Annotated in this window: 92 protein-coding genes and 3 pseudogenes; 47 read left to right on the top strand and 48 right to left on the bottom strand. The window is 71.2% G+C overall.

Going from position 1 to position 115,343, the window contains the following annotated elements:
* The first annotated feature begins 153 nt into the window (after positions 1-153).
* A complete protein-coding gene (locus tag ACIA47_RS27420; protein WP_396711312.1) occupies positions 154-2,274 on the top strand; it encodes a heavy metal translocating P-type ATPase in 2,121 nt (706 codons plus the stop codon).
* Between the two features lie 375 nt (positions 2,275-2,649).
* On the opposite strand, the gene ACIA47_RS27415 is transcribed toward ACIA47_RS27420, so the two are convergent.
* Positions 2,650-2,904, bottom strand: coding sequence for a flavin reductase (locus ACIA47_RS27415; RefSeq protein WP_203121781.1), 255 nt, complete (start codon positions 2,902-2,904; stop codon positions 2,650-2,652).
* Between the two features lie 279 nt (positions 2,905-3,183).
* Here ACIA47_RS27415 and ACIA47_RS27410 point away from each other — a divergent pair, with 279 nt between their 5' ends.
* From ACIA47_RS27410 to ACIA47_RS27390, 5 genes are all read left to right on the top strand, one after another.
* Entirely contained in the window at positions 3,184-3,984 is an 801-nt protein-coding gene (locus tag ACIA47_RS27410) for a helix-turn-helix domain-containing protein (RefSeq protein ID WP_396711281.1), read from the top strand.
* A complete protein-coding gene (locus tag ACIA47_RS27405; RefSeq protein WP_203121782.1) occupies positions 3,978-4,160 on the top strand; it encodes a DUF397 domain-containing protein in 183 nt (60 codons plus the stop codon). The genes ACIA47_RS27410 and ACIA47_RS27405 overlap by 7 nt, the downstream gene beginning before the upstream one ends.
* A gap of 303 nt (positions 4,161-4,463) precedes the next feature.
* Positions 4,464-5,168: a VOC family protein gene (locus ACIA47_RS27400; RefSeq protein ID WP_203121762.1), complete on the top strand. Its 705-nt coding sequence runs from the start codon at positions 4,464-4,466 to the stop codon at positions 5,166-5,168.
* Positions 5,169-5,353: 185 nt separating this feature from the next.
* A complete protein-coding gene (locus ACIA47_RS27395) occupies positions 5,354-5,785 on the top strand; it encodes a hypothetical protein (RefSeq protein WP_112583019.1) in 432 nt (143 codons plus the stop codon).
* Between the two features lie 47 nt (positions 5,786-5,832).
* The gene (locus ACIA47_RS27390; RefSeq protein ID WP_203121764.1) at positions 5,833-6,108 is read left to right on the top strand and encodes a hypothetical protein; all 276 of its coding nucleotides are present in this window, start codon (positions 5,833-5,835) and stop codon (positions 6,106-6,108) included.
* 13 nt (positions 6,109-6,121) lie between these two features.
* On the opposite strand, the gene ACIA47_RS27385 is transcribed toward ACIA47_RS27390, so the two are convergent.
* From ACIA47_RS27385 to ACIA47_RS27375, 3 genes are all read right to left on the bottom strand, one after another.
* Positions 6,122-6,907, bottom strand: coding sequence for a L,D-transpeptidase family protein (locus ACIA47_RS27385; RefSeq protein WP_396711280.1), 786 nt, complete (start codon positions 6,905-6,907; stop codon positions 6,122-6,124).
* Positions 6,908-7,318: 411 nt separating this feature from the next.
* Entirely contained in the window at positions 7,319-8,029 is a 711-nt protein-coding gene (locus ACIA47_RS27380) for an HAD family hydrolase (protein WP_112700140.1), read from the bottom strand.
* Positions 8,030-8,221: 192 nt separating this feature from the next.
* Positions 8,222-8,800 carry a TetR/AcrR family transcriptional regulator gene (locus ACIA47_RS27375; RefSeq protein WP_112602341.1) on the bottom strand — a complete coding sequence of 193 codons (579 nt, stop codon included), beginning with the start codon at positions 8,798-8,800 and terminating at the stop codon, positions 8,222-8,224.
* Between the two features lie 175 nt (positions 8,801-8,975).
* Between ACIA47_RS27375 and ACIA47_RS27370 the strand changes: the two genes are divergently transcribed.
* Positions 8,976-10,175 carry a low temperature requirement protein A gene (locus ACIA47_RS27370; protein ID WP_203121768.1) on the top strand — a complete coding sequence of 400 codons (1,200 nt, stop codon included), beginning with the start codon at positions 8,976-8,978 and terminating at the stop codon, positions 10,173-10,175.
* An 11-nt stretch (positions 10,176-10,186) separates the two neighbouring features.
* Here ACIA47_RS27370 and ACIA47_RS27365 read toward each other — a convergent pair whose 3' ends face one another.
* Positions 10,187-11,305 (bottom strand): serine hydrolase domain-containing protein, encoded by a 1,119-nt coding sequence (locus ACIA47_RS27365; RefSeq protein ID WP_396711279.1) that lies wholly within the window; start codon positions 11,303-11,305, stop codon positions 10,187-10,189.
* Between the two features lie 163 nt (positions 11,306-11,468).
* Here ACIA47_RS27365 and ACIA47_RS27360 point away from each other — a divergent pair, with 163 nt between their 5' ends.
* On the top strand, positions 11,469-11,762 hold the full coding sequence (locus ACIA47_RS27360) for a DoxX family protein (protein ID WP_396711278.1): 294 nt from the start codon (positions 11,469-11,471) through the stop codon (positions 11,760-11,762).
* A 53-nt stretch (positions 11,763-11,815) separates the two neighbouring features.
* Complete coding sequence (locus ACIA47_RS27355; RefSeq protein WP_396711277.1) at positions 11,816-12,205, top strand: hypothetical protein; 390 nt, start codon at positions 11,816-11,818, stop codon at positions 12,203-12,205.
* Between the two features lie 124 nt (positions 12,206-12,329).
* On the opposite strand, the gene ACIA47_RS27350 is transcribed toward ACIA47_RS27355, so the two are convergent.
* A complete protein-coding gene (locus tag ACIA47_RS27350; RefSeq protein WP_203121774.1) occupies positions 12,330-12,461 on the bottom strand; it encodes an LPXTG cell wall anchor domain-containing protein in 132 nt (43 codons plus the stop codon).
* Between the two features lie 526 nt (positions 12,462-12,987).
* Here ACIA47_RS27350 and ACIA47_RS27345 point away from each other — a divergent pair.
* Positions 12,988-13,878, top strand: coding sequence for a hypothetical protein (locus tag ACIA47_RS27345; protein ID WP_396711276.1), 891 nt, complete (start codon positions 12,988-12,990; stop codon positions 13,876-13,878).
* Positions 13,879-14,020: 142 nt separating this feature from the next.
* Here the strand turns inward: ACIA47_RS27345 and ACIA47_RS27340 are convergent, their stop codons facing one another.
* The gene (locus ACIA47_RS27340; protein ID WP_396711275.1) at positions 14,021-16,729 is read right to left on the bottom strand and encodes an MGH1-like glycoside hydrolase domain-containing protein; all 2,709 of its coding nucleotides are present in this window, start codon (positions 16,727-16,729) and stop codon (positions 14,021-14,023) included.
* A 42-nt stretch (positions 16,730-16,771) separates the two neighbouring features.
* On the opposite strand from ACIA47_RS27340, the gene ACIA47_RS27335 reads away from it, so the two are divergent.
* The 12 genes from ACIA47_RS27335 (at position 16,772) to ACIA47_RS27280 (ending at position 33,838) form a co-directional block, all read left to right on the top strand.
* Entirely contained in the window at positions 16,772-18,715 is a 1,944-nt protein-coding gene (locus ACIA47_RS27335) for an amylo-alpha-1,6-glucosidase (protein ID WP_396711274.1), read from the top strand.
* Between the two features lie 136 nt (positions 18,716-18,851).
* Complete coding sequence (locus tag ACIA47_RS27330; protein WP_396711273.1) at positions 18,852-20,189, top strand: glycosyltransferase family 4 protein; 1,338 nt, start codon at positions 18,852-18,854, stop codon at positions 20,187-20,189.
* An 83-nt stretch (positions 20,190-20,272) separates the two neighbouring features.
* Positions 20,273-21,961, top strand: a complete 1,689-nt coding sequence (locus tag ACIA47_RS27325) for a serine/threonine-protein kinase (protein ID WP_396711272.1) — start codon at positions 20,273-20,275, stop codon at positions 21,959-21,961.
* 120 nt (positions 21,962-22,081) lie between these two features.
* Positions 22,082-23,713, top strand: coding sequence for a protein kinase (locus ACIA47_RS27320; protein ID WP_396711271.1), 1,632 nt, complete (start codon positions 22,082-22,084; stop codon positions 23,711-23,713).
* A 102-nt stretch (positions 23,714-23,815) separates the two neighbouring features.
* Positions 23,816-24,625, top strand: coding sequence for a metal-dependent hydrolase (locus tag ACIA47_RS27315; protein ID WP_124858619.1), 810 nt, complete (start codon positions 23,816-23,818; stop codon positions 24,623-24,625).
* Positions 24,622-25,530 (top strand): amidohydrolase family protein, encoded by a 909-nt coding sequence (locus ACIA47_RS27310; RefSeq protein ID WP_396711270.1) that lies wholly within the window; start codon positions 24,622-24,624, stop codon positions 25,528-25,530. The genes ACIA47_RS27315 and ACIA47_RS27310 overlap by 4 nt, the downstream gene beginning before the upstream one ends.
* Positions 25,531-25,841: 311 nt before the next feature.
* The gene (locus tag ACIA47_RS27305; RefSeq protein WP_396711311.1) at positions 25,842-26,891 is read left to right on the top strand and encodes a LacI family DNA-binding transcriptional regulator; all 1,050 of its coding nucleotides are present in this window, start codon (positions 25,842-25,844) and stop codon (positions 26,889-26,891) included.
* Between the two features lie 83 nt (positions 26,892-26,974).
* Positions 26,975-28,279, top strand: a complete 1,305-nt coding sequence (locus ACIA47_RS27300; protein ID WP_396711269.1) for an ABC transporter substrate-binding protein — start codon at positions 26,975-26,977, stop codon at positions 28,277-28,279.
* A 67-nt stretch (positions 28,280-28,346) separates the two neighbouring features.
* On the top strand, positions 28,347-29,315 hold the full coding sequence (locus tag ACIA47_RS27295; protein WP_396711268.1) for a carbohydrate ABC transporter permease: 969 nt from the start codon (positions 28,347-28,349) through the stop codon (positions 29,313-29,315).
* Position 29,316: 1 nt separating this feature from the next.
* A complete protein-coding gene (locus tag ACIA47_RS27290) occupies positions 29,317-30,204 on the top strand; it encodes a carbohydrate ABC transporter permease (RefSeq protein ID WP_396711267.1) in 888 nt (295 codons plus the stop codon).
* On the top strand, positions 30,201-32,432 hold the full coding sequence (gene yicI, locus ACIA47_RS27285) for an alpha-xylosidase (protein ID WP_396711266.1): 2,232 nt from the start codon (positions 30,201-30,203) through the stop codon (positions 32,430-32,432). Before ACIA47_RS27290 ends, yicI begins: the two co-directional genes overlap by 4 nt.
* Positions 32,429-33,838, top strand: coding sequence for a GH1 family beta-glucosidase (locus tag ACIA47_RS27280; RefSeq protein ID WP_396711265.1), 1,410 nt, complete (start codon positions 32,429-32,431; stop codon positions 33,836-33,838). The genes yicI and ACIA47_RS27280 overlap by 4 nt, the downstream gene beginning before the upstream one ends.
* A gap of 135 nt (positions 33,839-33,973) precedes the next feature.
* Here the strand turns inward: ACIA47_RS27280 and ACIA47_RS27275 are convergent, their stop codons facing one another.
* On the bottom strand, positions 33,974-34,567 hold the full coding sequence (locus ACIA47_RS27275; protein ID WP_396711310.1) for an NTP transferase domain-containing protein: 594 nt from the start codon (positions 34,565-34,567) through the stop codon (positions 33,974-33,976).
* Positions 34,568-34,738: 171 nt separating this feature from the next.
* Entirely contained in the window at positions 34,739-36,448 is a 1,710-nt protein-coding gene (locus ACIA47_RS27270) for a bifunctional 3'-5' exonuclease/DNA polymerase (protein ID WP_396711309.1), read from the bottom strand.
* 120 nt (positions 36,449-36,568) lie between these two features.
* On the opposite strand from ACIA47_RS27270, the gene ACIA47_RS27265 reads away from it, so the two are divergent.
* Positions 36,569-38,275, top strand: coding sequence for an ABC transporter ATP-binding protein (locus ACIA47_RS27265; RefSeq protein ID WP_396711308.1), 1,707 nt, complete (start codon positions 36,569-36,571; stop codon positions 38,273-38,275).
* 50 nt (positions 38,276-38,325) lie between these two features.
* On the top strand, positions 38,326-40,017 hold the full coding sequence (locus ACIA47_RS27260) for an ABC transporter ATP-binding protein (RefSeq protein ID WP_396711307.1): 1,692 nt from the start codon (positions 38,326-38,328) through the stop codon (positions 40,015-40,017).
* A gap of 6 nt (positions 40,018-40,023) precedes the next feature.
* On the opposite strand, the gene ACIA47_RS27255 is transcribed toward ACIA47_RS27260, so the two are convergent.
* The 5 genes and pseudogenes from ACIA47_RS27255 to ACIA47_RS27235 all read right to left on the bottom strand — a co-directional run.
* The gene (locus tag ACIA47_RS27255) at positions 40,024-40,953 is read right to left on the bottom strand and encodes a carbohydrate ABC transporter permease (RefSeq protein ID WP_203125897.1); all 930 of its coding nucleotides are present in this window, start codon (positions 40,951-40,953) and stop codon (positions 40,024-40,026) included.
* Positions 40,953-41,861 (bottom strand): carbohydrate ABC transporter permease, encoded by a 909-nt coding sequence (locus tag ACIA47_RS27250; RefSeq protein ID WP_091403976.1) that lies wholly within the window; start codon positions 41,859-41,861, stop codon positions 40,953-40,955. Before ACIA47_RS27250 ends, ACIA47_RS27255 begins: the two co-directional genes overlap by 1 nt.
* Before the next feature lie 18 nt (positions 41,862-41,879).
* On the bottom strand, positions 41,880-43,316 hold the full coding sequence (ngcE, locus tag ACIA47_RS27245; RefSeq protein ID WP_396711264.1) for an N-acetylglucosamine/diacetylchitobiose ABC transporter substrate-binding protein: 1,437 nt from the start codon (positions 43,314-43,316) through the stop codon (positions 41,880-41,882).
* A 26-nt stretch (positions 43,317-43,342) separates the two neighbouring features.
* Positions 43,343-44,092 (bottom strand): sugar isomerase domain-containing protein, encoded by a 750-nt coding sequence (locus tag ACIA47_RS27240; protein WP_091403970.1) that lies wholly within the window; start codon positions 44,090-44,092, stop codon positions 43,343-43,345.
* A gap of 68 nt (positions 44,093-44,160) precedes the next feature.
* A pseudogene (locus ACIA47_RS27235) lies at positions 44,161-45,099 on the bottom strand (MurR/RpiR family transcriptional regulator); the annotation flags it as partial.
* Positions 45,100-45,305: 206 nt separating this feature from the next.
* Here ACIA47_RS27235 and ACIA47_RS27230 point away from each other — a divergent pair.
* Complete coding sequence (locus tag ACIA47_RS27230) at positions 45,306-46,292, top strand: N-acetylglucosamine kinase (RefSeq protein WP_396711263.1); 987 nt, start codon at positions 45,306-45,308, stop codon at positions 46,290-46,292.
* Between the two features lie 506 nt (positions 46,293-46,798).
* Here ACIA47_RS27230 and ACIA47_RS27225 read toward each other — a convergent pair.
* The 3 genes from ACIA47_RS27225 to ngcE (ACIA47_RS27215) form a co-directional block, all read right to left on the bottom strand.
* Entirely contained in the window at positions 46,799-47,698 is a 900-nt protein-coding gene (locus ACIA47_RS27225; RefSeq protein ID WP_396711262.1) for a carbohydrate ABC transporter permease, read from the bottom strand.
* Positions 47,695-48,603, bottom strand: a complete 909-nt coding sequence (locus ACIA47_RS27220) for a carbohydrate ABC transporter permease (protein WP_396711261.1) — start codon at positions 48,601-48,603, stop codon at positions 47,695-47,697. Before ACIA47_RS27220 ends, ACIA47_RS27225 begins: the two co-directional genes overlap by 4 nt.
* A 64-nt stretch (positions 48,604-48,667) precedes the next feature.
* On the bottom strand, positions 48,668-50,083 hold the full coding sequence (gene ngcE / locus ACIA47_RS27215; RefSeq protein WP_396711260.1) for an N-acetylglucosamine/diacetylchitobiose ABC transporter substrate-binding protein: 1,416 nt from the start codon (positions 50,081-50,083) through the stop codon (positions 48,668-48,670).
* Between the two features lie 192 nt (positions 50,084-50,275).
* On the opposite strand from ngcE (ACIA47_RS27215), the gene ACIA47_RS27210 reads away from it, so the two are divergent.
* A complete protein-coding gene (locus tag ACIA47_RS27210) occupies positions 50,276-51,646 on the top strand; it encodes an acyltransferase (protein ID WP_396711259.1) in 1,371 nt (456 codons plus the stop codon).
* On the opposite strand, the gene ACIA47_RS27205 is transcribed toward ACIA47_RS27210, so the two are convergent.
* The gene (locus ACIA47_RS27205; RefSeq protein ID WP_396711258.1) at positions 51,618-53,105 is read right to left on the bottom strand and encodes a CoA-acylating methylmalonate-semialdehyde dehydrogenase; all 1,488 of its coding nucleotides are present in this window, start codon (positions 53,103-53,105) and stop codon (positions 51,618-51,620) included. The two genes, ACIA47_RS27210 and ACIA47_RS27205, sit on opposite strands and share 29 nt — an antisense overlap.
* Complete coding sequence (locus ACIA47_RS27200; RefSeq protein ID WP_396711257.1) at positions 53,102-54,400, bottom strand: aspartate aminotransferase family protein; 1,299 nt, start codon at positions 54,398-54,400, stop codon at positions 53,102-53,104. The genes ACIA47_RS27205 and ACIA47_RS27200 overlap by 4 nt, the downstream gene beginning before the upstream one ends.
* A 239-nt stretch (positions 54,401-54,639) precedes the next feature.
* On the opposite strand from ACIA47_RS27200, the gene ACIA47_RS27195 reads away from it, so the two are divergent.
* The gene (locus ACIA47_RS27195; RefSeq protein WP_396711256.1) at positions 54,640-54,870 is read left to right on the top strand and encodes a hypothetical protein; all 231 of its coding nucleotides are present in this window, start codon (positions 54,640-54,642) and stop codon (positions 54,868-54,870) included.
* Here the strand turns inward: ACIA47_RS27195 and ACIA47_RS27190 are convergent.
* Both ACIA47_RS27190 and ACIA47_RS27185 read right to left on the bottom strand, forming a co-directional pair.
* Positions 54,854-55,666: a hypothetical protein gene (locus tag ACIA47_RS27190; RefSeq protein WP_396711255.1), complete on the bottom strand. Its 813-nt coding sequence runs from the start codon at positions 55,664-55,666 to the stop codon at positions 54,854-54,856. The genes ACIA47_RS27195 and ACIA47_RS27190 overlap by 17 nt on opposite strands.
* 31 nt (positions 55,667-55,697) lie before the next feature.
* Positions 55,698-56,570, bottom strand: coding sequence for a hypothetical protein (locus ACIA47_RS27185; protein ID WP_396711254.1), 873 nt, complete (start codon positions 56,568-56,570; stop codon positions 55,698-55,700).
* Positions 56,571-56,657: 87 nt separating this feature from the next.
* On the opposite strand from ACIA47_RS27185, the gene ACIA47_RS27180 reads away from it, so the two are divergent.
* Positions 56,658-57,626: a hypothetical protein gene (locus ACIA47_RS27180; protein WP_396711253.1), complete on the top strand. Its 969-nt coding sequence runs from the start codon at positions 56,658-56,660 to the stop codon at positions 57,624-57,626.
* A gap of 7 nt (positions 57,627-57,633) precedes the next feature.
* On the opposite strand, the gene murD is transcribed toward ACIA47_RS27180, so the two are convergent.
* Positions 57,634-58,980: a UDP-N-acetylmuramoyl-L-alanine--D-glutamate ligase gene (gene murD, locus ACIA47_RS27175; protein ID WP_112675120.1), complete on the bottom strand. Its 1,347-nt coding sequence runs from the start codon at positions 58,978-58,980 to the stop codon at positions 57,634-57,636.
* Positions 58,981-59,062: 82 nt separating this feature from the next.
* Between murD and ACIA47_RS27170 the strand changes: the two genes are divergently transcribed.
* Positions 59,063-60,415: a hypothetical protein gene (locus tag ACIA47_RS27170; protein ID WP_396711252.1), complete on the top strand. Its 1,353-nt coding sequence runs from the start codon at positions 59,063-59,065 to the stop codon at positions 60,413-60,415.
* 125 nt (positions 60,416-60,540) lie between these two features.
* Here the strand turns inward: ACIA47_RS27170 and ACIA47_RS27165 are convergent.
* The 4 genes and pseudogenes from ACIA47_RS27165 to ACIA47_RS27150 all read right to left on the bottom strand — a co-directional run.
* A pseudogene (locus tag ACIA47_RS27165) lies at positions 60,541-60,975 on the bottom strand (PucR family transcriptional regulator); the annotation flags it as partial.
* A gap of 101 nt (positions 60,976-61,076) precedes the next feature.
* Positions 61,077-62,292, bottom strand: a pseudogene (locus ACIA47_RS27160) (PucR family transcriptional regulator ligand-binding domain-containing protein); the annotation flags it as partial.
* Between the two features lie 47 nt (positions 62,293-62,339).
* Entirely contained in the window at positions 62,340-63,791 is a 1,452-nt protein-coding gene (gene argG / locus ACIA47_RS27155; protein ID WP_396711251.1) for an argininosuccinate synthase, read from the bottom strand.
* Between the two features lie 47 nt (positions 63,792-63,838).
* A complete protein-coding gene (locus ACIA47_RS27150; RefSeq protein WP_238411716.1) occupies positions 63,839-64,687 on the bottom strand; it encodes an RNA methyltransferase in 849 nt (282 codons plus the stop codon).
* Between the two features lie 92 nt (positions 64,688-64,779).
* On the opposite strand from ACIA47_RS27150, the gene ACIA47_RS27145 reads away from it, so the two are divergent.
* Complete coding sequence (locus ACIA47_RS27145; RefSeq protein WP_396711250.1) at positions 64,780-66,627, top strand: thiamine pyrophosphate-requiring protein; 1,848 nt, start codon at positions 64,780-64,782, stop codon at positions 66,625-66,627.
* Between the two features lie 146 nt (positions 66,628-66,773).
* On the opposite strand, the gene ACIA47_RS27140 is transcribed toward ACIA47_RS27145, so the two are convergent.
* The 4 genes from ACIA47_RS27140 to ACIA47_RS27125 all read right to left on the bottom strand — a co-directional run bounded on the left by ACIA47_RS27140 (position 66,774) and on the right by ACIA47_RS27125 (position 71,680).
* Positions 66,774-68,975 (bottom strand): transglycosylase domain-containing protein, encoded by a 2,202-nt coding sequence (locus tag ACIA47_RS27140; RefSeq protein ID WP_396711249.1) that lies wholly within the window; start codon positions 68,973-68,975, stop codon positions 66,774-66,776.
* A gap of 199 nt (positions 68,976-69,174) precedes the next feature.
* Positions 69,175-69,942 (bottom strand): hypothetical protein, encoded by a 768-nt coding sequence (locus ACIA47_RS27135; RefSeq protein WP_396711248.1) that lies wholly within the window; start codon positions 69,940-69,942, stop codon positions 69,175-69,177.
* Positions 69,943-70,094: 152 nt separating this feature from the next.
* Entirely contained in the window at positions 70,095-71,201 is a 1,107-nt protein-coding gene (locus ACIA47_RS27130; RefSeq protein WP_350853825.1) for an SPFH domain-containing protein, read from the bottom strand.
* A gap of 5 nt (positions 71,202-71,206) precedes the next feature.
* Complete coding sequence (locus ACIA47_RS27125; RefSeq protein ID WP_091403880.1) at positions 71,207-71,680, bottom strand: NfeD family protein; 474 nt, start codon at positions 71,678-71,680, stop codon at positions 71,207-71,209.
* Positions 71,681-71,801: 121 nt separating this feature from the next.
* Here ACIA47_RS27125 and ACIA47_RS27120 point away from each other — a divergent pair, with 121 nt between their 5' ends.
* The gene (locus ACIA47_RS27120; RefSeq protein WP_396711247.1) at positions 71,802-73,103 is read left to right on the top strand and encodes a serine hydrolase domain-containing protein; all 1,302 of its coding nucleotides are present in this window, start codon (positions 71,802-71,804) and stop codon (positions 73,101-73,103) included.
* 33 nt (positions 73,104-73,136) lie between these two features.
* Here ACIA47_RS27120 and ACIA47_RS27115 read toward each other — a convergent pair whose 3' ends face one another.
* A complete protein-coding gene (locus ACIA47_RS27115) occupies positions 73,137-73,949 on the bottom strand; it encodes a DUF3097 domain-containing protein (protein WP_396711246.1) in 813 nt (270 codons plus the stop codon).
* Between the two features lie 184 nt (positions 73,950-74,133).
* On the opposite strand from ACIA47_RS27115, the gene ACIA47_RS27110 reads away from it, so the two are divergent.
* Entirely contained in the window at positions 74,134-74,928 is a 795-nt protein-coding gene (locus tag ACIA47_RS27110; RefSeq protein WP_354944497.1) for a hypothetical protein, read from the top strand.
* A gap of 22 nt (positions 74,929-74,950) precedes the next feature.
* Here the strand turns inward: ACIA47_RS27110 and ACIA47_RS27105 are convergent, their stop codons facing one another.
* From ACIA47_RS27105 to fabG, 4 genes are all read right to left on the bottom strand, one after another.
* Positions 74,951-75,730 (bottom strand): HAD-IIA family hydrolase, encoded by a 780-nt coding sequence (locus ACIA47_RS27105; RefSeq protein WP_203125801.1) that lies wholly within the window; start codon positions 75,728-75,730, stop codon positions 74,951-74,953.
* A complete protein-coding gene (locus ACIA47_RS27100) occupies positions 75,723-76,775 on the bottom strand; it encodes a ferrochelatase (RefSeq protein ID WP_396711245.1) in 1,053 nt (350 codons plus the stop codon). The genes ACIA47_RS27105 and ACIA47_RS27100 overlap by 8 nt, the downstream gene beginning before the upstream one ends.
* A gap of 99 nt (positions 76,776-76,874) precedes the next feature.
* Positions 76,875-77,642 (bottom strand): enoyl-ACP reductase FabI, encoded by a 768-nt coding sequence (gene fabI / locus ACIA47_RS27095; protein ID WP_091403861.1) that lies wholly within the window; start codon positions 77,640-77,642, stop codon positions 76,875-76,877.
* 27 nt (positions 77,643-77,669) lie between these two features.
* Positions 77,670-78,374, bottom strand: coding sequence for a 3-oxoacyl-ACP reductase FabG (gene fabG, locus ACIA47_RS27090; RefSeq protein ID WP_091403857.1), 705 nt, complete (start codon positions 78,372-78,374; stop codon positions 77,670-77,672).
* A 155-nt stretch (positions 78,375-78,529) separates the two neighbouring features.
* Between fabG and ACIA47_RS27085 the strand changes: the two genes are divergently transcribed.
* The 4 genes from ACIA47_RS27085 (at position 78,530) to ACIA47_RS27070 (ending at position 82,685) form a co-directional block, all read left to right on the top strand.
* Positions 78,530-79,759 carry a sensor histidine kinase gene (locus tag ACIA47_RS27085; RefSeq protein ID WP_396711244.1) on the top strand — a complete coding sequence of 410 codons (1,230 nt, stop codon included), beginning with the start codon at positions 78,530-78,532 and terminating at the stop codon, positions 79,757-79,759.
* Positions 79,756-80,418 (top strand): response regulator transcription factor, encoded by a 663-nt coding sequence (locus ACIA47_RS27080; protein WP_091403852.1) that lies wholly within the window; start codon positions 79,756-79,758, stop codon positions 80,416-80,418. The genes ACIA47_RS27085 and ACIA47_RS27080 overlap by 4 nt, the downstream gene beginning before the upstream one ends.
* Before the next feature lie 99 nt (positions 80,419-80,517).
* Complete coding sequence (locus ACIA47_RS27075) at positions 80,518-81,423, top strand: alpha/beta hydrolase (RefSeq protein WP_396711243.1); 906 nt, start codon at positions 80,518-80,520, stop codon at positions 81,421-81,423.
* A complete protein-coding gene (locus ACIA47_RS27070) occupies positions 81,420-82,685 on the top strand; it encodes an acyltransferase (RefSeq protein ID WP_396711242.1) in 1,266 nt (421 codons plus the stop codon). Before ACIA47_RS27075 ends, ACIA47_RS27070 begins: the two co-directional genes overlap by 4 nt.
* Positions 82,686-83,041: 356 nt before the next feature.
* On the opposite strand, the gene ACIA47_RS27065 is transcribed toward ACIA47_RS27070, so the two are convergent.
* From ACIA47_RS27065 to ACIA47_RS27055, 3 genes are read right to left on the bottom strand one after another with little or no spacing between them, the layout of a single operon-like run.
* Positions 83,042-83,992 (bottom strand): VWA domain-containing protein, encoded by a 951-nt coding sequence (locus ACIA47_RS27065; protein WP_112619645.1) that lies wholly within the window; start codon positions 83,990-83,992, stop codon positions 83,042-83,044.
* Positions 83,989-84,990 carry a DUF58 domain-containing protein gene (locus tag ACIA47_RS27060; protein ID WP_112603426.1) on the bottom strand — a complete coding sequence of 334 codons (1,002 nt, stop codon included), beginning with the start codon at positions 84,988-84,990 and terminating at the stop codon, positions 83,989-83,991. Before ACIA47_RS27060 ends, ACIA47_RS27065 begins: the two co-directional genes overlap by 4 nt.
* Positions 84,969-86,066 (bottom strand): MoxR family ATPase, encoded by a 1,098-nt coding sequence (locus ACIA47_RS27055; protein WP_196924350.1) that lies wholly within the window; start codon positions 86,064-86,066, stop codon positions 84,969-84,971. Before ACIA47_RS27055 ends, ACIA47_RS27060 begins: the two co-directional genes overlap by 22 nt.
* A 241-nt stretch (positions 86,067-86,307) precedes the next feature.
* Between ACIA47_RS27055 and ACIA47_RS27050 the strand changes: the two genes are divergently transcribed.
* The 3 genes from ACIA47_RS27050 to ACIA47_RS27040 all read left to right on the top strand — a co-directional run bounded on the left by ACIA47_RS27050 (position 86,308) and on the right by ACIA47_RS27040 (position 88,869).
* Entirely contained in the window at positions 86,308-86,538 is a 231-nt protein-coding gene (locus tag ACIA47_RS27050; protein WP_203125796.1) for a hypothetical protein, read from the top strand.
* Positions 86,539-86,780: 242 nt separating this feature from the next.
* Complete coding sequence (locus ACIA47_RS27045; RefSeq protein ID WP_238672716.1) at positions 86,781-87,314, top strand: PH domain-containing protein; 534 nt, start codon at positions 86,781-86,783, stop codon at positions 87,312-87,314.
* Positions 87,315-87,357: 43 nt separating this feature from the next.
* The gene (locus tag ACIA47_RS27040; RefSeq protein ID WP_396711241.1) at positions 87,358-88,869 is read left to right on the top strand and encodes a PH domain-containing protein; all 1,512 of its coding nucleotides are present in this window, start codon (positions 87,358-87,360) and stop codon (positions 88,867-88,869) included.
* A 129-nt stretch (positions 88,870-88,998) separates the two neighbouring features.
* On the opposite strand, the gene ACIA47_RS27035 is transcribed toward ACIA47_RS27040, so the two are convergent.
* Positions 88,999-90,078, bottom strand: a complete 1,080-nt coding sequence (locus ACIA47_RS27035) for a phosphatase PAP2 family protein (RefSeq protein WP_396711240.1) — start codon at positions 90,076-90,078, stop codon at positions 88,999-89,001.
* Between the two features lie 127 nt (positions 90,079-90,205).
* Here ACIA47_RS27035 and ACIA47_RS27030 point away from each other — a divergent pair, with 127 nt between their 5' ends.
* Together ACIA47_RS27030 and ACIA47_RS27025 are read left to right on the top strand one after the other, a co-directional pair.
* The gene (locus ACIA47_RS27030; RefSeq protein WP_030488289.1) at positions 90,206-90,610 is read left to right on the top strand and encodes a thioesterase family protein; all 405 of its coding nucleotides are present in this window, start codon (positions 90,206-90,208) and stop codon (positions 90,608-90,610) included.
* Positions 90,607-91,437 carry an MBL fold metallo-hydrolase gene (locus ACIA47_RS27025; RefSeq protein WP_396711239.1) on the top strand — a complete coding sequence of 277 codons (831 nt, stop codon included), beginning with the start codon at positions 90,607-90,609 and terminating at the stop codon, positions 91,435-91,437. The genes ACIA47_RS27030 and ACIA47_RS27025 overlap by 4 nt, the downstream gene beginning before the upstream one ends.
* Before the next feature lie 5 nt (positions 91,438-91,442).
* Here ACIA47_RS27025 and ACIA47_RS27020 read toward each other — a convergent pair whose 3' ends face one another.
* The 3 genes from ACIA47_RS27020 to ACIA47_RS27010 all read right to left on the bottom strand — a co-directional run bounded on the left by ACIA47_RS27020 (position 91,443) and on the right by ACIA47_RS27010 (position 95,814).
* Positions 91,443-93,269: an alpha-galactosidase gene (locus ACIA47_RS27020; RefSeq protein ID WP_396711238.1), complete on the bottom strand. Its 1,827-nt coding sequence runs from the start codon at positions 93,267-93,269 to the stop codon at positions 91,443-91,445.
* 250 nt (positions 93,270-93,519) lie between these two features.
* Complete coding sequence (locus ACIA47_RS27015) at positions 93,520-94,455, bottom strand: carbohydrate kinase (RefSeq protein ID WP_396711237.1); 936 nt, start codon at positions 94,453-94,455, stop codon at positions 93,520-93,522.
* A gap of 105 nt (positions 94,456-94,560) precedes the next feature.
* Positions 94,561-95,814 carry an XdhC family protein gene (locus ACIA47_RS27010; protein ID WP_396711236.1) on the bottom strand — a complete coding sequence of 418 codons (1,254 nt, stop codon included), beginning with the start codon at positions 95,812-95,814 and terminating at the stop codon, positions 94,561-94,563.
* A gap of 273 nt (positions 95,815-96,087) precedes the next feature.
* Between ACIA47_RS27010 and ACIA47_RS27005 the strand changes: the two genes are divergently transcribed.
* Positions 96,088-97,200, top strand: a complete 1,113-nt coding sequence (locus ACIA47_RS27005; protein WP_396711235.1) for a lytic polysaccharide monooxygenase — start codon at positions 96,088-96,090, stop codon at positions 97,198-97,200.
* A gap of 92 nt (positions 97,201-97,292) precedes the next feature.
* Here ACIA47_RS27005 and asnB read toward each other — a convergent pair whose 3' ends face one another.
* Positions 97,293-99,254, bottom strand: a complete 1,962-nt coding sequence (gene asnB / locus ACIA47_RS27000; protein ID WP_091405235.1) for an asparagine synthase (glutamine-hydrolyzing) — start codon at positions 99,252-99,254, stop codon at positions 97,293-97,295.
* A gap of 132 nt (positions 99,255-99,386) precedes the next feature.
* Between asnB and ACIA47_RS26995 the strand changes: the two genes are divergently transcribed.
* The 3 genes from ACIA47_RS26995 to ACIA47_RS26985 all read left to right on the top strand — a co-directional run bounded on the left by ACIA47_RS26995 (position 99,387) and on the right by ACIA47_RS26985 (position 105,231).
* A complete protein-coding gene (locus ACIA47_RS26995) occupies positions 99,387-100,868 on the top strand; it encodes an aminopeptidase P family protein (RefSeq protein WP_396711234.1) in 1,482 nt (493 codons plus the stop codon).
* 523 nt (positions 100,869-101,391) lie between these two features.
* Positions 101,392-103,287, top strand: coding sequence for a hypothetical protein (locus ACIA47_RS26990; RefSeq protein WP_396711233.1), 1,896 nt, complete (start codon positions 101,392-101,394; stop codon positions 103,285-103,287).
* 291 nt (positions 103,288-103,578) lie between these two features.
* Entirely contained in the window at positions 103,579-105,231 is a 1,653-nt protein-coding gene (locus tag ACIA47_RS26985; protein ID WP_203123588.1) for a hypothetical protein, read from the top strand.
* 112 nt (positions 105,232-105,343) lie between these two features.
* On the opposite strand, the gene pulA is transcribed toward ACIA47_RS26985, so the two are convergent.
* The 5 genes from pulA to ACIA47_RS26960 form a co-directional block, all read right to left on the bottom strand.
* Positions 105,344-110,839 (bottom strand): pullulanase-type alpha-1,6-glucosidase, encoded by a 5,496-nt coding sequence (gene pulA, locus ACIA47_RS26980; RefSeq protein ID WP_396711232.1) that lies wholly within the window; start codon positions 110,837-110,839, stop codon positions 105,344-105,346.
* Positions 110,840-110,949: 110 nt separating this feature from the next.
* Positions 110,950-111,639: a cellulose binding domain-containing protein gene (locus ACIA47_RS26975; protein WP_238411549.1), complete on the bottom strand. Its 690-nt coding sequence runs from the start codon at positions 111,637-111,639 to the stop codon at positions 110,950-110,952.
* A gap of 103 nt (positions 111,640-111,742) precedes the next feature.
* Positions 111,743-112,417: a hypothetical protein gene (locus ACIA47_RS26970; RefSeq protein WP_203123593.1), complete on the bottom strand. Its 675-nt coding sequence runs from the start codon at positions 112,415-112,417 to the stop codon at positions 111,743-111,745.
* Positions 112,418-112,514: 97 nt separating this feature from the next.
* Complete coding sequence (locus ACIA47_RS26965; protein WP_396711231.1) at positions 112,515-112,904, bottom strand: hypothetical protein; 390 nt, start codon at positions 112,902-112,904, stop codon at positions 112,515-112,517.
* 37 nt (positions 112,905-112,941) lie between these two features.
* Positions 112,942-113,766 carry a hypothetical protein gene (locus tag ACIA47_RS26960; RefSeq protein ID WP_396711230.1) on the bottom strand — a complete coding sequence of 275 codons (825 nt, stop codon included), beginning with the start codon at positions 113,764-113,766 and terminating at the stop codon, positions 112,942-112,944.
* A gap of 19 nt (positions 113,767-113,785) precedes the next feature.
* On the opposite strand from ACIA47_RS26960, the gene ACIA47_RS26955 reads away from it, so the two are divergent.
* A complete protein-coding gene (locus ACIA47_RS26955) occupies positions 113,786-113,974 on the top strand; it encodes a hypothetical protein (RefSeq protein WP_112582944.1) in 189 nt (62 codons plus the stop codon).
* 63 nt (positions 113,975-114,037) lie between these two features.
* Complete coding sequence (locus ACIA47_RS26950) at positions 114,038-114,760, top strand: alpha/beta hydrolase (RefSeq protein WP_396711229.1); 723 nt, start codon at positions 114,038-114,040, stop codon at positions 114,758-114,760.
* Positions 114,761-115,343: the final 583 nt, after the last annotated feature.

The raw sequence follows: 115,343 nt of genomic DNA, 5'->3' as shown, positions 1-115,343 counted from the left end.
ACTCGCCGCGCCGCGCCGCACAGGCCCGCTCGGGTGACGTGCAAGACATCGGCGACCCTAGACGCCGATACCCCCCGGGGGTATATTGAGGGCGAGGAGGCGATCACGATGTCGCACGACCACCAGCACCACCAGCACCACCAGCACCACCAGATGAACATCTCCACCCAGGCGACAGACCGGGTGAACGGACACGGTGACCACCCCGGTCACTCGAAGGAACCCGGCGGGGGCGATGCCCCCGCAGGCAAGCACGACGCGCACGCCGGGCATGACAAGCACGCCGGGCACGACCCGGAGGCGTTTCGGCGCAAGTTCTGGCTGAGTCTGGCGTTGACGGTGCCGATCGTGGTGACCAGTCACATGGTGATGGACTGGTTCGGCTACCAGGTGGACTTCCCGGGCGTCGGGTGGGTGGGTCCGGTGCTGGGCACGGTGGTGTTCGCCTACGGCGGGTGGCCGTTCCTGCAGGGCGCGGTGCGGGAGGTGCGCGACCGGGCGCCGGGGATGATGCTGCTGATCGCGATGGCGATCACCGTCGCCTACGTCGCCTCTCTGGCGACGGCGGTGGGCGCGTTCGACTTGGACTTCTGGTGGGAGCTGGCCGCCCTGGTCACGATCATGCTGCTCGGGCACTGGCAGGAGATGAAGGCCATCGGCCAGGCCCAGGGCGCGCTGTCCGCTTTGGCGGCGCTGTTGCCCGACGACGCCGAACGCCTCGGCGGCGACGGTCAGCCCGAGCAGGTGCGCGTCAGTGACCTGAACGTCGGCGACGTGGTGCTCGTGCGCCCAGGCGGGCGGGTGCCGGCCGACGGGCGGATCTCCGACGGCCGGGCGGAGCTTGACGAGTCGATGATCACCGGTGAGTCTCGTCCGGTGCCGCGCGAGGCGGGGGATCGGGTGGTGGCCGGCACGGTGGCCACCGATGCGGCGATCCGGGTCCGGGTCGAGGCCGTCGGTGAGGACACCGCCCTGGCCGGGATCCAGCGCCTGGTCGCCCAGGCGCAGCAGTCCAGTGGCCGGGCGCAGGTGCTGGCCGACCGGTTCGCCGCCTGGCTGTTCTACATCGCCAGCGCCACGGCCGTGGTGACGCTGCTTGTCTGGACGGTGTTCGGCAACCTCGACGAGGCGGTCGTGCGCACGGTGACGGTGCTGGTGATCGCCTGCCCGCACGCGCTCGGCCTGGCGATCCCTCTGGTGATCGCTCTGTCCACCGCCGTCGCCGCCAAGGGCGGCATCCTGATCAAGAACCGCCTCGCCCTGGAACGGATGCGCACGGTCGACGCGGTGTTGTTCGACAAGACCGGCACCCTGACCCGCGGCGAGCACGCCGTCACCGGCGTCACCGCCGCCACCGGAAGCAGCGACGCCGACGTCCTGGCGATCGCGGCGGCGGTGGAAGCCGACAGCGAGCATCCCCTCGCCCGGGCCATCGTCACTGCCGCCGCCCAGCAGGGGGCCCGGCGCACCGCGACGGGGTTCCGGTCACTGACCGGGCGCGGGGTACGCGCCGAGGTCGACGGCGTCAGCTACGCCGTCGGCGGGCCCGCGCTGCTGCGCGAACTGCGGGCCGCAGCGCCGGATGACCTGCGCCGCCAACACGACGAGTGGTCGGGCCGGGGAGCCGCGGTGCTGCACCTGCTGCGCCTCGACGACGACCAGGCCAGGGTGATCGGCGCCCTCGCCCTCGAAGACCAGGTCCGTCCCGAGGCGCGGCAAGCCATCGCCGAACTACGCCAGCAGGGCATCCGCAAGATCGCCATGATCACCGGTGACGCCCGCTCGGTCGCCGAGGCGGTCGCCGCGGACCTGGGCTTTCGCCCGGGCGAGGACGAGGTGTTCGCCGAGGTGCTGCCAGCGGACAAGGACGACGCCGTGGCCGAACTACAGAAACGCGGACTACGAGTGGCGATGGTCGGCGACGGCGTCAACGACGCCCCCGCGCTGGCCCGCGCCGACGTCGGGATCGCGATCGGCGCCGGCACCGACGTCGCCATCGAGTCCGCCGGGGTGGTCCTCGCCTCCTCCGACCCGCGCGCAGTGGCAGGGGTGATCCGCCTGTCCCGCGCCTCCTACCGAAAGATGATCCAGAACCTGGCCTGGGCCGCCGGCTACAACGTGATCGCCCTCCCGTTGGCCGCCGGCGTCCTCGCCTGGGCCGGGGTGACCCTCAGCCCCGCGGTCGGGGCCGTGCTGATGTCCGCCTCCACCATCGTGGTCGCCCTCAACGCCCAACTCCTGCGCCGCGTGCACCTGCGCCCCGCGAGCGAGTGAAGCGCGGCGATCGCGGAATCGGCCACAGCAGCCCCACCACCGCCGTACCGGCCCCGCCCGCCGCCCAAGACGGATGCACCAGCGACACCTGCGACCAGCAAACGGTCACACCGGCCGGCCACGGCAACGGGCACATGCCCGGCTGGCAGGTGTGCCTGGCCGTGGTCACCGCTCTCAGCCTCGCGGTTGTCCTCGGTCTCCTGCTGTTCACGCGCACCAGCCGGCTGCTTCTGCACGAAGCCGAGTGGCCCTCGGAGCGGTTCGAGGCGGAGCGCGCCAAGATCCGCGCCGCCGCGGTGCTCACCGGCGAGGGACCCGGGTACACCGACGGGTGCGCTGATCCACTTCCCGGGATGAACGACGGCGGGCTGAGCGTCAGCTCCGGGCCCTCGCCCAGGAGAGGAAGCGCTCGGTCATCCGGGCCGGCGGGTGCTCCGGGTGGAGTTGGGTGAGCTGGTTCGTCGCCTCGTGCATCAGGGTGCCGAGGTAGATCAGCAGCGCGGTCCGGCTGGTCCGGTACTCCGTGAGCAAGGCGAGCTTGGCCGGCTGGCAGGGCCACTCCTTGCCGCAACTGCGGCACCGCCACAGCGGGCGCATGGCGACGTGCGGCACGGGCGGCCGGACCACCATCACCACCGCCGCACTCTGGGCTGCTGGTCTGTCGTGGTGAGCACATCGACCTCCTCGGGGACCGGCGAAGGGGCCGCTCCCGCAAGGGGGAGACGGGAGCGACCCGGGGGCAGAGCCCACCGCCGCCATTCCGGCCACCAGCGGACCCGCCACTGGTGACAGTCTGGTGATGAGGCGACTACCGTCGATACGTGCTCACGCCATCCGTGCAGCTCAGCGGCCCAGGTGAGCACCGATGAGGGGCACGCCGGGCCAGACCGAGCGAAGGTTGGGGAATCGATGGGGACCGTCACCGACTACGTGCTGGAGGAGTTGCGCCTGCTCCGGGCGGAAACTGGGCTCAGCCAGGACGACTTCGGCAGGGGCATCGGCTATTCGGGTTCACACGTCAGCTCGGTGGAGACCGGCGGGCGACCGCCCACGAAGGAGTACATGCGAGCGGTCGACACCCAGCACCGGACCGGCGGACGCTTCCTCCGCATGCTGGACGGGCTGGCCCGGCTCGACGCCGAGCCGGCGTGGCTGCGCGAGTGGATCGAGTTCGAGCGGGAGGCGACCACGCTGCGCTGGTTCGAGTTGGCGTATGTGCCGGGCCTGCTCCAGACCGAGCGGTACGCCCGCGCGACGCTGGCCGGTGGCCGGTTCGACGCCGAGGACGTGGACCGGATCGTCGCCTCCCGGCTGGAGCGGCAGGCGATCCTGCACCGCGCGCACCCGCCGCAGCTCATCGCCGTACTGGACGAGGCGGTGCTGCGCCGGCCGGTGCTCGACCAGCCGGGCCTCATGGTCGAGCAGTGCGAGCACCTGGCCCAGTTGACAACGGCGGAGCATATCCAGGTGCACATCGTCCCGGTGGATGCTGGGATGTATCTGGGGCTCGCCGGTCAGTTCATCATCGCCGAGATGCCCGACGGCGAGCGGGTGGCTCACGCCGACAACCAGCTCACCGCGCAGTTCGTCGATGCCTCGGCCGACGTCGCTAAGCTGGCGAAGACGTGGGAGATCGTGCGGAACGAGGCGCTCCCCCGCCGGCAGTCAACCGACCTGATCAAGGAAGTGGCGAAGTCATGGGCATGCTGACCCCACAGTGGCGAAAGTCGACCCGGTCCGGCGGCAACGGCGGATCCTGCGTCGAGGTCGCCGACAACCTGCCGAGCGTGGTGCTGGTGCGCGACACCAAGGACCGCGACGGCGGCACCCTGCACGTCGACCCGACGGCCTGGAAGGCGTTCGTCGAGTACGCCAAGCAGCACTGACGCGAAGCCCGGAGAAGCCCTCACGCGGGGGCTTCTCCGGAGGAGACATGCCCGACCGGCCGCCCGCGTCGATCTTGCAGTTTCGGTCGCCGAAAAGCGTGCAATGCCCCCTACGTCGGGACAGCAAGTGCAAGATCGCGGCCGGGTCCGGTCGATCAGGGAGTTGCGGTGCCCGGTTTGGGGTTATACGGGGACCTTGCCACCCACCACAACTCCATGATCGACTAGGCGTCGAGCGGCACTGACTCCGCCACGCGGCGCTTGTTCCACCGGTGTCCTGCCCGGACCGGGCATGCTTGAACGATGATCGCGCGCTTCAAGGACCTCTGTCTGGACGCTACCGACCCGCTCGCACTCGGCGGCTTCTGGGCCCGGATGCTCGACGGTGACATGGCCGATGCCGGTGACGACGACACCCGGGTGGATCCCCGCTCGGCGCGCTCCAACGCGGAATCCATCTGGGTGAACAAGGTGCCCGAGCCTCGGGTCGGCAAGACCCGCGTACACCTGGATCTGCGGTTGGCCGACGCGGACCGGGCGGCGCTGCTCGCGGACGGCGCCCGGCTGGTCCGCGAACCGGGCGGCGACGCGTCCTGGTGGGTGTTGAACGACCCGGAGGGCAACGAGTTCTGCGCGTTCCCGGCCCGCGACGGCACCCGACCGGGCCCGTTCGAGCTGGTGGTGGACTCGGCCGACCCGGCAGCGCAGGCGACCTGGTGGGCCGGCGTGCTCGGCGGCACCATCGAGCACGAGTCGAGCACCTCGTCGGTGGTCGGCGCGGCCGGGTTCCCGTGGGAGTACTGGGTGTTCGTCGCGGTGCCCGAGCCCAAGACGGTCAAGAACCGCCTGCACTGGGACGTCGACCTGGTCGACCCGGAGCCGATGGCGCTGATCGCGGCGGGCGCGACGCTGCTGCGGGAGCCGCTCGACGAGGCGCACTGGTGGTGGGTGCTGGCCGACCCCGAGGGCAACGAGTTCTGCGCCTTCGCCCCACGCCCCACCGGGTGAACGACCGACTACCGAGCGCGGGCATCGTCGGCTAGCGTTTTCCTAGCGCCGTAGCCGGCGCGTTCGCCGCCGCCGTCGACACGCCTCCGGCCGACCCATGCCTGCCCGATCGGTTGGTAATCGCGGGAACGTCCCACCGCCGCTCCCCCGGTTCGGCAGGATCGTCCCAACGAGGAGGTGCCGTCGTGCAGGACACCCGCGCTCTCGCCCTGACATTCGAGGTGAGCGGCCTGCCACCGGTCAAGACCGAAGCGTTGTCCATCTTCGCCGCCGGGCACCGGCAGGCGACGAGGGTCCGCACCCTGCTCCAGGCCGCCCTCGCCGCGGCCCAGCGCACCGGCTGGACGCCGTTGCCCGGGCCGATCGAGGTGGACCTGGTGTTGCGCTGCCCGCCCGGGCACCGTACGTCTGACGCCAGCACCCTTCTCGGCGGCGTCTGCGCGGTGTTGCAGGACAAGAAGCGGGTGTCGAGCATCGGCCTCGCCCACCTCGGCGTGCTGGTGGACGTCGCCCTCTACGACGACGACCGGCAGATCCGCCGGCTGTCGTACCACGAGGAGCCGGCGGAGGAATTCTCGTACCAGGTGCGGGTTGCCGCCGTACCGACCGGGGTTTGACCGACGTTCGCGGTGGGGTATCGCGGACGCCGACGAAGGGAGCACCGATGTCGGAGCCACACGTCACGCTCGACCCCCGCGGGCTCGATCCTGTGCAGCAGAAGCTGCGCGGCCCGCTGGAGGAGCAGCTGACCTCGGCGCTTCAGGCGGCCACCGAGCGGGTCCGTACCGGCTACGCCGGTGAACCGGTCGAGCAGGTCTGCCAACGACTGTTGGAGGAGACCCGCTCCGGGTTGCATCCCGACATCGCTGCCGGGTTCAACCCGGACATGGACGAGTTCTGCCGGGTGGCGGTGTCAATCGTCCGGCGCGAGGCCGGCTGAGCCGCAGCGGTTCTCAGTATCGGCTCAGCTGGGCGTACGGGCTGAGCACGATGCGTGGTGACAGCGCCGGGTCCAGCCAGTTGAGCACGTCGACCAGGTGACCGTGGGCGAGGGAGACGCAACCAGCGGTGGCGTTGCCGGCGCTGGTGCTGAACTGGTGCAGGAAGATCCCGCTGCCCGCGTTCGGCACCGGCTTCGGCACGTTCGGCGGCATGTTGTAGGTGATCACCGCGAAGTGCGTGTACGCGGGAACCTCCTTCCACAGCGCCTCGCTGGCCCCGCCCGGGTTGGTCGCACTCTGCTGGAAGGTGTTGTAGAGCGCGGACGACGGGTTCTCGTTCCACCAGTCACCGCTGACCAGCCGGTGGTAGGGGAATCGCACGCCCGGGTTGGCGGCGATGCCGTACATGGTGGGGCCGATCGAGTAGACGCCGGTCGGCGTGGTCGGCACACCCTCCACGTGGTTGTCGCTGAAGCCCTTCGAGCCGATCCGGGCGGGCAACGACCCCGAGGCCGGCTGCCAGCTGTTCCGGACCCGCACATACGCCTCCAGCGTGGCGTAGGTCGTGGTGTAGCTGCTGGCGCCGACGATGATCACCTGCTTCGTCTCCGCCGGCAGCGTCGTCAATGCGCTGGCCCGGTTCTGGGGCTGCCACCTCGGCCAGGGTCGCTGCGCCGGGGCTGTGCCCCAGGCCGGCCGCAACGGCCGGTCCGCCGCGAGTGCGGGCGCGGCCGGAGCGAGCACGGCCGGAGCGACCAGACCCGCCGCCGCGCCGAGTAGGAGAGATCTGCGCTTCATGCCGCCATCCTGACAGTCGAACCGGCGTGCGGTCTGCCCCGCTCGCAACGGTCGTACGATTCGCGGGCCGGGTCAGGACCGGGTCCGCAACTACCCGGCCCTGACCCTCGGCCGTCCGGCAGGGAAGCGGACAGCTCCGGCACCCCGCCGTGCGGGCGTGGCGGCGACGCCACGCGCCACAACGGGGTGAGCCGGCCACTTCGCACTCAGCTCCACGGTGCCCACCCGCCGAACGCCGACGCGCCCCCGACACACCCCGAAGGGCCGTGAGCGCCGGACCAGGCTAGGCGCGCTCAGACCGGCCGGACAAGCCGCGTCGGACGACTGGCGGCAGGACTGATCCCACGATGAAAATCGGGCAGGTTGGCGTAACACGACCATGATCGCCGACGCTGTTCGGCTTCGGTACGCTCAGAAGTGGCGCAGCAGGTCCCGGAACGCGGCGAGCCGCAGCACCCCGCCGTCGGTCGGGTCCAGCTCGTCGTCCTCCAGCACCCAGGTGTTCGCGTTCGGAATGAACACCGCGTTCAACCCTGCGGCGCGCGCCGGCAGGATGTCGGACTTCGGGGAGTTGCCGATCATCCACGCACCGTCCGGCGCGAAGCCGTGCTCCCGAGTCAGCCACCGATACGTGTCGACGTTCTTCTCGGCGACGATGTGCGCGGCCCCGAAGTGGTGCAGCAGACCGCAGGCGTCCAGCTTGCGCTGCTGCTCCTCCCGATCGCCCTTGGTGAGCAGCAGCAACTCGTGCCGGCCGGCCAGCTCGTCGAGCGCGTCGGCCACCCCGGGCATCAGCTCCACCTGGTGCTCGACGAGGGCCACCGCCAGCCGGTCGATCTCCTGACGTTCGGAGTCGGTGGCCGGGCGCTCGCGCAGCCGCTCCAGGCACTCCGCCAGGCTGCGCAGGAAGACCTTGCTGCCGTACCCGTGCGCCACAGCGTTGGCCCGCTCGATGTCGTCGAGGACGGCCCGCAGCGCGGCCCGGTCCAGGGTGGGGTGGTCCAACCAGCCCAGGAAGTCGTCGATCACCCGCTCGAAGACGACGTTGTTCTCCCACAACGTGTCGTCCGCATCGAAGATCAACACCTGTGCCTGTCGTCGCGCCGCCACGCCGACCGTCATGCCGTCCCCTCCCAATGCCACCGCCCCCAAAGCCGAGAGACAGGATAGGCGGGAGATCCATTTGAGATCTTCCGGATTTTCGGGAACCGTTCCGGCGCGGCCGTCGTCATGCGGAGGCGACATCCATGATGATTCCCGACGACCGCCAGCCCATCAACTGACCACGATCGGGGGGCGTCGGCGGCGGCCTGGTCAGGGCCACCGCAGCAACCGTTGCGCGATCAACGCTTCGCGGTCCTCCTGCCCCTCGGGTCGCAGCCGGCCACCGCGGGTGAGCATCACCACGCCGTGCAGCAGGCTCCAACCCACCTCGGCCAGAGTGTCCGGGTCCCGCCCCTCGGCCAGCGGGGTCAGGGCCGCCCGCAGCTCGGCGAAGACCGCCCGCGGCGCGGCCGGCACGCCATCCACGCCGAGGGCCAGGTCGGGGGTCAGCGCGAGCATCGCGTCATAGACCTCGGGATTCGTGTACGCGAAGTCGAGGTACGCGGTCGCGACCGCCGGCCAGACCCCCTCGGGGCTCCCGGCGGTTTCCGCATGCGCCTCGGCGAGGTCGGCGGCCAGATCGGCGAAGGCGCACACCGCGACCGCGGCGATCAGCGCCTCCAGATCGGCGAAATGCCGATAGATGTCGCCCATGTCGATCTCGGTTCGTTCGGCGAGCCGTCGGGTGGTCACACCCGCCCAGCCCTCCGTCTCGGCCAACTCTCGCGCGACCGTGACGATGAGGTCACGCCGGTCCTGTTCAGTGGCCTTCTCGGCAGGTCCGGGCACGCCCACGAGCGTAGAGGCGTACACCTGCCGTAGCGGTCGGGTGACGGATTGGTGACTGTTGTGGGTCGCCGGCCCGTTCGCTCCACGTGCCACAGCCGCACCCTGGCTCGTTAGGCGAGGAGATCACCGCGACGGGAGGGCACGTGGTTCGGCGACACCGGCGCGTGGCGAGCCGATGAGGAACACCCCCGACAGACTGTTGCGCAGCGAAGCCACCCGCCAGCGGGCCACCTTTCTGGAGCTCTTCCTCGACCTGGTCTTCGTCTTCGCCCTCACCCGGATCTCCGCGCGGCTGATCGCCGACTTCACCGACGGCCAACGCGGCGTGTACGCGGGTCTCGGCCAGGCTCTGCTGCTGTTCCTGGCACTGTGGGCGGTCTGGTCGGTGACGGTCTGGTCGACAAGCTGGCTGGACCCGGACGCCCCGATCGTCCAGACCGTCATCATCATGACGTTGGTCGGTGCCATGACGATGGCCGTCGCCGTGCCGCACGGCTTCGGCGCACGGGCCTCCCTCTTCGCCATCACCCTGGTGACTCTCCAGATCGGCCGAGTGGTGTTCTTCCACGTCGCCGGGCACGGCCGGCCGGACCCACAACAGTCGATCCGGATCCTGTTCTGGTTCGGCTTGAGCGCACCGCTCTGGGTCATCGGCGGGCTGGTCAACGACGGCACGGTTCGCGGAGCACTCTGGACCCTCGCCGTGCTGATCGACTACGCCGGGCTGTTCCTCGGCTGGCCGACCCCGCGACTCGGCGCGCAACGGCTCGGCGTCCAGATGATCGCCGCCGAGCACCTGGCCGAGCGGTACCAACAGTTCCTCCTCATCGCTCTCGGCGAGGCGATCTTCGTCATCGGGCTCGCCTTCAGCGGCAGCGAGTTCCACACAGACCAGACGGGTGGGTTCATCCTGGCGCTGGCGAGCACCGTCCTGCTCTGGCGGATCTACTTCCACGTGGCGGGAGGGATGCTCGGCACGGCCGTCGACCGTTCCCGCGACCCGGCCCGACTCGCGACCGAAATGGCGTTCGCCCACATGGTCATGATCGCGGGGATCGTGCTCACCGGCGTCGGCTTCGAGCTGTTCATCGCCGAGCCGCTCGGGCACCTCCCGGCGACCTGGCTCATCGCCATCTTCGGCGGCCCGGTGCTCTTCCTCGCCGGACGATCGGCGCTCGAATACCAGGTCTTCGGTCGGGTTTCCCGGCCCCGGCTGGCCGGCCTGCTGGCGTTCGGCCTGCTGATCCCGGCAGCACTGCACCTCCAGCCGCTCACCGCCGGCGCGGTCGCCGCCGTGGTGCTGCTCGGCGTCGCTGGCGCGGACGCGCGACGATCCCTCCACCGGTCGCCGGAAACGCCCGCGCCCCCGTACTAGGGTCTCGCTGGTCAGCCGCAGAGCGCCTTGTTCAGGAACGCGTCGACGGCGTCGTCCGGGTCGCCGCTGAAGTCGGGCGTGAGCGCGATCGTGACCTGGCGGCGCCGGTCATCGGTCAGGTACGACCAGGACTGGTACGCCAGGGCATCGCCGTCGTTGCCGTACACCCGGATTCCGCACGAGGTGTCCCGCCACCAGGCCAGCCCCAGCCCGTACCGGCCGCCCTCGACACCCGGTGTCTTCATTTCTTTGAGCAGGTGATCCGGCAGGAGGCGCCCACCCAGCAGTGCGGCGAAGAACCGGTTGAGGTCGCCCGTCGTGGAGATCATCTCGCCACCTGCGCCCATCACCGTCGGGTTCATCTTCGTGTAGTCGACGAGGCTCGACTCGCCGTTCTGCCGTATCCGCACGTAGCCGTGCGGATGCGGGCCGGTGATTCGCGAAGATGTCCCCGGCACAGAGGTGTCGCGCAGCCGCAACGGTTTGATGACTCGGTGCTTGATCTCCTCGCCGTACGACTGGCCGGTGGCCTTTTCGACGATCTGGCCGAGCAGGAGGTAGGCGGTGTTCGAGTAGGCAAAAGCCGAACCCGGCGGGTCGAAGACCGGCGGGTTGGCCAGCGCCCGCTGAACAAGCTCGGTCGGGCTCCAGGTCCGCCACCGGTTGTGCAGGAACTCCGGTTCCGGCGGCAGCGGCAGCGTGTGCAGATAGTCGTACAGGCCGCTGGTGTGGTTGAGCAGTTGACGCACTGTGACGCGGTGACCGTCCGGAACGACTCCGGGCAGCCATCGGTCGACCGTGTCGTCCAGCCGTAACCACCCCTCGTCGACGAGTTGCAGGACGACGGTGGCGACGAACGTCTTCGTGACGCTGCCGACCCGGAATCGGCCCGCCACCGGGACGGGCCGCTGCTCGCCCAGTTCGGTGACACCGCTGGCGCCGCGCCAGACGCCATGCTCGTCACGCACTTCCGCCAACGCACCCACCGCCCCGGCGGCCACGACGTCGTCCAGCCGCTTCTGGAGCGCGCCGCGATCCGCTTCCTTTGACGCGGCGTTGGCAACGGCCGGCACCCCGATCACCGCCAGAGCCGTAGTCACAGCGACCAACGCCCGATGCACTCGCTTCATCCCGACCCCCAGGGAACAGTTCGTCGAGATCGAGCCTGGACCCGTAGGCGCGACGGACATATCCGGGAACACCCGGGGCTACCCCTGAAAGCAGATCCGGGGCGATCAGCGGCGCAGGGCCGTTTCGCTCCGCATCACCAAGACGTTCGTACCCAAGCAGAAGTTGTCCGCGGCCAACGGCGGCGGGTGGACCGGCGACGCCAGCGTGGGCTTCGTCAAGACCCTCGGCGTCCTCGAACTCCTGGCCGCGGTCGGCCTGATCCTGCCCGGCGTGCTGGACATCGCACCGGCGCTGGTGCCGGTGACCGCCGTCTGCTGGATCCTGCTGATGGTCGGCGCGATGATCACCCACCTGCGCTACGGCGAGGTGAAGTTCATCGTGCTGAACCTCGCCTACCTCGCGATGGCCGCGTTCGTGGCCTGGGGCCGCCTCGGACCCGAGCCCTTCACCGGCTGACCTGAGCCCACTCCCGCCCTGGCTGATCAACTGTGCCCGGCTATCCTCGCGCGATGACGTCACGGACCGCGCTGCGGAGACGCACCAAGCGCACCCTCGTGGCCGTGTCCGTCACGCTGGGCCTGCTGTCGTGCCTGTGGGTCCTGTCGTTCCTGTGGTTGCAGGTGTTCAAGACCGAGGGATCGTTGCCGCCGAAGTCGCGGATGCCGGAGGTGCCGTCCGGAGCGACGATCGCCGACGAGAGCATGGAGTGCGCCTCCGGTGGATGCTGGCGAACGATCACACTGGTGCCTGCGGCGGGGCAGTCTCCGGAGGATCTGGCACGCGAGATGGGTCTCTCCGAGGACCTGAGCCTGCCGCCGATCCTGTTCGACCCGGCGTCTGTCTACGTGGGGGCCGACCCCAGGGAGGGCCAGCTGATCGTCCACGTCGGCTATCAGTGAGCGCCAAGGCGCGACGACGGTTGCTGGCCGGCACCCGTCGTGTTCGTGGGAGTTTGAACGGGTGGTACCGCCACGTTGTTCGCCCCGGCCAGGGCCCGGGTTGGGCCCTGGCCGGGACTGCTGGTCAGCCGATGCGATCGGCACGCTGCCGGCGCCGGGTCAGCAGCACCAGGACGATGCCGAGGAGCGCCAGCAACGCGCCGACGCTCAGCGGCGCGGCAACGGTGTCACCCGTCACTGGCAGGATTCGCGGCACGTAGCGGAAGGTGAGCTGGCTCGAGGCTCCCCGTCGGTGCTCACGACGACCGTGGTGTTCCCGGCCGCGCAGGCCGGTGCACGGAAGGTCAACGACTGCCCGTCCGGTGCCACGGTGACCAGGCCCGCCGCGATGGTCTGGCCGCAGATGGTGACCACGGTCCGACCTGGAACAGATCCCCACGCGCCCAACACGATTGTTCGATGCCCGTGCGCGGCGGCGACCGCCCAACATTCGGCGGGCACGCCGGGCCAGCACCGCCGGCACATCAGGAGCGTGCTCGGGGCTGGTTACGGAGGAAGATCGCACCCAGGCGCGGCGCCGCAGCTACCGGTGCACCGGTAGCGGGCACGCGTGGCGGCGAGACACCACGCTGGCTGCCGGGCGAAGGGCCGACCCCCAGCGCGAATCAACGGGGCCAAGCAGCAGGAGAGGCCCGGCTCGCCACCACGACAAGGGCGACATAGACAAGTCGACATCAACTGATACCCTCCTCTCGCCTTACCCCTGGAGGAGAGACACCAAATTGAAGAAACTATCGAACGTCGCGACCGTGCTCGCACTCTCAGTTGGAATCGCTATTGCCCCGGCGGCGTCTGCCTACGCCGCTACGGACAGGAGCGGGGCGGAACGGCTGAACATCCCGAACAGCAGCGCGTGCAAGGCCGGTCGCACGGTCATGCAAGGCATGGTGGCAGGGCCAGGCGGCCAGCTTTACATCATTTTCACAAAGGCGGCCGGCGCGGAGCCCGTCCTGTCCAGGTGGTTGCGCGACGGCTCCACCTGGGATAGCACAAGCTGGGTCTGCGCCGGGACACCAACCTCCATACCCACACTCGGCCACGGTAACGACCTCGCCTACAACGCGAACTATCTGGGCCAGGGCCCGGCCCTGATTGCCACCCAGGGAAGCCAATCCGCGTTTCTGAGCGATAAGGTGACGATCGTACGCCTGAACGCCGACGGGTCTATTGGCACAGCCGGGGAAGTGCGTCTACCGATAGGCAACATCAGCGGCCTCTGCTACAGCGCGACTGCTGCCGGCGGAGCCGGTAAATATGCTGCCCGACGGCTGGGTAGCCTGTGGACCCATCCCGGCGCCGGCGCGCTTACGAGCGGATGGACGCTGGTGAAGAGCAATCTGACGAGTCACGATAATCGTTCCGACCAAGGCATTGACTGCTCAGAGAATTATGTCTGGAACACCAGATCAATCAACACCTCAACGCCCGCTACCGGGTGGAACTGGGTGTACCAGTACAACTGGTCTGGAGGCGATGTGGAGAGTGACATCGGAATCCCGGGGAACAACTTGGTCGATGAGATCGAAGATGTCACCCATGTGGGGAGCGAATTCTTCGTCGGCATCAACCGAAACGACGGACTAGCCGACACCGTGAAGGTGCTCACCGAGTAGTTCGAGCGGCTGCAATGCTGTGCTCGATCCAGGATCGAGTGGCCTCCCGACGCTGCGCACTTTCCCTGATGTTGCTGCCTCCAACGGCCCCGAGACAGCAACATCAGGGAAGTAGCTGGGCGAACGTGGGCGAGGGCGGGGGTCAGCGGCGGAGGGTCAGGATCAGGTCGGCTACCAGGGCCGTCCAGCCGGTCTGGTGCCAGGCGCCCAGGCCGGCCCCGTTGTCGCCGTGGAAGTACTCGGGGAAGGCGATCAGGTCGCGCCAGTCCGGGTGGGTCTGGAACATCTGAGCGGCACCGTAGATCGGCCGTCGACCCCAGTCGTCCTGGGTGAAGAGCGAGATCAGCCGGGCGGAGAGGTCGTCGGCGATCTCGTCCAGGGTGTGCTTCACCCCGGAGCGGGTCGGGTACTCCACCTGGAGGTCGTCGCCGAAGAACGCCGCGTAGTCGCGCAGCGCGCTGATCAGCAGGAAGTTCGTCGGCATCCAGATCGGACCGCGCCAGTTCGAGTTGCCCCCGAACAGTCCGCTGGTCGACTCGGCCGGCTCGTAGCCGACGGAGAACTCCTGCCCGCCGAGGGTGACCGAGAACGGCATGTCCAGGTGCGCGCGGGACAGCGTACGGAGGCCGAAGTCGGAGAGGAACTCGTCGGGGTCGAGCATCCGGGCGAGCAGGCGGACCACCTGCTCCGGGCCGACCATGGACAGCAGCCGCTGCTGCCGGCCGTCGGGGCCCAGTCGGCGGGTGCCGATCACCTGGGCGTACTCCGGGCGGTTGGTGAGGAACCAGCGCAGCCGCGCGCCCAGTTCCGGTAGGTGGTGCAGGGTCCGGGCGGTGAGCCGGGTGGTGGCGGCCAACGGCAGCAGCCCGACGACGGAGCGGACCTTCAGCGGCACCTTCGTGCCGTCGGCGAGGCGCAGCACGTCGTAGAAGAAGGCGTCCTCGTCGTCCCACAACCCCTGCTCGTACGCGGCGGCGGCGATGTAGGCGAAGTGCTCGAAGAACTTGGTGGCGGTGTCCACCCAGGTCCGGTCGTGTTCGGCGAGCACGATCGCCATGTCCAGCAGGTTGAGCGCGTACATGCCCATCCAGCCGGTGCCGTCGGACTGCTCCAGCACCCCGGCGACCGGCAGCGCCGCCGAACGGTCGAACGGCCCGACGTTGTCCAGCCCGAGGAAGCCGCCCTCGAAGACGTTGTTGCCGCCGGTGTCCTTGCGGTTGACCCACCAGGTGAAGTTGAGCAGCAGCTTGTGCATCACCCGGGCCAGGAACTCGTAGTCCCGGCCGCCGTCGATCTCGAACACCTTCAGCGCCGCCCACGCGTGCACCGGCGGGTTCACGTCACCGAACGCCCACTCGTACGCCGGGATCTGCCCGTTGGGGTGCAGGTACCACTCGCGGAGCAGGAGCAGGATCTGCTCCTTGGCGAAGCCCGGGTCGACCCGGGCGATGCTCACGCAGTGGAAGGCCAGGTCCCAGGCCGCGTACCAGGGGTATTCCCACGGGTCGGGCATGGAGATGACGTCGAAGCTGGTCATGTGCCACCAGGCGCTGTTGCGCCCGTGCCGACGCCCGGCCGGCGGCGGTGTCGAGCCCGGGTCGCCTTCGAGCCAACGTTTGACGTCGAAGTGGTAGAACTGCTTGCCCCACATCAGCCCGGCGATGGCCTGCCGGGCGACCAGCGCCTCGTCGGGTGTGGCGGCCGGCGGGATCACTCCGGCGAAGAACCGGTTCGCCTCGGCCCGCCGCGCCCACACCACGGCCTCGAAGCCGTCGCTGAGGTCGGCCGGGGGCGGCGGCGCGGCGGCCGGCGGCGACGCGGTACGGGTCAGCCGCAGCCGGATCTGGCGCTGCCCGCCGGCCGGCACGTCGAGCACGTAGTGCAGCGCGCCCTTGGTGCCCTCCCGGGCCGGGTTGACGGTGGCCGCGCCGTTGACGACGTGGTCGTTGATGCCGTCCTTCGGGTACGGGGAGCGGCCGGGCAGACCCCAGAGCCGTTCGGCGTTGGTGTCGTTGTCGCAGAGCAGCGGCACCGGGCCGCCGTCGCCTTCCAGCAGCAGTTGGCCGAGCACCCGGTGTTCGCCGACGAGCCGGGTGCCCTGGCCGGTCAGCCGGGGGATCCGGTCGCCGCCGGGCAGGCCCCACGACCAGGTGTTACGGAACCACAGGGTGGGCAGGACGTGCAGGGTGGCCGCCTGGTCGCCCCGGTTGGCGACGGTCACCACCATGCAGAGGTCGGTCGGGGACGCCTTGGCGTAGTCGACGGTCACCGCCCAGTACCGGTCGTCGTCGAAGATCCCGGTGTCCACCAGCTCGTACTCGGTGTCGTCGCGGCCACGCAACGCGTTCACCGCGACGAGTTCGTCGTACGGGAAGGCGGCCTGCGGGTAGTGGTAGCGCCAGCGCATCCAGGAGTGGGTGGGTGTGGAGTCCTCGTACCACCAGTACTCCTTGACGTCCTCACCGTGGTTGCCGCCGTCGCCGCCGAGGCCGAACATCCGCTCCTTGAGGATCGGGTCCTTGCCGTTCCAGAGGGCCAGGGCGAAGGCGAAGGTCTGTCGTTCGTCGCAGACGCCGGCCATCCCGTCTTCATTCCACCGGTAGGCTCTGGACCGCGCGTGGTCATGCGGGAAGTAGTCCCAGGCCGTACCGTGCTCGCTGTAGTCCTCCCGTACCGTCCCCCACGCCCGTTCGGACAGATAGGGACCCCATGCACGCCAGTCCTGCTCCCCCGAGTCGGCCTGGGCGAGCCGGAGCCGCTCAGCGTCGGGTGGCGAGGCGTCGGAGGACGATCGGTCAATGATCACGTGCACATCTTTGACGTCGCCGCGGTACTTGACCACAGCGGCCATTCTCGTCGTGGCGTGTTACACCCCGCCGCCGGTGGAGGAAAGTTGATCGACATTCACTTCGGCCCGCAGATCTGTGGCGATCTGACCAGCGCGGCCAGCCGGGAGTGGCTGGTCCCCGACGGCCTCGGCGGCTATGCGATGGGCACGGTCGCCGGGCTGCGGACACGTCGCTACCACGGTCTGTTGGTGGTTCCCGGCGAAACGCCGGCCTCCCGTCAGGTGGGACTGGTAAGCCTTGATCCGGCGGTCACACTGCCGTCCGGGGCGCGGGTGCGCCTCGGCGCGCACGAGTGGGCCTCCGGCGACGTGGACCCGCGCGGCTTCGAGCTGTTGGAGCGCTTCGACCTGATCGACGGGCTACCCCGCTGGCGTTGGCGGATCGGCGCGGTGGTGATCGAACGGGAGCTGGCCATGCTGCCCGGCCGCTCCTGCGTCGCTGTGGTGCACCGGCTGGTCGCGGGTGGTCCGGTCCGGCTGGAGCTGTCGGCCGCCTGCACCTGGCGGGACGCGCACGGCGAACGGCGGGCCGACGGCCCGGTCCCGCAGGTCGAGGCGGTGGCCGACGGCGCGGTGGTCGAGGGCGCGTACCGGCTCGCCGGCCCGGGCTGGGCGCCCGAGGGGCAGTGGTGGCTGGGCGTGCACCACCGCGAGGAGGCCAACCGGGGGCTGCACCCGGACGAGGACCTCTGGTACGCGGGCCGCTTCTCCGGTGAGTTGGAACGCCCCGGCGACACGGTGTCCGTGCGGGCCTGGACCGCTCCGCTCGACCTGGAGCCAATGTCGGCGGAGGACATCGTGGCGACGGCGCGACGGCGCAACCGGCACGTGGTGGCGACGGCGAAGCCGGCCGACGACGTGGACGCCACCCTGGCGCTGGCCGCCGACGCGTTCGTGGTGCGCACCAACGACGCGGCGGTGGACGTGGTGGCCGGGTACCCGTGGTTCGGCGCCTGGTCGCGGGACACGATGATCTCGTACGAGGGGTTGTTCCTCTGCACCGGTCGGGCCGACCTGGGGAGGTCGCTGCTGCGGGCGTACGCGGCGACGCTGTCGGAGGGGATGCTCGCCAACACGGCCGACACCGGTCGGGTGGAGTACAACACCGTCGACGGCACGCTGTGGTTCCTGCACGCGGTGAGCCGGCACGTCACAGTCACCGGCGACACCGACCTCGGCGACGAACTGCTGCCCGCGTTGCGCGCGGTGATCGACGCCCACACCGCCGGCACCCGGTACGGGATCCGGGTCGACCCGGCCGACGGGCTGCTCACCCAGGGCGCCGCCGGCACCGCGTTGACCTGGATGGACGCCCGGGTGTACGGGGTGCCGGTCACCCCGCGCACCGGCAAGCCGGTCGAGGTCAACGCGTTGTGGATCAACGGGCTGGCCGGGCTCGCGGAGTTGACCGAGCTGGCCGGGCAGGACGCGGACGAGCTGTGGCGACGCCACCGGCAGGCCACCGCGTCCTTCCGGGAGCGCTTCCCGGCCCCGACCGGCTGGCTGCACGACGTGCTGGACGCGCCCGCGCCGGCGTACCCGTTGGGCGGCGCCGCCCTGCACGACGACGACGCGTTGCGCCCCAACCAGTTGCTGGCCTGGTCGCTGCCGTATGCGCCGATGGAGCCGGACGAGGCGACGCTGCGGCGGGTCGGGAGCGGGCTGCTCACCCCGCTCGGGCCACGCAGTCTGGCCCCGGATTCCGGGGAGTTCGTGGGCCGGCACCAGGGCGGCCCGGCCGACCGGGACGGGGGCTACCACCAGGGCACGGTCTGGCCGTGGTTGCTCGGCCCGTACGTGGACGCCGCACGCCGGGGGAAGATGTCCGTCGATGACGTATTCGTCGGCATTGAGGCCCATTTGATGGAATATGGGTTAGGCTCGGTGAGCGAGACGGCCGATGGCCTCGCGCCGCACACCGCTACCGGGTGCCCGTTCCAGGCATGGTCGGTGGCCGAGCTGCTGCGGGTGCGGCGAAAGAGCCAGTAGCGCTTTACACGACCGCAACGGTGGTGTCGCCGCTGGTTATCGCGATCCCGGCAGGATTGGCCTCGATCCAGACGCGACGGCGACATCGATTCGGTGTCGGTCGGCGCGCGCCCGGAGACAACTCAAAGGGGGCCGCATGTCACTCGATGCCCACGTGATCGACATCAACCCCGCCCGACAGCTGCGGGTGCTGATGCTCTCCTGGGAGTACCCGCCGGTGCTCGTCGGCGGTCTCGGTCGACACGTGCACGCCCTCTCCGTCGCCCTCGCCGCCGCCGGCCACGAGGTCACCGTCGTCACCCGGCACAGCGACGGCGCGCCCCTGGAGGAATACGCCGAGGGCGTGCGCATCCTGCGCGCCCCCGAGGACCCCGTCACCTTCCCGCTCGCCACCAACTCGCTGCTGGCCTGGACCATGGCCTTCAACCACACCCTCACCCGCACCGCCCTGCGCGCCACCCAGGCCGGCTCGTACGACGTCATCCACGCCCACGACTGGCTCGTCGCCCACACGGCCGTCACCCTCGCCGAGCACCTGGACCTCCCCCTGGTCACCACCATGCACGCCACCGAAGCCGGCCGACACCAAGGCTGGCTGCCGGAGGAGATGAACCGCACCATCCACGGCGTCGAGCACTGGCTCAGCAGCTCATCCATTCGGGTGATCACCTGCTCCGGGTACATGCGCGACCAGGTGACCGCGCTGTTCGACGTACCGGCCGCCCAGGTCGACGTGGTGCCCAACGGGGTCGACGACCGGGCCTGGCGGGCCCGCCCCCGAGCGGTCGCGTCGGCCCGTGCACGGTTCGCCGGAGACGGCCCGTTGGTCGGGTACGCCGGGCGGCTGGTCTACGAGAAGGGCGTCCAGCACCTGGTGCACGCCGTACCCCGGCTCCGCGAACGACACCCGGGGCTGCGCGTGGTGATCGCTGGCGACGGCCCGTACCGCACCGAGTTGGAGGCGGAGGCCCGACGGCTGGCCCTCAGCTCGACCGTCCGGTTCACCGGGTTCCTCGACTCCACCCAACTACCGGCGATGCTCGGCGCCACCGACGCGACGGTGGTGCCCAGCCTCTACGAGCCGTTCGGCATGGTGGCGCTGGAGGCGGCGGCCGCCGGAGCGCCCCTCGCCGTGGCCCGTACCGGCGGCCTCGCCGAGATCGTCGAACCCGGCGTGACCGGGGTGACGTTCCCGCACAGCGACCCGGACGCGCTCGCCGGCGCGGTCGGCCAACTGCTCGGCGACGAGGTCTTCGCCCGGCGGTTGGCCCGGCGGGCCCGCACGATGGTCGGTGAACGGTACGGCTGGGCCACCATCGCGGCCCGCACCGCCGCCAGCTACGCCACCGCTCGTCGCGAACACGGCCCCGTGCAGGCCCGACGCGCCGCCGCCCGACTGAGCGGCGGGCGGAGCCGGATCGCCATCCCGGAGGGGAACCTGCTCGCCGCCGCCGCCGACCACGCCGCCTGCTGAGCCGAGTCGGACGACCGATAGGTGACTTCCGATCCGCTGGTTAGGGTGTAGCCCGGACAGCGGCTGAGGAGGAGCGTGCACAGGTGCTGATCGCCGGTCGGTACCGGCTGCTCGACCTGGTCGGTCGCGGGGGGATGGGTCGGGTGTGGCGCGCCCGCGACGAGATGCTGCACCGCGAGGTGGCGGTCAAGGAAATCGTTCCACCAAGTTGGTTGGCCGATGCTGAACGGGCCGAGGTGCGCTCACGCACCATGCGGGAGGCGCGCGCCGCGGCCCGACTCAACCACCCCGCCGTGGTCCGGCTCTACGACGTCGTCGCGGTCGACGGCAGCCCGTGGATCGTCATGGAGTACGTCCCGTCCCGCACCCTCCAGGACGTCGTCGACGCCGAAGGGCCGCTGGAGCCGGCCCGCGCGGCCCGGATCGGGCTGGCCGTGCTCGACGCGTTGCAGGCCGCGCACACCGCCGGGGTGCTGCATCGCGACATCAAACCGCAGAACGTGCTCGTGGCGCACGACGGGCGGGTGATGCTCACCGACTTCGGGCTGGCCACCTTCGACGGTGGCGACGGCGCGATGACCCGCCCCGGCATGGTCTTCGGCTCCCCGCAGTACGTGGCCCCGGAGCGGGCCGCCGAGGGGGTGTCCACGGTGACCGCCGATCTGTGGTCGCTCGGGGCGACCCTGCACGCCGCCGTGGAGGGTCGGTCCCCGTACGCCCGCAGCACCGCCATGGCCACCCTGAGCGCGCTGGCCGCCGGCCCGCCGGACCCTGCCCCGCACGCCGGGGCGCTCGCGCCGGTACTCGACGGGTTGCTGCGCCGCGACCCGCGCGAGCGCCTCGACCACGAGACGGCCCGCCGGTTGCTCAGGACGGCCGCGACCGGCCGCGCCGACCCGCCGTCGGCGACCGACCGGCCCTCGGCCGACGGGCCGGTGCCAGGACTGGTTGGCCAGCCCGCCACGGCGGACGACCCCGACGACCAGGACCCCACCGTTCCGCTGCCCGACCCGGCCACCCCGGCCGCAGCCGGTGGCGACTCCCCCGCGCCGGCCCCGGATCCGGCGGCCGCCGGGCGTACGGCGCGGCGCGTCGCGGTGGTCGCCGTGGCGCTGCTGGTCGCCGTCGTGGCCGGCGTCGCCACCGCGCTGACCGTCGCCGACGACAAGCCCCGCGATGCCACCGGCTGGTCCTCCCCGCCGCCGAACCGTCCGCCCAACGGCGGGCCGTTCGGCCCCGGCCCGCCGCCGAAGAGGCAGAACGTCCCCCCGCCCCCGTTCGCCTGTGTCCGCCCGGACGTCGTCGGAACGCCTGTGCAGGCCGGCACGCCGACCTCTGGCGAAGAACTCCGGCCGCCGCCCGGCTGGGTCTGGCACGCCGACACCGCCGGCTTCCGGGTCGCCGTACCGGCGACGTGGCTGACCTCCCGCGACGGCACGGTGGCGTGCTTCCAGGACCCGGCGACCGGCCGGGCCTTCAGCGTCGCCGAGGGCGGCGCCGCCGATCCCCTGGAGCTTCTACGGACCGCCCGCGAGACGGCGGCCGGGGCGGGCGCCCTGCCGGGGTACGACGAGATCCGGCTCGCCGCGGGCGACGGCGGAGCCGCGTGGGAGCTCCGCTGGCAGACGCCGCACGCCACGTGGCTGCACGCCCGGCAAGAGGTCCTCGGCGCCGACCGCTGGACGTTGGGTTGGATCACCCGGGACGAGGACTGGGTCGGGGCCGCAGCCGACTGGGAACTGGTGCGAAAGAGTTTCCGACCACCCCGCTGACCTGCACCGTATGGCCATGATCCAGACCACCGTCCGTCGTGGATCGAGGCCGCTCAGTGGATGAGAAAGCCGGCATTGGTGGCTATCGTGGATCCCGGGGGTGACCGAGGGGGAGCGACCGTGCATCAGTTGCTGATCGCGGGTCGGTACCGGCTGCTCGACCTGGTCGGCACCGGCGGAATGGGCCGGGTGTGGCTTGCTCGCGACGAGATGTTGCATCGCGACGTGGCGGTTAAGGAGGTCGTGCCGCCGTCCTGGCTGGCCGAGACCGAGCGCGCGGAGTTGCGGCTCCGGACCCTGCGTGAGGCGCGCACCGCCGCCCGGCTCAACCATCCCAACGTGGTCCGCCTCTACGACGTGGTTTACGACCGGGAGAGCCCCTGGATCGTGATGGAGTACGTGCCGTCGCGATCGGTGCAGCAGATCATCAGCGCCGAGGGGCCGCTGAGCCCGCAGCGCACCGCCCGGATCGGGCTGGCGGTGCTCGCCGCGTTGCGGGCCGCGCACACCGCCGGGGTGCTGCACCGCGACGTGAAGCCGCACAACGTGCTGGTGGCCGACGACGGGCGGGTGGTGCTCACCGACTTCGGGCTGGCCACCTTCGACGGCGGTGACGGTGTGATGACCGGGCCCGGCACGGTGCTCGGCTCACCGCAGTTCGTCGCCCCCGAGCGGGCCCGCGAAGGGGTGTCCGACGCGCGTACCGACCTGTGGTCGCTGGGCGCGACGCTCTACGCGACGGTCGAGGGGCAGTCACCGTACGCGAGGTCAAGCGCGATGGCGACGCTCAGCGCGCTGGCCACCGAACCACCGGATCCGATGCGTCGGGCCGGTCCGTTGCGTCCCGTCATCACCGGCCTGTTGCAGCGCGACCCCTGGCGACGGTTGACCGCCATCGAGGCGGAGCCGCTGCTGCGCAGCGCCGCCGCGAGCCAGGACGAGTCCGCCGGGCCGGTCCGGTCCTCGGCGGTCGCGGCGCTCCTCAGCGCCGGCCGGGCCATCGCACCCCACCCGGTCGAACCGGTGGCCCCGTCGGGCGAGCCGGCCACGCCGGCCCCGAGTCCCCGCCTGCGGCACCCAGCCGGCCGGCGACGGCGCCTGATCGCGCTGGGTGGCGCGGCCGCCGCTCTGCTCGTCGCGGGAGGCGTCACGCTGGCGCTGGTCAACCGGCACGATGAGCGGACCCCACCGTCCGGCTCGGGTGGTGGCGCACCGACCTCCCGGCCGGCGGCGTTCGCCTGCGCGTCGTCCCCGCCACCGGCGGCGACCCCGGTGGTGTCGGTGTCACCGCCGGCCGACGTGAAGTACGGGCTGCGCGAGGGCTGGACCTGGTACGACGACCCGACCGGGTTCCGGATCGCCGCGCCGGTGGGGTGGGCACGCTGGAGCGAGGGCTCGGTGACCTGTTTCCGGAGATCCGGCGGGTCCCGGGTGCTCAGCGTCGAGGCGGGGCCGGCCCGCGCGGACCCGGTGGCGTACTGGAAGGCCGAGGAGGCTCGGCTGACCGCGAGTGCGGCGCTGCCCGGCTATCGCAAGGTGGACATCTCCGCGATGGACATCTTCGAGGGTGGCGCGGTCTGGGAGTGCGGCTGGCAGAACGCCCTCGGCGTTCCGGTGCACAGCTTCCGGCTGCTCGCCAACACCTCGGCGGACCGTTCCTACACCGTCTCGTGGTTGACAGAAGAGTTCGACTGGCAGGTCAACGCGGCATACTTGCCGATGATCCGGCAGAGCTTCACCCCCACCCTCTGACATGGTCCGATGTGGACTGTCCGGGTGATGCCCCTGCGGCGCCGACGCTGACTACAGTGGCGTAGTTTTGGCGCTCAAGATCCCTGGGGAGGGTGAGCCGAGATGATGGGACCGCAACACGCGCTTTCCGGCGCGGCGGTGTGGCTGGCTGGCTCCTGGGCGTTGGAGCAGTTCGCCGACTACCACCAGTCGCCGCTCGCGTTGGCGGTGGGCACCGCGGTGTGCGCCGGTGGCGCGCTCTTTCCCGACCTCGACATGTCGGGCAAGGTGACCAAGAACCAGGGTGGGGCCACTGTGGCCCGTACCTTCGGGGTCTTCTCGCTCTTCGCCGCCGAGGTGATGGAGAAGATCTCCCTCGGGGTCTACTACGCCACGAAGCTCAGCAGGGATCCCCGCCGCAACAACGGGCACCGTACGCTGACCCACACGCTGCCGTTCACCGTGCTGGTCGGCTGGGGCACCACCGCGCTCTGCGCCGCGTACGGCAAGTGGGCGGTCATCACCATCCTGTTCTTCATGTTCGGCCTGGCGCTGCGCGGTCTGTTCGACGAGTGGGCCGAGCGGGCCGGGTGGGTGATCATCACTCTCGCGTCGGCCGGGGCGGCCTGGTTCACCTTCGCCAACCTGCCGGGCGGACGCGGCTATCCGCTGATCGGCACCGCGCTGGGCGTGGGCTGCTTCGTGCACATCCTCGGCGACATGATCACCAGAGCGGGCGTGCCCATTCTCTGGCCGATCCCGATCAAGCGGCGCATGTGGATGATGATCGGCCTGCCGAACAGCATCGCCCTGCGCGTCGGCAGCAAGGCCGAAGTGGTCGGGATGCGCATCGCACTGACCGTCGTCTCGGCGCTCGCCACCGTCGGCCTGATCGCGCCCTCGGTGCTGAGCCGTTTCGACATCGACATATGACCGATCCGACGCCGGCGATCCCGCCGGCCGAGGACGAACGCGTACCGGAGTTCTGCCGCGCCCTGGGGTTGCCCGGCCTCGCCGACGTGCACGTGCACTTCCTGCCGCCGCGCCTGCTGCGTCGGGTGTGGGCGTACTTCGACGCCGCCGGGCCGCTGGTCGGCACCGAATGGCCGATCCGCTACCGGTGGAGCGACGCCGACCGGGTCGCGCACCTGCGCCGGCTCGGGGTGCGGGCGTTCAGCGCCCTGGCGTACGCGCACCGGCCGGGCATGGCGGCGGAACTCAACCGCTGGACACTGGATTTCGCCCGCGACACCCCCGGGTGCCTGGCCTCGGCCACGTTCTACCCGGAGCCGGATGCCCCCGGGTACGTCGAGGCGGCCCTCGCCGAAGGCGCCCGAGTGTTCAAGCTGCACCTACAGGTCGGCGGCTTCGCGCCGACCGATCCGGCGCTGGACCCGGTGTGGGGGATGCTGTCCGACGCGGGTGTGCCGGTGGTGGTGCACGCCGGGCACGCCCCGGTGGGGACCGCCCACACCGGCCCGGACCCGTTCGCCGCCCTGCTCGCCCGCCACCCTCGGCTGACCGCCGTGGTGGCGCACCTGGGCGCCCCGGACTACCGGGCTTTCCTGGGCCTCGCCGAGACGTACGAGCGGGTCCGGCTCGACACCACCATGGCCTTCACGCCCTTTTTCGACCAGTTCGTCCCCTTTCCCGCCGACGAGTTGCCCCGGTTGCGCGAGTTGGGGCTGGCCGGCAAGGTGCTGCTGGGCAGCGACTTCCCGAACATCCCGTACCCGTACGCCGATCAGGTGAGCGGCCTGGCCCGCCTGGACCTGGGCGACGACTGGCTACGCGCGGTCTGCTGGAACAGCGCCGCCACCCTCTTCAACCTCCCCTGACCCCCACCCCCACCCCCCACCCCACCCCCGACCCCCACCCCCCGCCCCACCCCCCCCCGCCCCGCGATCTTGCACTTTCTGTCCCGACACAAGGTGCATATCCATCCATGTTGGCAACAGGAACTGCAAGATCGGCGCGGTCCGCTCGCTGCGCAGGCGCGCCGCGCACCCCACTGGATTCTTTTCGACATCGGCTATTGACGTCGCCGTAACAGGTGGCCTAGCGTCCTGTCGAACCGCTTCGTCGAAACGCTTCGACGAAGTTCGGGAGCGGTCCCACCCCAGGCCGGAGGAGGTGCGCGGTGGCCACCATGCACGACGTCGCCCGCCTCGCACAGGTCTCGGTCAGCACCGTCTCGTACGTGCTCACCGGCACCCGGCCGATCTCGCAGGCCACCCGCAACAAGGTGCTCGCCGCGATGGCACAGCTCGACTACCAGCCCAACGCGATGGCACGTGGGCTGGCCAGTCGTCGCAGCCGGATCCTCGGCCTGCTGATGCCGATGGACGAACGGGGCCTCGGCGCCACCGAGACCGCCTTCGTCACCGGTGCCGCCGCCGCGGCGAGCGTCGCCGGCTACCACCTGGTGCTCTCACCGGTGGGCGGGGGCGACCTCGACGACCTGCGTCGGCTGGCCAGTCAGCGGATGCTCGACGGGGTCGTGCTGATGGAGGTCCAGCTAGCCGACGAGCGGGTCACAGTGCTCCAGGAGGCGGGGGTGCCACTGGTGCTGATCGGCCGCACCGGCGATACCAGCACGCTCTCCTACGTCGACATCGACTTCGACCAGACCGTCCGGGAGGCCGTCGCGCACCTGGTCGGCCTCGGGCACCGGCGGATCGTCTACGTCAACCACTCGGCCGCCACGCTGGCCAGCGGTTACGGGCCCGCGCTGCGTACCCGTGACGCCTTCACCGCGGCGATGACGGGGCATGGCCTGGAGCCGGTGATGATCGCGGCCGAGGACAGCGCCGCCGGCGGGCGGGCCGCCCTGGCCGCCGCGTTCGCGCAGGCCCCGGAACTGACCGCGGTGTTGGCCATGAACGAGACGGCGATCTTCGGCATCCTCGGCGAGTTGACCGGCCGCGGGTTGTCCGTGCCCGACGACGTCTCCGTCGTCTCGATGGTCACCTCGCCGCAGGTCGCCGAGTTGGCCACCCCGGCGCTGACCGCGATGACGTCACCCGGTTCGGCGCTCGGCCGGATCGCGATCGAGGCGCTGACGCGCCACCTGGATGGCCCCGCTGACCTTCGTCACCAGCAACTGCTGCCGTGCGCGCTGGAGATCCGGGGCTCGACCGCCGCGCCACGGCGGCAGGCACTGGTTGTTTCTGGTCCACCGTCGGACGACGGCGGCTGACCAGCGAAAACGGCCCGCCATCGCGCTGCAACGCGACGACGGGCCCGTGAAGTACCGGCTAGTACTCAACGAGGAGGATAGTAATGCAGCGATTCCACCGGCTCGTCGCCGCGATCGCCCTGGCAGCGACCGCGACGACCACCGTGGCCGCCTGCGGCGGTGGTGACAACGGGGACAACAGCGACGCCAAGGTTCTGAAGCTCTGGCACTACGAGAGCGAGAACAGCGCCATGGGGATCGGCTGGAACCGGGCGATCGAGATCTTCAAGTCCGAGCACCCGGGCGTCGAGGTGCGCTTCGAGCGCAAGGCGTTCGAGCAGATTCAGCAGAACGCGGGCATGATCATCAACTCGTCCGAGGGCCCGGACATCATGGAGTACAACAAGGGCAACGCGACCGCCGGGCTGCTCTCCTCCCAGGGCCTGCTGGCCGACCTGAGCAGCGAGGCCGACAAGCGCGGCTGGGCCGGCAAGCTCAGCCCCAGCCTGCAGACCACCGCCCGGTACAGCGACAAGGGCGTGATGGGCTCCGGCAAGTGGTTCGGTGTGCCGAACTACGGCGAGTACGTCACTGTCTACTACAACAAGGACCTGTTCCAGAGCAACGGCGTCAAGGTCCCGACCACGATGGCCGAGATGACCGCCGCGATGGACACCTTCGTCGGCAAGGGCATCACCCCGCTGGGCATGGCCGGCGCCGAGTACCCGGCCGGGCAGCTCTTCTACCAGCTCGCCCTCTCCAAGGGCGACCGGCAGTTCGTCGACAACTACCAGCTCTACAAGAACCCTGTCGACTTCAAGGCCGACCCGCTCAAGTACGGCGCGGAGACCTTCGCCCAGTGGGTGCAGAAGGGCTACGTCGCAAAGAACTCGGCCAGCCTCAAGGCCGAGGACATGGGCACCGCCTTCATCGGCGGCAAGGTTCCGATGATCGTCTCGGGCAGCTGGTGGTACGGCCGGTTCAAGACCGAGATGAAGGCCAACTGGGACACCTTCCTCTTCCCCGGCAACACCCTGCAGGCCGGCTCCTCCGGCAACCTCTGGGTCGTCCCGGAGAACAGCAAGGCCAAGAGCCTGGCGTACGACTTCATCGACATCACCCTGCGGCCGGAGATCCAGGACCTGATCGGCAACAACGGTGGTGTTCCGGTGGCCGCTGACGCGTCGAAGATCAGCGACCCGAAGGACCGCAAGCTGATCGAGGACTTCAACACGGTCAGCAAGCAGGACGGGCTCGCCTTCTACCCGGACTGGCCGGTCCCCGGCTACTACGACGTGCTGGTCTCCGGCTTCCAGGGTCTGATCAACGGCTCGAAGTCGCCCGACCAGGTTCTCGACACGATCGCCAAGCCGTACGCCGATGGCGTCAAGGAGATCACCGGCAAGTGACACGGCGAGCGGCGGGCGCGACCGGCACGACCGGCGCGCCCGCCAGCCCCGCCGGGAAGGATCTTCCATGGCTGTCTCCGAGACGGTCGCCGCCACACCGCCGGCCGCGACCCCCATCCCGCCCGCGCCCAGCCGCAGACGCCGCGGCCGCAACGCGGCGTACTGGCTCTACCTGCTCCCCGGAGCGGTGCTCTTTCTCCTGGTCATCGGCGCGCCGCTGGTCGGCACCCTCTACCTGTCGCTGACCAAGTGGTCCGGCATCGGCGACCCCCGGTGGGTCGGCCTGGCCAACTACCAGCAACTGCTGCAGGACGACGTTTTCTGGGCGTCGTTCCGCAACACCGTCTGGATGCTCGTCGCGATGGTGGTGGTGCCCACAGTGCTCGGGCTGCTGCTCGCCGCAGTGCTCTTCGACGTCATCGGCCGCCGGTTCAAGCCCCGTACCGCCGCGGCGCTGCGGGCCGCGTTCTACCTCCCGCAGGTGCTGCCCGTCGTGGTGGCCGGCATCGTCTGGGGCTGGATCCTGCGCCCCGACGGTGCGTTCAACAGCCTCCTCGACGCGGTCGGTCTCGGCGCGCTACGCCACGACTGGCTCGGCGACCCGGGCACCGCCCTGCCGGCCGTGATGGCCGTGATGATCTGGGTGCAGATCGGTTACCCGGTGGTCGTCTTCATGGCGGCGTTGCAGCGGGTCGACCCCGAGCTGTACGAGGCGGCCGAGGTCGACGGCGCGAACTGGCTGCACCGGTTCCGCGCGATCACCCTTCCGCAGATCCGGCCGGAGACCTTCGTGGTGGCCCTCACCTGCACCATCGCCGCGTTGAAGGTGTTCGGGCCGATCTTCGCCCTGACCCGGGGCGGCCCGGACAACGCGACGAACGTGCCCTCGTACTTCGCCTACTACACGTTCTTCAAGAAGCTGCAGGTCGGCTACGGCTCCGCGATCTCCATGGTGTTGACACTGATCATCGTGGTGGTGGCCGGGATCTTCATCTGGATGCAGGCCCGCAGCGAACGCCGGGACCGGGGGTTCTGACATGGCCGTCACGCTCACACCGAGCACGGTGCCGGTGACGCCGGCCCGGCCCGTACGCGATCGACACCACCGCGGCGTCAGCCGCTGGGTGGTGCTCGTCCTGGTCACCCTCGGCGCGCTCGTCATGCTGGTGCCGTTCGCGTTCATGCTGCTCAACGCGTTCAAGTCGCCCGGCGACTACTCCTCGGGCGGCCCGCTGAGCTGGCCGTCGGAGTTCTACACCAAGGGTCTGCGCACGTACTGGACCGAAGTGAACTTCCCGCTGAAGTTCTGGAACTCCGCGGTCATCGCCGGCTCGGTGGCCGTGCTCGGCGTCGCCGTGTCACTGCTCAACGCGTACGCGCTGGGCATCGGCCGGGTCCGGGGCCGGCTGTGGATCGTCGGTCTCTTCCTGCTGGCCAACATGCTGCCGCAGGAGGCGCTGATCTACCCGCTGTACTACGTGGCGAAGCAGGTCGGCCTCTACAACACCCAGCTCTCGGTGATCATCATCTTCACCGTGATCCAGAGCGCGTTCGGCACGTACCTGCTCGCCTCCGTGATGGGCACGTTCCCGCGCTCGCTGCTGGAAGCCGCCGCCCTGGACGGCGCCGGCAAGTGGACCGTGCTGTGGCGGGTGGTCTTCCCCAACCTGCGGCCCACCCTCGCGGTGCTGCTCATCTTCTTCTTCATCTGGACGTGGAACGAGTTCCTCATCCCGCTGGTCATGCTGATCGACAACCAGACGCAGACCATTCCGGTCGCGCTCGCGTCGTTGCAGGGCGACCGGCTGATGGACGCTCCGACCACCAACGCCGGCGCGCTGATCAGCCTGGTGCCGGCCATCCTCTTCTTCCTCATCTTCCAGCGCACTCTGGCGCGAGGCATCACGGCAGGAGCCGAGAAGTGAAGTTCACCGACGGGTACTGGCAGCTGCGCCCCGGCGTCAGCGTCCTGCGCCCCGGCACCGTGGAGTCGGTCGAGCCGGACGAGCGCGGCTTCACCGTCTTCGCACCGACCGGTCGGATCACCGGCCGCGGCGACACCCTCAACCGTCCCCTGGTCACCGTCCGGTTCTTCTCCCCCGCCGCCGGCGTCATCGGGGTGACCATCTCCCACCACACCGGAGGGCTGCCCCGCGAGCCGCACTTCGGGTTGAGCACCGACGAGACGCACCCGGTCGCCGTCGACGTCACCGGGCTCAGCGCGACGCTGACCACCGGCGAGCTGACCGCGCGGGTCGCGCTCATCGACGGGTGGCGGGTCGACTTCCTGCACGGCGACCGGCTGGTCACCGCGTCCACCGCACGCAGCATCGGCGTCGTCACCGACGCCGAGGGCCGCCGGCACGTACACGAACGGCTCGCCCTCGGTGTCGGCGAGACGGTGTACGGGTTGGGCGAGCGCTTCGGCCCGTTCGTCAAGAACGGGCAGACCGTCGACATCTGGAACGCCGACGGAGGCACCGCCAGCGAGCAGGCGTACAAGAACGTGCCGTTCTACCTGAGCAGCGCCGGCTACGGGGTCTTCGTGGACCACCCGGAGCACGTGTCGTTCGAGGTCGGCTCCGAGGTCGTCACCCAGACCCAGTTCAGCGTCGAGGGCCAGTCGCTCACCTACTACGTCATCGACGGGCCCAACCCGAAGGACGTGCTGCGCCGGTACACCGCCCTCACCGGCCGTCCGGCCCGGATCCCCGCGTGGTCGTACGGCCTCTGGTTGTCCACGTCGTTCACCACCTCGTACGACGAGAAGACGGTGACCGAGTTCGTCGACGGGATGGCCGAGCGCGGGCTGCCGCTGTCGGTGTTCCACTTCGACTGCTTCTGGATGCGTCAGTTCCACTGGGTCGACTTCGTCTGGGACCCGGCGACCTTCCCCGACCCGGAGGGGATGCTGCGCCGACTGCACGAGCGCGACCTGAAGGTGTGCGTCTGGATCAACCCGTACATCGCGCAGCGCTCGTACCTCTTCGAGGAGGGCCGCGAGGCCGGTTACCTGGTGCGCAACCCGGACGGTTCGGTCTGGCAGTGGGACAAGTGGCAGGCCGGCATGGCGCTTGTCGACTTCACCAACCCGGACGCGGTCCGCTGGTTCACCGGCAAGCTCAAGGCCCTGCTGGACATGGGCGTCGACTGCTTCAAGACCGATTTCGGTGAGCGCATCCCGACCGACGTGGTGTGGCACGACGGCTCGGACCCGCAGCGGATGCACAACTACTACTCGTACCTCTACAACAAGGCGGTCTTCGAGCTGCTGGAGACCGAGCGTGGTGAGGGCGAGGCGGTGCTGTTCGCCCGCTCGGCCACCGCCGGTGGGCAGCAGTTCCCGGTGCACTGGGGCGGCGACTGCGAGTCGACGTTCGTCGCGATGGCCGAGTCGCTGCGCGGCGGGTTGTCCCTGGCGGCGTCCGGCTTCGGCTACTGGAGCCACGACATCGGCGGCTTCGAGGGCACCCCCGACCCGGCGGTGTTCAAGCGGTGGGTCGCCTTCGGGCTGCTCTCCTCGCACTCCCGGCTGCACGGGTCCGGCTCGTACCGGGTGCCGTGGGCGTACGACGAGGAGGCCGTGGACGTGCTGCGGCACTTCACCCACCTCAAGCTCGGCCTGATGCCGTACCTGGCGGCCGCCGCCCGGGAGGCACACCGCGACGGGACGCCGGTGATGCGGCCGATGTTCCTGGAGTTCCCGGACGACCCGGCGACGGCCCACCTGGACCGGCAGTACATGCTCGGCCCGGACGTGCTGGTCGCCCCGGTGCTCAGCGCCGACGGCGACGTCACGTACTACGTACCCGCCGGCACCTGGACGCACCTGGTCACCGGCGCGCAGGTCACCGGCCCGGCCTGGCTGACCGAAAAGCACGACTTCGACAGCCTGCCGGTGCTGGCCCGACCGGGCGCGGTCATCCCGTTCGGCTCGCGCACCGACCGACCGGACTACGAGTGGGCCGACGATGTGCGACTGCGGGTGTACGCACCGACCGAGGGGCAGCGGACCCGGGTACGGGTACCGTCACCCGGCAACGGCCCGGGCGCCGAGTTCGACGTGCGCTACGAGGGCGGGACGGCCAGCGCCGAACTGGTCGCCGGCACCTCGACGGGCTACATCTGCGAGATCCAGGGGACGCAACGATGACGCAACACCACTTCCCGGAGAGCTTCGTCTGGGGCTCGGCTACGGCCGCGTACCAGATCGAGGGCGCGGCGACCGAGGACGGGCGCGGACCGTCCATCTGGGACACCTACAGCCACACACCGGGTCGGACCCTCAACGGTGACACCGGTGACGTGGCCGCCGACCACTACCACCGGTGGGCCGACGACCTCGGGCACATCGCCGACCTCGGGCTCGGGGCGTACCGGTTCTCCATCTCCTGGCCCCGGGTGCAGCCGGGCGGCTCGGGCCGGTTCAACCAGGCCGGCATCGACTTTTATTCGCGGCTGGTGGACGGGCTGCTGGAGCGGGGCGTCCGCCCGGTGGCCACCATGTACCACTGGGACCTTCCGCAGGAGTTGGAGGACGCCGGCGGGTGGGCGGCGCGGGAGACCGCGTTGCGCTTCCAGGAGTACGCGGCGGGCATCGTCGGTGCGCTGGGCGACCGGGTGCACACCTGGACGACGCTCAACGAGCCGTGGTGCTCCGCTTACCTGGGCTACGCCTCAGGTGTGCACGCGCCGGGTCGGACCGAGCCGGCGGCGGCGCTGGCCGCGGTGCACCACCTCAACCTCGCGCACGGCCTCGCCGGTCGGGTGGTCCGGGAGCTGGCCCCGTCCGCCGAGCTGTCGGTGACGCTGAACCTGCACGTCATCCGGGGCGCGTCCGACTCGGCCGCCGATCAGGACGCGGTCCGGCGGATCGACGCGCTGGCGAACCGCGCGTTCCTCGGCCCGATGCTGGACGGGGAGTACCCGGCCGACCTGCTGGCCGACACCGCCTCGGTCACCGGCTGGTCGTTCGTCCGCGAGGGCGACGAGAAGCTGATCGCGGTGCCGCTGGACGTGCTCGGGGTCAACTACTACTCCAGCACCCTGGTCCGGGCGTGGGACGGGGTGTCGGCCCGATCCGACGCTGACGGGCACGGCGCCTCGACCTCGACGCCGTGGGTCGCCGCGGAGAACGTCGACTTCCTGCCGCAGCCCGGCCCGTACACGGCGATGGGTTGGAACATCGACCCGCCGGCGCTGACCGAGCTGCTGCTGCGCCTCCAGCGCGAATACCCCAGCCAGCCCATGATGATCACCGAGAACGGTGCGGCCTTCGACGATGTGGTGTCGGCCGACGGCCGGATCCACGACGACCGGCGGATCGACTACCTGCGTCGGCACATCGGCGCGATGGCCGACGCCCGCGCGCAGGGCGCTGATGTGCGCGGCTACTTCGTCTGGTCGTTGCTGGACAACTTCGAGTGGGGCTACGGCTACGACCGTCGCTTCGGCATTATCCGGGTCGACTACGACACCCAGGTACGCACCTGGAAGGACAGCGCCCACTGGTACCAACGCCTCGCCGCCACCGGTGAACTGGACCAGGCCGCGGAGTAAGACGCACGGCCGGGCAGCCCCGTTACCGCGGCTGCCCGGCGCACATCCACCCCTTCCGCGATCTTGCACTTTCTGCCCCGACATGCAGGGCATTCCAGGCGTATCGACGACAGGAACTGCAAGATCGGCGCGGGGCTAGACGCCGACGCGCTGGGGCGGGACGGTCAGGCCGTAGAGGTCCATCAGCTCCGGGGTGTCGATCCGGCTGCCGTCGGCAACCGAGTCGCAGGCGATGTCGACGATCTGGTCCTTGTGCGCCAACAGGTACGGCCGGGCGCCCACGTCGGCACTGGCCAGGGTGGCGATGCCGGGCCAGTGCCGGCGGCCGAACAGCATCGGGTAGCCGCGCAACCCGTCGTAGGTGGCGCAGACCAGCACGTCCGGGTATGGCAGCGCGGCCACCCGGCTGACCGCCGTGGCGGTCAAGCCCGGCATGTCGACCGGGACCACCACCACCGCCTCGATCCCCTCGTCGTCCATCGCTGCCAAGCCAGCGCGAATAGACGAGCCGACTCCGGTGCCCCACGCCTTGTTGATCACAACGGTGGCCTTACCCAGGTCGGCGGTCTCCTGGACCTGCTCGGCGGCGGCACCCAACACGACCACGATCTGCTCGCAGCCCGCCTCGGTCATCGTGTCGATCATCTGATTGACCAGGGGCTTACTTCCCTGGTGCAGCAGCGCCTCGGGACCACCGATCCGTCGTCCCCCGCCTGCGGCGATGATCATTCCTGCGATCCGGTTCAGCTGCGCCCCCTCAAGCACGGGACGGACCGTGTCCGATCCGCCCCCTCCTACGGACACTGCAACGAGGACGGCCAGCCGAGGGTGGCGGGGCGAAAAGGAGAAATAGCACAACCGTTACACGACCGGCATCCGCCAACACGGACACGCCGTCGGTCAAGCCGCGTCGGCGTAGCAGTCGACGATGGACAGGTCCAGTGGGAACCGGACCGGCGTCGCACCGAAGAGCAGCGCGGAGGCGCGCTCACCGCAACGGTTGACAGCCTCGGCGACCGCGTGCGCCTGATCGGCCGGCGCGTGCACGACCACCTCGTCGTGCTGGAAGAAGACCAGCTCGGCGTCGGTGCCGGACAACTCCGTCCGCAGCGTGGCCAGCAAGGTGGAGGCCCACTCCGCCGCCGTGGCCTGGATGACGAAGTTGCGGGTGAAGCGCCCCCGGGATCGGGCGGCACGCGCCCGCGGACTGTGCGGATCAGTCGCCCCCTCCGGGTCGGAGGGCTCGTCGTCGAGATCACCGAACCCGGCCGAGCCGGGCGGACACGTCCGCCCCAGCCACGACCGCACCAGCCCACCGGTCTCACCGGTACGCGCCGCCGCCTCGACGTAACCGAACGCCGTCGGGTAACTGCGCTTCAGCACCGCCAACGCGGGCACCGCGGCCCCACCGGTCTGCCCGTACATCGCCCCGAGCAGGGCCACCTTGGCCTTGGCCCGATCACCGCCGAACGAGTCCCGGGCAAGGGCCGCGTAGAGGTCGCCAGCACCGCCCGCCGCCGCCAACCGCGCGTCGCCGGACACCGCGGCCAGCACCCGGGGCTCCAGCTGGCCGGCGTCGGCGACCACCAACCGCCAGCCCGGATCGGCCACCACCGCCCGCCGGATCACCTTGGGGATCTGCAACGCGCCACCACCCCGGGTGGCCCACCGGCCGGAGACGACGCCAGCCGGCACGTACTCCGGTTGGAACCGGCCGCCCCGCACCCACTGATCGAGCCAGCCCCAGCCGTGCGCCGTCCAGATCCGGTAGAGCTCCTTGTATTCAAGAACCAGCGGCACCGCCGGATGGTCCACCCCGCGCAGCACCCAGGCCCGGGTGTTGGGCAGCTCCACCCCGACCCGGGCGAACGCCTTCAGCAGTTCCGCAGGGGAGTCGGTGTGCAGGCCGCGTACGCCGAGCGCGTCGGCGATCCGGGCGGCCAGCTCGGCGAGTCGGCGTGGCGGACCACCGACCGGGGACGCCTCGCCGAGCAGCTCGTGCAGGATCTCGTTGTGCACGTCGGCGCGCCAGGGCAACCCGGCGACGCCCATCTCCGCCGCGATCAGCGCGCCGGCCGACTCGGCGGCCACCAGCAACCGGAACCGACCGGGGTGCTCGGTCGCCGCGACACGGGTGAGCTGGTCGGCGTACACCTGGGCCAGTGCCTCGATGCCCGGGCTCGGCGGACCGGGCACTGTGTCGAAGAGCGCGCCCTGCCCGTGCCCGGGCGGTGCGGCGGCGCGCGGCGGTGGGTCGGGCGGGACCGCCGCGCCGGTCAGCCGGGCCCAGGCGGCGGCCAGCGAGCGGGGCTCGCCCCAGCGGCCCGCGTGCCCGAGTAGCAACGCCTCGGTCAACTCCACGTCGTGACACCGATCGACCCGGACGCCGGCGCGCAGCAGCGGCGGGTAGACCGCCGTGGCTGTCGACCAGACCCAGCGCGGGTGCTCGGCGGCCTCGCGGGCGGCGACCGCGGCGGCCAGATCGGTGACGACCTCGGGCGGGCCGGTCGGCCGGCCGGTGGTGTCCAGCGGGCACAGCACTCCCCCACCCCGCTCGTCGGACACCACCGCCACCAGCACGAACGTGATTCTGCCTCTCCCGTACGACAGAAACGGAGGCGCACCTCACCATGATCGGGTCGGTGGGGTGTCAGGGCCGGTCGGTAGCGTGGTCGGGTGCCTCCGCAGATCCCGCATCCCGATCCTGGCACTCCCGACGCCCGCGGTCCGATGCGCTACCTGTGGTGGCTGGTCCGCTGCCAACCCTGGCGAGTGCTGCGCGGCAGCCTGATCGGCACGGCCTGGATGATCGGGCTCTCGGCCCGGCCCTACCTGATCGCCCGCGCCGTCGACGACGGGCTGCGCGAACGCGACACCCAGGCCCTGGCGCTCTGGGTCGCGGCGATCGTCGTCGCGGGCGTGGCCCTGTCCTACCTGGGCATCATGCGGCACCGCACGATGACCTTCATTCGGGAGGACGCCAAGGCCCGCTCGGCGGAGGTTCTGCTGCGCCACCTGTCCCGCATCGGCGCGGTGCTGCCCCGCCGGGTCGGGGCGGGCGAGGTGTCCACCATCGGCGGCTCCGACATCGACTGGACGGCGCAGGTGCTGACGCTGACCGGGCCGGGCGTCGGCGCGGTCGTCGCGTACGGGGTGATCGCCGTGGTGCTCTGGTCGATCTCCCCGATGCTCGCGCTCTGCGTGCTGGTGGGGGTGCCGGTCGTCGGCCTGATCGTGGGGCCGCTGCTGCGCCGCCTGGAGCAGGTCGAATCGGTCTACCGACGGCAACAGGGCGCTCTCACCGCCCGATCCGGTGACATCGTGGCCGGGCTGCGGGTGCTCGCCGGGGTGGGCGGCCGGGACCTGTTCGCCCGTCGGTACGCGGCCCGGTCCCAGGAGCTACGCGCCGAGGGCTACCGGGTCGGCGCGGTCAACAGCTGGATCGACGCGGCGACGGTCGCCATCCCCGGGTTGTTCCTGGCGGCGGTGGTGTGGCTGACGGCCCGGATGGCGGTGACCGGTGACGTCACGATCGGCGAGCTGGTCGCGGTCTACGGCTACGTGGCGACCCTGATCGTGCCGGTCTGGTTTCTGCTGGAGGGCAGTTACCAGCTCATCCGCGGTCGGGTCGCCGCCCGACGGATCGCCGACCTGCTCAACGTGACACCGGACGACGTCGGTGGCCCGGGCCGCCGGTGGCCGGGCGACGTGCCCGACGCACGCCGGCCGGGCAACCTGGCCGCGCCGGTCGGCCCGGCCGACCTGCACGACGCGGTGACCGGCCTGACCGTGCGCGCCGGCCAGTTGACCGGGGTGGCGGCGGACGACCCGGCGGCGGCCGTGGCGTTGGCCGACCGGCTCGGCCGGTACGTCGCCAGCGACGTCACCTGGGGCGGCGTGCCGCTGCGCGAGGTCGCCCTGGACGAGGTCCGTGCGCGGATCCTCGTCGCCGACCACGACTCCTACCTCTTCGCCGGCACGCTGCGCGACATCCTGCGCGCCGGGGCCGACGACGACGACGAACGGATCAGCGCGGCCCTGCGGACCGCCTCGGCGCAGGACGTCGTCGACGCCCTGCCCGCCGGGCTGGACACCCCGATCGACGCCCGAGCCCGGACGCTCTCCGGCGGTCAACGCCAACGGCTCCGCCTGGCCCGGGCGCTGAGCAGCGAACCGGAGGTGCTGATCCTCGTCGACCCGACGTCGGCGGTGGACGCGCACACCGAGGCGCGGATCGCCGAGCGGTTGCGGACCGCGCGGGCCGGACGGACCACCGTCGTGATCGCCACCTCGCCGTTGCTGCTCGGCCGGGCCGATCTGGTCGCGCTTCTGAGCGCCGGCCGGATCACCGCCACCGGCAGCCACGCCGACCTGCTCGACGACGACCCGGCCTACCGGCACCTGGTGGCCCGCGGCAGCGAGGAGGCGTACCGGTGAGCCGGCTGCCGATCGCCGACCGCCGCACCGTACGCCGGGCCCTGCGGGACATGATCAGCCGGCACCGGCGCGCAGTCGGGGTCGTGCTGGCGCTGCACAGCGCCGCCGCAGTCGCCGGGCTCGCTCCTCCGTGGCTGCTGGGCACCATCGTCGACCGGGTCACCGCGGGCGCGGGCGTGGCCACTGTGGACCGGCTGGCACTGGCCATAGCCGGCTGCGTCCTGGTCAGCGCCCTGCTCTCCCGCTACGCCCAGTACGCCGGCCACCGCTTCGGCGAACGGGCCGTCGCCGAGCTGCGCGAGGAGTTCGTCTCCCGAACCCTCGGGCTGCCCGTCTCGGTCGTCGAGCGTGCCGGCTCCGGGGACCTGGCCACCCGCAGCTCGGTCGACGTGTCGACGGTCGGCACCACCGTCCGGGACGTGGTGCCCACCATCGTCATCGCCACGGTGCAGTTGACGTTGCTGTTCGGGGCGGTCTTCCTGCTGCACCCGCTGCTCGGGTTGGCCGCGCTCGCCGGGCTCCCGTCGATCGTGGCGGTGACCCGCTGGTACCTGCGCCGAGCCAGCTCCGCGTACCTCACCGAGGGCGCGGCGGCGGCCGAGCTGACCGAGACGCTGACCACCACCGCCGAGGGCGCGCGCACTGTGGAGGCGCTGCGGCTTGCCGACGACCGGATCAAGCACGGCACCACCCGCATCACGATGGTGTGGCGGGCCCGTCGGGCGACCCTCGCGCTGCGTACCGTGTTCTTCTCGGTCGTCGAGGCCAGCTATCCGCTGCCGGTCGCCATGGTCCTGCTCGTCGGGGGCTACCTGTTCTCCCGGGACATGGTGTCGCTCGGCGCGGTGGTCGCCGCCGCGCTCTACCTGCAACAGGCGATCGACCCGATGGACCGGCTGTTGCAGTGGACCGAGCAGGCGCAACGCGGCTTCGCGTCGTACGCGCGGCTGCTCGGCGTCGGCATGGTCCCGCCCGAACCACCCGGCACGACCGCCTCGTCACGGGGTGAGCGGCTCGTCGTCCGTGGGGCCCGGTTCTCCTACTCCGACGGGCCCGACGTGCTGCACGGCATCGACCTGGAGGTGCAGCCCGGTGAGCGGCTGGCCGTCGTCGGCCCGTCCGGCGCCGGCAAGTCCACCCTGGCCCGGCTGCTGGCCGGGATCGACGCGCCGCGGCACGGCGTCGTCAGCATCGGCGGCTGCCCGGTCACCGACCTCGACCCGGCCGAGCGACGCCGCCGGATCGCACTGGTCACCCAGGAGCACCACGTCTTCATCGGCTCGGTACGCGACAACCTCTCCTTCGCCGCGCCCGACGCCTCCGACGAACAGATGCGCGCCGCGCTGCTCACAGTGGGCGCCGAGTGGTTTGCCGAGCTGCCCGACGACCTGGACACCCAGCTCGGCGACGGGGCCCGTCAACTCGGTGCGGCCGAGGCCCAACAGCTCGCGCTGGCCCGGTTGGTGCTCGCCGACCCGCACACCCTGATCCTGGACGAGGCGACCGCCGCGCTCGACCCGTCCACCGCCCGCCGGACCGAACGCGCGCTGGCCGCCGTGCTGGTCGGACGGACCGTCATCGCGATCGCGCACCGGCTCAACACCGCGCACGACGCCGACCGGGTCGCCGTGCTCGCCGACGGACGGATCACCGAGATCGGCAGCCACGACGAGTTGGTCGCGGCCGGCGGGGCGTACGCCGCCCTGTGGGGCTCCTGGCACACCCGCGTCGACGAGCGGTGAGACGCCCTACTTCACCGCGCCGGAGGTGAGGCCGGCCTGGATCTGACGCTGGAACACCGCGTACACGAGGATCATCGGGAGGATGGCGATGGTCAGCGCGGCGAACAGCCCGGACCAGTCCGCCTCGTAGCCGGCGTTGACGGAGATGTCGGCGATGCCCTGGGTGAGCACCCATTTGTCCTTGGCGTTGGAGAGCAGCACCAATGGGAGCTGGTACTGCGCCCACTGACCGATGATGTTGAAGATCGCGACGCTGATCAGGCCCGGCTTCGCCATCGGCATCATCACCTGGAAGAACAGCCGGCTGTGCCCGCAGCCGTCGATCATCCCCGCCTCCGCCACCGACGACGGCAGCGTCTTGAAGAACGCGGCCAGGAAGAACACCGTGAACGGCAACGAGTACGCGGTGTAGACCAGCACCACGCCGGTGTGGGTGTCCAGCAGACCCAGGTTCTTCACCACGAAGAAGAGCGGCACCAGTGCCAGGAAGACCGGGAAGGCCAACCCCGAGACGAAGAGGAAGTAGACCGCCCGGTTGCCCCAGAACTTGTAGCGGGCCAGCACGTACGCGGCCATCGAGCCGAGCAGCATGGTGAGGAACGTGCTGCACGACACCACGATCACGCTGTTGAGGAAGTACCGCCCGACGTGCGCCTTGGTCCAGGCGCGCCCGAAGTTCTCCCAGCGCAGCTCGGCCGGCAGCGTCCACGGGCTGCTGAAGATCTCGCTGGTGTTCTTGAACGCGGCGAGGAAGGTCCAGAGGATCGGCACGATCACGATCACCGCCCACACGGCGAGCGCGACGTGCCCCAGGCCGGCGAAGAGCTTTACCTCCGAGCGGGGGCCCTTGTGCCCCGACCCGGCGGGGGCGGACGGGTCACCGCTCTTCGGCGGCAGCGCCGCCGGCGTCGGCGGCAGCGTCGACTGCGGATTCATCAGTACTCCACGCTTTCCCGCTTGGTGAGCCGCAGCGTCAGCGCCGCGAACGTGAGGGTGAGGAAGAACAGCGCCACGCCCATCGCCGAGGCGTAGCCGTACTTCGAGTAGACGAACGCGTTGCGGTAGATCTCCATGGCGAGCACTGTGGTGGCGCCGTCCGGGCCGCCACCGTCCACCGAGAGCACCGCCACGATGGCGAACGCGTCGAACGCCGCGATGCCGAGGTACACCCAGGCCACCTGGAGCGTGTCCCACAGCAGCGGCAGGGTGACCCGGAAGAACAGGGTCACCTTCGTCGCCCCGTCCATCTCGGCGGCCTCGTAGATCTCACCGGGGATGGAGGCCATCCCGGCCGAGAAGAGCACCACGTAGAAGCCGACCGCCTGCCAGACCAGCACCGCGATGATCGACCAGAGGGCCAGGTTCGGCTTGACGAGGAAGAGGATCGGCTCGATGCCGAACTTCATCAACACGCCGTTGATCAGGCCGGACTCGTTCGGCCGGTACACCATCTGGAACAACACCGCGATGATGGCCACCGCCAGGACCTGGGGGAAGAAGAACACCACCCGGTAGAACTTCGCCCCCCAGACCCCCTGGCGTTGACCACCGCTGCTCTTGCCGCCCACGTTGAGCAGGAAGGCGAAGAACAGGGCGATGGCAATGGTGATCAGCGGCAGGGCAAGCAGCAGTACGCCGTGGTGCTGGACCGCTTTCCAGAAGGCCCCGTCGTCGAGCAACCTCCGGTAGTTGTCGAAGCCCACCCACTGCGGGGCCGACAGCCCCCGCCAGTTGGTCATCGAGATCTGGAAGGCCTGGGCGTACGGCCAGATCACGAATGTCACGTACAGCGCGACCGGGGCGAACAGGAACCCGATCACGAATGGATACTTGCCGTGCCGCATGACCCTAGCTCCGATCGATCAGCGCTTGAACTTGGTGACGGAGCTGTCCTTCTTGATGGCGTCGGCGCGCTTCTGGATCCGCTCCACGAAGGCGTCCGCGTTGATCCGGCCGAACATCAGCTCGTTGGTGGCGGTACGCGCCTCCGTGTCGAGCTCCTTGTACCAACCGTCGAAGTACAGGTTGAACACGTCCTGACCGGCCGCCTTGAGCGCCGCCTGGGAGCTGGCCACACCGGGCGGGAAGGCGAAGCCCTCCGAGCCGGCGGTGACCACGGTCGGAGCCTTGACCACCTCAGTGAAGCCCTTCGCGCCTGCCTTCGACAGCATCTGACGCATGTACTCCAGCCCACCCTTGGGGTTCTTGCTCTTCGCCGAGACGAAGTAGCCCTCACCGGCGGTGGCGCGCAGCGCGGTGGCCGGCAGCTTGTCCGAGGCGGTCAGGCTCGGCACCGGCATGAGCTGGTAGTCGAAGCCGGCCGGGGTGTCCTTCTTCTGCTCGCCCTCCAGCCAGTCACCGCTGGGGTACAGGGCCACCTTGTACTGGTTCTGCCGCAGCTGCACGTCGGTGTGCTTGAGGCCCTCGAAGCTCTTGTCGCTGAACTTCGCCCCGACCTCGGCCCACGCGGCGGCCGCCTGCTTCACGGCGTCCTGCTTCCAGGCGCCGTCCTCCAGGTTGTCGATGTTCTTCAGCACGTCCGTGCCGCCGATCTTGGCGGCCTGGGTGAGGATCACGTTCCACTGGTAGTAGGCGGCGTTCGCACCGGCGTAGCCGTACGGGGTGATGCCCTTGGCCTTGATGTTCGTGAGCAGAGTGATGAACTCATCCCAGGTCTTCGCCGGCGCCCAGCCGTTGTCCTTGAACAGCTTCGCGGAGTACCAGATACCGAAGACCGTCGAGACGTAGTACAGGACGTACGGCTTGCCGTTGAACGAACCCGCCTCGATGGTGCCGGGGACCACCGTGTCGCGGACCTTCTTGGCCGGGTCGTCGACCGACGGCGCGTCCCACAGCTCGGTGAGGTCCTGGAGCTGACCGTCGGCGACGAGCGCGCCGAAGTCCATCAGCTTCTCGCCCGAGTTGTTCACGAACTCCGGCGGGTTACCGGAGGCGAACCGGGGCTGGAGCACGGTGGAGACGGCCTGGGTGGCCTGGTGCTTGACCTCGGCCTTGGGGAACGCCGTCTTGTACAGCGGCTCGTGCACGTCGGTGGCGTACTTCTCGCCGTAGCCACCGTTGAAGATGACCACCTCGATCGCGGCGTCCTCCTTGACGCCCAGCGGGTTCTTCTCGCTCTTCGTGCCGCCGGCGACCTGCTCGTTGTCACCGTCGCTGCCGCTGGTGGCGCAGGCGCCGAGCAGGCCGATGGCCGGAGTGGCGAGCATGCCCACGGCGGCGGCGCGACGCAGCACCGTGCGACGGTCGAGTGCGGCCGGTTGTTCGGGGGTAATCGACATCGTCGTGTCTCCTTGTGGAATTCGGGTCATGCGGTACGCCGGAGACGTCCGGCGTACCGCGACTCGAGGGCGAGGTTGTGCTCGTCCCCGCCGGGGACGTTGGCGGAGAGGTAGATAGGGGGTACCTCCCCGGCCTGGTGGAACCGTCGTACGACCTCCGCGGTCAGCAACTGCGCCAGCAGCGCCGTGGTGACCGAGGAGACCGCACAGACCGCGCCGCCGCCCTCGAGCGGCAGCAGTGCATCGCCGTACGGCGCGCCATTGTCCAGCACGACGTCGGCGAGGTCGGCGAGCCGGTGCCCGGACGGGTGCCGTGGGGCGACCCGCGCGGTGTGCTCGACCGAGGTGACCGCGATCAACGGGTGACCGCGCTCGGTGACCAGCGCCGCCAGCTCGACCACCGAGCCGTTGATGCCGGATTGGGAAGCCACCACGAACACGTCGCGCGGCTGGGGCGCCGCGAGCGCGTAGATCTGGTGGGCGATGGAGGGATCACGTTCCAGCTTGGGATCGGCGAGCACGTCACGCGGGGCGTCACCGTGCATCACCAGGTCCCGTACCGAGAGCCGGTTGGTGGGGACCAACCCGCCGGCCCGGGCGACCAACTCGGCAGCGAAAGCCTCCGAGTGCCCGGCGCCGAACGCCTGGAGCACGCCGCCGTCGCGCAGGCTGTCGGCGATCAGGTCGGCGGCCCGGGTGATGCCGTCGGCCTCCGAGTCGAGCAGCCGGTCGAGCACCGGGCGGACGGCGTCCGCGTACCCCTGGGCGCTGATCATGAGAGGGCTCCCTCAGAGGCTGTCGGAAAACCTCGCGTCGGCTGTGTTCCGGGGTTTCCCGACAGCCTCTTGGCAGCCTTGTGCCCGTCGACAGCCTGCGCTGTCCGCCGGAAGGCCGCGTGCGCGCGGTCGTGCGTGCGTTGGGCGACGGCGATGTAGAGCAGGTCGAGCACCACCAGTTGGGGGTGGCGGGCGGAGAGCGCGTCGGGCCGGAAGGTGGTCGCCTGGCTGGCCGTGAGCAGCACGATGTCGGCCAGCTCGGCCAACGGGGAGCGGGGGAAGCCGGTGAGCGCGAGCGTGGTGGCGCCCCGGCTGCCCGCCTCGGCGAGCATCTCGATCGTCTCCCGGGTCTGCCCGGTATGCGAGATGCCGAGCGCCACGTCCCCCGATCGCAGCAACGCGGCGCTGGCCAGCCCCTCGTGCACGTCGTTCCACGCCCACGCCGCCACACCGATGCGGTGCAGGCTGAACTGCATCTCCTCACCGACCAGGGCGCTGCCGCTGGCACCGAAGATGTTCACCCTGCTGGCCCCGGCGATCGCCACCGCGGCCCGCTCCACCTCGGTGAGGTCGAGCAGGGTGGCGGTGTCGTGCATGGCCCGGGTGTCGGCGGCCATGATCTGGTCGAGCACCCGGGCGAGCGGGTCGCTCGGCTGGATCTCCCGTCCGATGTCGACTGTCCAACCGGCCGAGCGGGCCCGGCCGGTCTCGGAGGCGATGCCCAGTCGCAGGTCGGCGTACCCCTCGAAGCCCATCGCCCGGCAGAAGCGGGTGATGGTCGCCGGTGAGGTGCCGCTGCGCTCGGCCAGCTCGACGATTGTCGCGCGGGCGGCGGCCTCTGGGTCGCTGAGCACGTGCTCGGCGACCCGACGCAGGGCGCCGGTCAACTCGCCGAGCCCGTTGCGAACCCGGGCCAACACTCCGTCGGAGGCCGAGGTCCGCCGGTCGATCACGTCGGCGTCGACCACCGCGGTCCCCGCGGCGGTGTCCACCTCGTGATCAACCATGAGACGCCTCAGCTTTCCGAAAAGACTGTTAACTGTTAGTGGTAAAAGTTCTTACTGAACGACCCTCTGTGTCAAGACTGTGGGCGAAGTTTTCAAACTGTTACCTGGTGCACAGCCCGCCAGTCCCGCCACAACTTGCCCCGCACGACCCCGCCGACCAGCATGAACAAGCCAGATCGCCGTTCCGCGCAAGGAGACTCGTGCCGATGTCCGACACCGTCGTGGTGGGTCTCGATATCGGCGGTACGTCCACCCGGGCGACCGTCCTCACCCTCACCGGGCAACGCCTCGGCACCGGCCGCGCCGGCGGCGGCAACCCCACCAGTCACGGCGCCGAACGCGCCGCCGCCGAACTGCTGACCGCGCTCCGCGGCGCGCTCGCCGACATCGACCCGACCCGGGCGGCCGCCGGCACCATCGGGCTCGCCGGAGCCGGCCGGCTGCTCGCCGACCCCGCCGGGCGGGCCGCCTTCGACCAGGCCTGGCACGACGCCGGCCTGCGCTGCCCGTACGAGGTCCACGGCGACGCCCTGGTCGCGTACGCCTCCGGCACCGCCGCCCCGGACGGAACCATCCTCATCGCCGGCACCGGGGCGATCACCGCCCAGGTCCACGAGCTGCGGCTCGACCGGATCGCCGACGGCCACGGCTGGCTGCTCGGCGACGCCGGCTCGGGTTTCTGGCTCGGCCGGGAAGCCGTGCGCCGACTGCTCGCCGACCTCGACACCGGAAGTGCGCTCGGCGCGCTGACCACGACCGTGCTCACCGAAATCCTGGGCAGCGCCGACATCGCCGCCCGCCCCCGGGACACCGTCGACGCCACCATCCAGACGGTGACTCGTCGACCCCCCGTCGAACTGGCCCGGCTCGCGCCGCTGGTCGTCGACGCCGCCACCCACGGCGACCCGGTCGCCGCCGCGCTGATCACCGAAGCCGCCGCGCACCTCGCCGAGAGCGTGAGCCGCGTCCGCCCCACCGGGGCGGTGACACCGATCGTGCTCGGCGGCGGCCTGCTCACCGCGGACACCCCGCTCGCCGGCGCAGTCCGGGCCGAAATCGCGCGACACTGGCCGGACGCACCCCTGCGTATCGCCGGAGACGGGGCCGCCGCCGCAGCCTGGCTCGCCGCCCGTGGCCTACCCGAGGTGACCGACCCAGCGGCCCTGCACGCCCACCTCTTCCCCACCCCCTGACCCACCACTCCGCGCCCGCCCGCCGCTCCCGACGCCGCCGGGCCGCGCCGCGCGCGCCGACCGCGGCCGCGCCCTGCCGCACCCCGCCTGGCCGCCCCCGCGCCCACCGCCGTGCGAGGCCGCGCCGGGCCGCACTCATGATCGTGCTCGAACCAGGATGTAGTGGTCTCACGCCGCGAGGAGGGGACTACATCCAGGATTGAGCACGATCAAGGCACCGGCCGCCGCTCGACATCCGCCCCGACCCACCCCAACGCGCCTCAACCCCGCGGACCCATCGCGGAATGGCCAAGATCCGCGCACTTTCGGTGAAACAGCTGCCTCACGACGTGCCAAGGCAGCAGTCTCACCGAAGTTGCGCGGATCTTGGGGGCGAATCGGGGCGGGGACGGGTGCGGATCGGGGGTCGGGTGCGGATCGGGCGGGACGGATCGGACCGCGGGCGGGGGAAAGACCGATCGGCACACAGAGGGCGATGATCGGAATTGGTCAGCGGGGGGTGGGTCTTACTTGAGCTGCCCTGCGGTGAGGCCGGCCTGCACCTGGCGCTGGAAGGCCACGTAGACGGCGAGCACCGGGAGCACCGCGATGCTCAGCCCGGCGAAGAGCCGAGCGTAGTCGCCGGCGTAGCCCTGGCTGACCGAGAGCGCGAACAACCCCTGCGCCAACATCCACTTGGACTCGTCGCCCTGCAACAGCACCTGCGGCAACAGGAACTGGTTCCAGTGGGTGAGGAAGTTGAAGATCGCCACGCTGATCAGTCCCGGACGTGCCATGGGCAGCATCACCCGGAAGAAGAGCCGGAAGTGACCACAGCCGTCGACCAGTGCGGCCTCCGCCACCGAGGTCGGCAGGGTCCGGAAGAACGCGGTCAGGAAGAACACCGTGAACGGCAGTGAGTAGGCCGCGTACACGAGGATCAGCCCGAGCCAGGTGTTGAAGAGGCCGGCGTTGCGGACCACGAAGAAGAGCGGCACCAGGGCGAGAAACACCGGGAACATCAGGCCGCCGACGAACAGGTAGTAGACGACCTGGCGGCCGCGGAACTCGTATCGGGCGAAGACGTACGCGGCGGTGGCGCCCATCAGCATGGTGAGGCTGACCGAGCCGGCCACCACCACCAGGCTGTTGAGGAAGTACCGGCCGATGTGCGCGCCGGTCCAGGCCCGCACCCAGTTGTCCAGGTGCAGCGCGCCGGGGAGCCCCCACGGGTCGGCGAGGATCTCACCGTTGGTCTTGAACGAGCTGATGAACATCCACAGCAGTGGCAGTACGGTGAGCAGGCCCCAGAGCAGCAGGAAGCCGTGCGAGAGGGCGTTGGCCACGCCGAGTTCCCGGCGTACCGGGCGGTCCCCGCTGGTGACCGGGGCCGGGGCGGTCGCGGTGGGCTGATCCAGAGTGGTCACGAGTACTCGATCCGTTCGCGCCGGCCGACCCGCAGCGACAGCACCGCCACCGAGAGGGTCAGGAAGAACATCACCACGCCGATCGCCGAGGCGTAGCCGAACTTGGTCTCGCTGCCGAAGGCGGTGTCGTACATGCGTACGCCGATCACGTCGGTGGAGAAGTTCGGCCCGCCGTTGGTCATCAGCTGCACGAGGATGAACCCGTCCAGGGCGAAGATGGCCAGGTAGACCCAGGCGACCTGGACGGTGTCCCAGAGCAGCGGCAGGGTGACCCGGCGCAGGGTGGTGAACCGGGACGCGCCGTCGAGCAGGACGGCCTCGTAGATCTCCTTCGGCACGGCCGACATCGCCGCGCCGAACAGCACCACGTAGAAGCCGACGTTGCTCCAGACCATCACCGCCAGCACACACCAGAAGGCGGTCGCCGGGTCGCCGAGCCAGGTCGGCGCGGGCAGGCCGAGGCCGTGCAGAGCGGTGGTGAGCAGCCCCTTGTTGGGGTGGTACACCTCCTTCCACAGCAGCGCGATGATCACCACGGAGAGCACCTGCGGGAAGAAGTAGACGGTGCGGTAGAGCGCGCCGCCGCGTACGCCGGTGACGCCGGCACTGCCCTTGCGTCCGCCCATGGCGAGCATGGTGGCGAAGAAGAGCCCGAGCACGATGGTCAGCACCGGTACGAGGGCCAGCAGGATCACGTTGTTCTTCAGCGCGTTCCACACGTAGTCGTCGTGCCACAGGGTCTTGAAGTTGGCCAGGCCGACCGGGTTGGCGTCGGCGGAGTAGCCGAGCCAGTCGGTGGTGGAAATCTGGAACGCCTGCAGGTACGGCGAGACGACGAAGAACACGTACAGCAGCACCGGTGGCACCAGGAACGTGACGATCAGCGGCCACTTGCCATGTTTCACGAGAAGGACCTCTCCGAGGGGGGACGGCCGGTGGGGGCGGACCTCTCCCCCACCGGCCGGGCGGTCAGGCCGCTCGCTTGTACTTCTTGATCGAGCTGTCCTGGGCGATCGAGTCGGCGCCCTTCTGGCACTGTTCGAGGAACTCGGCGGGGCCGATCCGACCGCTGAAGAACTCGCCGCACGCGGCGTCGACGAGGTTGCGCTCCAACTTGCGGTAGAAGCTGTTGTAGACCCAGTTGAAGCCGTTGGCACCGGACGCGTCGAGGGCCTTGACCACGGTGCTCAGCCCGTACGGCAGCTCGACGCCCTCGGTGGCGCCGGCGACCACGGTGAGGCTGGCGACCTTCTTCGTGAAGTCCTGGGCGCCCTTCTTGGAGAGCATGGTCCGGAAGTACTCCAGACCACCGGCGACGTTGCGGGCCTTGGCGGGCACCATGAACGGTTCACCGGCGGTTCCCCGGATCGCCTCGAACGGCAGTTTGTCGCCGCTGCCCAGGCTCGGCGTCGGCGCGATGGTCATGTTGAACCCGGCCGGGGTGACGTCCTTCTGCTCGCTCTCCAGCCAGGAGCCGCAGGAGATGAAGGCGGCCTTGCCCTGACACCAGGCGGTCTGCGACTGCTTGTGGTCCAGGCCGGGCGAGCCCTCCAGGATGTACTTGTCCTTGACGATCTGGTGCCAGGCGTCGGCGGCGGCGCGCATCGAGTCGGACTTCCAGGCGTTCGGCTCCAGGTTGTCGATGGCGGTCGCCACCGACGGGCCGCCGAACTTGATGGCCGTGGAGATCAGCGGCCAGCTCATGTAGCGCGGGTGCAGGCCGGCGTACGTCCAGGGGGCGATGCCGGCGGCCTTGATCTGCCTGCAGAGCGCGATGTGCTCGTCCCAGGTCTTCGCGTACGACCAGCCGCGGTCGGCGAGGAGCTTGGCGGAGTGCCAGATGCCGTAGGCGGTGTAGGTGTAGTTGAGCACCAGGAACTTGCCGTCGTAGGAGCCGACCTCGACCGCGCCGGGCAGCAGGGTGTCCTTGACCGTCTTGCCGGGGATGTCGAGGCTCGGGGCGGCCAGCAAATCGTCGAGGCCGGCGAGGGCGTTCTGGCTGACCAGGCCGTTGAAGTCGATCTGGCTGGAGCCGGAGTTGTTGACCACGTCCGGCGGGGTGCCGTCGACGAAGCGCGGCTGGAGGGTCTTGCTGATCTCCTGGGTGGAGGAGTGCTTGATCTTCGCCTTCGGGTACTTCTCGGTGTACATGGCCTCGTGGGCCTTGGCGTACTCCTCACCGAACCCGCCGCCGAAGATCACCACCTCGAGTGGTGCGTCCTCCTTCACGCCGAGCGGGTTCTGCGCGCTCTTGGTGCCCTGGTAGGTCTCGGCATCGTTCTTGTCACCGCCACCGCTGGTGGCGCAGCCGGACAGCAGGCCGGCGGCGGGGGTGGCCAAAAGGCCGGCGGCGGCGCTGCGTCGCAGGATGTCACGCCTGTTCATAAGTTCTCCTCGGGTCGGGTCGGGCGGATCGCCGGTCTGTGGGGGAGGCGTCCGCCGCGCGAGGGGCGGTAGTTCTCTTCAGTTCATGCTCTGTTACTGAAGAATTTCTACGACAGCCGGGCCCGGACTTCAAGTCCTGACTGTCGAACCGTTATCACCACCAGCCGTCATCGGGTCGCCTAGCCTGAGGCGATGCGCCGTCTGCGCCAACTGGCCGAGCGCACCCCGGCTGGGCGGGAGCGGTACGTCGACCTGCTCCGCGCGCTCGCCATCACCATGGTCGTTCTCGGACACTGGAGCGTCACGGTGATCGGCCGCGACGCCACCGGGCAGGCCACCGGGCACTCCGCGCTGGGCGACCTGCGCTGGGCGTACCCGTTGACCTGGCTGGCCCAGGTGATGCCGGTCTTCTTCCTGGTCGGCGGCTACGCCAACGCGGCCTCGCTGACCCGGCTGCGGGCTCGCGGCGGCGACGCCGCCGGCTGGCTGATCGACCGCAGCGCCCGCCTGGTCCGCCCCACCAGCACGCTGCTGCTGGTGCTCACCGCCGCTGCGGCGGTCGCCTGGCTGCTCGGGGCCGACCCGACCCGCATCCGCGAGGTCTTCTGGTTCGCCACCATTCCGCTCTGGTTCCTGGTCGCCTACCTGGCGGCGGTCGTGCTCACCCCACCGATGTACGCGCTGCACCGCCGCCTCGGCCTGGCCGTGCCGCTGACGCTCGTCGCGGTGGTCGGCCTCGGCGACCTCGGCCGACTGAGCGGACCGGAGGAGCTGAGCTACGGCAACTACCTGTTCGGTTGGCTGGCCGTCCACCAGCTCGGCTTCGCCTGGCACGACGCCCGCGCCGGGCCGTCGACTCCCGACCTTCCGGGGGTACGCCGACGGCGGCTGCCCACCTCCCGCCGGGCCGGTCTGGTCTTCCTGGCGGGCGGGCTGGGCGCGGTGCTGCTGCTCACCGTGCTCGGCCCCTGGCCGGTGGCCATGCTCAAGGTGCCCGACGAGCGGCTCGACAACGCCTCGCCGCCCAGCCTCGCGTTGCTGGCCGTCGCCGCCGGCCAGCTCGGGCTGATCCTGCTGCTGCGCGGCCCAGCGGAGCGGCTGCTGCGCCGCAGCCGGCCGTGGCAGCTGGTGATCGGGGTCAACCTGGTGGTGCTGACCGTCTTCCTCTGGCACCTGACTGCCGCGATCCTGCTGATCGGGTTGCTCGACGCGGTCGGGACGCTGCCCACCCCGGCGGTCGACACGGCCGCCTGGTGGGCCTGGCGGGTGCCCTGGTTGCTGCTGCTCAGCGTCGTCCTGGTGGTGCTGGTCGCCATCTTCGGGCCGGTGGAGGCGCGCAGCGGCCGGCACCGCACCGGGCGGCGGGCCCCTCGGGGCACCCGGGCCCGGACCGCGTCGGCGGTGGCCGGCTACGCCGCCGTGGTGGCCGCGCTGCTGGTCAACAGCACCACACCGCAGCAGACCCCGGAGCCGCTCGGCACGCCCGTCCCGGCGCTGGTGGCGTACCTGGCCGGGGCGGGCGTGCTGCGACTGCTCAGGTCTGGGTGGGGAACCCGAGGTTGACCCCGCCGTGCCGCGGATCCAACCAGCGGCTGGTGACGACCTTGCCCCGGGTGAAGAACCGCACCCCGTCCTCGCCGTGTGCGTGCAGGTCACCGAAGAGGGACGACTTCCACCCGCCGAACGAGTGGTACGCCATCGGCACCGGGATCGGCACGTTGATCCCGACCATGCCCACCTCCACCTCGTGCTGGTAACGCCGGGCCGCCCCGCCGTCGTTGGTGAAGATCGCCGTGCCGTTGCCGTACGGGCTGGCGTTGACCAGGTCCACCGCCTCGTCGTACGAGCCGACCCGGACCACGCTCAGCACCGGCCCGAAGATCTCGTCGGTGTAGATCGACATGCCCGGGGTCACCCGGTCGAACAGCGTCGGGCCGAGCCAGAAACCGGCCGGGTCGCCGTCCGGCGTCACGTCCCGCCCGTCCACCACCGGCACCGCGCCGGCGGCGACACCGGCGTCCACGTAGGAGCGCACCCTCGCCGCGTGCGCGGCGGTGACCAGCGGGCCCATGTCGCAGCCCCGCCGGCCGTCGCCGGTGCGCAGCCCGGTCACCCGCGCGGCGATCCGCTCGACGAGCGCGTCCGCCACCGGCTCCACCGCCACCAGGACCGAGATGGCCATGCACCGCTCCCCCGCCGAGCCGAACCCGGCGTTGACCGCCGCGTCGGCGGCCAGGTCCAGGTCGGCGTCCGGGAGCACCACCATGTGGTTCTTCGCCCCACCGAGCGCCTGCACCCGCTTGCCGGCCGCTGTTGCGCGTTGGTAGACGTACCGGGCGATCGGGGTGGAGCCGACGAACGACACCGCCCGCACCTCCGGGTGCTCCAGCAACGCGTCGACCGCCTCCTTGTCGCCGTTGACGACGTTGAGCACCCCGTCGGGCAGGCCCGCCTCGGCGAACCACTCGGCCAGCAGCAGCGCCGCGCTCGGGTCCTTCTCGCTCGGCTTGAGGACCACCGCGTTGCCGCAGGCCACCGCCACCGGCACGAACCACAGCGGCACCATCACCGGGAAGTTGAACGGGGAGATCACCGCGACCACCCCGAGCGGCTGCCGGATGGTGTACGAGTCGACCTCGGTGGACACGTTCTCGCTGAACGCGCCGCGCAACGCCGACGGCAGGCCACACGCGTACTCGATGACCTCCAGGCCGCGCTGCACCTCGCCGGCGGCGTCCGCGAGCACCTTGCCGTGTTCGGCGGTGATCACCTCGGCGAGCCGGTCCCGCCGGGCGTGCACCAACTCCCGGAAGGCGAACAGCACCGCGGACCGCCGGGCCAGCGACGCGTCCCGCCAGGCCCGCGCCGCGCGGGCGGCGGCCTGCACCGCCACGTCGACGTCCGCGGTCGAGGCCAGCTCGACAGCGGCGGTACGCCGACCGGTCGCCGGGTCGAACACGTCGCCGCGCCGCTGCGACGTGCCGCCGACCCGCTTGCCGTCGATGAAGTGACCAATGTTCATGCCGCCAGCCCCGCCGCCGTACGGATCGCGTCGACGAGGATCGCCAGGCCCTCACGGGCCTCCTCCTCGGTCAGCGTCAACGGTGGACCCATCCGCAGCACGTTGCCGTGGAGACCGCCCTTGCCGGCCAGCAGGCCACCGTCGCGGGCAGCTTCGAAGACCCGGTTGGTCAGCGCCGGGTCCGGCTCACTGCTGCCCGGCCGGACGAACTCGACGCCGAGCATCAGCCCCTTTCCGCGTACCTCGGCGACGCAGTCGAGCCCGCCCACGGCGGACCGCAGGCCGTCGGCGAGGATCGCGCCGACGCGGGCCGCGTTCGCCTGGAGGTCGTGCGCGATCAGGTAGTCGAGCACCGCGTTGCCGGCGGCCGTGGAGATCGGGTTGCCGCCGAAGGTGGAGAAGCTGATGGCCGGCACCGACTCCAGCACCTCGGCCCGGCCGACCACCCCGGCCAGGGCGAACCCGTTGCCGATGCCCTTGGCGAAGGTGAGCAGGTCCGGGGTGACGCCGTGCGCCTGGTAACCCCAGAAGTGCTCCCCGGTCCGCCCCCAGCCGGTCTGCACCTCGTCGGCGATGAACAGGATGCCGTGCTCGTCGAGGACCTTCTTCCAGCCGGCGAAGAGCCCGTCCGGCGGGTGCACGAAACCGCCCACGCCCTGGATGGGCTCGGCGATCAGCGCGGCCACGTCACCGGCGGTCTGGGTGGCCAGCACCTCGCGCAGGTCCTCCACCGCCGCGTCGACCTGCTCGTCGGCGCTGAGCCGGGCCAGCAGGCCACGCACCCGGTCACCTGAGTGCAGCCAGGCCACCTGGAGCGGGTTGAGGCCGCTGGCCGACCAGTTGCGGTTGCCGGTGACGCCCATCGCCGCGTACGACCGGCCGTGGTAACTGTTGCGCACCGCCAGGATCTGGTGCGAACGGCGGTGGTTGGTGGCGACCAGCAGCGCCGCCTCGTTCGCCTCGGTGCCGGAGTTGGTGAAGAACACCCGGGCGTCCGGGATGCCGGAGCGCTGGGCGATCTTCTCGGCCAGCTCCACCTGTTGACGGATCAGGTAGAGCGTCGAGGTGTGCGCGATGCCGGTGGCGAGCTGCCGCTCGACGGCCTCCCGGATCTCCGGGATGTCATACCCGATCATGTTGGTCAGCACGCCGCCGAAGAAGTCCAGGTAGCTGCGACCCTGCGCGTCGGTGACCCGGCGGCCCGAGCCGGAGACCAACTCGATCGGCTCGGCGTAGTACAACGGCATCCAGGACGGGAGCACGGCCCGGTGCCGGGCCAGCAGGTCGTCGGTCATCGTGGCAACCCTTCAGCGGCGTGCGTGGATACCGCACGCTCCCACCGCCGGCCGACGCGAACAACTGTCAGCCTGTAGCGCATGGATGCCCCGACCTGACAGCACGTCAACGGTTTCCACGGCAATGGTTGGTCTTGGCCCCCGAATTCCGCAGTCTTCATGGGAAAAGTCCACTCGATCCGCAGCCTGGCCGCCCACCGCTACCCTGGGTCGGTCCACTGTCGCCGGGGAGGCACGCGGTGCGCATCGAAGAGACGATCGCCGAGCTGGAGCGCGTCGCCGCGCGCGAGGTGGGCCGAGGCAGCGAGGCGCTGGCCGCGCCCGCGGCGGGTGGACTGACCGCGATCGTGCGCGCGGGCGCGGTGGACGGCGTACGCCGCCGCCCCACGCTCAGCGTCGACGGCCTCGACTGGCCCGCGTACGCCGAACCGCTCACCCGGATCGCCGAGTTGGTCAGGGCAGGCCGCTAGAGGTGGGTGGTTCGGTCGCCGGCCGCAATGCCCTCGGCGGGCGGCGCGCCGCCCGGGCCTGGGCAACGCGGCGGGGGCGCAACGGCAGGTGCAGGGCGACGGCGACCAGCGCGAAGGCCGCCCAGCCGGCGCCCAACGCCACGGCCGACGAGACGTCCTGAAGGTAGTGGTACGCGGCGAGGAAGCCGACCAGCGCGAGGCTGTTGCGGGCGAAGTGCCGAGTGAACTCGGTCAACTGCGTGCGGGCCTCGACGGCGACCAGGACCCCCGAGTACGGGAAAGTCACCACCATGCCGCGCAGCACGGCACCGAGCAGTTGGGTGAGGACCGCCCCAACGAAGATCACCACCAGTTTGAGCAACACAGGCAGCCCGTCCGGGCGAGTCTCCGCGACGGCTACCGTCTCCTCGGCGGACGCCCCACGTCGGCGGGCGCGACGGCGCAGCCACAGGATGGCCGCCAACCAGAGCACGAGCGTGCCGGCGAGGGCCATCTCGAACGGGATGTCGACGGCCAACAGGCCGGCGCTCAGCGCCACGTAGACGGCGATCCCCGCGACGTCGGCGAGCAGGATCGGCCAACGCCACCGCTGGTGGGTGACCGCCACGGTGACGAAGAAGAGGTTGAGCCCGAGCACGCCGAGCACCTGCGCGCCGTCCACCCGATACTCGGTGGTGACCAGGGCGAGCGTCATCGGCAGCGGCAGGCTGTAGACCAGCGCGCGGAGCCGGACGGAGCGGATCACGCTGACCGCCCAGACCACGGCCGTCACCAGCAGGACCGCGCTCCACGTCATGGCTCACCCGTTCCCGCCCCGGTGGGGGCCGTCAGTCCTGGAAGGTCGCGGCGTTCGCGCAGAGGTCGAACACGCGGGTGAGCCGAGCGACGTCCGTCCGGTTGACCGAGAACTGATTCTCGCCGATCTCGCCGTGCGCGGTCATGTGGGCCTCCCAACAGCTCGACCCGTCCCAGAGTGTCAAGTTCACGTGCAGGTGCGGACTCACCACACCGAGAGGCAGCAGACCCACCCGCGCCCCGGCCGCGCGCTGCTTCTCCACCAGGGCGGACAGATCGTCGGTCAGCGTGGCGTAGACGAAGACCCGGGTGATCTGGACGCCCCGTTGCAGGGCCTCCACGTTGGCCTCCCAGTAGCGCCGGCCGATCTCACTGCGCCACCAACTCAGCTCCCCGCTCACCCGGGGCATCACGTTGGTCAACCCGTCCAGCCGACGTACGCAGGCGCGGGTCGCGCCGACCAGATCCTCGTCCTCGTCACCGCGCCGGATGATCCGACCGTCCGCGAGCTGCTCGGCCTCCAACCGGAACTGCTCGTAGCGCCGCTGCGCCTCCACCGCGACCCGGGTGCCCGCGTGCTGCTCGGCCGCCTCCCGGATGGCCCCGGCCAGCTCCGTGGTGGTACGGACCAGCCAGGGCGGGCCGTCCAACAGGGTGCGCAGGTGGAAGCGGCGCTCCGCGCGGGCCAGTGAGTCGACCAACAGCGAGATGGTGATGCCCATCAGGCCGGCCAACAGCGACTCCACCCCGGAGGCGGCATTGCTGAGGTCGAGCACGATGCTGAGGGTGATCGACAGCGTGATGCCGACCAACGCCACCGGGTCGGTGTGCGCCACCAGCCGGACGAGGCCGGCGGCGGAGCCGCCACCCTCCCGCAACCGCTGACGGGCCACGTCACGGGCCATCGAGATCCCCCAATCCGCCGCTCCCGCCAGCGTAGACAGCAACCACAACCGTCGGCGCCGCGCCAGCGGGCCGGTAGCATCCGGCAGGTGCACAGAGCGGACGCGGCGCCGTCGACCGGAACGGACGACGAGCAGATCACCGCGGAGATCCGAACCTGGGTCTGCTCCACCCCGCTCCGCGGCCTCGTCGCCCACTTCGGCGGCACCTGGCCCGACGGTGACCTCACCGACGTGCTCCGCTTCCTCGACGACTTCTCCGCCCGCCACTGGGACTTCCGGGGCGGCCGGGAGCGGCCCGACGCCCGGGAGCCCGACCTCGACGGCGCCACCGCGACACTGGTGCTCGACGCGGCTGCCGCGCTCGGGCTGATCCACCCGGTGCCGCCGGCCAGGTCGGCGTACGCCCACCTGGTGGTGCTCGGCGGCTTGGCACACGCCTGCGTACGCCGCGTCGGCTACGCCGCGCACCTGCTCCGCGCCGGCCTACCGGTGAGCGGCGAGGTCGCCGTCCTGGGCAGCTTCCGGCCGCTGTCGGACTGGGAACGCCGCACGCTCGCCGAGGCGGGCCTGCCGGCCGACGAGACCGAGGTGGACGTGCTGGACACGGCCGTCCGCCGGGTGTTCGAGGTGGCCGCCCCGGCGGAGCAGGACGGCGTCGACGCCGGCCACCCGCACCACTCCTGGTCGTCGCGGACCTACCGACCGGACGGGCTGCCGCCGATCCGGGTGCTGGCCGCGCCGTCCAGCGAACCCGACCAGCGGCGAGCCCACACCGCCGACACCCAGCGGTTCTGGGCCGCCCACGTCCGGCTCGCGCCGGGCGACAAGGTCCTGATGGTCACCGCGCCGATCTACGTGCCGTTCCAGCACTGCGACGCGCTGCGCACGCTGGCCGTGCCGTACGGGTGCGCCATCGACACGGTCGGGGTGGACCCGACGCTGACCGACCTGGCGGTGCTGCCCGAGCAGACGCTCACGCCGGGGCGCTACCTCCAGGAGATCCGGTCGGCGATCCGCTCGATGCGCGCCCTGCACGCCGGGCTTCACCCGCGCTGAGCCCGGCTCAGCGGGCGGTGTCGGCGACGGCCTGGGCGAAGACCTCGGAACGGTGCTCGAAGTTGCGGAACCGGCCGTAGCTGGGCGCGGCCGGGGACAGCAGCACCACCCCGCCGGCCGGGGTCACCTCGCGGGACAGCCGGACCGCGTCCACCAGGTCGTCGACCAGTTCGGTACGCACCTTCGGCAGGCCGGCGAGCACCTCGACGATGCGGGTGCCGCTGTCCGGAATACCGATCACTGTCAGCTCCCGCTCGGCCAGGTGCTCGGCCAACGGCGTGTAGTCCAGACCCCGGTCGTTGCCCCCGACGATCACCGTCAACGGCCGCCCGTCGTACGCGTCGATGGCGTGCATGGCCGCGTACGGGCTGGTGGCCAGGGTGTCGTCGACGAACGTCAGCCCGGACGGGTCGGTGATCTCGGTGAGCCGGTGGGCCAGCCCCTGGAACTCGGCGACCGCGACGGCGAGGTGGTCCTTACCGGCCACCACGTCCACGCCGAGGGCGTCGAGGACGGCGAGCGCGACACAGAGGTTGCCCTCGTTGTGCCGGCCGACCAGCGGCAGCACCGCACGGGGGAAGAGCGGCTGGTCACCGAAGTGGAACCACTGCGTGCCGTCGGCGCCGGTGGCGACGTGGGTGGTGTCGGGGCGACCGGCGCGGACCGCCGGCAGCTCACCCAGCTCCGCGGCGAGGCGGGGGTCGCCGCCATTGACCACGATCGTCTGCGGGTCGTGGGCGAGCAGGTTGAGCTTGTCCCGGTAGTACTCCCGTTCCCCACCGTGCGCGTCCAGGTGCTCCGGGAAGAGCGCGGTGACCACCGCCACCCGGGGCGAGTCGGTGAGGTCGCTGCACTGATAGCTGGACAGCTCCAACACGTACAGCTCCGCCTCCGGCAGGTCCAGGGTCGGCACCCCGATGTTGCCGCCGAAGACGTTCGGCCGCCCCATCGCGGTGAGCAGGTGACTGATCAGGCTGGAGGTGGTGCTCTTGCCCTTGCTGCCGGTGACCCCGACGGTGCGCGCGGCGTGGTCGGCCATCCACAACGCGGTGCCCTGGGTCACCAGGATCCCGCGCCGGCGCAGCTCGATCAGCCACGGGTGGGTCTGCGGCACGCCCGGGGAGCGGACCACCACGTCCGCGGCGGCCAGCCGTTCGAAACCCGCCTCGCCGGTGACCAGCGGCGCCGCCTCAGCCAGGGGGCCGTCCCAGGGCAGCGACAGGAAGTTCGCGCTGTCGTCCACGGCGACCAGCTCGGCCGGGCCGTGCGCGGCGATGGCGGTCACAGCGGCCCGGCCCTCCCGACCGGTGCCCCAGACGGCGACGGTACGTCCGCGCAGGTCAGAAAGGCGCACGGGGCTCTCCTCGTGGGTCACGGCGGCGGCAGGGCGGGCCCGGTCCGGACACGGCCGGACGAACCAGGGCCTAGTATGGCGTGTGCCCAACGAGCAGCTCCGGCGGATGGACGCCTTCACCTTCCCGTCCTACTCGATCGACTTCGCCACCGGCGAGGTGTTGTTCGACTACGCCCTGACCGGCCCGGCCGGTGAGCAGCGGTTCACCGAGGTGATCACACTTCCGCTGCCGGCGGGGCCGCCCTCCGACGGGACGGTGGTGACCCTCAACCGGGTGCTGGAGGTGCTGCACGTCGTCGCCGGGGTCAGCTACTACAAGGCCGCCGCGCCACCCCGACTCGTGCTGCCGGCGCCGCTGGGCGCGGCCACCGTCGACTACGTCACGGCCGTCTACACCAGGGGCCTCGCGGAGTACGCGTACCGCAACCAACTGCCGCACGTGCTCGAGCTGCGCCCGGAGGTGCCAGCCGGCACGCCGGAGTCACCCCGGGTGTACGACGACTCGGACCGTCGCCCGCTCTCGGCGGTCGGCGGCGGTAAGGACTCGATCGTCAGCCTGGAGGCACTGCGCCGCGCCGAGCTGGACCCGGTGCCGTTCTCGGTCAACCCGAACCACGTGATCGTCGCCGTCAACGAGGCGTCCGGGCTGGTCCCGCTGGCCGCCCGGCGGCGCATCGACCCGGTGCTGTTCGACCTGAACGCGGCCGGCGCGCTGAACGGGCACATCCCGGTCACCGCCATCAACTCCCTGATCGCGGTGGCCACCGCCGTCCTGCACGGGCTGGGGCCGGTGGTGATGTCCAACGAGCGTTCGGCGTCCGACCCGAACCTGGTCTGGAACGGCCACGAGATCAACCACCAGTGGTCCAAGGGCGTCGAGGCGGAAGGGCTGCTGCGGGCGTCGCTGGCCGAGCACGCCGGCCTGACCGACCCGTACTTCTCCCTGCTGCGTTCGCTGTCCGAGCTGCACATCGCCCGGCTGTTCGCCGAGTTCACCCGGTACGACGACGTGGTGACCAGCTGCAACCAGGCGTTCAAGCTGCGCGACGCGAGTGAGCGCTGGTGCCGTGACTGCCCGAAGTGCCGCTTCGTCTTCCTGGCCATGGCGCCGTTCATGCCGCGGGAGCGGGTCACCCACATCTTCGGCGGCGACCTGCTGGCCGACGCGTCGCAGATCCCCGGCTACCGCGAGCTGCTGGGCGTGGACGGGCACAAGCCGTTCGAGTGCGTGGGCGAGGTCGAGGAGTCGGTGGTGGCCCTCGGCCTGCTCGCCGAGCAGGACCAGTGGCGCGACGCCCCGGTGATCCAGGCCCTGGTCGACGCCGTCCCGGAGACGGCCTGGTCAGCGGTGGCCAAGTCGGACGTCTTCACCCCCGGCGGCCCCAACCACATCCCACCCACCTACGCAAAAGCCCTGAACGCCCTAGGAGCCTGATCCCTCCCCTCCCACCGTCGATCATGGAGTTGTGGTGGGCGTTGTGCCCCGATCGCAACTTTTGCGGGGCACCACAACTCCATGATCGACCGGGCTCGGGTGGGGCCGGGCTCGGGTGGGGGGCGTTACGGGGTTCGGACTGCGTCCAGGGCCAGGAGGGCCACGTGTAGGGAGAGGGCGGCCTCTACCGAGTCGAGGTCCACGTCGAGGATGCGCGCGATGCGGGCCAGCCGTTCGTAGAAGGCCGGTCGGGACAGGTGGGCGGCGGCAGCGGCTGCGGACTTGTTGCGCCCCTGCTCCAGGTAGGCGCGCAGGGTGTCCAGCAGCCGCTCCCTCGGGTGCCGGGCGTCGTACTCCAGCAGGGCGCCGAGTTCGCGTTCCACGAAGGTCTGCAACCGGGGTTCGTCGCGCAGCAGGTGCAGCAGGCCAGCCAGCCCGACGTGCGGGAGCCGGAAGATCGGCAGGTCGCGCTGGTCCCGGCGGGCCGCCTCGGCAATCTGCCGTGCCTCGACGAGCGACCGTCGGGCCTCGCGCAGGGTGCCCACTCCGGAGCCGGCAGCCACGATCACCCCACCCGTGCCGGCAGCCCGGGACGGGTCGGCCCCGGGCACCAGCCGGGACGCGTCCGCGCCCGACGCGGTCCGGGCCGCGCCGGCGTCGAGGCGTACCTGACGAAGTGCGCTGGCGAACGCGGACAGCGCGCGGTCCTCGGCGGCCGGGTCCGGCAGGGCCAGCAGCGCGCCCACCGAGTTGTCGTCGACGGCGCTGGTCAGCGCGGTCAGCTTCGCCTCCCGCAGGGCCTGGCCGACCGCCTCGGAGAGATCGCGTAGCCGGGCCTGGCCGGCCTCGGGGCCGACCTCCCCGGCGGGGTCGTCGGCGCGATGCCGGACCATCACGCCGACCAGGTGCCGCCGGTCGAGCACCACGCCGAGCGCCTTGGCCCGCAGCCCCACCTCGTCCACCGGGCGGGAGTGGTCGAGCAGCGCGGTGAGCAGGGTGCGATGGATCTGCCGCTCCAGGCCCTCGGCGTCGCGGCGGATCAGCCGGCCCAGCGCGAGGGTGGACGCGGCCCGCTCGATCAGGATGGTGAGCCGGGTGGGCGAGCCGGCGGTCGGTTCGACGGCCTGGGCGCTGGGCACGTCGCCGCTGGCCGGCCAGCGCAGCAACAGCCGACCCCAGTCCTGCCCCCGGGCACCGACGGTGGTCACCAGCCAGCCGCTGTCCGGGTCGTACGCGGTCCGCCCGGCCGGACGGATCCGCCGGGAGTGCTGCTCCCAGCCGTCCAGCAGCAGCTCGGCGCTCTCGCCCGCCGGGTCGTACCCGAGCACCTGCCGGGACAGGTTCTCCAGCACCACGGGGCAACCGGACAGCTCGGCGGCCTGTCGGATCACCTCGGCGGCGTCGGCGCCCTCCACGGAGAGGTCGTTGAACCGCTGGTGGATCTCCTCGGTGGCGCGCAGCTCGGTGAGCTGCGCGTCGACGATCAGCGCGTGCACCGCCTCGGTGATCCGGACGAACGGGGTGGCCCGGCGCAGCTCCACCAGGGGCAGCCCGCGCCGCTCGGCGGCGGCGGCCATCACCCGGGGCACACCGCTGACGTACCGGCGGCCCAGCTCGACGACGAGTCCGGAGACTCCGACGTCAGCGAGATCACCGATGAACGCGCGCAACCCGGCGTCGTCCCCGGGCAGGCCGATGCCGGTGGTGAGCACCAGTTCGCCACCGCCGAGCAGGGTGGCGATGTCCGGCACCTCGGCGACGTGCACCCACCGGACGGGTCGGTCCAGCCCCTCGTCGCCGGCGACCACGCGTGGCGCGCCGTGGCGGACCGGGTCCAGGGCGAGGACCTCACGGACGGTAGGGAACACGGCCGCCACGCTACCGTCCGTGACGCCGGAACTCGACTCGCCACCGGCGCGAGGGGTCAGTCGACGCCGAACTCCATCGCGGCGCGGTCGAGTGCCTCGTCCTCCGCGGAGGTGACGCCCCGGGAGGCGATGGCTTCCGCGCCGCCCCGGGGCATCGCGCCGATCAACCCGGTCGAGGCGGCCTGCGCGGCCCCGATCATCCGCTGCGGGTTCCCGCCGCCGACCAGGCCGAGGGAGGCGTACTGCTCCAGCTTCGACCGCGAGTCGGCGATGTCCAGGTTGCGCATGGTGAGCTGGCCGATCCGGTCCGACGGGCCGAACGCCGAGTCCTCGGTACGCTCCATCGACAACTTGTCGGGGTGGTAGCTGAACGACGGGCCGGTGGTGTCGAGGATCGAGTAGTCCTCGCCCCGGCGCAGCCGCAACGTCACCTCGCCGGTGACCGCTGTGCCGACCCACCGCTGCAACGACTCGCGCAGCATCAGCGCCTGCGGGTCCAGCCAGCGGCCCTCGTACATCAGCCGACCGAGGCGGCGACCCTCGCTGTGGTAGTTCGCCAGGGTGTCCTCGTTGTGGATCGCGTTGACCAGCCGCTCGTACGCGGCGTGCAGCAACGCCATCCCGGGCGCCTCGTAGATGCCGCGGCTCTTAGCCTCGATGATCCGGTTCTCGATCTGGTCCGACATGCCCAGGCCGTGCCGGCCGCCGATGGCGTTGGCCTCCAGCACCAGGTCGACGGCGTTGCCGAACTCCTTGCCGTTGATGGTGACCGGGCGGCCCTGGTCGAAGCCGACGGTGACGTCCTCGCTCGGGATCTCCACCGACGGGTCCCAGAACCGGACGCCCATGATCGGGTTGACCGTCTCGATGCCGGTGTCGAGGTGCTCCAGGGTCTTCGCCTCGTGGGTGGCACCCCAGATGTTGGCGTCGGTCGAGTACGCCTTCTCGGTGCTGTCCCGGTAGGGCAGGCCGCGTTCGAGCAGCCACTCGGACATCTCCTTACGCCCACCCAGCTCGGTGACGAAGGCGGTGTCGAGCCACGGCTTGTAGATGCGCAGCATCGGGTTGGCCAGCAGGCCGTACCGGTAGAACCGCTCGATGTCGTTGCCCTTGAAGGTCGAGCCGTCGCCCCAGATCTGGACGTCGTCGGCGACCATCGCCCGCACCAGCAGGGTGCCGGTCACAGCGCGGCCCAGCGGGGTGGTGTTGAAGTACGCCCGTCCGCCGGTGCGAATGTGGAAGGCGCCGCAGGTCAGCGCGGCCAGGCCTTCCTCGACCAGGGCGGCGCGGCAGTCGACCAGGCGGGCGACCTCGGCGCCGTAGCTGAGCGCGCGACCGGGCACCGAGGCGATGTCGGGCTCGTCGTACTGGCCGATGTCGGCGGTGTAGGCGCAGGGAATGGCGCCCTTGTCGCGCATCCACGCGACCGCGACCGAGGTGTCGAGGCCGCCGGAGAAGGCGATGCCGACACGTTCGCCGGTGGGCAGGGAGGTGAGAACCTTGGACACGGGGAAAATTATGCAATAGAACGCATGGCCATGCAAGCCGAAGCGATCTACTCGTCGCCGAACGGCGGATCGTCGCGGCCCAGCTCCCAGAACGCCACCGCCGCCGCGGCGGCCACGTTCAGCGAATCCACGCCGCGGCGCATCGGAAGGACCACCCGCACGTCGCTGGCGGCCTGTGCCGCCGCGGTGAGGCCGGGCCCCTCGGCGCCGAGCAGCAGCGCCGCCCGCTCGCGCTGCGCCGGGGTCAACCGCTGGATCGGTACGGCGTCCGGCGCGGGCGTCATGGCGAGCACCGTGAAGCCGGCCTCCCGCACCTGGTCCAGGCCCTCGGGCCAGCGGTCGAGCTTCGCGTACGGCATGGCGAAGACCTCACCCATGCTGACCCGGACACTGCGCCGGTACAGCGGGTCGGCGCAGGACGGCGACAGCAGCACCGCGTCGATGCCGAGCGCGGCGGCACCCCGAAAGACCGCCCCGAGGTTGGTGTGGTTGTTCACGTCCTCCAGGAGCACGACCCGGCGCGCGGCGGCGAGCACCTCGGCCGCCGTCGGCAGCGGCCGGCGGTGGAACGACGCCAGCACCCCCCGGTGTACGTGGAAGCCGGTTGCCCGTTGCAGCACGTCCTGGGTCGCGGCGTACACCGGCGCGTCGCCGGTGTCCAGGTCGGCGAGCTGGTCGACCCGCTTGGCGTCGACCAGGTACGACCGCGCCGGGTAGCCCGCGCGCAGCGCCCGGCGCAGCACCAGCTCCCCCTCGGCGATGAACAGGCCGTGCGGTGGCTCCCAGCGGGTGCGCAGCTCGACGTCGGTGAGCGCCCGGTAGTCGGCGATCCGGTCGTCGTCAGGGTCGGTGATCTCGTGGACGGGCACCCGACGATTCTGCCGGACGCGGAGCAGTGCGCCTCGACGCCCGTCCGACGGGGTGTTTTGTCCGCAGAAGAAGGGGAATGACCGGCGGGCATCGGGACGCGACGGGAAGGACCAGCCAGGTGAGCGCAGACGACACCACGGCGGGCGAAGCGGGCACCCTGCCCCGGCGTCCGACCGTCGCCGACCACATCGTGTCGCGACTGTTCAGCTGGGGCGTGCACCGCTACTTCGGCTATCCCGGCGACGGCATCAACGGCCTCACCTCCGCGCTGCAACGCACCGACGGCCGCGCCCAGTTCGTCCAGGTCCGCCACGAGGAGACCGCCGGCTTCGCCGCCTCCGCGCACGTCAAGTACGGCGGCGGGCCGCTGGGCTGCGCGCTGGTCACCAGCGGGCCGGGCGCCATCCACCTACTCAACGGCCTGTACGACGCGAAGCTCGACCACCAACCGGTGGTCGCCCTGGTCGGTCACACCGCGACCACCGCCGAGGGCGGCGGTTACTACCAGGAGGTCGACCTGCTCGCCCTCTACAAGGACGTGGCAGCGGCGTTCCTGGCCCAGCTCGACCACCCGGCGCAGGTACGCCACCTGGTCGACCGGGCGTGCCGGACGGCGCTGGCCCGGCGCACCGTCACCGCCCTGATCCTGCCCCTCGACCTGCAGGACGAGCCGGCCGTACCGAACCCGCCGCACGCGCACGGCTACTACCGGACCAGCAACGCGCCGAGCAGCATCCCGACGGTGCCGCCGGAGGCGGACGTACGCCGGGCGGCCGAGGTGCTGCGCGGCGGGCAACGGGTGGCCATGCTGGTCGGCCAGGGTGCCCTCGGCGCGCGCGACGAGGTCCGCGAGATCGCTGATCGGCTCGGGGCCGGCGTGGCCACCGCGCTGCTCGGCTTCACCGCCGTCGACCACCGCGAACCGTGGGTGACCGGCGCGATCGGGCTGCTCGGCACCCGACCGAGCTGGCAGCTGATGAGCGGCTGCGACCGGCTGCTGATCGTGGGCAGCAACATGCCGTACTCGGAGTTCTATCCGCCGCCCGGGCAGGCCCGCGCGGTGCAGATCGACCTCGACGGCACCCAGCTCGGGTTGCGGTACCCGACCGAGGTGAACCTGACCGGCGACGCCCGCCCCACGCTGCGGGCGTTGCTGAACGAACTGGGCCCCGGCCCCGGGCCGACCGCCTGGCGGGCGGAGGTCACCGAGGCCACCTCGGCGTGGCGCCGGGTGCAACACGACCTGGCCGAGCAGGCCGCCGACCCGGTCAACCCGCAGTTGCTCTTCCACACGCTGAACGAGCGGCTGCCCGACGACGTGCTGCTCGCTGTCGACTGCGGCACGACCACCGCGTGGTACGCCCGACACATCCAGGTACGCCCCAGCATGCTGGCCAGCCTCTCCGGCACGCTGCTGTCCATGGGCGGCGCCATGCCGTACGCGTTGAGCGCCAAGTTCGCCCACCCGGACCGGCCGCTGGTCGCACTGATCGGCGACGGCGCCATGCAGATGAACGGCGTCAACGAGCTGATCACCGTGGCCAAGTACTGGCGCAGCTGGGCCGACCCGCGCTTCGTGGTGCTGGTGCTCAACAACCGGGATCTGGCATTCGTCAGCTGGGAACAGCGCTCCACCGAGGGGACGCCGATGTTCCCGGACAGCCAGCAGTTGCCGGACATCGCCTACCACCAGTGGGCGGAGGTGCTCGGGCTGCACGGCGAGTTGATCGACTCACCGGATCAGGTGCGCGACGTCTGGGACCGGGCGCTCACCGCCGACCGGCCGGTGGTGATCAACGCCCTGGTGGACCCGGCGGAGCTGATGCTCCCGCCGCATTTCACCGCGGAGCAGGCCCGCAAGACCGCGGCGGCGGTGCTGCGCGGCGACACCGACTGGGCCGGGATCATCCGCCGCGGCCTCCCCGCCACCCTAACCAGCTACCGCCCCCGCCGCCGCGACCGCTAACCCACCCCCACCCCGCGCCCTGCCCCACTCCCCGCGCGATCTTGCACTTTCTGCGCCGACAAATGCCGCACATAAGCGTTATTCGACGACCGAAAGTGCAAGATCGCGGGGAGGGGTGCGGGTGGGGCCGGGAGGGAGCGGTTGGGTCAGCCTCGGCGGTCGAGCCAGCGTTGGAGGGCTGAGCGGGGGTCGTCGGTGGTGGGGTCCTGCCTGCGGTTCGGGACCGTTGGGCGCTCCACCGGGCGGTGCGGGTCGCCGGCCAGCTCGTGGCTCGGTGCGACGAACGCCTTCTCCGGTTGGCCCTTCACGGCGGTGGCGATGACCCGGGCGACCGCGTCGATCACCTTCGTCTGCACCGCCGACCCCACCGAGTCGGCCGGGTCGTCAGGGTTGGCGGCGATTCCGGCCACCGCGACCTGCGGCGTGAAGCCGACGAACGTCTCGGTGGAGTTCTGCTCCGAGCTACCCGTCTTACCAGCCACCGGTCGGCCGTCGAGGATGTCGTTCACACCGGTGGCCGTGCCACCGTTGCACTGCCCGAACGCCGACTGCTGACCCACCGGGCAGCGGGCCGCGTCGGTCGCGGCACGGGCGACGTCGGCGTCGAGCACGCGCTTGCAGGAGGGCTGCCCCACCGGCACCTTCGCGCCGTCCGCGCTGGTCACCGAGACCACCGGCACCGGTGTGCAGTAGGTGCCCTCGGCGGCCACCGTCGCGTACGCGTTGGCCAGGTCCAGCGGGGTGGTGGCCGCCACGCCGAGGGTGAACGAACCCCAGTTCGCGGAGTTGTTCTTGGCGAAGTTGGCGTCCGAGTCGGCGCGGAAGGTGATGCCGAGCCGCTGCGCCATCTCGACGACCTTGTCCTGCCCGACCTGCTCGGCCAGCCAGACGAAGTAGGTGTTCACCGACCGGCCGAAGCCGTCCCACATCATCCGGTACCCGTCCATCCAGTCCGGATTGGCGTTCGCCGGGCACCAGTGGCCGTCACAGCTGCCCGGCCCCTCGGCGGCGTACCGGGTGGGCAGCTTGGCGGGCGCGTCGAAACCGGTGGAGAGGGTACGGCCCGACTCCAGCGCGGCGAGCATGGTGAACAGCTTGAACGTCGAACCCGCCTGGTATCCGTCGACGCTGGCCCCGCCGGAGATCAGCGGGTTGACGGTGTTCGGGTGGTTCGCCTGCCCGCCCGGGTTGTCGGCGAGGCTGTAGTGCCGGTTGACAGCCATCGCCAGCACCCGACCGGTGCCCGGCTGCACGGCCGCGATCGGCAGGGCGCGCTTGTTGTCGTACCCGTAGACCTTGGTGGCCTGCTGCTGCGCGGTGGCCTGGATCTTCGGGTCCAGCGAGGTGACCACTGTGTAGCCGCCCGAACGCAGTGCCTGCTCGCGCTCCGCGACGGTGGCCCCGAAGGCCGGCTGGGTCAGCCACCACTGGCGCAGGTAGTCGCAGAAGAAGCCCCAGTCGTCGTGGCCCTGGGAGACGGCGGTGCAGCCGTTGGGCTGGGCGGTGGGGTGCAGGGCCAGCGGCTCCGCCTTGGCCTGGGCGGCCTGCGCGGCGGTGATCGCGTTGGTGGCGACCATCGAGTCCAGCACGTACGACCGGCGGGCCAGCGCCTCGTCCTTGTCGCCGCTGATCGGGCTGTACGCGTCCGGGGACTGCACCAGACCGGCCAGCAGGGCCGACTCGGCGAGTGTCAACTGCGCCGGAGGCTTGCCGAAGTACCGCTGGCTGGCCGCCGCGATCCCGTACGCGCCGGAGCCGAAGTAGGCGATGTTCAGGTACCGGTCGAGGATCTCGTCCTTGCCGAGGCTCTTGTCGAGCGCGCTCGCGTACCGGATTTCCTGGATCTTGCGGCCCACTGTGGGATCGGTGGCGGCGGCGCGCTCCTCGGCGGTGCGGGTGGGGTCGGTCTTGAGCACGTTACGGACGTACTGCATGGTCAGCGTCGAGCCGCCCTGCTCGGTGCCGCCACCCTTGACGTTGGCCACCAGCGCCCGGGCCAGGCCGCGCAGGTCCGCGCCACCGTGGTCGTAGAAGCGCCGGTCCTCGGCCGCCACGATCGCCTGCCGCATGACCGGAGCGATCTCCGACAGGGGGACGTCGGTGCGGTTCACGTCGTAGAACGTGGTGATCAGCGTCTTGCCGTCGTTGGCGTAGAGGTACGAACGCTGCGGCGTGGCCGGGGTCTTCAGCGAGGCCGGCAACGCGGCGTACGACCCGAGCGCGGAGCGGGCGGTGAGCCCGAGCAGCAGGTTGCCCGGCAGCGCGGCGACTGCCAGGACAAGCCCGGCCAACACGCCGGCGAGCAGCACGGTGAACAGCCGCGACAGCGGCGAGCGGGGGGCGGCCATGCTCCCCAGGATTGCCACAAAAAACGCCAACCGATTACCCCCACCCCACAATTGTCAGCAACTTCACGCCCCTCCACCAGCCAACCCCCACCCGCCAGCCCGCGTTGATCATGAAGTTGTTGCCACGACACGTCGCTTGGGGTCAAGGGGTGTGCAACAACTTCATAATCAACGGCGCGGGAGGGGGCGTCGCGCGGCGTTAGGGGTTTGGGGTACTCAGGCTGGCGGTGGCGGCGTCTCTGGCGGTTTCGCGGGGCATCAGACGGCCGGAGCGGTAGCCGATGCCGATGCCGGCGATCAGCACGAAGATCGCGCCGAAGGTCTGCAACGAGCCGATCAGGGCACCGCCGAGGCCGAGCAGTGGCGCGGCGATGATCAGCATGACGCCGTCGCCGAGGCTGAAGGTGCCCGAGCGGGCCACCGCCCACCCGGTGAGGAACCAGCCCGCGCTGTAGAACGTCGCGCCGAGCAGGACCAGCGACCGCGCGGTGGCGCCGAAGACCGGCGTCTGCTCCTCGAACCCGGCGAACGGCAGCATCAGCACCGTGCCGGCGATGCTGACCAGCAGCCCGGCGGCGGCCACCCGGCGGCTGCGGGTCGCGGCCAGCAGCCCGGTGAGGGCCAGCAGCGCAAGCAGGCCGAGCCAGACCGCGGCCACCCAACCGATCAGGTACACCGCCCGGCCGTCGGCCGGATAGGGGTCGTTGCCCACGCCTCCGTCGCTGGCCATCGCCACCGCGCCGTAGAGGATGGCGTACGCCGGCAGCAGCCAGACCGCCGCCCGCGCGAACCGACGCACCGACCAGGCCCAACTGGCGTTCGTGGCGGGGGCGCCCGGGGTCGGCTCACCGACGAAGGGCAGTACGCCGAACCCGCCACCGCTGCGCCGGGAGCCCAGCGGGGCGACCGGGTCGTGCGCGCCGGGCACCGGGGCCGAGGACCACATTCGATTCGCCGGATCCTTCATGCGTCACCTCGCTCGTCGTCGAGCGGTGCATCGACGCGCCGGGGCGCCCCGATTGCCTGGTCACCACCCGTCCTAGGACCGATCGTGGCAGGCGTCGGAGCGCCCCATGAGTCTTTCTCGTATTTAGCCGACCGGGCGGCCGGCGTACCGGATCAGCCGCGCTCGCGCTGGTCGGCCGGGTCCTCGACGAGGCTGGTCGGCGACACCGGCTCCGGCGCGGGCAGCCCCTTCGGCCCCTTGCCGCCGGTGGCCTGCGCCTCGGCGACACGTACCTCGTCGTGGATCTGCTGGGCGGCGTCCGCCGCGGCCTGCGCCGCCTCGGCGGCCTCGCGCTCGACCTGGCTCGCCTGGTCCGCGGCCTCCGGTGCGGGCAGATCCCCCACCATCTGGCTCAGCCCGCCGAGCGCGCCACCCATGCCCTCCAGGGCCTTGGTCAGCTCGGCCGGGACGATCCAGACCTTGTTGGCGCTGCCCTGGGCGATCTGCGGCAGAGCCTGCAGGTACTGGTAGGCGAGCACCTTCTGGCTCGGGTTGGCCTGGTGGATCGCGTCGAAGACCGTCCGGATCGCCTTCGCCTGACCCTCGGCCTGCAGGATCCGGGCCTGCCGGTCACCGTCGGCCCGCAGCACGGCCGACTGCTTGTCACCCTCGGCGGTGAGGATCACCGACTGCTTGTGCCCCTCGGCGGTCAGGATCGCCGCACGGCGGTCCCGCTCGGCGCGCATCTGCTTCTCCATCGAGTCGCGGATGCTGGCCGGCGGCTCGATCGCCTTGATCTCGACCCGGGTCACCTTGATGCCCCAGCGGCCGGTGGTCTCGTCCAGCACACCCGAAAGGTGCCGGTTGATCTCGTCCCGGCTGGTCAGCGCCCGCTCCAGATCGAGCGAACCGATCACGTTACGCAACGTGGTGACGGTCAGCTGCTCGATGGCCTGGAGGAAGCTGGAGATCTCGTAGGTCGCCCGGACCGAGTCGACCACCTTGAAGTAGAGGACCGTGTCGATCGAGACCACCAGGTTGTCCGAGGTGATCACCGGCTGCGGCGGGAAGCTGACCACCTGCTCCCGCATGTCGACCTTGGTACGGACCGCGTCGATGAACGGCACCAGCAGGTTGAGGCCGGGGCTGAGGGTGCGCTTGTACTTGCCGAGCCGTTCCACCACGTCCTGACGTTGCTGTGGCACGATCCGCACAGCCTTGGCCAGCGTTATCACGGCGATCAACGCCACCGCGATCACCACCACCCCGATTAAGGTCATCCCGTTCACCCTCTCGATTCCGGCAGCTCGCCGGCGGAAGAAACATCGTCCTGCCACACCAGGGCGGTAGCGCCCCGGACCTTTATCACCCGAACCCGTTGACCGGGGTCGTAGACCTGTGTCGTGTCGTACGACCGGGCACTCCACAACTCACCGTCGATCTTGACGAGACCCTGCTCGGCGTCCACCCGTTCCAGCACCAGCGCCGTGGAGCCCTCGATCGCCTCCACGCCGAACGGCTGCTCGCCACTCTCCAGCGCCGAGCGGCTGTGCCGCCGGATGACCGGTCGGACCACCACCAGGCTCAACGCCGACACCACAGCGAAGACCAGCGCCTGCACGGCGACCGGCGCGCCCAGGGCGGCCGCACCGGCGGCGGCGAACGCACCGGCCCCGAACATGATCAGAAATAGCGTCGTCGTGAAAATCTCGGCGACGGCCAGCAGCACACCCAAAACGATCCACACCACGGCGTCCACCACCCAATCGTGACACGCAAATGCACGCGCAGCCTTCCCGCGAAGATCAGTAGGCTCTGCGAGACCCTTTCCGGCCCGTCGAAAACACCACGAATCGGCGGCCCGACCCGAGGAGATCCCGTTGACAGTGCTCCCCGAGACCGCCCGACAGATCGACACCCGGGTCGCCCAGGCACAGGCCGATGGTCACACCCCGTCGCTGGTGCTGGGCGTGGTCCGCGACGGCACGCTGGCGCATGTGGCCGTCGCCGGCGAACACCCCCGCCCGGATGTCGACCTGCAGTACCGGGTGGGCTCGATCAGCAAGACGATGACCGCCACCCTGATCATGCAGTTGCGCGACGCCGGCCGACTGGCACTGGACGACCGGCTGGAGCAGCACCTGCCGGGCACCGGTGTGGGCGATCTCACACTGCGCCAACTGCTCGGCCACGCCAGCGGCATCCAACGCGAACCCGAGGGCGACTGGTGGGAGCGGACGGCAGGCGTCGACCTGGCCACCCTGCTCGCCGAGGTCGACGCCGACAAGATCGCTTACCCGCCGCACCGCGCGTACCACTACTCCAACCTGGCGTACGGGCTGCTCGGCGGGTTGCTCGAACGACTCACCGGGACACCCTGGGCCGACCTGCTCGACGAACGGGTCCTCACCCCGCTGCGCCTGCGCCGCACCACCTACGCGGCCACCGAGCCGTACGCCCGCGGCTACGTCGTCCACCCGTGGCACGGCACGTTGCGCGAGGAGCCCCGCACCGACACCGGCGCCATGGCCCCCGCCGGGCAGCTCTGGTCGACGATCGAGGACCTGGGCCGCTGGGCCGCGTTCCTGGCCGACCCCGACCCGTCGGTGCTGGCCGCCGAGACGCTGACCGAGATGTGCGCCCCCGTGGTGATCAGCGACCTCGACTCCTGGACCGGCGGGCACGGCCTGGGGCTGGAGCTCTACCGCGACGGCGAGCGCGTGTACGTCGGGCACGGCGGCTCGATGCCCGGGTACGTGGCCGCCCTCCTGGTGCACCGGCCCACCCGTACCGCCGTTGTCGGCTTCGCCAACTCGTACGGCTTCCCGATCACCGGGCTCGGCCGCCAACTGCTGACCACAGTGCTGGACGCCGAGCCGGCGTTCCCGCAGCCGTGGCGGCCGGCCACCGCCGCGCCGAATGCCGAGTTGGCCGAGCTGACCGGCCGCTGGTGGTGGATGGGCACTTCGCTGGACCTGAGCTGGGACGCGGGTGACCTGGTGGCCCACGTCCGCGGTGAGCGGGTGAGCCGGTTCACCGCCGAGGGGACGGACCGCTGGCGGGGACGTTCCGGGCCGGAGAACGGCGAGATCCTGTCGGTGCTGCGCGACGACAACGGACGGGCGGCGGCGGTCGACATCGCCACGTTCGTCTTCGCCCGCAGCCCCGACGAGGTTCCCTGACCCGCCGCTGGGCGGATCCGGCGGGCCAGGCGGTCAGGCCGGCTCGGTGACGAAGTCGATGAGGCGTTCCATGGCGTTGATCAGAGGGGTCTCCACGTCGGCGAAGCTGTTCACCCGGGACAGGATCTGCCGCCACATGTCGGCCGGCTCGGCCACCCCGAGGGCCGCGCAGACCCCCTCCTTCCATGGCCGCCCCGGCGGCACCACCGGCCAGGCCGCGATGCCCAACGCGGCCGGCTTGACCGCCTGCCACACGTCCACGTAGGGGTGCCCGGTCACCAGCACGTGCGGCGAGTTCACCCGGGCGACGATCCGGCTCTCCTTGCTGCCCGGCACCAGGTGGTCGACGAGCACGCCGAGTCGTCGGGTCGGGCCGGGGCCGAAGTTGCGCACCTCGGCGTCGAGGGCGTCGATGCCGTCCAACGGCTCGACCACCACGCCCTCGATCCGTAGGTCGTCGCCCCAGATCCGCTCGACCAGCGCGGCGTCGTGGATGCCCTCCACCCAGATCCGGCTGGCCTTCGCCACCTGGGCCCGCACGTTGTCCACGGCGACCGAACCGGACGCGGTCCGCCGACGGGCAGCCGGCACCGCCGCCCGGTTCGGGCGGCGCAGCGTCACCGGGCTGCCGTCGAGCAGGAACGCCGCCGGCAGCAGCGGGAAGTTGCGCCGTTTGCCGTGCCGGTCCTCCAACACCACCGCGCCGGCCTCGAAGCCCACCACCGCGCCGCAGAACCCGGAATCGGCATCCTCGACCACGAGATCCGGTTCGGCGTCCACCTCGGGGGTGACCTTGCGCCGTCGCCAGTCGCCCGCCAACACGTCCTCGCCGTATCGCCCCGCCATGTCGATCACGCTAAACCCAGCCCGCGCCCACCCCGGCCCCCGACACACCGCCCCGCCCCCTGACCGCCGACCACACACCCGCGCCAGGGGCCGGGGATTGGGGCGAACAGGGCAGTTGGGGGCAGGCCGGGCGACCGGAGCGGCAGCCGAGACAGGGCCGGTCGTGACCACGTACCCTTTCGGCATGTCCACCCCCGCAACGGGCGCGGTCACACTCGCGCCGCGCCGGTCCAGCCGGTTCGTTGCCTGGGTGCGCGCGTGGCGCGCCGGGTTGGTGCCCTACGACGAGGTCGCCGACGCCATCGCCGGCGACGAGGAACACCTCGTTGCGGACGCCCCGGGCACCTGGACCGACGTCCCGCTTGGCGCCGCGCTGCCCACCCTGGCCAAGCTCTCCCCGGACGAGATCCGCCTGGTGCTGCCCGCGCCGGGCGACCCCCGGGGTCTGCCCGGCCCCGGCGACTTCGCCGGTGCGGCGCTGGTCACGGGCGAGGCGGTGGTCGCCGGCGGGCTCGGGCTGATTCCCCAGGTGCGGCTGCACACCTCCGGCTCGGGGGACTGTTTCGAGACGGTGCTCTGGCGGGTCTACCCGCTGCCGGCCAACGCCCCCGCTGCGTCACTCTCGTTGCCTGGCGCCGCCGAGGCGGAGGCCGAGCTGGCCGCCGCGCTCGCCGAGACGACCGCCGTGCTGACCCGTCTCGACGTGGCCCAGTGGCGGCCCGAACTGGCCGGTGCGCTGGCCGCGCTCCGCCGCCCGGACGGCACCACCGATCTCCCACCGGGCTTCGACCCGCGAGCCCGCCGGCTCTTCGCCCGGGCCGCGGTGCTCGACCGGGTGCTGGCGTTGGCCGGGCACGCCGCCCCGGGCGGCGCGATCAACAACTACGAGGCACAGCAACGGGACGCGGCACTGCGGCCGCTCACCGCAGCCTGCCGGCAGGCGCTGGTGGCCGCCTGCAACGCCCCCCTGCGCCCCTGACCAGACCGCCGCAGCCCGCTGGTCAGATCTCGTCGAGCAGGTCCGCGACCGAGTTGATGATCCGGGACGGACGGTACGGGTAACGCTCCGCCTCGGTGCGGGTGCTGATCCCGGTGAGCACCAGGATGGTCTCCAGCCCAGCCTCCAGGCCACACAGGATGTCGGTGTCCATCCGGTCACCGATCATCGCGGTGCTCTCCGAGTGCGCGTTGATGGTGTTGAGCGCCGAGCGCATCATCATCGGGTTGGGCTTGCCGACGAAGTACGGCTCGACCCCGGTCGCCTTGGAGATCATGGCGGCGACCGAGCCGGCGGCGGGTAGCGCGCCCTCCACGGACGGGCCGGTCACGTCGGGGTTGGTGCAGATGAACCGGGCGCCGTCGTTGATCAGGCGGACGGCCTTGGTGATCGCTTCGAAGCTGTAGGTGCGGGTCTCGCCGAGCACCACGTAGTCGGGGGCGAAGTCGGTCAGCACGTAGCCGACGGCGTGCAGCGCCGTGGTCAACCCGGCCTCACCGATGACGTACGCGGTGCCACCCGGCCGCTGGTCGGCGAGGAACTGGCCGGTGGCCAGGGCGGAGGACCAGATCGACTCCTCCGGAACGTCCAGCCCCATCCGGCTGAGCCGGGCCGTCAGGTCCCGTGGGGTGTAGATCGAGTTGTTGGTCAGCACCAGGAACGGCTTGCCGGAGGCGCGCATCCGGTTGATGAACTCCGGCGCGCCGGGCACCGGCTGGCCCTCGTGCACCAGCACGCCGTCCATGTCGGTCAGCCAACTCTGCACGGGCTTACGGTCATGCATCGGTTCCCCCAGCAGACGTCGGACGACGGGTCGGCACACAACAGACGGTGGGGCAGGTGTCCCAGATGGGCAGCTCGCCCAGGCGGCGGCGCAGCTGCGCGCCGTCCGGGTCGGTCCGCTCGGTGACCAGCTCACGCACCATGGTCACGAAGCGCGGGTCGGTGCCCGGCGTGCCGGCCCGGACGAAGTCCAGGCCGAGCTGCTTCGCCGTCTCCAACGCTTCGGTGTCCAGGTCCCACACGACCTCCAGGTGATCGGAGACAAATCCGATCGGGCTGACCACCACGGCGGTGGTGCCGCCCTGCGCGAGGGCGGCCAGGTGGTCGTTGATGTCCGGTTCCAGCCACGGCACCTGCGGCGGGCCGGAGCGGCTCTGCCAGACCAGGTCGTACGCCAGGTCGGGTGCGGCGGCCGCGGCGACGAGCCGGGCGGTCTCGTGCAGCTGCGCCTCGTACCGGCCGCCGTGCGGGCCGGCGTTGGCCGCCATCGAGCTGGGGATGGAGTGGGCGGTGAAGACCAGCCGGGTGGTGTCCCGCTTCGCGGGGTCGAGCTGGCCCAGGGCCGCCCGGACCGCGTCGACGTGCGGCTCGACGAAGCCGGGGTGGTCCCAGAACTGCCGCAGCTTCTCGATCACCGGGGCGTCGGAGCCGACGGCGGCACGCGCGGCGGCGATGTCCTCCTGGTACTGGCGGCAGGATGAGTAGCCGCCGTACGCGCTGGTGACGAAGGCCAGCGCCCGGGTGACCCCGTCGTCGCGCATCTGGGTCACGGTGTCGGCGAGCATCGGGTCCCAGTTGCGGTTGCCCCAGTAGATGGGCAGGTCGAGACCGTGCGCGGCGAAGTCGGCGCGGACCGCGGCCAACAGGTCCCGGCACTGCTGGTTGATCGGGGACACCCCACCGAAGTGCTGGTAGTGCTCGGCGACCTCGGCCAGCCGCTCGGGCGGCACCCCCCGGCCCCGGGTCACGTTCTGCAGGAACGGCATCACGTCCTCGGGCCGCTCGGGCCCACCGAAGGACACCAGCACCACCGCGTCGTACGACATGGGGTCATTCTTGCCCCTCGGCCGGGACGTCCCGGCGACGCCCCCTGGTCCGGACGCGTAGATCACGCGAACGGCGACCAGGGAGCGTCGTGGTACGCGTCAGGAACCGATGGCGTGGTAGCCGCCGTCGACGTGGACGATCTCGCCGGTGGTGGCCGGGAACCAGTCGGAGAGCAGCGCCAGGCAGGCCCGCGCGGCGGGCTCCTGGTCGGTGAGGCTCCAGCCCAGCGGGGCCCGCTCGGCCCAGGCGTCCTCGAACTGGTCGAAGCCGGGGATCGACTTCGCGGCGATGGTGCGCAGCGGCCCGGCGGCGACCAGGTTGCTGCGGATGCCCTGCTTGCCCAGGTGCAGCGCCAGGTAGCGGGACGCGGACTCCAGGCCGGCCTTGGCCACGCCCATCCAGTCGTAGACCGGCCACGCCTTCGTCGCGTCGAAGGTCAGGCCGACCACCGCGCCGCCGGGCGACATCAGCGGCAGCGCCGCCATCGCGAGGGACTTGTACGAGAAGGTGGACACGTGCAGGGCGGTCGCCACGTCCTCCCAGGGCGCGTCGAGGAAGCCGCCACCCAGGCAGCTCTGCGGGGCGAAGCCGATCGAGTGCACGACACCGTCGAGGCCGTCGACGTGCTCGCGTACCCGGTCGGCGAGGCCGGCCAGGTGCTCGGTGTTTGTGACGTCCACCTCGATTACCGGCGCGGGCTCGGGGAGCCGCTTGGCGATGCGCTCGACCAGGGAGAGCCGGCCGTAGCCGGTGAGCACTACCTGCGCGCCATTTTCCTGAGCGAGCTTCGCCACCGAGAAGGCGATCGAGGCGTCGGTGATGACACCGGTGACGAGCAGTCGCTTACCGGCGAGCAGTCCGGACATCGCTGATTTCCTCCGTAGTCAAAAGGGTTAGTGGCCCATGCCGAGGCCGCCGTCGACCGGGATGACGGCGCCGGAGACGTACCCGGCGCTGTCGGAGGCCAGCCAGGTGACCACGGCGGCGACCTCGTCCGGGCTGGCCATCCGGCCGGCCGGGATGGACTTGAGGATCTCCGCCTTGCGGTCGCCGGAGAGACCGGCGGTCATGTCGGTGTCGATGAAGCCGGGCGCCACCACGTTCGCGGTGATGTTGCGGCTGCCCAGCTCCCGGGTGATCGAGCGGGCGACGCCGACGAGGCCGGCCTTGCTGGCGGCGTAGTTGACCTGCCCGGCGCCGCCGGCGAGGCCGACCACCGAGGAGATGAAGATCATGCGGCCCCACTTGGCGCGGAGCATCTTGCCGGAGGCCCGCTTCGCGACCCGGAACGCGCCGGTGAGGTTGGTGTCCACCACGTCGGTGAACTGCTCCTCGGACATCCGCAGCAGCAGCGTGTCGGCGGTCATGCCGGCGTTGGCTACCAGCACCTCGACCGGACCCAGCTCGGCCTCGACGGCGGCGAACGCGGCGTCGATCGAGGCGGCGTCGGTGACGTCGGCGCGTACGCCGAACAGCCCGTCGGGTGCCTCGCCGCTGCGGTGGGTGACCGCCACCCGGTCGCCCTGCTTGGCGAAGGCCTGCGCGATGGCCAGGCCGATCCCCCGGTTGCCCCCGGTCACCAGCACGGTACGGGCCACTGTTCCCCCTTGCGAATGGTCAGCACGGACGCGTCGGAGCCTAGGCGTTACCGGCAGGTAAGCGCTAACGGGAGTCGCGTCACACTGGGGTACCACACCGGGATCAACCCCTGGTGGCACGCCTCGTTGCGGGGTCGGCCCGTAGCCTCCGGGTGGTGAACCGGCATCCGATCGCGGTGGCCCTGCGGGCCCTACGGCAGACAGTGCTCGGCCCGGACACCCGGCCCGAACGGCCGCTGCTGGCCCGTTGGCCCGGGCCGGCCCGCTACGCCGCGCCGGTAGGCCTGCTCGCCGCGCTCGGCCTCTTCCTGATCACGTTGACAGTGGAGAGCGACTGGGGCCTGCCGCCGCCGATCGCGCTCCTGTTCGCGGCGATGACAGTGGCGCCGCTGCTGGCGCTGCCCCGGCGTCCGCTGCTGGCCTGGCGGCTGACGGTACTGGCCCTGCTGATCTGCACGTTCAACGCCCCGGCCGACCAGGCCTGGCCGTGGACCCCGCCGCTGGCACTCGGGTCGATCGCGGTGCTGGCGGTGGTCGTCGCACGGGTCGACCGGCCGGTGCTGGTCTGGGTGGTGACGATCAGCACGGTGCCGGTGCTCACCCTGGTCCATCCCGACAACCGGGTCCCCGTCCTGCTGCTGCTCGGCGCGCTGGCGATCGTCGGCGACCTGATCCGTCGCAACCGACTGTCCCGGCACGCGCTGGCGGCGCAGGCCGAGCTGAGCGAACGGGAGCAGGAGCGCCGCGCGGTGCTGGAGGAACGCACCCGCATCGCCCGGGAACTGCACGACGTGGTGGCCCACCACATGTCACTGATCGCGGTGCAGGCGGAGACCGCCCCGTACCGCCTGACGGACGTGCCGGCCCCGGCAGCCGCGGAGTTCGTCGCCATCGCCGCGTCGGCCCGCGACGCGCTCACCGACATGCGGCGACTGTTGGGGGTGCTGCGCAGCGAGACGACCGGACCGGAGACCGCGCCGCAACCGGACCTCACCGACCTGGGTGCGATGGTGGACGCGGCACGCCGGGCCGGGCTGCCGGTCACCCTGGACGCCGAGCCGGTGGACGACGACCGGGTGCCCGCGCCGGTCGGGCTGGCCGCGTACCGCATCGTCCAGGAGGGCCTGGCCAACGCGGCCCGCCACGCGGCCGGCGCCGCGGTGCGGGTCACCGTCCGCGCCGTTTCATCTGGCCTGGGGGTACGCGTCGAAAACTCCCCGGCCGACGTCCGACCGACCGCCGACGGCGGCTCCGGGCACGGACTGACCGGCATGCGGGAGCGGGCCACCTCGCTGGGCGGTACGTTCACCGCCGGGCCGCTGCCCGACGGGGGTTACGCGGTGGCGGCCGAGTTGCCGTACGACGCGGAGGGCGGGGACCGATGATCCGGGTGCTGATCGCCGACGACCAGGCGATGGTCCGGCAGGGTTTCGGCGCGCTGCTGGCCGCCCAACCGGATCTGCTGGTCGTGGGGGACGCCGCCGACGGCGCGCAGGCGGTGGCCGCCGCCCGCCACCTCGACCCGGACGTGGTGCTGATGGACGTGCGGATGCCGGTCATGGACGGGCTGGAGGCCACCCGCAAGCTGCTTGGTGACCGGTCGACGCAGCGACCCCGGGTGCTCATCCTCACCACCTTCGACCTGGACGACTACGTGTACGAGGCGCTGCGCGCCGGGGCCAGCGGGTTCCTGCTCAAGGACGCCCCGGCGGCCGATCTGGTGCAGGCGGTGCGGGTGGTGGCGGCCGGGGACGCGCTGCTCGCCCCGGGGGTCACCCGTCGGCTGATCGCCGAGTTCGCGGCCCGTCCGGACCGCCGCCGCCCGCGCCCCACCGACCTGGCCGGGCTCACCCCGCGCGAGACCGAGGTGCTGCGGTTGATCGCCCGGGGCCGCAACAACGCGGAGATCGCGGGTGACCTGGTGGTGGCCGAGCAGACCGTGAAGACGCACGTCGGGCGGATCCTGGCCAAGCTGGGTCTGCGCGACCGGGCCCAGGCCGTGGTGCTGGCGTACGAGACGGGTCTGGTGGCCGCCGGCGAGTAGCCCCGGGGAGCCAGCCCGGGAACGGCTCTGCGGGACGACGACCGGGCCCCGCCCCTGGGCGCACTGTCCCTCCGGACGACATTCCGGAGGGAGAACGTGATGCGACGACGAGGTGCCAGCCGGGTGGCGATGGCCGCGCTGCTCGGCGTGAACCTGGTTCTGCCGACCCGACCCGAGCCGGCCACGGCGACGGGGTTCGTCGAGGCGTACCCCGTGATGGCGGCGGCGATGCGCGCGGCCGGCCCTCCGTACGCGGACTGGGCGGCCGACGGACGCCGGTTCCTGCTGTTCGACGAGCGCGGTGACGGCCGCGCGGTCGAGGTGTTCGGCGACCTCGCCGACGCGGACCGGATCGCGGTGCTGGTGCCGGGGGTCGGCAGCACCCTCGCCGACTTCGACCGGGGGTTGGGCGGGGTCGCCCGGCGGGCGCCGGCGGTGCAGGCCGGGCAGCTCTACCGGGAGCTGCGGGCGACCGACCCGGCGGCACGGGTCGCGGTGCTGGCCTGGCTCGGCTACGACCCGCCCGACGGGGTGTTGACCGCCGCCGGTGGCGTCAGCGCGCGGCGCGGCGCGGCCGGGCTGGCCACGCTGCTGCGGGAGCTGGCCGGGCGGCGTCCGGCGGCGACGATCACGCTGGTCGGGCACAGCTACGGGTCGCTGGTGGTGTCGCTGGCGGCGGCGGAGGCCCCTACCCAGGTCACCGACGTGGTCAGCCTCGGCGGCGTCGGCGCCGGGGTGCAGCGCGCCGACGACCTGCCCGGCGGGCGGCGGTTCTGGGCGGCCGAGGCGCCGACCGACTGGATCCGTCGGGTACCGCCGGTGCGCCTGCCCGGTCTGGGTTTCGGCCGGCGACCCGGCGACCCGGCGTTCGGTGCCCGACCCCTGCCGGTGGGTGGGGTGGCGGGGCACGACGGTTACCTCGCGTCGGGCAGCGCCGCCCTGGTCGCGGTGGCGGCGGTCGTGCTGGGCGGCGTCGACGCCGACCGGATCGGAGACGCCCGGTGAGCCGGGACCGTGCCGTCGACGCGCTGCGGGCGTACGCCATCGGCGGGGTGGTGCTGGGGCACTGGCTGGTCACCGGGTTGGTGTTGACCGGCGACGGCGGGCTGCACCAGGCCAGCCCGCTGACCGCCCTGCCCGACCTGGCCCCGATGACCTGGGTATTGCAGACGCTCGGGTTGTTCTTCTTCACCGCCGGGTTCGGCTCGACCCGGTCGCTGGCCCGCTGTCCGCGCGGCGCGGGCGGTTGGCTGGCCGGTCGGCTGCGCCGGCTGCTGCTGCCCACTGTGGCGCTGCTCGGTGTGGGTGCCGCCGTGCTGCTGGCCGCCACCGTCGTCGGCACCTCGGACGACACGCTCGCCGTCGCGCTGCGGCTGGCGGTCAGCCCGTTGTGGTTCCTGCTACCGCTGGTGATCCTGGTCACGGTGACCGGCCCGCTGCGCGTCGCCGTACGCCGGTGGGGGGTGGCGCGGTGCGGGGCACCGGCGGTGGCCGTGGTGGCAGCGGTCGACCTGGCCGTCCGGCTACTGCCGTCGGGCACCGACCTGCCCCCGGTCACCGTGCTGGCGGCCTGGTCGGTGCCGTACCTGCTGGGTGTGGCGCACGCCGACGGGCGGCTGGACGGCCGGCGGGCGGGCGGCACGTTGGCGGCCGGTGGAGCGGTCGCGCTGGCGGCGCTGCTGGCGCTGGGCTACCCGGTGAGCGCGGTCGGCATTCCCGGGGCCGGGGTGTCCAACCTGAACCCGCCGTCACTGCTGGTCGTGGCGCTGGCGGTGACCCAGGTCGGGCTGGGGCTGCTCGCCCGGCCGGCACTGTACCGGCTGCTGACCCGGCCGCTGCCGGGCGCAGCGGTGACCGAGGTGAACCGGTCCGCCGTCCGGATCTACCTGTGGCACCAGCCGGTACTGGTGGCAGTGACCGCGCTCACCGCCCGCAGCGGGCTGGCGCTGCCCGGTCTGCACACCGCCCCGGACGGCCCGGGGTGGGTGCTGGCACGCTGCTGCTGGCTGCCGTTGCTCGCCGTGGTGCTGGTCACGGTGGTGCGGGTCGGGCAGCCGAAGTCGTTTCGGCGAGGCGTAAGCGCTGGTGGCGACCGGCGTCGCCAACCGGGCGGTGGAGGGGTCGCCGGCCGGTCGGCCGAGTGCGTTCCGCCGGCACCGCAGGTGTACGATCATCGACGTTCCGGCCCGCCCGACTTGCAGGAGGTGATCGCTGTGCGAGATAGCGATCCTCCCAGTCGTGGCCGGGCCGATGGTCAGTCCCGCTGAGCCACGACTCAGTCTGGTGAGCTGACCCCGCTCCGCTCCCCACCACGTCGGCAACTGCCGAGGTGAGTGTGCCGCGCCGCCCCATCCCGGGCGGTCGCCGGGAGCCGCCCGGTCACGACTTCGTGTGCGCGTCCCCACCCCCTGCGGTCCGCCCCCGCACGCGGACCGTCCAGCCGCCACCCGGAGCCGTCCATGAGCCGCTACGTCGCCCCGCTGGGCTTCACCCTCGCCGCCGTCTGGGTGGCCATCGTCTTCGTGCTCGCCGGTGGCGGTCACTGACCGCTCCGGATCGGCGGCGGCTGGCGCTGCCCCGTGCTGGTGCCGGCGGCGGTCGCTGACCGCCGCCGGCGCACCGGCTACAGCATCCGGGACGACCAGAGCAGACTGAACGCGCCCGCGCAGAGCGCCAGCAGCAACGCCACCCCGGCGTACCACTGGGTCACCTCACGCGGCTCGGTGCGGAACCCGATCGAGCTGCCCATGTCCTGATAGACCTGCTTCAGCTCGCTCACCGAGGCCGCCTCGTAGAAGTAACCCTCGGTGGTCTCGGCCAGCTCGGCGAGGGCCATCCGGTCCACCGGCACCCGCTGCAACTGCCCGCCGATGTCGACCTGGCCGGTGTCGGTGCCGAAGGCGATGGTGGAGACCGGAACGTTGGCGGCCTGCGCGGCCGCCGCCGCCTCCTCCACCGCCCGACCGGAGGTCCGGAAGCCGTCGGAGAGCAGCACGATCCGGGCCGGCGGAATGCCCGCCGCGCCATCGGTCGGCACCGACCGGATCGCCTCCAGGCAGGTGAACACCGCCTCGCCGGTCGCGGTCGCCTCGGCCAGCACCAGCCCGTCGATGGCGCTGGTCACCGCGTCCCGGTCCTTGCCCGGCGGCACCAGCACGTTGGCCGCCTTGGCGAACGACACGAGACCCAGGTTGTAGCTCTCCGGCAGCTCACTGACGAACTGCTTGGCCGCCTCCTGGGCCGCCTCCAGCCGGTTCGGTGCCACGTCGTCGGCCTGCATCGACAACGACACGTCGATGGCGAGCATCACGGTGGCCCGCTCCAGCGGTTCCTTGGTGTCCACAGCGGGACGGGCCAGCGCGGTGGCCAGCACCAGCAGGCAGAGCAGGAACGCGGTCGCCGGGACGTGCCGACGCCAGCCCAGGCCCTTCGGCGCGACAGTACGCAGCAGGTCCACGTTGGTGAACCGCATCGCGTACGCCCGACGGTGCAACTGCCGCCAGACGTAGAACGCGGCGAGGGCGAAGACCGGCAGCACGGCCAGCAGCCACCACGGTTGCAGAAAACGGATCATCGTGTCGTCCCCCGGGTACGCGCGTGCCGCTGCGCGGCCACGAATCGCACCATGTCCAGCAGCCAGTCTCGGTCGGTACGCAGACGCAGGTGGGCCGCGCCGGCGCCGCGCAGGGCGGCGGCGATCGTGGCCCGTTGGGCGGTGGCGGCCTCGGCGTAACGCTGCCGCAGCCGTGGGTCGGCGGTCTGCACCTCGTGCAGCTCGCCGCTCTCCGGGTCGACCACCGGCAACACGCCCACGTCGGGCAGCTCCAGCTCACGCGGGTCGACCACTTCGATCGCCAGCACGTCGTGGCGGACGCGCAGCTTGCGCATCGGCCGCGCCCACTGCTCGGCCGGCGCGAGGAAGTCCGAGACCACCACGGCCACCCCGCGACGGCGGGGCGGACGGTTGAGCATCTCGATCAGGGCGCCCAGATCACCACGGCCGGGCTGGATGGCGGTGCCGGCGACGGCACGCAGCAGGCCCTGCGCCTCCTTCCGTCCGGAGCGGGCCGGCAGCCGGGTGAGCACCCCGGGGCCGGCCGGCGGTGGTCCGCCCCGCCAGCGTCGGGCCGGGGCGGACACCCCGCCGCCGGTGCCGATCACGGCGCCGATCCGGTTACCTCCGCGCACTGTCAGGTGGGTGATGGCGGCCGCGGCGGCCACCACGACCTCCCGTTTGAGCCACTGCCCGGTCCCGAAGTCCAGGCTGGCGGAGAGATCCAGCGCGAGCCAGGTCTCCAGCTCCCTGTCGGCGACCGTACGCCGCACGTGCGGTGTGGTGGTCCGGGCCGTGACCGGCCAGTCCATCCGGCGCACGTCGTCACCGGGGCGGTACTCCCGGGACTCACCCGCCTCACTGCCCGGTCCGGGCAGCAGGCCGGCGTAGTCGCCCTGGAGCAGACCGTCGAGCTTGCGGGTGACGAGCAGCTGAAGCCGGGACAGCACGGCCTCGCTACGGTCGGCGAGGGGGGCCGGACGAGGGGTGGGTGAGGTCACGGGCGCTGCCCGGGCCAGCCAGCGCCCGGCGGCGGCGCGATCGACGGCGGGGTGGCCTGCTGCCGGGGAGCGACCGCCGGGAGCGGGATCGTCGACATCACCCGCTGCACGATGTGGTCGGCGGGCACGTCGTCGGCGAGCGCGTCGTAGCTGAGCACCAACCGGTGCCGCAGGATGTCCGGCGCGATGTCCTGCACGTCCTGCGGCAGCGCGTAGTCACGCCCGCGCAGCAACGCCAGGGCGCGGGTGGCCCGGACCAGACCCAGCGAGGCGCGCGGGCTGGCCCCGTACTGGATCAGTTGCGCGACGTCGGGCATGCCGTGTTCTGCCGGGGCCCGGGTGGCCAGCACCAACCGGACCGCGTAGTCGACCAGGGCGTTGTGGACGAAGACCTGGTCCGCCTTGCGTTGCAGGGCGATCAGCTCCGGGGTGTCGAACACCGCGGTCGGCTCGGGCGCGGCCACGCCCATCCGGTAGACGATCTCCCGTTCCTCCGCGTCGGTCGGGTAGCCCACCACGATCTTCATGAGGAACCGGTCCCGCTGCGCCTCGGGCAGCGGGTAGACGCCCTCCTGCTCGATCGGGTTCTGGGTGGCCATCACCAGGAACGGGTCGGGCACCCGGTGGCTCTCCCCACCGATGGACACCTGCCGCTCGCTCATGACCTCCAGCAGCGCGGACTGCACCTTCGCCGGCGCCCGGTTGATCTCGTCGGCGAGCAGGAAGTTGACGAAGACCGGCCCGAGCTCGACGTCGAACTTCTCACTGGACTGCCGGTAGATCCGGGTGCCCATGATGTCGGCGGGCACCAGGTCCGGGGTGAACTGCACCCGGGCGAAGGACCCACCGACGACCTTGGCGAGGGTTTCCACCGCCAGGGTCTTGGCCACCCCGGGCACGCCTTCGAGCAGGCAGTGGCCGCGGGCGAGCAGCGCGACGAACATCCGCTCCACCATCCGGTCCTGCCCGACGATCACACGTTTGATCTCGAACAGGCCCTTCTCCAGCAGGGTGGCGTCCTGCGCCGGTGTGGTCACCGGCGCGGGTGCCGCTCCGTTCGGCGTCGGGGCGTCGGGCATGGTCGGCTGGGCCACCGGTCCTCCACAGCGTTTGTCGGTCGTCGCGGCTCGTGCGGTATCAAGACTCGCACGCCTTGCTGAGTGTGGAGGTGGGGAGAAGCCGATTTTGGCCGCGCCGTCCCCAGCAGCCGAATCGCGCATCTTGGGTGTGCACGGACCGGCCCGTCGCGTGTACGATTCACCCCGTCGCCGGGCGGCTCCCCCCGTGGTCGCCCGGCGCTCAACCTCCCCGTCCCGCCGCCTTAGACTGGCCGGGATGAGCATCCCCTCCCCCGCCGACGAGGCCCTGGTCTGTTCGGCCCGGGGCTGCCGGTCCGCCGCCATCTGGGCGCTGGAGTGGAACAATCCCCGTCTGCACGACGCCGATCGGCGCAAGACCTGGTTGGCCTGCGCCCAGCACCGGCGCAGCCTCGGTGACTTCCTCGACGCTCGAGGCTTCCTGCGTGCCGTCACTCCGGTGCCCGGATCGCCTACGCTCGACCTGTGAGCGGCGACCCTTCGGCTTCCCCCGGCCCCACCTCCCCGTCCTGGCCGCCCACCCCGGCCACCGCACCACCCGGCGTCGATCCGCCGCCCGGCGCGTTCCCGGCACCCGGCACGCTCGGCCCGGAGCCCACCGCGCCGGATGTCTCGACGCCCGCGCCACTGCCACCGGGCGCGCTGCCGCCCGGTCACCGGCCGGCACCCGCCGTCGACCAGCGGGCGCCCGACCTGCCACCCCCCGGCCTTTTGCCGCCCGAGCCCGGCGCTCTGCTGACGGCTGCGCCGGGTGGTCGGGGTCCGCTGGAGCCCTGGCCGGACACTGTCAACTGGCAGCCGATCTCCACAGACCTGATCTGGGTGGAGCTGATCCGGCTGGCGATCGTGGTCGCCATCGGGCTGGCGGTGACCGGGGTCGGCTGGGCGTTCAGCGGTCACTGGTTGTTCGGGCTCGCCGTGGCCGTCGTGCTGGTGCTCGGCGCGTGGCGGGCCGTCGCGATCGTCCGCGCGGTTCGGGCCTGGGGGTACGCCGAGCGGGAGAACGACCTGCTGGTCCGGCACGGCCTGCTGGTCCGCCGGCTCTCCATCGTGCCGTACTCGCGGATGCAGTTCGTCGACGTGAGCGCCGGGCCGTTGGAGCGCGCCTTCGACCTGGCCACCGTGCAGCTGCACACCGCGGCGGCCGCGAGCGACGCCCGGGTGCCCGGGCTGCGCCCGGCGGAGGCGTCCCGGCTGCGCGATCGACTCACCGCGCTCGGCGAGGACCGGGCGGAGGGGCTGTGAGCACCCGCGCGGGCAGCCGCCGACCGCGCCGAGGGCCGCTCCGATGAGCGACAGGCCCGCCGAGCCGAGCACCGTGCCACCCACCGGCCCGACACCACCGGGACCGGTGCTGCCCGGTGGCTCGGCACCCGCTGGCGCGGCGCCGCCTGGGCCGGTGCCGACTGGCGCGGCACCCGATGGGCCGGCGCCGCCCGGAACGCCCGCGCCGTGGCCGGCACCACCGGTCGGCGGCGAGGGCGAACCCCGGCAGCGACTGCACCCGCTCAGCCCGGTGCTGCACGGCGCCAAGTCCCTGGTCGTGGTGATCGCCGGGCTGTCCTGGTCGACGCTGTCCCGGGTGGGCTTCGGCTGGTTCGCCGCCATGGTGGCGGTGCTGGCGCTCGGCGCGACAGTGCTGTCGGTGGTCAGTTGGTACAACACCGGCTACCACGTCGTCGGCCGGGAACTGCGGGTGTACGAGGGGCTGCTCTGGCGGCGTACCCGGGCCATCCCGTTGGAACGGTTGCAGGCCGTGGAGGTGGTCCGGCCGCTGCTCGCCCAGCTCACCGGCCTGGCCGAGCTGCGCCTGGAAGTGGTCGGCGGAGGCAAGACCGAGGCGCCACTGGCGTACCTCGGGGTGGCCGACGCGGCAGTGCTGCGCGAGCGTCTGCTGGCGCTGGCCGGGCGGGTGGCGCAGCAGCCCGCGCCCGGCGACCCGGCGGCCCCGGCGGCCCCGGGTGCGACGGCGCCACCGGCGGCCGTGCCGGGCCGGCCACTGCACGCGGTACGCAACCAGAACCTGCTGATCAGCCAACTGCTCACTCCGCAGGCGTTCCTGCTTCCGTTCGGTGTGGCCTTCGTCGTGGTGCAGTTCCTCACCGCCGGTTCGTGGTCGTTCGTCGCGGTGGCGAGCACCCTGACCGCGATGGCGGGTGTGCTGCTGCAACCGATCCGCCGGGTCCTCGACGACTGGAACTTCCGGCTGGCCCGCGACTGCGGCACGCTGCGGGTGCACAACGGCCTGCTGGAGACGCGGGCGCAGACCGTGCCGCTGGAGCGGGTGCAGACCGTGCGGGCCACCTGGCCGTTGCTGTGGCGGATGAAGGGCTGGCTGCGGCTGCGGCTGGAGGTGGCCGGTTACTCCGTCGCGGAGGCCGACGACCGCAACCGGCCCGACCGGCTGCTGCCGGTCGGGGACCTGCCGACGGCGACGATGATCGTCGCCGAGGTGCTTCCCGGGGTACGCCTCGACACGCTCACGTTGAGCCCACCTCCGCGCCGGACCCGTTGGCTGCACCCGCTGGGCCGTGCCGCGTTCGGCGCGGGGCTGTTCGAGCGGGTGTTCGCCACCCGGTCCGGGCGGCTCACCCGGCAGTTGGTGATCGTGCCGTACGCCCGGATCCAGAGCGTGCGAGTGGTCCAGGGGCCCATCCAGCGCCGTCTCGGGTTGGCCACCGTCCACGCGGACACCGCGGGCGGTTCCGGCGCCACCGCTCAGGACCGCGACCTGGCCGAGGCCTGGGCCCTGGCCGCCGACCTGACCACAAGAGCCCAGACCGCCCGCACCCAACCCTGACCCTCCCCCACATCCTCGCCCCGCCTCGCTAGTTGATCATGACGCTATTGCCCCGACACGCCGCCGTGCGGGAAGGCAAATAACTTCATGATCAACCGAGCAGGACCGGGGCTGGGGGCCGGGGTGGGGTTAGTGGTCGGCGGGGACTGAGGAGGGGTTGGTGGTGGTGTCTGGTTCGCGGGGGGTCGGGGGTTCCGGCTGATTGGTCGTGGGGTCGGTGGGCTGCTCCGTGGGCGGTGCCGCCTTGGCGCTCGGGTGGCGGGCGCGCCACGCCGCCCAGCCGCGCTCCGCCAAGCCGACCACCAGGAAGGTCAGCCCCACGTACGCCCAGCCGACCAGCACGTCGATCACGTAGTGCTCACCTGAGTAGACCAGGGTGAAGGTCATCGCCAGCGGGTACGCGAGCAGCAGCGGCCACCAGCGACGACGGGTGGCGGTCAGGAAGAACAGCACCACGAACAACGCCCACGCGGTGTGCAGCGACGGCATCGCGGCGACCGGGTTGGAGGCGATCTGACCGGCGTTGAGGACGTTTCCGGCGCCGTGCATGCCGAACGCCTTCCAACCCCGCGTCGAGATCCGGGCGACCTCGGTGAGCAGGCCGTTCTGCGCCGCCCACCAGGGCGGGGCGGCCGGGTAGATGAAGTAGGTGACCAGGCCGGCCGCGCAGAGGAAACCCCAGCGCCTCATGTACGCGGCCCAGCGGTGCCGGTCGCGCAGCCAGAGCACCGCGGCGGCGGCCAGCGCCACCACGAAGTGGGAGAAGTACACCCAGCTTGCCGCGACATCCCACCAGTGCACCTGCGGGTGGTAGAGGTGCTGCTGCAACCAGACGGTGGGCACCTCACCACCGGTGGCCCAGCCGAACATGAACCGGTCGGCGACGATCAGCTCCATCGCGTGCGGCGTGGCCCCGTTGTCGGCGAACCCGCGCGAGAGGTTGTAGATCACGAACAGCAGCACCACCGGCACCCAGTCCCGGGCGAAGCGCAGGTGGCTGCGCCACGGTCGCTCGCTGTTCCAGGCGATCGTCGCCAGCCAGATCCAGACGAAGGCGTACGCCGGGTCGGTGGGCAGGCCGATGGCCAGCCACGCGGCGACGAAGGCGACCGCCCAGACGGTCATGGCGACGACGCGCCGACGACCCCCGTCCGGGGACGCGGGCGGGTCGGTCCGGGCGGGGGGCTGGGGGTCAGTCACGACGGCCATCGGGGTCAAGGTTAACGACGGGGACGGCATCGACCGACGGGGACCACCCGTTGGCCGTCGGGGATGGCCGCGCCCGGATCGTCGGGCGCGTGCTCGACGCGTCCAGCGAGCACCTAGGCTGACGACCATGCAGGAGCAGCCCGAGCCGGCCTTCGCGCCGGGTCTGACCGCCCAGGTCGAGTTGACCGTCACCGACGCGGACACCGCCCAGGCGGTCGGTTCCGGGGACGTACCGGTGCTGGGCACTCCCCGGGTGCTGGCGCTTGCCGAGGCGGCCACCGTCGCGGCGACGGCGACCGGGATGCCGCCCGGGTCGACGACAGTGGGCACCCGGGTCGAGTTGGAGCACCTGGCGCCGACAGTGGTCGGCCGGACGGTCCGCGCTCAGGCGCTGCTGGCGACCGTCGACGGTCGCCGGCTGTCGTTCGAGGTCACCGTCAGCGACGGTGACCAGACGGTGGCCCGGGGCCGGGTGGACCGGATCCTGGTCGACCGGGGACGCTTCGTCGAGCGCGCCGGACGGGCCTCGTGAACGCCGGCTTCGTCGAGGTCGCCGACCGGATGTACGTCCTGGCCGAGCCGCTGCTGCGGGTCAACGTCACACTGGTCGTCGGCGCCGACGAGGCGCTACTGGTGGACACGCTCTCCTCGGCCGCCCAGGCCACCGAGCTGGCCGCGGCCGTCCGGGCGGTCACCGACCGTCCGTTGACGCTGGTCAACACCCACCACCACTACGACCACTGCTTCGGCAACGCCGTCCTGGCCGGCGACCCACCCCGCCCGGTGTACGCGCACGAACTGGCCGCCACCGCCCTCCGCGAGGAGCCGGAGCGGCTGCGCCGGGAGGCGTACGAGGAGTTGCGCACGGAGCACCCGGCGCTCGCCGCCGAGCTGGCCGACACCCCGCTGCTCGCCCCCACGCACACCGTGCACGTCGAGACGGTCCTCGACCTGGGCGGTCGACGGGTGCTGCTGCGCCACCCCGGGCGGGGGCACACCGAGGCCGACCTGGTGGTGCACGTGCCGGACGCCGACGTGTTGGTGGCCGGGGACCTGGTGGAGCAGAGCGGCCCGCCCGCCTTCGAGGACTCGTACCCGTTGCAGTGGCCGGACGCGGTCGCGGATCTGCTGCGACTGACCACCGCGCGCACGCTGGTGATCCCGGGCCACGGCGACCCGGTGGACGTCGACTTCGTCCGGGCCCAGCACGCGGAGCTGGCGAAGCTGGCCTGGCTGATCCGGGCCGCGCACACCGGCAGCGCCCCGCCGGAGCGGGTGGCCGCCGAGGCCCCCTTCGGCGCCCGCCCCGCCCTGGTCGCCACCCACCGCGCCTACCTCCAGCTGAACGGCGACGCCTGACCCGCCTACACCGAGGTGCGTCGCCACTGCTGGTTGGCGCCGGTGCCACACGTCCACTGCACGACGCGGGCACCGTCGGTGGTGGCGGCGTTGAGCACCTCCAGGCACTTGCCGCTGTGCCGGGCGACGAGCTGCACGTACCCCGAGCCAACATCCTGTACGCGCCACTGCTGGTTCGTGCCGCCGTTGCAGCTCCACTGGATCACGCGGACCCCGTCGGCGGTCGCGGTCGCGCCGCCGTACACGTCGAGGCACTTGCCGCTGTGCACGCTGACCACCGTCTGGTAACCCCCGCCCGCGTCCTGGAAGCGCCACCGCTGGTTGGGCTGACCGTTCGCGGCCCACTGCACCAGCTCGGCGCCGTCGGTGGTCGCGTTGTTGTAGACGTCCAGCAGCTTGCCGCTGTGCCGGGCGGTGAGGGTGTACGTGGTCGGCACCGGCACTGTGGTGTCCGGGGCCAGCCGGTACAGCCCGGCCCCGTGGGCCGGGAGCGACCGGGTGAGGGTGCCGGTCACCGTGCCGAGGGCCGCGCCGGACCACAGGTCGGTCACGGCGGCCGACCCGATGCCGAGGTCGGCGAGGTTCACCGACACCTGCCACGCGCTGCTGTCCCTGTTGAACAGGGCCACGTACCGGTCGTTGCCGCCCGGCACGTCGGCGGTCCACACCTGCCGGCTGCCGCCGTAGAGCTGACGGTTGTTCGTGCTGTTCTGGTTGACCCCCAGGACCGCCGCGTTGGTCATCAACGCCAACTCCGCGGCGCGGTTCTCGACCAGGTTGCCGCCCCACATCAGCGGCGCCCGGTTGATCGCCCAGAGCGACATCAGGGTGCGCTGCTCGTCGGAGGTCAGGTTGGAGTATCGCGGCGACCCGACCGGCCCGTACTTGGAGAGCCGACCGATCGGGATCATGTCGGCGTCGGGCCAGGCGCCGGTGGTGCGGTACGGGGTCCAGTTGCGCAGTTGGTCGAAGAGCGCGTCCACTGACGACCAGTTGTCCCAGAGATCGTTGACGATCCGCCACATGTGGGCGTTGGCCTGGACGTGTGCGCCGCTGGCCAGCGAGGTCGGGCCGGGTGACAGGCTCAGCACCATCGGGCGACCGCTGCGCTGGATGGCCAGTCGGTATCCCTCAACCTCCGACTGCCGGTACGTCGGGGCTGCGATGTCGTCCACCTTCACGTAGTCCACCCCCCAGGACGCCAGCAACTGGAACGTCGAGTCCAGGTAGGTCTGAGCGCAGGGGTTGGACATGTTCAGGCCCCACATCAGGTTGAGCCAGGCCGCGGTGGTGGTGTTGTTGATCTGGTTGGCACGGCAGGTGGTGCCGAGGATCGGGACGTTGTCGGCGACCGCCTGCCGGGGGATGCCGCGCATCAGGTGGACGCCGAACTTCAGCCCCTGCCCGTGGACGTAGTCGGCCAGCGGCTTGAACCCGTTCTCACCTGCGGCGGAGGGGAACCGGGTGGTGTCCGGCAGCAGCCGCCCGTTGGCGTCCATCCGGAGCCGGGGTTGCAGGTTCGCGTCCTGGTTGGGGCTGTTGTTGTGCCGACCGGGGTAGTACCAGGCCCAGTCGATCACCACGTACTGCCAGCCGAACTGCCGTAGGTTGGCGCCCATGTAGTCGGCGTTGGCCCGGACGTCGGCCTCGGTAACGCTCCAGTTGAACGAGTCGTAGCTGTTCCAGCCCATCGGCGGGGTGTCGGCCACCCCGTTGTCCCACGCCACCGCCCGCTCCGGCGGGTCGGCGACGACCATCCCGGCAGCCACGAGCAGCATGACCAGCAGGGCCGCGACGCGGCGGAACGCCAGAGGTACCAGAACCACCCGCATCAGAGCCTCCCCGACGACGCCCACAATCACATTGGATGTCGTCGATGTCAACGCTCACAAAACCGCAGGTCAACCCACACTCGACCCCCGGCCTCGCCCCCCGACCCGCCCCTGCCCCTGCCCCTGCCCCTGCCCCTGCCGCTGCCCCTGCCGCTGCCGCGATCTTGCACTTTATGTGGGGCCAAAGCCGAGCAAAGCGGACCAAACGTCGACCGAAAGTGCAAGATCGGCGGGGGCGGGGTCGCTGGGGTTAGGTGTGGAAGCGGTTTTGGACGTCGGTGCGGGTGGGCATGGCGGTGGCGCCGCCCGGGGATTCGCAGACCAGGCCGGCAACCCGCAGCGCGAACGCGACCCGGTCGGTCCAGCCGGACGGGCTCTCCGGTTCGCCGTCGACGAGCAGGTCGGCGATCAGCGCGGCCATCACGGAGTCACCAGCGCCGGTGGCGTCGATCGCGTTGACAGTGGGCGCGGGCACCCGGACCGGGTCGGCGTCGGCGGCGGCCAGCACCGCACCGGCCGCGCCGAGCGTCACCACAACAGTGGCCGCCCCCAATTCACGCAGGTACGCCGCCACCCCCTCGACCGGCTCGCCGGGATAGAGCAGCACCGCATCGGCGGCGCTCAGCTTGACCAGGTGCGCCCCGGCGGCGAACTCGGCCACCACTTCGCGCAGCCCTTCCAGCGCGGCCGGCCCGTTCAGCAGCCGGGGACGTACGTTCGGGTCGAAGACCCGCAGACCGGCGGCGAGCCCCCAGGCCCGGCGGGCGGCGGCCAGCGTGTCGGGCCGGAGCAGCACGATCGAGCCGCAGTAGAGCACGTCGGCGCCCTCCAGCAGCGCCAGGTCCAGATCGTCGGGGCCGAGCAGTCCGTAAGAGGCCGGCTCGCCGTAGAAACGGAAGTCCGGCTCCGGCCCCGCGTACGTGACCACCGCGAGCGTGGTCGGCGCCGGGACCGTGATCGCACCGGCCACCCCGACGTCGGCAGCGGTGAGGAAGGCGCGGATCCGGCCGCCCAGCGCGTCGTCACCCAGCGAGCCGACGAACTGTGCCGCACCGCCGAGTCGGGCCACCCCGACCGCTACGTTCAGTGGCCCGCCGCCGATGGCCTGCCGATAGACCCGTTCCCCGTCGAGCTCGCTGTCGAGCAGGTCGACGAGCGCTTCACCGAGCACCACCGCGTATCCCATGCCGATCCTCTCGTCGTCGCCACCGGCCGCCGATCGCCGAGCCGATCTCCGTGGCACCAGGCTGGCACAGCGCACGGCCCGATGGGCGCCGAAGGCCACGGCGCGCTACCCCGGCTGGTGGATCGGCCCGTCGAGTACCGCGAGGGGGCGACCGGTGCCGCCCCACCGGGCCGCGACGATCTGCGCGGCCACACTCACGGCGGTCTCCTCGGGGGTACGACCACCGAGGTCCAACCCGATCGGGGAGGCGAGCCGGGCGAGCTGCGCCGGGCTGAGCCCCGCCTCGCTCAGCAGCTTGTGTCGCTCATCGTGGGTGCGTCGTGAGCCCATCGCGCCGACGTACGCCAGCGGGTGGCGCAGCGCCAGTTCCAGCAACGGCACGTCGAACCTGGGGTCGTGGGTGAGCACGCACAGCACCGTCCGCTCGTCGAGCCGATCGGCAGCCAATTCGGTACGCAGGTAACGGTGCGGCCACTGCACCACCACCTCGTCCGCCTCGGGGAAGCGCCGCGCGGTGGCGAAGACCGGCCGGGCGTCGCAGACGGTGACCCGGTAGCCGAGGAACGCGCCGATCCGGGCCACCGCGGCGGCGAAGTCGATCGCCCCGAAGACGATCATCCGGGGCGGGGTGGCGTACGCCGTCACGAAGAGGCTGATGCCGCTGCCTCGGCGCTGCCCGTGGTACCCGTACCGGAGCATTCCGCTGCGCCCGGCGGCGAGCAGCCCGAGGGCGTCGGCGCTGGCGGCGTCGTCGAGCCGGTCGTCGCCGAGCGAGCCGACGGACCGCTGGCCGGTCAGCACCAGCCGCCGGCCAAGCCGCCGGGCCGGGTCGGTCGGTCCGGTGCTGGGAGAACTGCCGGCGTCGGCGGGTGGATCGTGGTTGACGTCGGCGGCCACGCAGGTGACGATCGCCGCCGGGTGGCCGCTGCGGCGGGCGGCGACGACCGCGTCCAGCGCCGGCAGGGCGCTCGCATCGACGCGCTCCACGAACACGTCGAGGATGCCGCCGCAGGTCAGGCCCACGGTGTACGCGTCGTCGTCGCTGATCCCGTAGCGGCACAGCTCGGGTTGGCCGGTGTCGAGCACACGGCGGGCCCGTTCGTAGAGATCCGCCTCGACGCAGCCGCCGGAGACGCTGCCGATGACCGTGCCGTCGGTCGCGACCGCCATGGCGGTACCGGGTGGCTGCGGGGCGGAGTGCCAGGTTGCCACCACGGTGGCCAGCGCGATCGGCTCGCCGTCGCGGCACCGGCGGTGCACCTCGTCGAACACGTCCGGCACCGGCTGCCGCCTCTCCGTTCCCGCTCCCCGTACGCAGGATATGGCGTCCAGCCGCGACCGGCGGGTCTTCTCATGCATCGAGGAAGGCCTATTGCGCTCGGCCCTGCGGCGTGGTGGGATGACGCGTACCGGGCGGTGCGAGGGCTGCGGCACCGCCGGTTGCCGGGTTGGTTAGACGCGAGGGCACCGGTCCAGGACAGGACCGTCGACGGCGCACGTCCACCGGCTGTTTCCGCTGGGGCACGTCGCCGTGATCGTCGCACCGCTCACCACAGCGGGGCGATCAGGCCACATTCCACCCGATGGCAGCGGGGCGGCTCAGGCAGCGCGCCTCGCGAGTCAGGAGAACCCGTGAATCGTTCCCGTACGGCCGCGTTACTCACCGCGGCCGTGACCGTCGCGCTGGGCGCTGTCGCCCTGGCGTCCAATCCTCAGCCGGCCGCCGCGCACGGCGCGGCGATGACGCCGGGCAGCCGCACCTACCTGTGCTGGCAGGACGGCCGCAGCCAGACCGGTGAGATCAGGCCGAACAACCCCGCGTGCTCTGCCGCCGTGGCGCAGAGCGGGGCGAACTCGCTGTACAACTGGTTCAGCGTGCTGCGCTCCGACGCTGGCGGCCGGACCACCGGCTTCATCCCGGACGGGCAGCTGTGCAGCGGCGGCAACACCGGTTTCCGCGGCTACGACCTGCCCCGCACCGACTGGCCGCTGACCCACCTGACCGCCGGGGCGCGGTTGGACTTCAAGTACAGCAACTGGGCGCACCACCCGGGCACGTTCTACTTCTACGTGACGAAGAACAGCTGGAGCCCGACCCGGGCCCTGGCCTGGAGTGACCTGGAGGAGCCGTTCCTGACGGTGACCAACCCGCCGCAGCGCGGCTCGGTCGGCAGCAACGACGGGCACTACTACTTCAGCGGCAACCTGCCGTCGGGTAAGAGTGGCCGGCACATCATCTACTCCCGCTGGGTCCGCTCGGACTCGCAGGAGAACTTCTTCGGATGCTCCGACGTGACCTTCGACGGCGGCAACGGCCAGGTCACCGGCGTGGGCCCGGGTGGCACGCCGACCACCCCGCCGCCGACCACCCCGCCGCCCACCGACCCGCCGCCCACCACGCCGCCGCCGACCGACCCGCCGCCCACCACCCCGCCGCCGGGCGGTGACTGCATGGCCGTCTACAAGGTGAGCAGCACCTGGCAGGGCGGCTTCCAGGGCGAGGTCACGATCATGAACCACGGCAGTACGCCGTTCTCCGGTTGGACGGCGAGCTGGACCTGGCCCAACGGGCAGTCGATCAGTCAGATCTGGGGTGCCACCCAGACATCGTCCGGCTCTACGGTGACGGCGACGAACGTCGCCTACAACGGCACAGTCGCACCGGAAGGCACCACAACGTTCGGCTTCCTGGCCAGCTCCACAGGAACCAACGGACTCCCCACTGTCACCTGCGCCCGCCGCTAACCACCACCACCCAGTGAAATGATCAAGAGGTTTGCGTCACCGGAAACGCTCCGGATGACGCAAACCTCTTGATCAACAGGGTGGGGCAGGGGTCAGCGGACCATGGAGCCGACGACCGGCTTCGTGAGCAGGGCGGACTGGTTGCGCTGGATGCCCGGGTCGAGGGTCTTGGCCACGAAGATCGCGTGCCAGATGCAGAAGATCAGCACCGTCCACACCTTGCGGGAGTGGTCGGCCTCCTCCCGCTTGTGCTCGTCGAGCAGGCGCAGCGCGTACGACAGGTCGAGCAGGTCACCCGCACCCGAGGTGCTGAGCACGTGCCGGGCCCACTCGTACATCTCGCCACGCAGCCAGACCCGGGTGGGGGTCGGGAAGCCCAGCTTCTTGCGGTTGACGATGGCCGGCGGCACGACACCCTGCAACGCCTGACGCATCGCGTACTTCGTGGCGTCGGAGCGCGGCGGCAGCTTCAGATCGACCGGGATCTTCGCCGCGACGTCGAAGACCTCACGGTCGAGGAACGGCACCCGCACCTCCAGCGAGTGCGACATCGAGATCCGGTCGGCCTTGACCAGGATGTCGCCGCGCAGCCAGGTGTAGAGGTCGACGTACTGCATCTTGGTGACGTCGTCGAGCTCCGTGCACTCGGCGTAGATCGGGGCGGTCACGTCCGTGTAGCGCACCGAGGGGTCGTAGCGGCGCATCAGGTGCTGCTTCTCCTCCTCGGTGAACATCCGGGCGTTGCCGTAGTAACGCTCCTCGATCGGGGTGGTGCCGCGCTCCAGGAAGCTCTTGCCCTTGACCCCCTGCGGAATCGCCTTGGAGACCGCCCGCAGCCCCTTCTGCACCCCGCCGGGCAGGCCGTTGACGGTGCCCAGCGACAGCGGCTCCCGGTAGATCGTGTAACCGCCGAAGAACTCGTCCGCGCCCTCACCGGAGAGCACCACAGTGACGTGCTCGGCGGCCTTCTTGGCCACGAAGTAGAGCGGCACCAGCGCCGGGTCGGCCACCGGGTCGTCCAGGTGCCAGACGATCTTCGGCAGCGCGTCGATCATGTCCTGCGGACCGATCTTGGTGGGGATCGTGGTGACGTCGAGGTGCCGGGCCGAATCCTGGGCGACGTCGATCTCCGAGTAACCCGGCACGTCGTAGCCGACGGTGAAGGTCAGGATGTTCGGGTTGAACTCCCGCGCCAGCGCCACCACCGCTGTGGAGTCGATGCCACTGGACAGGAACGAGCCGACCGGCACGTCAGAGCGCATGTGCATGCGCACGCTCTCCCGCAGCGTCTCCCGGATCTCGTGGTAGAGCTTCTGCTCGTCGTCGACCGGCGCCGGCCGGAACACCGGCCGGTACCACCGGCGTACGTCGATCCGGCCGCCCGGGGTCCAGTTCAGGTACTCCCCGGAGCCGATCCGGCTGATGCCCTTGTGCAGGGTGCCGGGCTCGGGGACGTACTGCAGGGTCAGGTAGTGGCTCAGGTTGGCCGTGTCGACGCCCGCGTCACCCTGGTAGTTGCTGTGCGCGAACGGCAGCAGCGCCTTTTTCTCCGAGGCGAGGTAGAGGCCGTCGGCGGTCTCCAGGTAGTGCATCGGCTTGATGCCGAAGTAGTCGCGGGCACCGAACGCCCGGCGCTCCTGCCGGTCCCAGATGACGAAGGCGAACATGCCCCGCAGCCGGGTGAGTACCTGCTCACCCCAGAAGTGGTAGCCCGCGACGATCACCTCGCCGTCACCGGCGGTGGCGAACTGGGCACCGAAGTTCCTGATCAACTCCTCGCGCAGCTCGATGTAGTTGTAGATCTCGCCGTTGAAGGTCAGCAGGTAACGGCCGTTCGCGTAGGGCAGTGGCTCGTGGCTCGACGCGACGTCGATGATGGCCAGCCGCTTGTGGGCGAACACGCCGTCCGCGTACCGGCCGGAGGCGTCGCCGACCACCTCGACCCCGGTCTCGTCGGGGCCGCGGTGGTGCAGGCATTCCAACGCTCCGGCGATGTGGTCGCGATGGGCGGCGGCGTTGCCGTTCGCGCTGAAGAAGGCCAGAAGTCCGCACATGGTGGCCATCTTTCCACGCGCGCTGTCGGCCCTTGCAGCCGTCCGTCGATCCACCCGACTCACAGGGGGCGCTACCGCCAACCGGACGCGCGGTACCGTCGGGACCAGCAACGAAGCGGAGGGAGCGGCGCAATGACCGAGGGACAGACCGACGGTACGCCGACGGACGGTACGGAATCGCACGATCCGGACTTCCCGGAGGCGTTCCTGTCCTTCATGCGGCAGGGCTGGAGCGAGACAGCGCTCCCCGTGACGCCCCGCCCGGAGACGCCCAACTACGCCAAGCGGCGGGCCGCCCTCTCGGCGGCCTTCCCCGGCGAGACGCTGGTGATCCCCACCGGCACCGAGAAGGTCCGGGCCAACGACACCGACCACCCGTTCCGGCCGGGCAGCGACTTCGCCTACCTGACCGGCGACCACGACGCCGACAGCGTGCTCGTGCTGCGCCCCAACGGCTCGGGGCACGACGCGACGCTGTACATGCGGCCCCGGTCCTCCCGGGAGACCGACGAGTTCTTCCGCAGCCGCAACGGCGAGCTGTGGGTGGGTCGACGGCACACCCTCGGCGAGAAGTCGACCGAGTTGGGCCTGCCCACCGCCGACCTGACCGGCCTGGAGGCGACGCTCGCCGACCTGGCTCCGGGGCGTACCCGGGTGCTGCGCGGTTTCGACGCCCAGGTGGACGCGGCCGTCCGCCCCTACGACGGGCCCCGCGCCGAGGGCCAGCCGGCCCGGGACCGCGAGTTGGCCATCGCCATCTCGGAGATGAAGCTGGTCAAGGACGAGTGGGAGATCGGCCAACTCCAGGACGCGATCGACGCCACCGTCCGCGGCTTCGAGGATGTCGCCCGGATCCTGCCGGCCGACCGGGCGGTCTCCGAGCGGTTGCTGGAGGGCGTCTTCGCGCTGCGGGCCCGCCACGACGGCAACGACGTCGGGTACAGCTCGATCGTCGGTGCCGGCGAGCACGCCACGATCCTGCACTGGGTGCACAACCACGGCGCCACCCGACCGGGTGACCTGCTGCTGATGGACATGGGTGTCGAGGGCCGCAACCTCTACACCGCCGACGTCACCCGGGTCCTGCCGGTGAGTGGCCGGTTCACCGCGCTACAGCGCCAGGTCTACGACATCGTGTACGCCTCGCAGCAGGCCGGCATCGAGGCCATCCGCCCCGGGGTGAAGTTCAAGGACGTCCACCTGACCTGCATGCGGGTGCTCGCCGAGGGCCTGTCCGAGCTGGGTCTGCTGCCGGTGAGCGTGGACGAGGCGATGGACGAGAAGTCGACCGTCTACCGGCGGTGGACGCTGCACGGCTTCGGCCACATGCTCGGCATCGACGTGCACGACTGCTCCAACGCCCGCAAGGAGACGTACCGCGACGGCGCGCTGGGCGAAGGCTACGTGCTCACCGTCGAGCCCGGTCTGTACTTCCAGCCGGAGGACGAGCTGGTCCCCGCCGAGCTGCGCGGTATGGGCATTCGGATCGAGGACGACGTGCTGGTCACCGCGACCGGCGCGGTCAACCTGTCGGCCGGGCTGCCCCGCACCTCCGACGAGGTGGAGACCTGGCTGGCCGAGCAGCGCGAAGCCGGCCCCCGCCTGCCCAGCTGAGCCCGGCTGTCTGCCGAGGCTGGCAGATCAAGCTCCGCCCCTGGCCCGCCCGCCCGCTGACCCGCCCGCCCCTGGTCCATCTGGCCCTTTTTGAGGGCTGGTGGGCCAGGGGCTCGGTCGTGATCCACTCGACTTCCTTGAAGTCGCGCTATCCCGGCCGCCCGGATACCGCGTTTTCAAGAAAGCCGAGTGGATCATCGCCCAAGGGCCAGTGGCGTCGTCCGTCGGTGTTGCTGCTGCTCGGGTCCTTTCCGCCGGCCCGGACCGGTTGGCCGCCCTCACCTGACCTGCGCTAAATGCGTGGTTATCTCGGATAAGTCCGCATCGCGAAGATGGTTCTCATACGGTGAGGATCAGAGGCTACAACCCATTTGTAGCTGGTCGTGGCGCCTCGGGCGATGCGATCCCGTCTGGTAGCAGGAAAGGGCGGAAGGCTCTGATGTCCAACGACGTAACGAGTACCGACGGCGGGGCCTCGACAGCTCCGCCAACACGGCGAAGGCGGGCGCTCTGGGTCGCCGGCGTGGCCGGGCTGACCGGCGTGGTCGGCCTGGCGGCCCTCGGCGGCGTCGCCGCTCGGAACGACAAGCCGAAGTCCGACCAGGTGTCCGACGCGCAGCCGTCGACCAACCGGCAGAACGTCAGCGACGACGGCGGCGCGGACAAGGGCGGCGCCAAGGACGACGGCGGTCAGGACGACGAGTGGAGCGGCGACGACTGGAGCGGCTTCGACGACCGGTCCGGCGAGGATGGCAAAGATGGCAAGGACCGTAAGGACGGAAAGGACGGAAAGGACGGCAAGGACGGCGAGGACGGCAAGCACGACGAGAAGGACCGCGCCAAGCAGGTCCCGTGCGACTCCGACAAGCTGATCCAGGCGATCACGTTCGCCAACAACGAGGACGGCGGCGTGTTGGAGCTGGCCCGGGGCTGCACCTACACCCTGACTCGCAACCAGGACGGCAACGGCCTCCCGGTGATCACTGAGCACATCACCCTCAAGGGTGAGCACACCACCATCGGTCGCGAGGCCACGGCCGACTACTTCCGCATCCTCAACGTCGGCGCTGGCGGGCACCTCACTCTCAAGGGCCTGAGCATCAGGGGTGGCCAGACCCTTCAGTCCCCGATAACCGCCGACCCGGCGACGGTCTGGGCGCCGTACTCGGTCCAGGTCCGCTCGACCGTGGCCGAGCCACCGGCCGCGGCGGCGCCCGCCGCGAAGCCGGCGACCGCGACCGGCGCCAAGCCAGCGGCAGCAGCGGCAGCGGCAGCGAAGCCGGCAGCAGCCGCCGCCAAGCCGGCCACGAAGGCCACCGCCAAGGCAGCGCCCGCCAAGGCAGCGCCCGCCAAGGCCACCGCGAAGGCCGCCGCCAAGGCAGCGCCCGCCAAGGCCGCCAAGCAGGTCACGAAAGCGGCGCCAGCCAAGCCCGCAGCGGCAGCGACAAAGGCCGCCCCGGCTGCCACCAAGGCCGCCACGGCCAAGCCGGTGGCCGCAGCGGCGAAGCCGGTGGGTGCCGGTACGGCGGTGGTGCCGCTGGTCGAGCAGCCTGGGTTCACCGACGGCGCCGGGGTGCTGGTGCAGCCCGGTGGTCGCGCGGAGATCCTGGACAGCGAGTTGCTCTACAACCAGTCCGGCGGCAACGGCGGCGGGTTGGCCAACTTCGGCAGCACCAGGCTCAGCAAGACAACGGTTGCGCACAACACCGCCTTCTTCTTCGGCGGCGGCATCTTCAATGCCGGCGTACTCCAGGTCGACGAGTCGAAGATCAAGGACAACACCGGCATCATCGGCGGCGGTGGCATCTCCAACGGCGCTGCCGACATCTTCACCGAGGACGTCGAGGGCGGCTCGGTCTGGGTCCACAAGAGCGAGGTCACCGACAACGAGACGCTCGGCTTCGGCGGCGGCGTCCTGGATGTCGAGGGCACCACGACGTTGCACCAGACGACGGTCAGTGACAACACCGCGCTGCTCGACGGTGGTGGCGTCGCGGTGGTCGACAGCCAGCTCACCCTCAAGGACGCCACGGTGGTCAAGAACAGCGCCGGTCGCTCGGGTGGCGGTCTGGCCGTGACCAACGACAGCGTTGCGACGATCGAGAACAGCAGGATCAACGACAACACAGCGGGCTTCTCGGGCGCCGGCCTCTTCAACGAGGAGAGCGTCACCACGCTGCGCGACAGCGAGGTGTCGGGCAACCGGGCCGTCGGTCCGTTCGGCCGTGGCGGCGGCATCCTCAACACCGAGGGCGGCGAGGTCACGCTCCACCGGACGAAGGTGGCCCACAACTTCTCCACCCTTGAGCCGGGGGGCATCTTCAACAGCCTCGGCGGCACCGTGACGCTGGACGACGAGTCTGCCGTCACTGCCAACCGGCCGACAAACTGCTTCAACGTTTTGGACTGCTTCGCCTGATCAGGTGGGGCCGAACCACATAGAGGGCGCGCCCCTTCGAGCCGTGACCGGCTCGGAGGGGCGTACCCATTTGGGCAGGTCAGGCGCGTGCAGGCCGGCTTGGGCGACGGTGTGCCGGTCCGGGCCTCGCTGGGGGCAACATGAACCGAATGTGGGCTTCTCTCGGATAAGCCCGCGAGGCGAGGAACCTTCTCATACGGTGGTTTTGGGAGCTACAACCGATTTGTAGCAGGGGACGCCCGTCTGACGGCGGCGACCCTGTCTGGTACGAGGAGAGGGCAGAGAGCTCCGATGTCCAACTACCTAACGAACAACGAAGCCTCCGGGCGGGCGACGGCCAAGAGCCGCCGCAAGCTCTGGCTCGCCAGTGGCGTGGCCGGTTTGACGGGCGTGATCAGTCTCGCGGCGGTTGGCGTCGCGGGCAGCGCCGGAGCGGTCGGCTTGAACTGGAACACCGCGCAGGTCAGCAAGGACGGCGACCAGCGGGGTGACGAGGCGCGCGACTGGAACAAGGACGAGGACCGGAACAAGGACCGGGACAAGGACAAGGACAAGGACCGGAACAAGGACCACGAGCGCGGGAAGGAGGTGCCCTGCGACACCGACAAGCTGATTCAGGCGATCGTGTTCGCCAACAACAAGCACGGCGGTGTGCTGGAGCTGGCCAAGGGCTGCACCTACAACCTGACCCGCAACGACTACGAGGGCAACGGCCTGCCGGTCATCACCGAGCGGATCACGCTCAAGGGCGAGCACACCACGATCTCTCGGGAAGCCACGGCGGACTACTTCCGCATCCTCAACGTCGGCGCCGGTGGTCACCTCACCATCAAGGGCCTGACCATCAAGGGTGGCCAGACCCTCGAACTGGAGAACGGCGTCGAGCCGGCCGCGGTCTGGGCCGCCTACTCGGACTCCGAGGCGATCGCCGCACAGGTGAAGGCGGGCACCCCGTTGGCCCAGGCGCTCACCGCGCGGCAGGCCAACCCGAAGGCGGGCCTGAAGGCCGCGCCGAAGGTCACCCCGAAGGCCAAGCCGGGCGTCGTCACGCCGCTCGTCGAGGAGCCGGAGGAGAACGACGGCGCCGGAATCCTGGTGCAGCCGGGTGGCACCGCCGAGATCCTGGAGTCCGAGGTCGTCCTGAACCAGTCGGGCGGCAACGGTGGTGGTGTGGCCAACTTCGGCACCACGAAGATCTGGCACAGCACCGTCACCCGTAACACCGCCTTCTTCTTCGGCGGCGGCGTCTTCAACGCCGGGCTGCTCAAGATCGAGGAGTCGAAGATCAAGGACAACACCGCCGTCATCGGTGGTGGCGGTATCTCCAACGGTGCCGCGGAGATCTTCACCGAGGACGTCAACGGCGGAACGGTCGAGCTCAAGAAGGCCGAGATCACCGACAACGAGACGCTCGGCTTCGGCGGTGGCTACCTCGACATCGAGGGCAACACCACGGCGTACGAGACCAAGTTCGTCTCGAACACCGCGGTTCTCGCCGGTGGCGGTATCGCTGCGGCGGACAGCCAGCTGAACCTGCACAACGTCACTGTCGAGAAGAACAGCACCGCCGGTGTCGGTGGCGGTGTGGCCATCGCCTTCGACAGCGTGGCCACCTTCGAGAAGAGCAGCATCAAGGACAACACCGCCGGCTTCTTCGGCGGCGGGCTCTTCAACGTCGACAGCACCACCACGCTGCGCGACAGCGAGGTTGTCGGCAACCGGGCCGTGGGCCCGATCGGGGTCGGCGGCGGCATCTTCAACATCTTCGGCGAGGTCAACCTGTCGAAGACGAAGGTCGCCCACAACTTCTCCACCTTCGAGCCGGGCGGTGTCTTCAGCTTCTTCGGAGACGTGAACGTGGACGAGAAGTCCGCCATCACCGCGAACCGTCCGACCAACTGCCTGGCCATCCCGGGCGGCACGATCGACAACTGCTTCGCCTGATCGATCGCCCTCGGGTGACGATGACTCAGCACCCTCGGGTGACGACGACGGCGTAGCGCCGGCACAACGGACCGGCCCCCTTCCGCGAGACGCGGAAGGGGGCCGGTTCACATCACTTCTGAACGAAGACCGCCACGCTGCGCGCCGGTACGGTGAACGTGCCGGCCGCCCTGTCGAACGAGGCGGTACGCAGCACCGGGTCGGCCGAGTCGACCAGCACCGGGTGCAGTGCCACGTCCGCTCCACGCAGTCCGGTCACCGTCTGGTTGGCCGCCGACGGGGTGTTGTTGAAGACGACGGTCAGCGACGTCCACGGCCCGCCCAGCCCACGGGCGTCCAGGGTCATGGTCAGCACACCCGGCGTCTCCTGCGCACCCGACAGTGGGAACGCCACCCTCCGCTGTACCTGCTCGGCGGTGGCCAGCCCGAACACCGGCGACGATGCCCGGATGCGCAGCAACTCGGCGTACCGGGCGTTGGTCGTGTTGATCGCCGCGCAGTCCGGCACCAGCGCGGGGTCGGCCAGCAGCGGCTTCGCGTACGACCACTTGTCCTCGTTGTCGGGCGCGGGCGGCAGACCGGCACCGAACCCGTTGCCCCGTTCACAGTCCCAGCGGATCTGGTTGAACCAGTCGCCGGAGTTGTACGAGTTGCGGTCCAGCGACTTCGACCGCAGCCGTTCGGTGCCGGCGGTGACGAACCCGGTGCCCTGTCCCAGCACCACAGTGCCCAGCGCCAGCACCTGCATCCGGGAGCGGTCCGCCGCCGAGGTGGCCTGCGGCAGTTTGTACGCCAACGCGTCGTACAGAATCTCGTTGTCGTGCGCGTCGACGTAGGTGACGGCCTCCCCCGGCGCGGCGGTGTAGCCGGCCGGGGAGCCGTTATAGTCCACCTGCGCCCCGGTGACCTCACGCCCGGCGGTGTCGGTGAACCGGTAGCCGCGCAGGTTGCCGGTGAGCCCCACCTTGATCAGGTCGTGGGCGTGCAGCAACCGGGCCTTCTGCTCGGCCGGTGACCCGTTGACCGCGTCGCCGTTCGGGTCGGTGAAGAGCCCCGAGGCGAAACCCTGCACCCTCGGGTTCTCGTCGAACGGCCCGCCGCCGCGCACCGCGTCGCGCAGCCGGTCGTTGAAGGTGCCGATGCCGGTGCCGGCCATGTTGGCCTGGGTGGCCTGGACGAAACGGGCGTCGTTGGCGACCTCGCCGAAGTTCCAGCCCTCGCCGTAGAGCATGATCGCCTTGCCGTCCACGCCGTCGCGGGCGACGGTGAGCCGGTCCAGTGCCGCCCGGACGGCCAGGATGTTCGCCTTCGGGTGGTGACCCATCAGGTCGAAGCGGAAGCCGTCCACCTTGTACTGCCGGGCCCAGGTGACCAGCGAGTCGACCACCAGCTTGCCCATCATGGCGTGCTCGGGAGCGGTGTTGGCGCAGCAGGTGGAGTTGGCAGGAGTGCCGTCCTCCAGCAGCCGGTGGTAGTAGCCGGGCACGATCTGGTCGAGCACCGACTTCGCGTCGGTGCCGGCCGCCGACGTGTGGTTGTAGACCACGTCCATGACCACCCGCAGCCCGGCGTCGTTCACCCCGGCGACCATCCGCCGGAACTCGGTGGTCCGCGCCGCCCCGACCGGGTCGACGGCGTAGCCGCCCTCCGGCACTGTGTAGTGCAGCGGGTCGTACCCCCAGTTGTAGCCGTCGGTTTCGGCGACCGCCGCCACGCACTTCTGCTGCTCGGCCGAGTCCGGCGGCAGCGCCGCCAGGTCGCAGGTCGGCTGGCGCTGGTCGGCCCGCTTCTCCGGGATCGTCGCGAAGTCGAACGCCGGCAGCAGGTGCAGGTGGGTGACCCCGGCTTCGCCGAGCGCCCGCAGGTGCGTCATGCCGGCGGTTCCCGGGTCGGTGAACGCGAGGAACGTCCCCCGCCGCTCGGCCGGCACGGTGTCGTCGGCGATGGAGAAGTCCCGCACGGACAGCTCGGTGATCTGCGCCTTCGCGGGCGGCACCGGCGCCGGTTTGCGCAGCGTGCGCCACCCGGGAGGGGCCAGCGCCGGGTCGTTCAGGTCGACGAGTTGGCTGTGCGTGGAGTCCGCGGCGAGGGCCACCGAGTACGGGTCGGTGACCGACGCGGTGACCATCCGCTGCGCCGCCGGCTGCCACGCCCGCACCTCGTACCGGTAGAACTTGCCGGTCCAGGAGCGGTCGCCGCGCACCGACCAGACGCCGGTGCGGTCGTCGCGGCGCATCCGCACCGTCTTCGGCGCGGCGGTGGGCGAGTCGAACAGGTGCAGGCGCACGCTGTGGGCGGTCGGCGCCCAGAGCGCGAGGCTCGGCGTCCGCCCCGCGAACGTGGGCCCGAGGGTGGCGTCGGTCGCCCGGGAGTACACGTCGTCGAGCACGCCGGGGATCTGCACGCCGGTCGCGGCGAGCAGCGCGCCCTCGGCGTCGCGCTCGGTGACCAGCAGCTGCCCCCGCAGCGCCGCCGGGACCTTGGCCAGGTCCGCCCGGTCCAGGGCGAAGCTACGGTACGCCCACAGGTGCGGGAACCTGTCGCGTTGGGCCTCGGTGAGCCCGTTGCGCTGCGACCGCAGCGGCAAGGTGGTGTACGTGCCGGTCAGCTCGCCGTCGACCACGCTGACCCCGCCGGTGGGCGCGGTGACCAGCGCGTACGTCTTGCCGTCGGTCGGCGGGGTCTGCCACGCCACTGTGGACCGGTCGATCCAGTGCGCCTTCTGCTTGCTGATGTCGGTGTCTCCGCTGGCGGTGGTGGCCGTCGACGGCAGCAGGCGGCCCGGTGTGGCGGCGAGTAGCCACACCTCCCGGCCGGCGCTGGCGAAGTCGAGCCGCTGGTCGTCGGGCAGGTCCTTGGTGTCGCCCTGGTGGATGATGTAGTTCAGGCCGGTGGCACCGGCCGCCAGCGGCACCCGGAACACCGCCCCGAACGCGTCGACGGACGTCGGCCGCAGCGGGGCGGACCACTCGGTCGGGTTGGCGGCGCCGTCCCACAGGTGCAGGCCCCAGCCGTCGTAGTTGCCGTCGGCCCGCCGGTAGTGGAGCACGGCGGTGCCCTCCTCGACCGACGGGTCCGGCTCACCGGTGGCCGCCTGCCTGCTCGGGTAGATCGCCGGGTCGCCCTGCTTGAGCCAGATCTCGCCGGTCTGGGTGACGTCGATGTTGCGGTCCTGGGCGACGTCCTTCGTTCCAGCCTTGTCGACAACCAGGAAGTTCACCGACGTCGCGCCCGGCTTGAGTTTCACCCAGGCGAACCGGCCGTAGGAGTCCTCCCCGGCGAACGGCTGCCCCTTCGGCCACTCGGTGACGTACGCCGGGTCGATGTCCCCCCAGGCGTACAGCCCCCAGTCGTCGTACCCCCCGGCCGGACGCTGGTAGTGCACCACCGCCCACTCCCGCGAGCTGCCCTGCGCCGGGGTCCCCACCACGGCGGTGGACCGGGCGGTGGCGGTACGGCCCCGGCCGTCGCGGACCACCGCCTTGTACTCGACAGGGGTGCCGCCGGCCAGGCCGGTCAGGTCGTGCTGCACCGTGTACGGGGCGTGGTCGGCGCTGCCCAGCAGCGTCCACCGGCCGCCGGCCACGCGGGCCGCGACGGTGACGGTGGCCAGCGGGTCGCCGGTCACCCGGGCGGTGACCGCCGCCCGGGTGGCGACCGACGCGTCCGGAGCCGGGCTGGTGATGGTGATGGTCGGCTTGTCGGCCGCCGGTGCGATGGGGTTGCCGGCCCGGTACACCGCCGCCGACAGCGGCGGCACGGTCACTGTCAACTCGCCGTCGTCGCCGGCCTGTTCGTCGCCCGAGCCGCCGTAGATGCCGGTGAAGGTGGCGCCGGCCGACCAGGTGTCCACTGTGACAGTCTGCGCGGTGTCGGCGTTGTTCACGGCCACCACGTACTCGGTGCGGTCGGCCGGGGCGATCCGGGAGGCGGCGAAGACGCCGGGCCCGTCGGCCGCGTACCGGGTGACCTGCACACCGTCGCGCAGCGCCGGGTGGGCCTGGCGCAGCCGGCCCAGGTCGGCGATGGTCCGGTACAGCGGGTGGGTCGTGTCGAACTGGTCGCTGGCGTGGGTGCGGTCGGTGCCGAGCAGGTCGTCGTCGAGATAGTCGGGAACCTTCGACGCGAACATGTCCTGGCGGGCGTCCTTGTCCCCGCCCGGGCCGGTGAAGCCCTGCTCGTCGCCGGAGTAGACCACCGGCTGACCACGGGTCAGGAACATCAACTGGTGCGCGAGCTGGTCGCGACGCAGGTGGCTGGCCGGGTCGCTGCCACCACCGGCGATGAACGAACCGATCCGGCCCATGTCGTGGTTGCCGAGGAAGGTGGTCAACCGGCCGGCGTCGGTGTCCCGGGCCGCGTAGAGGTCGTCGCGGGCGTACACGTCGGCGAGCGCCTTCGCGGAGCCGGCGCCGGCGGTGAAGCCCCGCGCGGCCTCCTGGAAGGCGAAGTCGAGGGTGGCCGGCAGGCCACCCTGGCGGACGTAGCTGGAGCTGATCTCCGGGTCGGCGCTGTACACCTCGCCGAACATGAAGAAGTCCTTCTTGCCGGCCTTCTCGGCGGCCCGCTCGATGCCCTGGCTGAACTGCGGCCAGAAGTCCATGTTGACGTGCTTCACGGTGTCCAGTCGGAAGCCGTCGACGCCGGTCGCGCCGATCCAGTCCCCGTACGCCTCGGTCAGGCCCCGGACCACCTCGGGGCGCTCGGTCCACAGGTCGTCGAGGCCGAAGAAGTCGCCGTACTCGCTGTTCTCGCCGGCGAAGGTGGAGTCACCCCGGTTGTGGTACATGGTGGCGTCGTTCAGCCAGGCGGGGACCTTGACGCTCGCGTCCTTCGGTTCGGCGAACGTCGGCGTGTACGGGAAGGACTCCTTGTTGACCGGCGGGAACGCCCGGGAGCCGTCGGCGTGGTTGCGGTCCTCGAACGCCCGGCCCTGCGCGTCGGTGTACGGCGAGGTCGCCTTGTCCACGTACGCGTACTTGTCCTCGGCGTACTTGATCACGTCGGCGGTGTGGTTGACGATCACGTCGAGGTAGATCTTGAGGCCGCGCTGGTGGGCGAGCTTGACCAGCCGCTTCATCTCTTCCATCGTGCCGAAGTGCGGGTCCACCTGGGTGAAGTCGGTGATCCAGTAGCCGTGGTAGCCGGCCGAGATGTCGTTGCCGGCACCCTGCACCGGCCGGTTCTTGAAGATCGGGGCGAGCCAGATGGCGGTGGTGCCCATCCCCTGGATGTAGTCCAACTTGTCGATGACGCCCTTGAGGTCGCCGCCGTGGTAGAAGCCCTTGTCGGTCGGGTCGAGGCCGGTCCGCAGGCGGTCGCCGGTGAGGCCGCCGCGGTCGTTGCGGGGGTCTCCGTTGGCGAACCGGTCCGGCAGGACGAAGTAGAACTGCTCGGCTCGGGCGGAGTTGCCGCCGGCCTTGAGCAGCGCCGCGGCGGTGGGTTCGTCACGCCACTGGGTCGCGCCGCCGATCGCGAGTGGGGCGCCGTCGGACGGCCGGGGGCCTGCGGCGGCGGGGTGCACGGCGACCGGAGCGCCGACGAGCGTGACGGTGAGCAGGGAAGCAAGGGCCAGCAGGGCAGTGCGCGGTATCGGCGGGGGTTTCATCGACGCCTTCCTCTGGTCGCTGATTGGCCGCACGCTAACCCTTGCCGAAACATTCTGCAATACCTTGCAAACATGGTCGCAACAAAGCAACATCCTTGCGGAAGCGCCGCTCAGAGCCCGTTGCAGCGGACCCCGTCGACCGTGCACTCCCGTGGCGTGCTGGACGCCCGCTCCATGTGGAACCGCAACGACACCGAACCGCCGGGCGACACCTCGACCCCGCTGACGTACGTGAAGCCGTCATCGGACTGGCGGACCGTCCCCTGTGGGACGCCCTCCACCCAGGCGGTCACCAGCCGTCCACCGGAGAACTCCAACCGCACCGTCCAACCGCGGCTCCGGGCGGACGTGTTGACCATCGCCACCTCGCCGATGAAACCCCCGTCGAAGCTCTGCACCACCCGGTACCGCCCGGTCATCGCCGGCTGCCCCGGCGCGGCCCGGCTCGGCGACCGCGACGCCGTCGGCTTCCCGATCGGACCGACCGTCGGGTCGGCCGATGGTGAACCGGACCCGGCGGCGCTCGGCGGCAGCCCGCTCGCACGGCCGGATATCCCCGGCAGCACCGGCGCCGGAGACGGTGCCGTGGTGGGCACGCTCGGCGCCACCACCGCTGATGGCACCGGCAGCGCCGGCGGCTGCGCGCCGTCCGGCGCGGGGCTACGCCCCCGGTACGCGCCGAGGGCCACGATGAGCAGGACCACCATCACGACGACACCGGCGCCGACCACGATCCAGGGCGACGTGGCGATCGCCACCGGACCGTGTGGCGGGCGCGGAACACGGCGCATGCCGGACATGTACCTCCTTCAGCGGACCGTCCGCGCAGCGTAACGATCGGCGGCCCGGCCCGGAAAGCCTTGGCAGTGCGGCGGTCTCGCGGCGCGGCGGCGCGGCGCTGGCTCAGCCGATCCGGCAGTCCACCCCGTTGATCGTGCACTTGACCGGTCGTTGCGCCGAGTCACCCCAGCCGACGCGCAACCGCAGCGTCCGAGAGTCACCCGCATCCAGCGAACTGGTCCCGCGCAACACGAACTCCCCGTGTCCGCGCCCTCGCACCGAGACGCCCGAGTCCTCACTCACTCGCAGAGTCCAGGTGTCGTCGTCGAACACCAACTCCACCTGCCAGTCCACCGACCGACTCGACTCGTTGGCGATCGCCAGCACCGCCGCGTCCCCGTCCCAGCCGTTCGTACCGACCTCGTACCGGGCGCTGACCGTGTCGTCCGCCGACGGCGCCATCAGGACGCTCGTCCGCCCCGGAGTCGGCGAGCCGGTGACGGTGGCCCGCGGTGACGGCGTCCGACTACTGCGTGACGGTCGCGGCGACACCGAGCGCCGCTCCACAGCGGCCGGAGTCGGCCCACCGGTGGCCGACGCGGCGGCCGGCACGGTCGGCAGGAACGCCGGAGGCGCGGCCTGCGGCGGCGCGTCGCGCTCCCTGGTCCGGAACGACAACAGCGCGATCACCAGGAGCACCACCAGCGCGCACACACCGAGCAGCACCACGATCCATGGCACCGACGCCAACACCCGCGCCGCCCGCGAATCTGCCGCACCTTCCGGCCGCACCGCCATCAGGTCTCCCCTCGTCCCCACCGACGCGACAGCGTAGCCAGACCCGCACGGACCGGAAACCGGGCGGGTACGGATCGGGCCGACCGGCCCCCGTCGGTCAGCCCGTCCGGACGACCGTGCAGATCAGTGGGCCGTCATCCGAGATACGCAGGAGGTACCGGTACCGCTCCCCCGGCACCGCCTGCCCCCGACTGTCCAGGAACTCCCACTCCACCGCCACCATCGTCAACAACGCGGACACCGGCTGCACGTCCTCGATCCGGGCGTGGGCCGCGACCAACTCCCGGTCCTGGTAGTCGGGTGCGGCGCCCACGAAGGACAGCGCCACCGCCGCGGCGGACGTGAACGAGAAGCTGTAGGTGTCGGCCACCACCAGCCCCGGCAGGGCATAGCAGCCGGCGATGGACGGCAGGTCGCCGGAGGTCAACGCCACGCCGTACCGGTCGAAGAAGTCGGCCAACGTGTCAAGATCCGTGGAGGCGTTCACGGTCACAGCAATTGCCGGTCACCGCCCAGGTCAAACCTCAGCGCGGCGGTACCTGAACCTCGATCTCGGAACCCAACCGGGCGTCAGCGGCCAGACCAAGGTCGTCACCACTCCAGAACCGCCCCGGGTCATACCAGTTCGGACGCCGACCCGCCGGCAGCAACCCCATTGCCTCATAGGTCACCGCCACCACCTCGGCGCAGTACGCCGTCTCCAGCGCCCGGTCCCGCTCCCTTGCCGATCGGGCCGAGCCGGAGGGGTTGGCGCGGTCGCCCGGGTTGGCGCGGTCGCCCGGGTTGGCGCGGCCGGCCTGGTTGGCGCGGCCGGCCTGGTTGGCGCGGTCCGTCGGGGTCGGTCGAGGTGTCGGCTGGCCGAGGCGCGACAGCGCCGACAGCCGATCGAAATGCGGCAGCGCGGAAAGCCGGCCGGGGCGCGGCAGCGCCGGCACCCGACCCCGCACCCAGCGCCACGCCAACTGGGCGGTCGACGGGAACGGCGTGCCGTCCAACCGCGCGATCGTCCGCAGCACCGCCCGCTCCATCTCCGCGTCGGCCGGCGGGTCGAGCTGCCGCAGCCAGGCCCGTTGGCCGTACCGGTTGGCCCAGACGCAGACCGCGTCCCGCAGGTCGTGCAGCTGGACGCCGCGTTGGTGGCTGCCCGACCACAGGTCCGGCAACGACCTGCCCAACTCCGCGTGCCACATCAGCGGCGGCATGTCGTCCAGCACCACTGCCATCCCGACGTGGTTCACCGGGCTGTTGGTGGTGAACTGGATCGCCCGGTCCGGCACGCTGCGACCCCGGAACACCCACACGTCACCGGTGCGGGTCAACTCGACGGCCTCATCCAGGCTGATGCTCATGAGGGTCTAGCCTAGGCCGATGCGGCAACGAATGCGGTGGTGGAAGGTTCTCGGGCTGGCCGGGCTCGCCGGCGTCGCGGCGTCCGGTGTGGTCATCGCGCGGGCCGAACGGCGGCGGCGCGCGTACACCCCGGAGGAGATCCGGCAGCGACTGCTGGAGCGGCACGCCCAGGCCGGCGACGCCGCGAAGCCCGGCGATCCGGCCTGACTCGCTGTCCCTTCTAGATCGTCTGGGGCAACCGGGCAGGTCGATGATCGATACGATGAGGCCATGACGACGCCCGTCGCACAACGGCCCTTCGTCCTGTCCACCCCGGCTGCGCCGGTCGAACGACACGGCCACGTCGACCTGCACCTGCCCACCCAGACCGGTCCCGCGCCCGCCGTCGTGGTGGTGCACGGCGCTCCACTGCCACCCGACGCGCCCGACCCCCGCGACTGGCTGCTCTACCGCGGCTATGGCGCGCTGCTCGCCGCCAGCGGAGTGGTCACCGCGCTGGTCAGCTACCAGGTGTCCGACCTGTCGGCGCTGCCCGCCGCAGCCGACGACATCGCCGCCATGGTCGAGCAGGTCCGCGCCGATCCGCGGGTCGACAGCGAGCGGGTGGTGCTGTGGTTCTTCTCCGGCGGCGGCCTCTTCGCAGCCGACTGGCTCCGCGTCCCGCCGCCATGGCTACGCGGGATCGCACTGACGTACCCGCTGCTCATCCCGTTCCCCGGCTGGGAGGTCGACGCCCGGTTCCTGCCGGTCGAGGCACTCAGCTCCGGCACCGGCGTGCCACTGGTGCTGACCCGCGCCGGCCAGGACATCCCGCCGGTCCTGGCCGGCATCGACGCGTTCCTCCCCGCGGCCACCGCGCAGGGTTGGCCGATGCGGGTGATCGAGGTGCCGGACGGGCAGCACTCCTTCGACATCCTCAACCCCGGCCCGCAATCCGAGGCAGCCGTCCTGGCCGCCCGCGACGCGGTCCTGGAGCTACTCGCCGCAACCTGACCGTTCGCGCCCGGCATGATCGTGCTCGATCCTCGTTGTAGTGGCCTCCTCATCGCGGCGAGGGGCCTGTTTCCTGGATCGAGCACGATTGTGGGTGGGCCTGGTGCGTGTCGGGTCCGGCCAGCTTGGTCCGGTCTTCGCACTGCGGCCCGGCCGCGTCGTCGCGCCTGAGCAGACCCCGGGTGGGCCGGCCCGTGAGACGTTCTGCCACCCGGGCCGGGTCGGGGCGGGGCGCCCGAACGACCCAGACCGGCATGATCCACTCGAATTTCATGATGTCGGGGGGTCTCCGGCCTCCGGACACCGCGTTTTCCGTGAACCCGAGTCGCTCATCCCGCCGTGACCGCCGTGTCCGTTTCGCCGGCTGGGTGCGTTGTCCGGTTTGACGCGGGGTGTCGGGTGGTCGGGGCCACCCCGGCGGCGGAATCGGCGGCCCGGCCGGGTCGTTATACCTGGCATGCCACCGCGACCATCGGGTCGTGGGGCGCGGCAGCCGCCGGGAACACCCGCCAGGCCGCCCCGGTTACACCCCCCGAACGGCCGAGCACCACAACAGGCCCCCTGCGGGTAGGCGGAATGACCT

This window comes from Micromonospora sp. NPDC051227, from assembly GCF_044455385.1.
Lineage (GTDB): Bacteria > Actinomycetota > Actinomycetes > Mycobacteriales > Micromonosporaceae > Micromonospora.
The sequence above is the reverse complement of the archived record's forward strand: the minus strand, read 5'-3'. Positions and strand labels throughout refer to the sequence as shown.

Excerpts from the sequence above, each read along its gene's own strand:
- ACIA47_RS27420 (WP_396711312.1), top strand. The coding sequence starts at position 154 with ATGAACATCTCCACCCAGGCGACAGACCGGGTGAACGGACACGGTGAC.
- ACIA47_RS27415 (WP_203121781.1), bottom strand. The coding sequence starts at position 2,904 with ATGGTGGTCCGGCCGCCCGTGCCGCACGTCGCCATGCGCCCGCTGTGG.
- ACIA47_RS27410 (WP_396711281.1), top strand. The coding sequence starts at position 3,184 with ATGGGGACCGTCACCGACTACGTGCTGGAGGAGTTGCGCCTGCTCCGG.
- ACIA47_RS27405 (WP_203121782.1), top strand. The coding sequence starts at position 3,978 with ATGCTGACCCCACAGTGGCGAAAGTCGACCCGGTCCGGCGGCAACGGC.
- ACIA47_RS27400 (WP_203121762.1), top strand. The coding sequence starts at position 4,464 with ATGATCGCGCGCTTCAAGGACCTCTGTCTGGACGCTACCGACCCGCTC.
- ACIA47_RS27390 (WP_203121764.1), top strand. The coding sequence starts at position 5,833 with ATGTCGGAGCCACACGTCACGCTCGACCCCCGCGGGCTCGATCCTGTG.
- ACIA47_RS27385 (WP_396711280.1), bottom strand. The coding sequence starts at position 6,907 with ATGAAGCGCAGATCTCTCCTACTCGGCGCGGCGGCGGGTCTGGTCGCT.
- ACIA47_RS27380 (WP_112700140.1), bottom strand. The coding sequence starts at position 8,029 with ATGACGGTCGGCGTGGCGGCGCGACGACAGGCACAGGTGTTGATCTTC.
- ACIA47_RS27370 (WP_203121768.1), top strand. The coding sequence starts at position 8,976 with ATGAGGAACACCCCCGACAGACTGTTGCGCAGCGAAGCCACCCGCCAG.
- ACIA47_RS27365 (WP_396711279.1), bottom strand. The coding sequence starts at position 11,305 with ATGAAGCGAGTGCATCGGGCGTTGGTCGCTGTGACTACGGCTCTGGCG.
- ACIA47_RS27355 (WP_396711277.1), top strand. The coding sequence starts at position 11,816 with ATGACGTCACGGACCGCGCTGCGGAGACGCACCAAGCGCACCCTCGTG.
- ACIA47_RS27340 (WP_396711275.1), bottom strand. The coding sequence starts at position 16,729 with ATGGCCGCTGTGGTCAAGTACCGCGGCGACGTCAAAGATGTGCACGTG.
- ACIA47_RS27330 (WP_396711273.1), top strand. The coding sequence starts at position 18,852 with ATGTCACTCGATGCCCACGTGATCGACATCAACCCCGCCCGACAGCTG.
- ACIA47_RS27315 (WP_124858619.1), top strand. The coding sequence starts at position 23,816 with ATGATGGGACCGCAACACGCGCTTTCCGGCGCGGCGGTGTGGCTGGCT.
- ACIA47_RS27310 (WP_396711270.1), top strand. The coding sequence starts at position 24,622 with ATGACCGATCCGACGCCGGCGATCCCGCCGGCCGAGGACGAACGCGTA.
- ACIA47_RS27305 (WP_396711311.1), top strand. The coding sequence starts at position 25,842 with ATGCACGACGTCGCCCGCCTCGCACAGGTCTCGGTCAGCACCGTCTCG.
- ACIA47_RS27300 (WP_396711269.1), top strand. The coding sequence starts at position 26,975 with ATGCAGCGATTCCACCGGCTCGTCGCCGCGATCGCCCTGGCAGCGACC.
- ACIA47_RS27295 (WP_396711268.1), top strand. The coding sequence starts at position 28,347 with ATGGCTGTCTCCGAGACGGTCGCCGCCACACCGCCGGCCGCGACCCCC.
- ACIA47_RS27290 (WP_396711267.1), top strand. The coding sequence starts at position 29,317 with ATGGCCGTCACGCTCACACCGAGCACGGTGCCGGTGACGCCGGCCCGG.
- ACIA47_RS27280 (WP_396711265.1), top strand. The coding sequence starts at position 32,429 with ATGACGCAACACCACTTCCCGGAGAGCTTCGTCTGGGGCTCGGCTACG.
- ACIA47_RS27275 (WP_396711310.1), bottom strand. The coding sequence starts at position 34,567 with ATGATCATCGCCGCAGGCGGGGGACGACGGATCGGTGGTCCCGAGGCG.
- ACIA47_RS27265 (WP_396711308.1), top strand. The coding sequence starts at position 36,569 with ATGCGCTACCTGTGGTGGCTGGTCCGCTGCCAACCCTGGCGAGTGCTG.
- ACIA47_RS27260 (WP_396711307.1), top strand. The coding sequence starts at position 38,326 with ATGATCAGCCGGCACCGGCGCGCAGTCGGGGTCGTGCTGGCGCTGCAC.
- ACIA47_RS27255 (WP_203125897.1), bottom strand. The coding sequence starts at position 40,953 with ATGAATCCGCAGTCGACGCTGCCGCCGACGCCGGCGGCGCTGCCGCCG.
- ACIA47_RS27250 (WP_091403976.1), bottom strand. The coding sequence starts at position 41,861 with ATGCGGCACGGCAAGTATCCATTCGTGATCGGGTTCCTGTTCGCCCCG.
- ngcE (WP_396711264.1), bottom strand. The coding sequence starts at position 43,316 with ATGTCGATTACCCCCGAACAACCGGCCGCACTCGACCGTCGCACGGTG.
- ACIA47_RS27240 (WP_091403970.1), bottom strand. The coding sequence starts at position 44,092 with ATGATCAGCGCCCAGGGGTACGCGGACGCCGTCCGCCCGGTGCTCGAC.
- ACIA47_RS27230 (WP_396711263.1), top strand. The coding sequence starts at position 45,306 with ATGTCCGACACCGTCGTGGTGGGTCTCGATATCGGCGGTACGTCCACC.
- ngcE (WP_396711260.1), bottom strand. The coding sequence starts at position 50,083 with ATGAACAGGCGTGACATCCTGCGACGCAGCGCCGCCGCCGGCCTTTTG.
- ACIA47_RS27210 (WP_396711259.1), top strand. The coding sequence starts at position 50,276 with ATGCGCCGTCTGCGCCAACTGGCCGAGCGCACCCCGGCTGGGCGGGAG.
- ACIA47_RS27205 (WP_396711258.1), bottom strand. The coding sequence starts at position 53,105 with ATGAACATTGGTCACTTCATCGACGGCAAGCGGGTCGGCGGCACGTCG.
- ACIA47_RS27200 (WP_396711257.1), bottom strand. The coding sequence starts at position 54,400 with ATGACCGACGACCTGCTGGCCCGGCACCGGGCCGTGCTCCCGTCCTGG.
- ACIA47_RS27190 (WP_396711255.1), bottom strand. The coding sequence starts at position 55,666 with ATGACGTGGAGCGCGGTCCTGCTGGTGACGGCCGTGGTCTGGGCGGTC.
- ACIA47_RS27185 (WP_396711254.1), bottom strand. The coding sequence starts at position 56,570 with ATGGCCCGTGACGTGGCCCGTCAGCGGTTGCGGGAGGGTGGCGGCTCC.
- ACIA47_RS27140 (WP_396711249.1), bottom strand. The coding sequence starts at position 68,975 with ATGGCCGCCCCCCGCTCGCCGCTGTCGCGGCTGTTCACCGTGCTGCTC.
- ACIA47_RS27135 (WP_396711248.1), bottom strand. The coding sequence starts at position 69,942 with ATGAAGGATCCGGCGAATCGAATGTGGTCCTCGGCCCCGGTGCCCGGC.
- ACIA47_RS27130 (WP_350853825.1), bottom strand. The coding sequence starts at position 71,201 with ATGACCTTAATCGGGGTGGTGGTGATCGCGGTGGCGTTGATCGCCGTG.
- ACIA47_RS27115 (WP_396711246.1), bottom strand. The coding sequence starts at position 73,949 with ATGGCGGGGCGATACGGCGAGGACGTGTTGGCGGGCGACTGGCGACGG.
- ACIA47_RS27110 (WP_354944497.1), top strand. The coding sequence starts at position 74,134 with ATGTCCACCCCCGCAACGGGCGCGGTCACACTCGCGCCGCGCCGGTCC.
- ACIA47_RS27105 (WP_203125801.1), bottom strand. The coding sequence starts at position 75,730 with ATGCATGACCGTAAGCCCGTGCAGAGTTGGCTGACCGACATGGACGGC.
- ACIA47_RS27100 (WP_396711245.1), bottom strand. The coding sequence starts at position 76,775 with ATGTCGTACGACGCGGTGGTGCTGGTGTCCTTCGGTGGGCCCGAGCGG.
- fabI (WP_091403861.1), bottom strand. The coding sequence starts at position 77,642 with ATGTCCGGACTGCTCGCCGGTAAGCGACTGCTCGTCACCGGTGTCATC.
- ACIA47_RS27080 (WP_091403852.1), top strand. The coding sequence starts at position 79,756 with ATGATCCGGGTGCTGATCGCCGACGACCAGGCGATGGTCCGGCAGGGT.
- ACIA47_RS27075 (WP_396711243.1), top strand. The coding sequence starts at position 80,518 with ATGCGACGACGAGGTGCCAGCCGGGTGGCGATGGCCGCGCTGCTCGGC.
- ACIA47_RS27065 (WP_112619645.1), bottom strand. The coding sequence starts at position 83,992 with ATGATCCGTTTTCTGCAACCGTGGTGGCTGCTGGCCGTGCTGCCGGTC.
- ACIA47_RS27050 (WP_203125796.1), top strand. The coding sequence starts at position 86,308 with ATGAGCATCCCCTCCCCCGCCGACGAGGCCCTGGTCTGTTCGGCCCGG.
- ACIA47_RS27040 (WP_396711241.1), top strand. The coding sequence starts at position 87,358 with ATGAGCGACAGGCCCGCCGAGCCGAGCACCGTGCCACCCACCGGCCCG.
- ACIA47_RS27035 (WP_396711240.1), bottom strand. The coding sequence starts at position 90,078 with ATGGCCGTCGTGACTGACCCCCAGCCCCCCGCCCGGACCGACCCGCCC.
- ACIA47_RS27030 (WP_030488289.1), top strand. The coding sequence starts at position 90,206 with ATGCAGGAGCAGCCCGAGCCGGCCTTCGCGCCGGGTCTGACCGCCCAG.
- ACIA47_RS27020 (WP_396711238.1), bottom strand. The coding sequence starts at position 93,269 with ATGCGGGTGGTTCTGGTACCTCTGGCGTTCCGCCGCGTCGCGGCCCTG.
- ACIA47_RS27015 (WP_396711237.1), bottom strand. The coding sequence starts at position 94,455 with ATGGGATACGCGGTGGTGCTCGGTGAAGCGCTCGTCGACCTGCTCGAC.
- ACIA47_RS27010 (WP_396711236.1), bottom strand. The coding sequence starts at position 95,814 with ATGCATGAGAAGACCCGCCGGTCGCGGCTGGACGCCATATCCTGCGTA.
- asnB (WP_091405235.1), bottom strand. The coding sequence starts at position 99,254 with ATGTGCGGACTTCTGGCCTTCTTCAGCGCGAACGGCAACGCCGCCGCC.
- ACIA47_RS26995 (WP_396711234.1), top strand. The coding sequence starts at position 99,387 with ATGACCGAGGGACAGACCGACGGTACGCCGACGGACGGTACGGAATCG.
- ACIA47_RS26985 (WP_203123588.1), top strand. The coding sequence starts at position 103,579 with ATGTCCAACTACCTAACGAACAACGAAGCCTCCGGGCGGGCGACGGCC.
- pulA (WP_396711232.1), bottom strand. The coding sequence starts at position 110,839 with ATGAAACCCCCGCCGATACCGCGCACTGCCCTGCTGGCCCTTGCTTCC.
- ACIA47_RS26975 (WP_238411549.1), bottom strand. The coding sequence starts at position 111,639 with ATGTCCGGCATGCGCCGTGTTCCGCGCCCGCCACACGGTCCGGTGGCG.
- ACIA47_RS26970 (WP_203123593.1), bottom strand. The coding sequence starts at position 112,417 with ATGGCGGTGCGGCCGGAAGGTGCGGCAGATTCGCGGGCGGCGCGGGTG.
- ACIA47_RS26960 (WP_396711230.1), bottom strand. The coding sequence starts at position 113,766 with ATGAGCATCAGCCTGGATGAGGCCGTCGAGTTGACCCGCACCGGTGAC.
- ACIA47_RS26955 (WP_112582944.1), top strand. The coding sequence starts at position 113,786 with ATGCGGCAACGAATGCGGTGGTGGAAGGTTCTCGGGCTGGCCGGGCTC.
- ACIA47_RS26950 (WP_396711229.1), top strand. The coding sequence starts at position 114,038 with ATGACGACGCCCGTCGCACAACGGCCCTTCGTCCTGTCCACCCCGGCT.